The organism is Arsenophonus endosymbiont of Crataerina pallida, assembly GCF_964020125.1.
Taxonomy (GTDB): domain Bacteria; phylum Pseudomonadota; class Gammaproteobacteria; order Enterobacterales; family Enterobacteriaceae; genus Arsenophonus; species Arsenophonus nilaparvatae.
Window position 1 is genome coordinate 1,367,571 of sequence record NZ_OZ026540.1, and the last position, 110,090, is coordinate 1,477,660.

At 41.5% G+C, this 110,090-nt stretch carries 130 protein-coding genes, 5 tRNA genes, 10 other RNA genes and 10 pseudogenes (2 of these 155 cut by a window edge); 64 read left to right on the forward strand and 91 right to left on the reverse strand.

Annotated elements, in window-relative coordinates; all coding sequences use genetic code 11:
- Window positions 1–1,262, forward strand: the 3' portion of a protein-coding gene (gene mnmC / locus AACL31_RS07065) for a bifunctional tRNA (5-methylaminomethyl-2-thiouridine)(34)-methyltransferase MnmD/FAD-dependent 5-carboxymethylaminomethyl-2-thiouridine(34) oxidoreductase MnmC (RefSeq protein WP_310511431.1). The gene continues 769 nt to the left of window position 1, outside the view; the window shows 1,262 of its 2,031 coding nt (coding positions 770–2,031); the start codon falls outside the window, past its left edge; it ends in the stop codon at window positions 1,260–1,262.
- Between the two features lie 27 nt (window positions 1,263–1,289).
- Here the strand turns inward: mnmC and AACL31_RS07070 are convergent, their stop codons facing one another.
- From AACL31_RS07070 to prmB, 6 genes and pseudogenes are all read right to left on the reverse strand, one after another.
- Window positions 1,290–1,493, reverse strand: a complete 204-nt coding sequence (locus AACL31_RS07070) for a hypothetical protein (protein WP_339053882.1) — start codon at window positions 1,491–1,493, stop codon at window positions 1,290–1,292.
- Window positions 1,494–1,538: 45 nt separating this feature from the next.
- Window positions 1,539–1,796: a hypothetical protein gene (locus tag AACL31_RS07075; RefSeq protein ID WP_310511432.1), complete on the reverse strand. Its 258-nt coding sequence runs from the start codon at window positions 1,794–1,796 to the stop codon at window positions 1,539–1,541.
- A gap of 59 nt (window positions 1,797–1,855) precedes the next feature.
- A pseudogene (locus AACL31_RS07080) lies at window positions 1,856–2,131 on the reverse strand (YfcL family protein).
- Between the two features lie 30 nt (window positions 2,132–2,161).
- Window positions 2,162–2,704 carry an elongation factor P hydroxylase gene (locus AACL31_RS07085; protein WP_310511433.1) on the reverse strand — a complete coding sequence of 181 codons (543 nt, stop codon included), beginning with the start codon at window positions 2,702–2,704 and terminating at the stop codon, window positions 2,162–2,164.
- 6 nt (window positions 2,705–2,710) lie between these two features.
- The gene (gene aroC, locus AACL31_RS07090) at window positions 2,711–3,793 is read right to left on the reverse strand and encodes a chorismate synthase (RefSeq protein ID WP_339053883.1); all 1,083 of its coding nucleotides are present in this window, start codon (window positions 3,791–3,793) and stop codon (window positions 2,711–2,713) included.
- An 82-nt stretch (window positions 3,794–3,875) separates the two neighbouring features.
- Window positions 3,876–4,808, reverse strand: coding sequence for a 50S ribosomal protein L3 N(5)-glutamine methyltransferase (gene prmB / locus AACL31_RS07095; RefSeq protein WP_310511435.1), 933 nt, complete (start codon window positions 4,806–4,808; stop codon window positions 3,876–3,878).
- A 223-nt stretch (window positions 4,809–5,031) separates the two neighbouring features.
- Between prmB and smrB the strand changes: the two genes are divergently transcribed.
- A complete protein-coding gene (gene smrB / locus AACL31_RS07100; protein ID WP_310511436.1) occupies window positions 5,032–5,580 on the forward strand; it encodes an endonuclease SmrB in 549 nt (182 codons plus the stop codon).
- Between the two features lie 14 nt (window positions 5,581–5,594).
- Here the strand turns inward: smrB and sixA are convergent, their stop codons facing one another.
- The 6 genes and pseudogenes from sixA to AACL31_RS07130 all read right to left on the reverse strand — a co-directional run bounded on the left by sixA (window position 5,595) and on the right by AACL31_RS07130 (window position 12,199).
- A complete protein-coding gene (gene sixA, locus AACL31_RS07105) occupies window positions 5,595–6,098 on the reverse strand; it encodes a phosphohistidine phosphatase SixA (RefSeq protein ID WP_310511437.1) in 504 nt (167 codons plus the stop codon).
- A gap of 249 nt (window positions 6,099–6,347) precedes the next feature.
- Window positions 6,348–8,526, reverse strand: a pseudogene (gene fadJ, locus AACL31_RS07110) (fatty acid oxidation complex subunit alpha FadJ).
- Window positions 8,527–8,528: 2 nt separating this feature from the next.
- Window positions 8,529–9,827 carry an acetyl-CoA C-acyltransferase FadI gene (gene fadI / locus AACL31_RS07115; RefSeq protein ID WP_310511438.1) on the reverse strand — a complete coding sequence of 433 codons (1,299 nt, stop codon included), beginning with the start codon at window positions 9,825–9,827 and terminating at the stop codon, window positions 8,529–8,531.
- 262 nt (window positions 9,828–10,089) lie between these two features.
- Entirely contained in the window at window positions 10,090–10,386 is a 297-nt protein-coding gene (locus tag AACL31_RS07120; protein ID WP_310511439.1) for a YfcZ/YiiS family protein, read from the reverse strand.
- A 578-nt stretch (window positions 10,387–10,964) separates the two neighbouring features.
- Window positions 10,965–11,210, reverse strand: a pseudogene (locus tag AACL31_RS07125) (tyrosine-type recombinase/integrase); the annotation flags it as partial.
- 20 nt (window positions 11,211–11,230) lie between these two features.
- Entirely contained in the window at window positions 11,231–12,199 is a 969-nt protein-coding gene (locus AACL31_RS07130) for an IS110 family transposase (protein WP_339053074.1), read from the reverse strand.
- Window positions 12,200–12,322: 123 nt separating this feature from the next.
- On the opposite strand from AACL31_RS07130, the gene AACL31_RS07135 reads away from it, so the two are divergent.
- Window positions 12,323–12,460 carry a hypothetical protein gene (locus AACL31_RS07135; RefSeq protein ID WP_339053884.1) on the forward strand — a complete coding sequence of 46 codons (138 nt, stop codon included), beginning with the start codon at window positions 12,323–12,325 and terminating at the stop codon, window positions 12,458–12,460.
- On the opposite strand, the gene AACL31_RS20975 is transcribed toward AACL31_RS07135, so the two are convergent.
- The 3 genes from AACL31_RS20975 to AACL31_RS07145 form a co-directional block, all read right to left on the reverse strand.
- Window positions 12,423–12,737, reverse strand: a complete 315-nt coding sequence (locus AACL31_RS20975) for a tyrosine-type recombinase/integrase (RefSeq protein ID WP_310513047.1) — start codon at window positions 12,735–12,737, stop codon at window positions 12,423–12,425. The two genes, AACL31_RS07135 and AACL31_RS20975, sit on opposite strands and share 38 nt — an antisense overlap.
- Before the next feature lie 12 nt (window positions 12,738–12,749).
- On the reverse strand, window positions 12,750–13,181 hold the full coding sequence (locus tag AACL31_RS07140) for a phage integrase (RefSeq protein ID WP_310513046.1): 432 nt from the start codon (window positions 13,179–13,181) through the stop codon (window positions 12,750–12,752).
- 66 nt (window positions 13,182–13,247) lie between these two features.
- Complete coding sequence (locus tag AACL31_RS07145) at window positions 13,248–13,547, reverse strand: helix-turn-helix transcriptional regulator (protein ID WP_310513045.1); 300 nt, start codon at window positions 13,545–13,547, stop codon at window positions 13,248–13,250.
- 111 nt (window positions 13,548–13,658) lie between these two features.
- Between AACL31_RS07145 and AACL31_RS07150 the strand changes: the two genes are divergently transcribed.
- The 3 genes from AACL31_RS07150 to AACL31_RS07160 are packed head-to-tail and all read left to right on the forward strand — an operon-like array spanning window position 13,659 to window position 14,309.
- Entirely contained in the window at window positions 13,659–13,922 is a 264-nt protein-coding gene (locus tag AACL31_RS07150; RefSeq protein WP_310513044.1) for a Cox family DNA-binding protein, read from the forward strand.
- Window positions 13,919–14,119 (forward strand): hypothetical protein, encoded by a 201-nt coding sequence (locus AACL31_RS07155; RefSeq protein WP_310513043.1) that lies wholly within the window; start codon window positions 13,919–13,921, stop codon window positions 14,117–14,119. The genes AACL31_RS07150 and AACL31_RS07155 overlap by 4 nt, the downstream gene beginning before the upstream one ends.
- On the forward strand, window positions 14,106–14,309 hold the full coding sequence (locus AACL31_RS07160; protein WP_339053885.1) for a hypothetical protein: 204 nt from the start codon (window positions 14,106–14,108) through the stop codon (window positions 14,307–14,309). Before AACL31_RS07155 ends, AACL31_RS07160 begins: the two co-directional genes overlap by 14 nt.
- 124 nt (window positions 14,310–14,433) lie before the next feature.
- Here AACL31_RS07160 and AACL31_RS07165 read toward each other — a convergent pair whose 3' ends face one another.
- Both AACL31_RS07165 and AACL31_RS07170 read right to left on the reverse strand, forming a co-directional pair.
- Window positions 14,434–14,904 carry a hypothetical protein gene (locus AACL31_RS07165; protein WP_310513041.1) on the reverse strand — a complete coding sequence of 157 codons (471 nt, stop codon included), beginning with the start codon at window positions 14,902–14,904 and terminating at the stop codon, window positions 14,434–14,436.
- 11 nt (window positions 14,905–14,915) lie between these two features.
- A complete protein-coding gene (locus tag AACL31_RS07170; protein ID WP_339053886.1) occupies window positions 14,916–15,086 on the reverse strand; it encodes a hypothetical protein in 171 nt (56 codons plus the stop codon).
- 217 nt (window positions 15,087–15,303) lie between these two features.
- Here AACL31_RS07170 and AACL31_RS07175 point away from each other — a divergent pair, with 217 nt between their 5' ends.
- The 4 genes from AACL31_RS07175 (at window position 15,304) to AACL31_RS07190 (ending at window position 16,973) form a co-directional block, all read left to right on the forward strand.
- Window positions 15,304–15,717, forward strand: coding sequence for a DUF5347 family protein (locus AACL31_RS07175; RefSeq protein WP_310513040.1), 414 nt, complete (start codon window positions 15,304–15,306; stop codon window positions 15,715–15,717).
- Window positions 15,718–15,795: 78 nt separating this feature from the next.
- Entirely contained in the window at window positions 15,796–16,011 is a 216-nt protein-coding gene (locus AACL31_RS07180) for a hypothetical protein (RefSeq protein WP_310513039.1), read from the forward strand.
- On the forward strand, window positions 16,004–16,219 hold the full coding sequence (locus AACL31_RS07185) for a TraR/DksA family transcriptional regulator (RefSeq protein ID WP_310513038.1): 216 nt from the start codon (window positions 16,004–16,006) through the stop codon (window positions 16,217–16,219). The genes AACL31_RS07180 and AACL31_RS07185 overlap by 8 nt, the downstream gene beginning before the upstream one ends.
- 7 nt (window positions 16,220–16,226) lie before the next feature.
- Window positions 16,227–16,973 carry a Dam family site-specific DNA-(adenine-N6)-methyltransferase gene (locus tag AACL31_RS07190; RefSeq protein ID WP_310513037.1) on the forward strand — a complete coding sequence of 249 codons (747 nt, stop codon included), beginning with the start codon at window positions 16,227–16,229 and terminating at the stop codon, window positions 16,971–16,973.
- A 146-nt stretch (window positions 16,974–17,119) separates the two neighbouring features.
- On the opposite strand, the gene AACL31_RS07195 is transcribed toward AACL31_RS07190, so the two are convergent.
- Window positions 17,120–18,325: an IS91 family transposase gene (locus AACL31_RS07195; protein WP_310513469.1), complete on the reverse strand. Its 1,206-nt coding sequence runs from the start codon at window positions 18,323–18,325 to the stop codon at window positions 17,120–17,122.
- A gap of 164 nt (window positions 18,326–18,489) precedes the next feature.
- Here AACL31_RS07195 and AACL31_RS07200 point away from each other — a divergent pair, with 164 nt between their 5' ends.
- The 5 genes from AACL31_RS07200 to AACL31_RS07220 all read left to right on the forward strand — a co-directional run bounded on the left by AACL31_RS07200 (window position 18,490) and on the right by AACL31_RS07220 (window position 23,407).
- Entirely contained in the window at window positions 18,490–18,813 is a 324-nt protein-coding gene (locus tag AACL31_RS07200; RefSeq protein ID WP_310512762.1) for a DUF5405 family protein, read from the forward strand.
- Window positions 18,810–20,675 (forward strand): replication endonuclease, encoded by a 1,866-nt coding sequence (locus AACL31_RS07205; protein WP_339053887.1) that lies wholly within the window; start codon window positions 18,810–18,812, stop codon window positions 20,673–20,675. The genes AACL31_RS07200 and AACL31_RS07205 overlap by 4 nt, the downstream gene beginning before the upstream one ends.
- Before the next feature lie 571 nt (window positions 20,676–21,246).
- Window positions 21,247–21,450 (forward strand): hypothetical protein, encoded by a 204-nt coding sequence (locus tag AACL31_RS07210; RefSeq protein WP_310512760.1) that lies wholly within the window; start codon window positions 21,247–21,249, stop codon window positions 21,448–21,450.
- Between the two features lie 653 nt (window positions 21,451–22,103).
- Window positions 22,104–23,054: a hypothetical protein gene (locus AACL31_RS07215; RefSeq protein ID WP_310512759.1), complete on the forward strand. Its 951-nt coding sequence runs from the start codon at window positions 22,104–22,106 to the stop codon at window positions 23,052–23,054.
- A gap of 80 nt (window positions 23,055–23,134) precedes the next feature.
- The gene (locus AACL31_RS07220; protein WP_310512758.1) at window positions 23,135–23,407 is read left to right on the forward strand and encodes a hypothetical protein; all 273 of its coding nucleotides are present in this window, start codon (window positions 23,135–23,137) and stop codon (window positions 23,405–23,407) included.
- 7 nt (window positions 23,408–23,414) lie between these two features.
- On the opposite strand, the gene AACL31_RS07225 is transcribed toward AACL31_RS07220, so the two are convergent.
- Window positions 23,415–24,440 (reverse strand): phage portal protein, encoded by a 1,026-nt coding sequence (locus AACL31_RS07225; RefSeq protein ID WP_310512757.1) that lies wholly within the window; start codon window positions 24,438–24,440, stop codon window positions 23,415–23,417.
- Between the two features lies 1 nt (window position 24,441).
- A pseudogene (locus tag AACL31_RS07230) lies at window positions 24,442–26,179 on the reverse strand (terminase large subunit domain-containing protein).
- Between the two features lie 150 nt (window positions 26,180–26,329).
- Here AACL31_RS07230 and AACL31_RS07235 point away from each other — a divergent pair.
- The 27 genes and pseudogenes from AACL31_RS07235 to AACL31_RS07360 all read left to right on the forward strand — a co-directional run bounded on the left by AACL31_RS07235 (window position 26,330) and on the right by AACL31_RS07360 (window position 44,088).
- Window positions 26,330–27,151, forward strand: coding sequence for a GPO family capsid scaffolding protein (locus tag AACL31_RS07235; protein ID WP_339053888.1), 822 nt, complete (start codon window positions 26,330–26,332; stop codon window positions 27,149–27,151).
- 10 nt (window positions 27,152–27,161) lie between these two features.
- Complete coding sequence (locus AACL31_RS07240; RefSeq protein WP_310512755.1) at window positions 27,162–28,280, forward strand: phage major capsid protein, P2 family; 1,119 nt, start codon at window positions 27,162–27,164, stop codon at window positions 28,278–28,280.
- Window positions 28,280–28,933, forward strand: a complete 654-nt coding sequence (gene gpM / locus AACL31_RS07245) for a phage terminase small subunit (protein WP_310512754.1) — start codon at window positions 28,280–28,282, stop codon at window positions 28,931–28,933. The genes AACL31_RS07240 and gpM overlap by 1 nt, the downstream gene beginning before the upstream one ends.
- An 81-nt stretch (window positions 28,934–29,014) precedes the next feature.
- Entirely contained in the window at window positions 29,015–29,485 is a 471-nt protein-coding gene (locus AACL31_RS07250) for a head completion/stabilization protein (RefSeq protein ID WP_339053889.1), read from the forward strand.
- A complete protein-coding gene (locus AACL31_RS07255) occupies window positions 29,482–29,688 on the forward strand; it encodes a tail protein X (protein WP_310512752.1) in 207 nt (68 codons plus the stop codon). Before AACL31_RS07250 ends, AACL31_RS07255 begins: the two co-directional genes overlap by 4 nt.
- A gap of 33 nt (window positions 29,689–29,721) precedes the next feature.
- Complete coding sequence (locus tag AACL31_RS07260; protein ID WP_310512751.1) at window positions 29,722–29,919, forward strand: phage holin family protein; 198 nt, start codon at window positions 29,722–29,724, stop codon at window positions 29,917–29,919.
- 25 nt (window positions 29,920–29,944) lie between these two features.
- Window positions 29,945–30,421, forward strand: coding sequence for a lysozyme (locus tag AACL31_RS07265; RefSeq protein WP_339053993.1), 477 nt, complete (start codon window positions 29,945–29,947; stop codon window positions 30,419–30,421).
- Window positions 30,391–30,771, forward strand: a complete 381-nt coding sequence (locus tag AACL31_RS07270; protein ID WP_310512749.1) for a hypothetical protein — start codon at window positions 30,391–30,393, stop codon at window positions 30,769–30,771. The genes AACL31_RS07265 and AACL31_RS07270 overlap by 31 nt, the downstream gene beginning before the upstream one ends.
- The gene (gene lysC / locus AACL31_RS20980) at window positions 30,689–30,913 is read left to right on the forward strand and encodes an Rz1-like lysis system protein LysC (protein ID WP_422389276.1); all 225 of its coding nucleotides are present in this window, start codon (window positions 30,689–30,691) and stop codon (window positions 30,911–30,913) included. Before AACL31_RS07270 ends, lysC (AACL31_RS20980) begins: the two co-directional genes overlap by 83 nt.
- A gap of 62 nt (window positions 30,914–30,975) precedes the next feature.
- Window positions 30,976–31,920 carry a DNA-methyltransferase gene (locus AACL31_RS07275; RefSeq protein WP_310512748.1) on the forward strand — a complete coding sequence of 315 codons (945 nt, stop codon included), beginning with the start codon at window positions 30,976–30,978 and terminating at the stop codon, window positions 31,918–31,920.
- Window positions 31,895–32,323: a phage tail protein gene (locus tag AACL31_RS07280; RefSeq protein WP_310512747.1), complete on the forward strand. Its 429-nt coding sequence runs from the start codon at window positions 31,895–31,897 to the stop codon at window positions 32,321–32,323. The genes AACL31_RS07275 and AACL31_RS07280 overlap by 26 nt, the downstream gene beginning before the upstream one ends.
- Window positions 32,323–32,619 carry a phage virion morphogenesis protein gene (locus AACL31_RS07285; RefSeq protein ID WP_310513436.1) on the forward strand — a complete coding sequence of 99 codons (297 nt, stop codon included), beginning with the start codon at window positions 32,323–32,325 and terminating at the stop codon, window positions 32,617–32,619. Before AACL31_RS07280 ends, AACL31_RS07285 begins: the two co-directional genes overlap by 1 nt.
- A 98-nt stretch (window positions 32,620–32,717) precedes the next feature.
- Window positions 32,718–33,340, forward strand: a pseudogene (locus AACL31_RS07290) (phage baseplate assembly protein V).
- A gap of 5 nt (window positions 33,341–33,345) precedes the next feature.
- Window positions 33,346–33,681: a GPW/gp25 family protein gene (locus tag AACL31_RS07295; protein WP_409013949.1), complete on the forward strand. Its 336-nt coding sequence runs from the start codon at window positions 33,346–33,348 to the stop codon at window positions 33,679–33,681.
- The gene (locus tag AACL31_RS07300; protein ID WP_310512743.1) at window positions 33,678–34,589 is read left to right on the forward strand and encodes a baseplate assembly protein; all 912 of its coding nucleotides are present in this window, start codon (window positions 33,678–33,680) and stop codon (window positions 34,587–34,589) included. Before AACL31_RS07295 ends, AACL31_RS07300 begins: the two co-directional genes overlap by 4 nt.
- Window positions 34,582–35,193 (forward strand): phage tail protein I, encoded by a 612-nt coding sequence (locus tag AACL31_RS07305; RefSeq protein ID WP_310512742.1) that lies wholly within the window; start codon window positions 34,582–34,584, stop codon window positions 35,191–35,193. The genes AACL31_RS07300 and AACL31_RS07305 overlap by 8 nt, the downstream gene beginning before the upstream one ends.
- Window positions 35,190–36,566 carry a phage tail protein gene (locus tag AACL31_RS07310; RefSeq protein WP_339053890.1) on the forward strand — a complete coding sequence of 459 codons (1,377 nt, stop codon included), beginning with the start codon at window positions 35,190–35,192 and terminating at the stop codon, window positions 36,564–36,566. The genes AACL31_RS07305 and AACL31_RS07310 overlap by 4 nt, the downstream gene beginning before the upstream one ends.
- A complete protein-coding gene (locus tag AACL31_RS07315; RefSeq protein WP_339053891.1) occupies window positions 36,566–37,186 on the forward strand; it encodes a tail fiber assembly protein in 621 nt (206 codons plus the stop codon). Before AACL31_RS07310 ends, AACL31_RS07315 begins: the two co-directional genes overlap by 1 nt.
- A gap of 89 nt (window positions 37,187–37,275) precedes the next feature.
- Window positions 37,276–38,448, forward strand: coding sequence for a phage tail sheath protein (locus AACL31_RS07320; protein WP_310512843.1), 1,173 nt, complete (start codon window positions 37,276–37,278; stop codon window positions 38,446–38,448).
- A 2-nt stretch (window positions 38,449–38,450) separates the two neighbouring features.
- Window positions 38,451–38,966, forward strand: a complete 516-nt coding sequence (locus AACL31_RS07325; RefSeq protein ID WP_310512844.1) for a phage major tail tube protein — start codon at window positions 38,451–38,453, stop codon at window positions 38,964–38,966.
- 3 nt (window positions 38,967–38,969) lie between these two features.
- Entirely contained in the window at window positions 38,970–39,272 is a 303-nt protein-coding gene (locus AACL31_RS07330; protein WP_310512845.1) for a phage tail assembly protein, read from the forward strand.
- A gap of 23 nt (window positions 39,273–39,295) precedes the next feature.
- Window positions 39,296–39,403 (forward strand): GpE family phage tail protein, encoded by a 108-nt coding sequence (locus AACL31_RS07335; protein WP_310512853.1) that lies wholly within the window; start codon window positions 39,296–39,298, stop codon window positions 39,401–39,403.
- Window positions 39,396–41,981, forward strand: a complete 2,586-nt coding sequence (locus AACL31_RS07340) for a hypothetical protein (protein ID WP_310512846.1) — start codon at window positions 39,396–39,398, stop codon at window positions 41,979–41,981. Before AACL31_RS07335 ends, AACL31_RS07340 begins: the two co-directional genes overlap by 8 nt.
- A 1-nt stretch (window position 41,982) precedes the next feature.
- Complete coding sequence (locus tag AACL31_RS07345) at window positions 41,983–42,414, forward strand: phage tail protein (protein ID WP_339053893.1); 432 nt, start codon at window positions 41,983–41,985, stop codon at window positions 42,412–42,414.
- Complete coding sequence (locus AACL31_RS07350; RefSeq protein WP_310512847.1) at window positions 42,414–43,490, forward strand: phage late control D family protein; 1,077 nt, start codon at window positions 42,414–42,416, stop codon at window positions 43,488–43,490. The genes AACL31_RS07345 and AACL31_RS07350 overlap by 1 nt, the downstream gene beginning before the upstream one ends.
- Window positions 43,491–43,528: 38 nt before the next feature.
- Window positions 43,529–43,744 (forward strand): ogr/Delta-like zinc finger family protein, encoded by a 216-nt coding sequence (locus tag AACL31_RS07355; RefSeq protein WP_310512848.1) that lies wholly within the window; start codon window positions 43,529–43,531, stop codon window positions 43,742–43,744.
- Window positions 43,745–43,782: 38 nt separating this feature from the next.
- Window positions 43,783–44,088 (forward strand): hypothetical protein, encoded by a 306-nt coding sequence (locus tag AACL31_RS07360; protein ID WP_310512849.1) that lies wholly within the window; start codon window positions 43,783–43,785, stop codon window positions 44,086–44,088.
- Between the two features lie 372 nt (window positions 44,089–44,460).
- Here the strand turns inward: AACL31_RS07360 and AACL31_RS07365 are convergent, their stop codons facing one another.
- Complete coding sequence (locus tag AACL31_RS07365; RefSeq protein WP_310512850.1) at window positions 44,461–44,661, reverse strand: hypothetical protein; 201 nt, start codon at window positions 44,659–44,661, stop codon at window positions 44,461–44,463.
- A 332-nt stretch (window positions 44,662–44,993) separates the two neighbouring features.
- On the opposite strand from AACL31_RS07365, the gene AACL31_RS07370 reads away from it, so the two are divergent.
- Both AACL31_RS07370 and AACL31_RS07375 read left to right on the forward strand, forming a co-directional pair.
- A complete protein-coding gene (locus AACL31_RS07370; RefSeq protein WP_310512851.1) occupies window positions 44,994–45,740 on the forward strand; it encodes a hypothetical protein in 747 nt (248 codons plus the stop codon).
- Between the two features lie 141 nt (window positions 45,741–45,881).
- Window positions 45,882–47,111: pseudogene (locus tag AACL31_RS07375) on the forward strand (outer membrane protein transport protein).
- A gap of 280 nt (window positions 47,112–47,391) precedes the next feature.
- Here the strand turns inward: AACL31_RS07375 and mlaA are convergent.
- Window positions 47,392–48,162, reverse strand: a complete 771-nt coding sequence (mlaA, locus tag AACL31_RS07380) for a phospholipid-binding lipoprotein MlaA (RefSeq protein WP_310512852.1) — start codon at window positions 48,160–48,162, stop codon at window positions 47,392–47,394.
- A gap of 159 nt (window positions 48,163–48,321) precedes the next feature.
- Window positions 48,322–49,287 carry an IS110 family transposase gene (locus AACL31_RS07385; RefSeq protein ID WP_339053894.1) on the reverse strand — a complete coding sequence of 322 codons (966 nt, stop codon included), beginning with the start codon at window positions 49,285–49,287 and terminating at the stop codon, window positions 48,322–48,324.
- A gap of 521 nt (window positions 49,288–49,808) precedes the next feature.
- Between AACL31_RS07385 and AACL31_RS07390 the strand changes: the two genes are divergently transcribed.
- Window positions 49,809–49,883 (forward strand) — tRNA-Arg (locus AACL31_RS07390).
- A gap of 200 nt (window positions 49,884–50,083) precedes the next feature.
- Window positions 50,084–53,431, forward strand: coding sequence for a thioester reductase domain-containing protein (locus tag AACL31_RS07395; protein WP_310512580.1), 3,348 nt, complete (start codon window positions 50,084–50,086; stop codon window positions 53,429–53,431).
- Window positions 53,432–53,586: 155 nt separating this feature from the next.
- Here the strand turns inward: AACL31_RS07395 and potD are convergent, their stop codons facing one another.
- The 7 genes from potD to AACL31_RS07430 all read right to left on the reverse strand — a co-directional run bounded on the left by potD (window position 53,587) and on the right by AACL31_RS07430 (window position 62,249).
- Window positions 53,587–54,633, reverse strand: coding sequence for a spermidine/putrescine ABC transporter substrate-binding protein PotD (gene potD, locus AACL31_RS07400; protein ID WP_310512581.1), 1,047 nt, complete (start codon window positions 54,631–54,633; stop codon window positions 53,587–53,589).
- Window positions 54,634–54,890: 257 nt separating this feature from the next.
- Window positions 54,891–55,676: a spermidine/putrescine ABC transporter permease PotC gene (gene potC, locus AACL31_RS07405; protein ID WP_310512582.1), complete on the reverse strand. Its 786-nt coding sequence runs from the start codon at window positions 55,674–55,676 to the stop codon at window positions 54,891–54,893.
- Window positions 55,673–56,533 (reverse strand): spermidine/putrescine ABC transporter permease PotB, encoded by an 861-nt coding sequence (gene potB / locus AACL31_RS07410; RefSeq protein WP_310512584.1) that lies wholly within the window; start codon window positions 56,531–56,533, stop codon window positions 55,673–55,675. The genes potC and potB overlap by 4 nt, the downstream gene beginning before the upstream one ends.
- Window positions 56,523–57,632 carry a spermidine/putrescine ABC transporter ATP-binding protein PotA gene (potA, locus tag AACL31_RS07415; RefSeq protein WP_310512585.1) on the reverse strand — a complete coding sequence of 370 codons (1,110 nt, stop codon included), beginning with the start codon at window positions 57,630–57,632 and terminating at the stop codon, window positions 56,523–56,525. The genes potB and potA overlap by 11 nt, the downstream gene beginning before the upstream one ends.
- 436 nt (window positions 57,633–58,068) lie before the next feature.
- On the reverse strand, window positions 58,069–59,370 hold the full coding sequence (locus AACL31_RS07420) for an MFS transporter (RefSeq protein ID WP_339053895.1): 1,302 nt from the start codon (window positions 59,368–59,370) through the stop codon (window positions 58,069–58,071).
- 271 nt (window positions 59,371–59,641) lie between these two features.
- On the reverse strand, window positions 59,642–60,691 hold the full coding sequence (locus AACL31_RS07425) for an MASE1 domain-containing protein (RefSeq protein WP_310512587.1): 1,050 nt from the start codon (window positions 60,689–60,691) through the stop codon (window positions 59,642–59,644).
- Window positions 60,692–61,145: 454 nt separating this feature from the next.
- Window positions 61,146–62,249 (reverse strand): glycerate kinase, encoded by a 1,104-nt coding sequence (locus AACL31_RS07430; RefSeq protein ID WP_310513381.1) that lies wholly within the window; start codon window positions 62,247–62,249, stop codon window positions 61,146–61,148.
- Window positions 62,250–62,385: 136 nt separating this feature from the next.
- Here AACL31_RS07430 and AACL31_RS07435 point away from each other — a divergent pair, with 136 nt between their 5' ends.
- From AACL31_RS07435 to nifJ, 3 genes and pseudogenes are all read left to right on the forward strand, one after another.
- Entirely contained in the window at window positions 62,386–62,823 is a 438-nt protein-coding gene (locus AACL31_RS07435; protein WP_032114720.1) for a universal stress protein, read from the forward strand.
- A gap of 165 nt (window positions 62,824–62,988) precedes the next feature.
- Window positions 62,989–63,540, forward strand: a complete 552-nt coding sequence (locus AACL31_RS07440; protein WP_310512589.1) for an NADPH-dependent FMN reductase — start codon at window positions 62,989–62,991, stop codon at window positions 63,538–63,540.
- A gap of 280 nt (window positions 63,541–63,820) precedes the next feature.
- Window positions 63,821–67,337 (forward strand): annotated as a pseudogene (gene nifJ, locus AACL31_RS07445) (pyruvate:ferredoxin (flavodoxin) oxidoreductase).
- Window positions 67,338–67,446: 109 nt separating this feature from the next.
- On the opposite strand, the pseudogene lysM reads toward nifJ, so the two are convergent.
- The 14 genes and pseudogenes from lysM to AACL31_RS07515 form a co-directional block, all read right to left on the reverse strand.
- Window positions 67,447–67,886: pseudogene (gene lysM, locus AACL31_RS07450) on the reverse strand (peptidoglycan-binding protein LysM).
- 214 nt (window positions 67,887–68,100) lie between these two features.
- A non-coding RNA gene (locus AACL31_RS07455) (RtT sRNA) lies at window positions 68,101–68,229 on the reverse strand.
- A gap of 41 nt (window positions 68,230–68,270) precedes the next feature.
- Window positions 68,271–68,398: non-coding RNA, RtT sRNA (locus AACL31_RS07460), on the reverse strand.
- A 41-nt stretch (window positions 68,399–68,439) separates the two neighbouring features.
- A non-coding RNA gene (locus AACL31_RS07465) (RtT sRNA) lies at window positions 68,440–68,567 on the reverse strand.
- A 41-nt stretch (window positions 68,568–68,608) separates the two neighbouring features.
- Window positions 68,609–68,736: non-coding RNA, RtT sRNA (locus tag AACL31_RS07470), on the reverse strand.
- A gap of 41 nt (window positions 68,737–68,777) precedes the next feature.
- A non-coding RNA gene (locus AACL31_RS07475) (RtT sRNA) lies at window positions 68,778–68,905 on the reverse strand.
- 41 nt (window positions 68,906–68,946) lie between these two features.
- Window positions 68,947–69,074, reverse strand: a non-coding RNA gene (locus tag AACL31_RS07480) — RtT sRNA.
- A 41-nt stretch (window positions 69,075–69,115) separates the two neighbouring features.
- Window positions 69,116–69,243: non-coding RNA, RtT sRNA (locus AACL31_RS07485), on the reverse strand.
- A 41-nt stretch (window positions 69,244–69,284) separates the two neighbouring features.
- Window positions 69,285–69,412: non-coding RNA, RtT sRNA (locus AACL31_RS07490), on the reverse strand.
- Window positions 69,413–69,453: 41 nt separating this feature from the next.
- Window positions 69,454–69,581, reverse strand: a non-coding RNA gene (locus tag AACL31_RS07495) — RtT sRNA.
- Window positions 69,582–69,622: 41 nt separating this feature from the next.
- A non-coding RNA gene (locus AACL31_RS07500) (RtT sRNA) lies at window positions 69,623–69,750 on the reverse strand.
- A gap of 41 nt (window positions 69,751–69,791) precedes the next feature.
- Window positions 69,792–69,867: transfer RNA gene (locus AACL31_RS07505), tRNA-Lys, on the reverse strand.
- Window positions 69,868–69,928: 61 nt separating this feature from the next.
- Window positions 69,929–70,004 (reverse strand) — tRNA-Val (locus AACL31_RS07510).
- Window positions 70,005–70,030: 26 nt separating this feature from the next.
- Window positions 70,031–70,105, reverse strand: a tRNA-Val gene (locus AACL31_RS07515).
- 309 nt (window positions 70,106–70,414) lie between these two features.
- Between AACL31_RS07515 and gltX the strand changes: the two genes are divergently transcribed.
- Window positions 70,415–71,839: a glutamate--tRNA ligase gene (gltX, locus tag AACL31_RS07520; RefSeq protein WP_339053896.1), complete on the forward strand. Its 1,425-nt coding sequence runs from the start codon at window positions 70,415–70,417 to the stop codon at window positions 71,837–71,839.
- Window positions 71,840–71,995: 156 nt separating this feature from the next.
- Window positions 71,996–72,071: transfer RNA gene (locus AACL31_RS07525), tRNA-Ala, on the forward strand.
- A 433-nt stretch (window positions 72,072–72,504) separates the two neighbouring features.
- Here AACL31_RS07525 and AACL31_RS07530 read toward each other — a convergent pair.
- From AACL31_RS07530 to AACL31_RS07600, 16 genes and pseudogenes are all read right to left on the reverse strand, one after another.
- A complete protein-coding gene (locus AACL31_RS07530) occupies window positions 72,505–73,125 on the reverse strand; it encodes a tail fiber assembly protein (RefSeq protein ID WP_339053897.1) in 621 nt (206 codons plus the stop codon).
- A pseudogene (locus tag AACL31_RS20985) lies at window positions 73,125–73,208 on the reverse strand (phage tail protein); the annotation flags it as partial. The gene AACL31_RS07530 and the pseudogene AACL31_RS20985, both read right to left, overlap by 1 nt.
- Window positions 73,209–73,334: 126 nt before the next feature.
- A pseudogene (locus AACL31_RS20990) lies at window positions 73,335–73,574 on the reverse strand (phage tail protein); the annotation flags it as partial.
- A gap of 842 nt (window positions 73,575–74,416) precedes the next feature.
- Complete coding sequence (locus AACL31_RS07540) at window positions 74,417–75,148, reverse strand: DUF2612 domain-containing protein (protein ID WP_339053538.1); 732 nt, start codon at window positions 75,146–75,148, stop codon at window positions 74,417–74,419.
- A gap of 2 nt (window positions 75,149–75,150) precedes the next feature.
- The gene (locus tag AACL31_RS07545) at window positions 75,151–76,062 is read right to left on the reverse strand and encodes a hypothetical protein (RefSeq protein WP_310513384.1); all 912 of its coding nucleotides are present in this window, start codon (window positions 76,060–76,062) and stop codon (window positions 75,151–75,153) included.
- Window positions 76,059–76,397, reverse strand: coding sequence for a hypothetical protein (locus tag AACL31_RS07550; RefSeq protein ID WP_339053539.1), 339 nt, complete (start codon window positions 76,395–76,397; stop codon window positions 76,059–76,061). The genes AACL31_RS07545 and AACL31_RS07550 overlap by 4 nt, the downstream gene beginning before the upstream one ends.
- Before the next feature lie 31 nt (window positions 76,398–76,428).
- Complete coding sequence (locus tag AACL31_RS07555) at window positions 76,429–77,076, reverse strand: Gp138 family membrane-puncturing spike protein (protein ID WP_339053994.1); 648 nt, start codon at window positions 77,074–77,076, stop codon at window positions 76,429–76,431.
- Window positions 77,028–77,885 carry a baseplate hub protein gene (locus tag AACL31_RS07560; RefSeq protein WP_310513387.1) on the reverse strand — a complete coding sequence of 286 codons (858 nt, stop codon included), beginning with the start codon at window positions 77,883–77,885 and terminating at the stop codon, window positions 77,028–77,030. Before AACL31_RS07560 ends, AACL31_RS07555 begins: the two co-directional genes overlap by 49 nt.
- On the reverse strand, window positions 77,882–78,205 hold the full coding sequence (locus AACL31_RS07565; RefSeq protein ID WP_310513388.1) for a phage baseplate plug family protein: 324 nt from the start codon (window positions 78,203–78,205) through the stop codon (window positions 77,882–77,884). Before AACL31_RS07565 ends, AACL31_RS07560 begins: the two co-directional genes overlap by 4 nt.
- Window positions 78,206–78,209: 4 nt before the next feature.
- The gene (locus tag AACL31_RS07570; protein WP_339053898.1) at window positions 78,210–78,965 is read right to left on the reverse strand and encodes a phage baseplate protein; all 756 of its coding nucleotides are present in this window, start codon (window positions 78,963–78,965) and stop codon (window positions 78,210–78,212) included.
- Window positions 78,962–80,956 (reverse strand): hypothetical protein, encoded by a 1,995-nt coding sequence (locus AACL31_RS07575; RefSeq protein ID WP_310513390.1) that lies wholly within the window; start codon window positions 80,954–80,956, stop codon window positions 78,962–78,964. Before AACL31_RS07575 ends, AACL31_RS07570 begins: the two co-directional genes overlap by 4 nt.
- Window positions 80,957–80,959: 3 nt before the next feature.
- Window positions 80,960–81,082, reverse strand: a complete 123-nt coding sequence (locus tag AACL31_RS07580; protein WP_310513391.1) for a hypothetical protein — start codon at window positions 81,080–81,082, stop codon at window positions 80,960–80,962.
- A gap of 107 nt (window positions 81,083–81,189) precedes the next feature.
- On the reverse strand, window positions 81,190–81,555 hold the full coding sequence (locus AACL31_RS07585; protein ID WP_310513392.1) for a hypothetical protein: 366 nt from the start codon (window positions 81,553–81,555) through the stop codon (window positions 81,190–81,192).
- Between the two features lie 12 nt (window positions 81,556–81,567).
- On the reverse strand, window positions 81,568–81,999 hold the full coding sequence (locus AACL31_RS07590) for a hypothetical protein (protein ID WP_310513393.1): 432 nt from the start codon (window positions 81,997–81,999) through the stop codon (window positions 81,568–81,570).
- 9 nt (window positions 82,000–82,008) lie between these two features.
- Complete coding sequence (locus AACL31_RS07595) at window positions 82,009–83,538, reverse strand: DUF3383 family protein (protein WP_339053541.1); 1,530 nt, start codon at window positions 83,536–83,538, stop codon at window positions 82,009–82,011.
- Window positions 83,528–84,067 carry a phage neck terminator protein gene (locus AACL31_RS07600; RefSeq protein WP_310513395.1) on the reverse strand — a complete coding sequence of 180 codons (540 nt, stop codon included), beginning with the start codon at window positions 84,065–84,067 and terminating at the stop codon, window positions 83,528–83,530. The genes AACL31_RS07595 and AACL31_RS07600 overlap by 11 nt, the downstream gene beginning before the upstream one ends.
- 101 nt (window positions 84,068–84,168) lie before the next feature.
- On the opposite strand from AACL31_RS07600, the gene AACL31_RS07605 reads away from it, so the two are divergent.
- Both AACL31_RS07605 and AACL31_RS07610 read left to right on the forward strand, forming a co-directional pair.
- Window positions 84,169–84,348 carry a type II toxin-antitoxin system HicA family toxin gene (locus AACL31_RS07605; protein WP_310513396.1) on the forward strand — a complete coding sequence of 60 codons (180 nt, stop codon included), beginning with the start codon at window positions 84,169–84,171 and terminating at the stop codon, window positions 84,346–84,348.
- An 18-nt stretch (window positions 84,349–84,366) separates the two neighbouring features.
- Window positions 84,367–84,765: a type II toxin-antitoxin system HicB family antitoxin gene (locus AACL31_RS07610; protein ID WP_310513397.1), complete on the forward strand. Its 399-nt coding sequence runs from the start codon at window positions 84,367–84,369 to the stop codon at window positions 84,763–84,765.
- Here the strand turns inward: AACL31_RS07610 and AACL31_RS07615 are convergent.
- The 9 genes from AACL31_RS07615 to AACL31_RS07655 form a co-directional block, all read right to left on the reverse strand.
- Window positions 84,757–85,122, reverse strand: a complete 366-nt coding sequence (locus tag AACL31_RS07615; RefSeq protein ID WP_310513398.1) for a hypothetical protein — start codon at window positions 85,120–85,122, stop codon at window positions 84,757–84,759. The two genes, AACL31_RS07610 and AACL31_RS07615, sit on opposite strands and share 9 nt — an antisense overlap.
- Window positions 85,119–85,589, reverse strand: a complete 471-nt coding sequence (locus tag AACL31_RS07620) for a hypothetical protein (RefSeq protein WP_310513399.1) — start codon at window positions 85,587–85,589, stop codon at window positions 85,119–85,121. The genes AACL31_RS07615 and AACL31_RS07620 overlap by 4 nt, the downstream gene beginning before the upstream one ends.
- Window positions 85,589–85,975, reverse strand: a complete 387-nt coding sequence (locus AACL31_RS07625) for a DUF4054 domain-containing protein (protein ID WP_310513400.1) — start codon at window positions 85,973–85,975, stop codon at window positions 85,589–85,591. Before AACL31_RS07625 ends, AACL31_RS07620 begins: the two co-directional genes overlap by 1 nt.
- A 33-nt stretch (window positions 85,976–86,008) precedes the next feature.
- The gene (locus AACL31_RS07630) at window positions 86,009–86,296 is read right to left on the reverse strand and encodes a hypothetical protein (protein WP_310513401.1); all 288 of its coding nucleotides are present in this window, start codon (window positions 86,294–86,296) and stop codon (window positions 86,009–86,011) included.
- Between the two features lie 105 nt (window positions 86,297–86,401).
- Window positions 86,402–87,370, reverse strand: a complete 969-nt coding sequence (locus tag AACL31_RS07635; RefSeq protein WP_310513402.1) for a major capsid family protein — start codon at window positions 87,368–87,370, stop codon at window positions 86,402–86,404.
- A gap of 3 nt (window positions 87,371–87,373) precedes the next feature.
- Window positions 87,374–87,853 carry a structural cement protein Gp24 gene (locus tag AACL31_RS07640; RefSeq protein ID WP_310513403.1) on the reverse strand — a complete coding sequence of 160 codons (480 nt, stop codon included), beginning with the start codon at window positions 87,851–87,853 and terminating at the stop codon, window positions 87,374–87,376.
- Window positions 87,853–89,031, reverse strand: a complete 1,179-nt coding sequence (locus AACL31_RS07645; protein WP_310513404.1) for a DUF2213 domain-containing protein — start codon at window positions 89,029–89,031, stop codon at window positions 87,853–87,855. The genes AACL31_RS07640 and AACL31_RS07645 overlap by 1 nt, the downstream gene beginning before the upstream one ends.
- Complete coding sequence (locus AACL31_RS07650) at window positions 89,018–89,902, reverse strand: phage minor head protein (protein ID WP_339053899.1); 885 nt, start codon at window positions 89,900–89,902, stop codon at window positions 89,018–89,020. The genes AACL31_RS07645 and AACL31_RS07650 overlap by 14 nt, the downstream gene beginning before the upstream one ends.
- Window positions 89,853–91,040: an anti-CBASS protein Acb1 family protein gene (locus AACL31_RS07655; RefSeq protein WP_339053542.1), complete on the reverse strand. Its 1,188-nt coding sequence runs from the start codon at window positions 91,038–91,040 to the stop codon at window positions 89,853–89,855. The genes AACL31_RS07650 and AACL31_RS07655 overlap by 50 nt, the downstream gene beginning before the upstream one ends.
- Before the next feature lie 64 nt (window positions 91,041–91,104).
- Here AACL31_RS07655 and AACL31_RS07660 point away from each other — a divergent pair, with 64 nt between their 5' ends.
- Window positions 91,105–91,239 (forward strand): hypothetical protein, encoded by a 135-nt coding sequence (locus AACL31_RS07660; RefSeq protein WP_339053543.1) that lies wholly within the window; start codon window positions 91,105–91,107, stop codon window positions 91,237–91,239.
- A 181-nt stretch (window positions 91,240–91,420) separates the two neighbouring features.
- Here the strand turns inward: AACL31_RS07660 and AACL31_RS07665 are convergent, their stop codons facing one another.
- From AACL31_RS07665 to AACL31_RS07710, 11 genes are all read right to left on the reverse strand, one after another.
- The gene (locus AACL31_RS07665) at window positions 91,421–92,647 is read right to left on the reverse strand and encodes a PBSX family phage terminase large subunit (protein ID WP_339053900.1); all 1,227 of its coding nucleotides are present in this window, start codon (window positions 92,645–92,647) and stop codon (window positions 91,421–91,423) included.
- Window positions 92,625–93,167, reverse strand: a complete 543-nt coding sequence (locus AACL31_RS07670) for a terminase small subunit (RefSeq protein ID WP_310513408.1) — start codon at window positions 93,165–93,167, stop codon at window positions 92,625–92,627. Before AACL31_RS07670 ends, AACL31_RS07665 begins: the two co-directional genes overlap by 23 nt.
- 21 nt (window positions 93,168–93,188) lie before the next feature.
- On the reverse strand, window positions 93,189–93,545 hold the full coding sequence (locus AACL31_RS07675) for a KilA-N domain-containing protein (RefSeq protein WP_310513409.1): 357 nt from the start codon (window positions 93,543–93,545) through the stop codon (window positions 93,189–93,191).
- A gap of 229 nt (window positions 93,546–93,774) precedes the next feature.
- The gene (gene lysC / locus AACL31_RS20995) at window positions 93,775–94,002 is read right to left on the reverse strand and encodes an Rz1-like lysis system protein LysC (protein ID WP_422389266.1); all 228 of its coding nucleotides are present in this window, start codon (window positions 94,000–94,002) and stop codon (window positions 93,775–93,777) included.
- Complete coding sequence (locus AACL31_RS07680; RefSeq protein WP_339053544.1) at window positions 93,917–94,297, reverse strand: hypothetical protein; 381 nt, start codon at window positions 94,295–94,297, stop codon at window positions 93,917–93,919. The genes lysC (AACL31_RS20995) and AACL31_RS07680 overlap by 86 nt, the downstream gene beginning before the upstream one ends.
- Window positions 94,267–94,749: a lysozyme gene (locus tag AACL31_RS07685; protein ID WP_339053545.1), complete on the reverse strand. Its 483-nt coding sequence runs from the start codon at window positions 94,747–94,749 to the stop codon at window positions 94,267–94,269. The genes AACL31_RS07680 and AACL31_RS07685 overlap by 31 nt, the downstream gene beginning before the upstream one ends.
- Entirely contained in the window at window positions 94,709–94,930 is a 222-nt protein-coding gene (locus AACL31_RS07690; protein WP_339053546.1) for a phage holin family protein, read from the reverse strand. Before AACL31_RS07690 ends, AACL31_RS07685 begins: the two co-directional genes overlap by 41 nt.
- A 149-nt stretch (window positions 94,931–95,079) precedes the next feature.
- Complete coding sequence (locus tag AACL31_RS07695) at window positions 95,080–95,949, reverse strand: Kiwa anti-phage protein KwaB-like domain-containing protein (RefSeq protein ID WP_339053547.1); 870 nt, start codon at window positions 95,947–95,949, stop codon at window positions 95,080–95,082.
- A gap of 12 nt (window positions 95,950–95,961) precedes the next feature.
- Window positions 95,962–96,486, reverse strand: coding sequence for a hypothetical protein (locus AACL31_RS07700; protein WP_339053524.1), 525 nt, complete (start codon window positions 96,484–96,486; stop codon window positions 95,962–95,964).
- A 187-nt stretch (window positions 96,487–96,673) separates the two neighbouring features.
- A complete protein-coding gene (locus AACL31_RS07705) occupies window positions 96,674–97,165 on the reverse strand; it encodes an antiterminator Q family protein (protein WP_310513647.1) in 492 nt (163 codons plus the stop codon).
- 67 nt (window positions 97,166–97,232) lie between these two features.
- The gene (locus AACL31_RS07710) at window positions 97,233–97,706 is read right to left on the reverse strand and encodes a hypothetical protein (protein WP_310513241.1); all 474 of its coding nucleotides are present in this window, start codon (window positions 97,704–97,706) and stop codon (window positions 97,233–97,235) included.
- Between the two features lie 161 nt (window positions 97,707–97,867).
- On the opposite strand from AACL31_RS07710, the gene AACL31_RS07715 reads away from it, so the two are divergent.
- On the forward strand, window positions 97,868–98,197 hold the full coding sequence (locus tag AACL31_RS07715; protein WP_339053901.1) for a type II toxin-antitoxin system PemK/MazF family toxin: 330 nt from the start codon (window positions 97,868–97,870) through the stop codon (window positions 98,195–98,197).
- Between the two features lie 318 nt (window positions 98,198–98,515).
- On the opposite strand, the gene AACL31_RS07720 is transcribed toward AACL31_RS07715, so the two are convergent.
- The 8 genes from AACL31_RS07720 to AACL31_RS07755 form a co-directional block, all read right to left on the reverse strand.
- Window positions 98,516–98,959, reverse strand: coding sequence for a YbcN family protein (locus AACL31_RS07720; RefSeq protein ID WP_310513686.1), 444 nt, complete (start codon window positions 98,957–98,959; stop codon window positions 98,516–98,518).
- A complete protein-coding gene (locus AACL31_RS07725; protein ID WP_339053902.1) occupies window positions 98,959–99,915 on the reverse strand; it encodes a hypothetical protein in 957 nt (318 codons plus the stop codon). Before AACL31_RS07725 ends, AACL31_RS07720 begins: the two co-directional genes overlap by 1 nt.
- A gap of 19 nt (window positions 99,916–99,934) precedes the next feature.
- Window positions 99,935–100,186, reverse strand: a complete 252-nt coding sequence (locus AACL31_RS07730) for a DUF1187 family protein (protein WP_339053550.1) — start codon at window positions 100,184–100,186, stop codon at window positions 99,935–99,937.
- A gap of 39 nt (window positions 100,187–100,225) precedes the next feature.
- Window positions 100,226–102,112 carry a toprim domain-containing protein gene (locus AACL31_RS07735; RefSeq protein ID WP_339053995.1) on the reverse strand — a complete coding sequence of 629 codons (1,887 nt, stop codon included), beginning with the start codon at window positions 102,110–102,112 and terminating at the stop codon, window positions 100,226–100,228.
- A gap of 117 nt (window positions 102,113–102,229) precedes the next feature.
- Window positions 102,230–103,234 (reverse strand): replication protein, encoded by a 1,005-nt coding sequence (locus AACL31_RS07740; RefSeq protein ID WP_339053903.1) that lies wholly within the window; start codon window positions 103,232–103,234, stop codon window positions 102,230–102,232.
- On the reverse strand, window positions 103,231–103,398 hold the full coding sequence (locus AACL31_RS07745) for a DUF2740 family protein (RefSeq protein ID WP_310513698.1): 168 nt from the start codon (window positions 103,396–103,398) through the stop codon (window positions 103,231–103,233). Before AACL31_RS07745 ends, AACL31_RS07740 begins: the two co-directional genes overlap by 4 nt.
- Window positions 103,399–103,465: 67 nt before the next feature.
- On the reverse strand, window positions 103,466–103,810 hold the full coding sequence (locus tag AACL31_RS07750) for a CII family transcriptional regulator (RefSeq protein ID WP_339053904.1): 345 nt from the start codon (window positions 103,808–103,810) through the stop codon (window positions 103,466–103,468).
- A gap of 108 nt (window positions 103,811–103,918) precedes the next feature.
- Window positions 103,919–104,131 carry a Cro/CI family transcriptional regulator gene (locus AACL31_RS07755; RefSeq protein ID WP_310513127.1) on the reverse strand — a complete coding sequence of 71 codons (213 nt, stop codon included), beginning with the start codon at window positions 104,129–104,131 and terminating at the stop codon, window positions 103,919–103,921.
- Between the two features lie 99 nt (window positions 104,132–104,230).
- Here AACL31_RS07755 and AACL31_RS07760 point away from each other — a divergent pair, with 99 nt between their 5' ends.
- From AACL31_RS07760 to AACL31_RS07770, 3 genes are all read left to right on the forward strand, one after another.
- Window positions 104,231–104,701 carry a helix-turn-helix domain-containing protein gene (locus AACL31_RS07760; protein ID WP_310513126.1) on the forward strand — a complete coding sequence of 157 codons (471 nt, stop codon included), beginning with the start codon at window positions 104,231–104,233 and terminating at the stop codon, window positions 104,699–104,701.
- Between the two features lie 206 nt (window positions 104,702–104,907).
- The gene (locus tag AACL31_RS07765) at window positions 104,908–105,468 is read left to right on the forward strand and encodes a hypothetical protein (RefSeq protein WP_310513125.1); all 561 of its coding nucleotides are present in this window, start codon (window positions 104,908–104,910) and stop codon (window positions 105,466–105,468) included.
- Window positions 105,465–106,220, forward strand: a complete 756-nt coding sequence (locus tag AACL31_RS07770; protein WP_310513124.1) for a DUF1828 domain-containing protein — start codon at window positions 105,465–105,467, stop codon at window positions 106,218–106,220. Before AACL31_RS07765 ends, AACL31_RS07770 begins: the two co-directional genes overlap by 4 nt.
- Before the next feature lie 215 nt (window positions 106,221–106,435).
- Here AACL31_RS07770 and AACL31_RS07775 read toward each other — a convergent pair whose 3' ends face one another.
- Window positions 106,436–106,618, reverse strand: coding sequence for a hypothetical protein (locus AACL31_RS07775; protein ID WP_339053905.1), 183 nt, complete (start codon window positions 106,616–106,618; stop codon window positions 106,436–106,438).
- Window positions 106,619–106,768: 150 nt separating this feature from the next.
- On the opposite strand from AACL31_RS07775, the gene AACL31_RS07780 reads away from it, so the two are divergent.
- The 4 genes from AACL31_RS07780 to AACL31_RS07795 all read left to right on the forward strand — a co-directional run bounded on the left by AACL31_RS07780 (window position 106,769) and on the right by AACL31_RS07795 (window position 108,157).
- Window positions 106,769–107,110, forward strand: coding sequence for a hypothetical protein (locus AACL31_RS07780; RefSeq protein ID WP_339053906.1), 342 nt, complete (start codon window positions 106,769–106,771; stop codon window positions 107,108–107,110).
- A 10-nt stretch (window positions 107,111–107,120) separates the two neighbouring features.
- Window positions 107,121–107,648 carry a hypothetical protein gene (locus AACL31_RS07785; protein WP_339053555.1) on the forward strand — a complete coding sequence of 176 codons (528 nt, stop codon included), beginning with the start codon at window positions 107,121–107,123 and terminating at the stop codon, window positions 107,646–107,648.
- Between the two features lie 61 nt (window positions 107,649–107,709).
- Window positions 107,710–107,886: a hypothetical protein gene (locus tag AACL31_RS07790; RefSeq protein ID WP_339053556.1), complete on the forward strand. Its 177-nt coding sequence runs from the start codon at window positions 107,710–107,712 to the stop codon at window positions 107,884–107,886.
- A gap of 37 nt (window positions 107,887–107,923) precedes the next feature.
- Window positions 107,924–108,157, forward strand: coding sequence for a hypothetical protein (locus AACL31_RS07795; protein WP_310513607.1), 234 nt, complete (start codon window positions 107,924–107,926; stop codon window positions 108,155–108,157).
- Between the two features lie 123 nt (window positions 108,158–108,280).
- On the opposite strand, the gene AACL31_RS07800 is transcribed toward AACL31_RS07795, so the two are convergent.
- Window positions 108,281–108,793, reverse strand: coding sequence for a super-infection exclusion protein B (locus AACL31_RS07800; RefSeq protein ID WP_310513606.1), 513 nt, complete (start codon window positions 108,791–108,793; stop codon window positions 108,281–108,283).
- Between the two features lie 89 nt (window positions 108,794–108,882).
- On the opposite strand from AACL31_RS07800, the gene AACL31_RS07805 reads away from it, so the two are divergent.
- Window positions 108,883–109,188, forward strand: coding sequence for a hypothetical protein (locus AACL31_RS07805; RefSeq protein WP_339053907.1), 306 nt, complete (start codon window positions 108,883–108,885; stop codon window positions 109,186–109,188).
- A gap of 54 nt (window positions 109,189–109,242) precedes the next feature.
- Here AACL31_RS07805 and AACL31_RS07810 read toward each other — a convergent pair whose 3' ends face one another.
- Window positions 109,243–109,653 carry a hypothetical protein gene (locus tag AACL31_RS07810; RefSeq protein ID WP_310513604.1) on the reverse strand — a complete coding sequence of 137 codons (411 nt, stop codon included), beginning with the start codon at window positions 109,651–109,653 and terminating at the stop codon, window positions 109,243–109,245.
- 319 nt (window positions 109,654–109,972) lie between these two features.
- Here AACL31_RS07810 and AACL31_RS07815 point away from each other — a divergent pair, with 319 nt between their 5' ends.
- Window positions 109,973–110,090: the start of a pentapeptide repeat-containing protein gene (locus tag AACL31_RS07815; protein ID WP_339053908.1), read on the forward strand. The gene runs 329 nt beyond the window's last position; only the first 118 of its 447 coding nucleotides appear in the window; the start codon lies at window positions 109,973–109,975; the stop codon falls past the right edge of the window.

Below are 110,090 nucleotides of genomic sequence, written 5' to 3' on the forward strand. Positions count from 1 at the left end.
CTCGACAAGCCGCATCAACAACCGAGGATATTGCCATTATTGGCGGTGGTATTGCCAGTATGATGACTGCTCTTGCTTTATTACGTAGAGGCAGTCAGGTAACTTTATATTGCCAAGATCCCAGTGTGGCACAAAATGCTTCCGGCAATCGTCAAGGCGCACTTTATCCATTATTAACTGGTCACCACGATGGTTTAGAACGCTTTTTTATTACCGCCTTTACTTTTGCTAAACGCTATTACACCCAACTTCAACAGTTAGGCATCACATTTGCTCACGATTGGAGCGGTTTAATACAGTTAGCTTATGACGTAAAAAGCCGACAAAAAATCGAACAAATATTAACAAAAAATTGGCCAGCTGATTTTGCACGCCATGAAACTCGACAAACATTACAAACCATTTGTGGTGTTGATGTTAACCATGATGGCATCTACTATCCAGCTGCTGGCTGGTTATACCCAGCTGAGCTGACATCCAATAGTTGGCAATATGGGCAACAACAAGGTTTAATCAGTCATTTTAATCATCGTCTTATTCAGCTTGAAAATAGTGCCGCTGGCTGGAAGTTGCTATTTAAACAAGGAGATATACAACGACAAATAACCCATAAAACCGTCATTATCGCTAATGGTCATCAACTGCCTTTATTTTCTCAAACGGAAAAATTACCCGTTAGTGCCGTTCGCGGACAAGTGAGCCATATTCCGACCACACCGATACTCAACCAACTGCAAACAACACTCTGCTATGCCGGATATATAACACCCACTCATCATCAATATCATTGCTTAGGCGCTAGCTATAAACGTCATCAACTCACGCTAAAATATTCCAAATTGGAGCAACAAGAAAACCATGCTCGCTTATTAACCTGTTTGCCTGATGTTGAATGGACAAAAGAAATTGATATCAGCCAAAATGCATCACGCCAAAGCATCCGCTGTGTTACACGTGATCATCTACCGATGGTGGGTAATGTACCAGATGTTAATCAACTTATTCTTCAATATGCACAGCTAGATAAACAGCTCAGTGAGCAACAACATATTTTGCAAGCCCCAATTCATGACAATCTATTTGTTATTGGCGCATTAGGCGCAAGAGGATTATGTAGTGCGCCAATTTGCGCAGAGCTACTTTGCAGTCAAATTTTTGCTGAACCATTGCCTTTTGACGATGATATATTGGCAAATCTCAATCCTAACCGTTTTTGGATCAGAAAATTATTACAAGGCCGGGCGGTTAAACTGGATAATTAGCTTTCTAGCAAAAAAATTTAATCTCCATTAAAGGATGTACTGCATTGCACAACGTGAGGATGCAGTAAATCCATAAGCTACCTCTTTTTTTAAGATAGCTTGTAGTGACAGAGTTAACTTTTCAGCCGAAATAATTGTGAAGCCCAATTTCTGATAATAAACACCATTCCAAGCAACATCACGAAAAGTGGTTAAAGTAACATGATCACAGTTTAGTTGTTTTGCTTGCATAATAACTTTTTGCAGTAAAGCCTTACCAATTCCTTTTCTCTGCCATCAGCTATCAACAGATAATTCCCAAATATGCAAAGCTTGATCCATTACTTCAACCTCAATGAAACCAACAAGCTGCTGCTGCTCAACTGCAACCCAACAATCGCCATCAACAATAAATTCTAAATGTTGGTTAACGGATTTGCCTTGTGCATCAGCAACCCAAGCAAGCGCTGGAATTTGACGGAATATGGCTGCTGCTGAACGTTCAATATTGACTAACTTTTCTGCTTCATCGGGTACTGCCAACCTTACCAACATCGTTACCCCATTTTAAAAAAGTGCAACAATACGTTGTTTTAATTTATTTGCTTTTTTGCTTATCGAGCGGCATTTTCTAACAACATCCGCCAAGTATTTAATATCAATCGTTGATCAGGGGGACTTAATTCACCCACCTTAATTGCTTTGTCAATACTCGCTTCGACACGCTCTGAAAGCGCTTCAATATTATTTTTATTTTCAGTTTCTAATTCAGCAATGGATAATGTCAAATGTCCACGTAAATAACCGCCAGCAAAAAGTTCATCTTAACTAGCATCATCAACATTATTATCAATTTGCGTTAAAATACGTGTTTCTAATTCCGCAAGCATGGTTTCGTTCCTTTATACTAACTAAATTTTTTACAGCTCTTCAGGGCAAATGAAATTTTGCTTCACCAAGGGAGGCATATTATAAAACAACTGTAGAGCTTGAATAAATCTCTCAGCTCTGGCTGGAATGCCATTTGTAAGGTAGTTCAGCACCTGCCGATAGACTTTGCGCTGAAAAGCATGCCGGTCTTGCTTAAAATTAGCGGCCAAATTATCGCAACTAACATTAAAGGGAAAGTCTGACGCCACACAAAACATCCATTCAAGTGCTTGCGGTTTGACTTCAACATTCTCAAAAGCGCTTTGTGTTTGCTCATTTCGCCCATCTGGATCATACCAATAACCAAAATCAATTTGTTGACGTCTAGTTTCTCCGGCAATACACCAGTGGGAAATTTCGTGTAAAGCACTAGCATAAAAGCCGCGAGCAAAAATAATCCGATGATACGGTATCTTATCATCTGCAGGTAGATAGATAGGTTCATCATCTCCTTTAATTAAACGTGTGCGATACTCTTTTTCAAAACAAATACTAAAAATGTTAATTAGATGATTATAATTATGTTCTTTCATTAATATTTATATCGTACGATTAAAAGCTAATTCACCACATTGAGCCCGATGACGTAAAAAATGATCAATAAGCACGATTGCCATCATCGCTTCTGCTATCGGTACCGCCCGGATACCAACACAGGGATCATGACGTCCTTTTGTAACCACTTCGACCTCATCACCTTGCCGATTAATCGTTCTACCCGGTATGCTAATACTCGAAGTTGGCTTTAAGGCTAAATGGGCAATAATCGGTTGACTACTACTTATGCCACCTAAGATGCCACCGGCATGATTACTGACAAATCCATCACAGGTTATTTCATCCCGATTTTCACTCCCTTTTAATGTAACCACCTTAAAACCAGCACCAATTTCAACCCCTTTAACTGCATTAATACTCATCATTGCATGGGCAATATCCGCATCCAATCGATCAAAAACAGGTTCACCTAATCCAGCCGAGACATGTTCAGCAATGACGGTTACTTTAGCACCAATAGAATTACCTTCTTTTTTCAATGAACGTAATAAAGCGTCCATTGCCTCCAATTTTGTTGCATCAGGACAAAAGAAAGGATTCTGTTCAACCAAATCCCAATCCTTCAGTTCACAACAAATATCTCCAATTTGACTTAAGTAAGCCCGAACGGTTATACCTAGTTTTTGTTGTAAATATTTTTTTGCGATCGCGCCGGCAGCAACACGCATCGCCGTTTCACGTGCTGAAGATCGCCCACCACCACGATAGTCACGTAAACCATATTTTTGTTGATAGGTATAATCTGCATGCCCAGGACGAAAAATATCTTTGATCTCACTATAATCCTGCGACCGTTGATCCTGATTTTCAATCAACAAACCAATGGGTGTTCCTGTCGTTATGCCATTAAAAACACCGGATAAAATTTTAACCTGATCAAGTTCACGCCGTTGAGTTGTATAACGAGAAGTACCAGGCCGACGACGATCTAAGTCGGTTTGCAGATCTTTTTCTGATAATGCCATACCAGGCGGAACGCCATCAACAATGCAGCCTAACGCCAAACCATGCGATTCACCAAGAGTGGTAACACGAAAAAGCTGTCCAATCGAATTTCCTGCCATCCCCTTTGTTTCCTCTTTTTATCATTCATTACAATAATTAATTAATAAATTATTTTATTGTATGAAAAAATGTAATTACCCGTTAATCGATAAATAATTTAAATTTCTCTTGATGTTCAATAAGTTGTTTCTGCGTTAGCATGAATACACCATCGCCCCCCTGTTCGAACTTCAACCAAGTAAAAGGAATATCCGGATATTGCTCAATAAGGTGTAATATACTATTACCAACTTCACAAATAAGCACCCCATTGTCCGTTAGGAAACGTGAAGCATTAGCTAGAATTCTTCTGACAAGTTTTAAACCATCAGAGCCCGCTGCAAGGGCTAATTTAGGCTCTACCAGATATTCAGCTGGTAAATCAGACATATCTTCAGCATCCACATAAGGTGGATTAGTAACCATTAAATCATATTTAATCATAGGCATATTCAAAAACAAGTCTGAACGAATAGGTACTATCCGTTCAGAGAACCCATGAGCGGCAATATTTTGTTCAGCTACCGCCAATGCATCAGCAGAAATATCAACCGCATCAATTTGCGCTTGCGGAAATTGATAGGCACAGGCAATAGCAATACATCCACTACCCGTGCACATATCTAAAATAGTTACAGGTTCATAATCAATGATGCCGGCAAAATGCTTATTAATCAGTTCTCCTATAGGAGAACGTGGGATCAAAACGCGTTCATCAACATAAAATTCATGTCCGCAAAACCAGGCTTTATTGGTTAAATAAGCAACTGGGATATGTTCATTAACACGGCGTAACACCCGTTCAACGATACGATGACGTTCACTTAAAGTCAGACGAGAAACCCATAATTGTTGAGGGATATCTAAGGGCAAAAAAAGTGATGGCAAAACAAGTTGTAAAGCTTCATCCCAACAATTATCTGTTCCATGACCGTAATAAATATTTGCTGCATTAAACCGACTAATTACCCAACGCAACATATCTTGGATGGTATGTAGTTCCGCAACCGCTTCATCAACAAAAATCTTGTCCAAAACGCCTCCTAGCCAATACAAAGTTCATATATTTAATCCCGATAGTCTGCCACGAACTACTTAACAAATCAGCTTATTGTTAAGGAATTTTATAGCAATCTCATTAATTGACATTAGAATACTAACAATAGCTTATAAAGCTTGCTGCTTATAAGGAAGGTAATAGCAGGAAAATTAAGATAAACTTAACAGAATAATTGACTAACTGATTGATAGAATCACAATGAAAAATAAGTTCAAATTGAGTGCTGAGGAAATTAAACTATTTAAAGAGGCGACTGCAGGGACTAAACCTTTATTACATGACATTGTTAGTCATCCACCACTACGACATCATCGAATAAAATCACAACTTGTGACAAAACGTTTGCTCCAAGAACAAGTCAATGCCAGTTATTACTTTTCAGATGAGTATCAACCGGTGCTAGAAGCGGATGGACCGATTCGATATTTACGACCCGATATTAATCCCTATGAATTAAAAAAGTTACGTCGGAATGATTATATTCCCGAACTATTTCTCGATTTACATGGCTTATCCCAACGACAAGCTAAACAAGAAATTGGAGCTCTAATCGCTGCTTGCTATAGAGATAATATCCATTGTGCCTGTATTATGCATGGCCACGGAAAACACATTTTAAAACAACAGATTCCCCTTTGGCTTGCTCAACACCCTAATATCACTGCTTTTCATCAAGCCCCCAAAGCTTGGGGTGGTAGCGCCTCGTTGCTTATCTTGGTCGAAACTGATGAAACTCAGCGCAGATAATACGTAAAATAAAACTAGAAATGTGCCGCTAGTTTATTAACACTATGCAATATTTGAGAAGGTCCCCGTTGCCATCTATATTCACCGTGCCGCATTTCCGTATTTATCTCTACATAAGCAATCGCAGAAGTTGCAAACATAGGAGGGATTTCTTGTGGGCATAAGGCTGATACCAAATAACCGACTAATGGCAAATGAGAAATAATCAATGCTGTTCTTACACCTCCTTCGGCAAGTAATTGCAAATAATTAGCAATAGATTGCGGATCACCATCAGGAATAAGTTCAGCTAAGACTTCTTGTTCGCCTGAATAGGGCAATAATGGCTGCATTGCCTGATAAGTTTGTACTGCTCTTACATATGGACTGGTAAACACTCGGTCGAACACTGGATTCTGTTGTGCTAGCCAATTGGCCATTAATTTAGATTCTTCAATTCCTTTAAGAGTAAGTTCTCTTGCTTCATCATTCATTGTATTCATCGTTGCGTCACCATGACGCATAATAAAAACTTGCATAATCCACCATTTGAGTAAAACATTTTCACCTAACCCCCTACATAGGAGCCCTCTCATTACTCGCTAATGTTGTTGTCGGAAAATATGCAGGGCAAGGCAACCCGAGATTCTGCACTAAAATTACAAAAAAAGGAACCGCTTTATTTTCATAAAAAACGAAAAAAAAGTTTATTTTATATCAAGTTAAATAGAAATTACGCCTAAGACCATGATATTAGTAAGGTTTAAGGTACTACTAATAATAATCAACTACTGATGGAATTTTTTATTTGATTTAGCCATTTGCATTAGCCTTTCACAAGGAACAAAATTGTTACCATATTTCTATGCTAGTCGATGCATTATGTCAACAATATTTGATATACCTTGTTGATCCATATATCTAAATGGTCCACCAGTAAAAGGAGGAAAACCAATTCCAAACACAGCACCAATCTCACCATCATTTACATGCCGAATAACACCTTCGTCAAGACAACGCGTAGCTTCGTTCAGCATCAGCATAATACAACGCTGAACAATTTCTTGCTCAGATAAAATTGCTTTGGGTTGAATATTAAGTAACTCATAAATGGTTGTGTCGACTTGACGCTGTTTTTTACTCCACGGCCAACTAATCTTATTTTTCTTATAAAGATAAAAACCTCGGCCACTTTTACGCCCCTTTCTATCATCTTCCAATATAATATTAAGTTCTGAAGGGACAGAAAATCGTTCGCCAAATTGTTCAACAAGCACCGGCATAATTTTAGTGCCTACATCAATTCCGACTTCGTCTAACAAGTTCAATGGACCAATGGGAAAACCAAATTTAACTAAGGCATTATCTATATGCTCAATTGATTCACCAGCTAACAGACAACGTGTCGCTTCAGCAATATAAGGTGCTAGTATCCGATTAACATAAAAACCTGCACTGTCACCAACAATAATTGCAGTTTTACCCTGTTTTTTTGCCAATGTCACAGCGTCACAGCAGTAGCAATTGTCTGATCACTCGTTTTACTATGAGGGATCACTTCAACCAATGGCATTTTATCGACTGGACTAAAGTAATGAAGTCCAATTATAAGTTCTGGGTATTTTGCAAACTCTGCAATTTTATGGATAGGTAACGAAGATGTATTAGAAGCAAAAACAACTTCATTTAATGTCATTGCCTCCACTTCCTGTACCATTTTACGCTTTAATGCTAAATCTTCAAAAACTGCTTCTACGATAATTTGCGTTTTTTCAAGCCCTTTATAGTCTAATGTGCCTGAAATTAACATCATCTGTTGAGCGCGCTCTTGTACAGATATGCGTTTACGTTTAACTTGCTCCGTTAAGCGCTGCCAACTGAATTTTAATGCCTGATCAAGTCCTCCATTATTAATGTCCTTCACTCGAACAGGTAATTTACCTCGAGCCGCTGCCACATAGGCAATCCCGCCTCCCATGAGGCCTCCACCTAACACACCTACCTGATGAATTGTAGCAGATTTTCCAAAACTACCCATTTCACTTTTTAGCGAAGTCGAGCCAAAAAAAAAACCTCGTAAAGCGGTAGATTCTGGTGTCATTGCCAGCTCTCCAAAGGCTTTTGCCTCTGCCTCAAGTCCGGCTTGCACACCTTTTTCATAGCCAATAGCAACCACTGAAATCGCTTTTTCTAGCGCAGGGTAATGACCTTTACTTTTTGAATTTGTTTTATTTTTAATTATCGCGAATAAGATATTTCTGATAATGGGTAATTCTGATAAACTCAGCATGAGAGGCAAGCATGTTTTGTTTTTTCTCCCTTTATCAATCCAGTTAATTGCCGTTTGCAATAAAATTTCTGCTGGAACAATATCGTCGACTAAACCCAATTTTAGTGATTGCTTTGGCCTTAATTGACGACCAGTCAGAATCAAATCTAATCCATTAACTAAACCGATTAAACGAGGTAAACGTTGTGTTCCTCCAGAACCTGGTATTAAGCCTAATTGTACCTCTGGTAAACCAAGACGCGTTTTATCTGACAGAGTACAAATTCTTACATGACAGGCAAGCGCTAACTCTAATCCGCCGCCTAAACATACCCCATCAATTGCAGCGACAATAGGTAATGGATAATTTTCAAGCAAGTTAAATAATTTTTGGCCTATCAGGCAAGCCTTGTTGCTTCTTCTTTTGTTTTACAATTGGAAATCATACTAATATCAGCACCAGCAAGAAAACAGCCTGGTTTATTTGAAATAATAATAATCCCTTTCAAACCCACGATTGCTTGTGCTTGCTGTAATATCATATAAAATTGATCAACAAATTCAGCTTTTAATGTATTAACTTTTTCGCCGGCAACATCAATGGAAATAACACCGATATTGTTTTGTTTGACGGAAAAATGAAACACAGGATAGCTAGTAATTGCAGGTAAGTTTTTTTCTTCATTTTTATTGGTCATAACTACTCAACCTCCAAAATCATTGCTGCACCTAAACCGCCTGCTGCACAAGCGGTCGTAAGCGCCAAACCACCGCCACGACGATGTAACTCATTAAGCGTCTGTGTCACCATACGAGCACCTGTGGCAGCAAATGGATGGCCATAAGCAATAGACCCGCCTAATACATTAAATTTTTCCATATTAATTTCACCAATCGCTTCAGATTGCCCTAATTTCTGTTGAGCAAATTTTTTGCTCGCAAACATTTTCATATTGGCTAATACTTGAGCAGAAAAAGCTTCATGCATATCAATTAAGGTAAGATCTTTTAAACTTAATCCCGAGTACTTAAGAGCTAATGGTGTAGCATAAGAAGGGCCTAATAGCATGTCCTGCCAAACATCAATAGCCGAAAAAGCATAACTACGAATATAACCTAATGGAGTTATACCTAATGCTTTCGCATTTGATTCAAACATCAACATTACTGCCGCTGCACCATCAGTCATTGGCGTGCTGTTCGCGGCGGTAACAGTACCATGTTGGCGATCAAAAGCCGGTTTTAACTTTGCATAAGAAGCAAGTGTTGAGTCTTTTCGAACATTATTGTCTTCCGATAATGACTCCAGGAACGGCGGTATATGAGCTGTCATTACTTCTTTCTGTAATACGCCGCTATCCCAAGCCTGGGCGGCTAGGATATGAGAACGATGAGCAAAAGCGTCTTGTTCTTCACGACTAATATGATAAGTTTTTGCCATCTGTTCGGCAGTATCTCCCATTCTTAAACCCGTAGAATATTCGGTTACTGCTGGTGAAACTGGCAAAAAGTCACGAAAACTTAATGTGCTTAAGAGCCGCAATCGTTGGCCAATTGATTTTGCTCTATTGAGGTCAACTAGAGTGCTTGCCATTTTTTTAGTTACACCAATAGGTAAAACTGATGATGAATCCGCTCCACCAGCAATACCGACCTTAATAGTGCCCGCCTTCATACTTTCTACGATATTGGTAATAGCCTGAAAACTAGTAGCACATGCTCTAGAAATACTATAAGCATCTATTGAAACAGGTAGTCCAGTGCCTAAAACAATTTCTCTAGCAATATTCGGCGCTTCAGGCATCTGAACTACTTGACCAAAAACCACTTGATCAATAAGTTGAGAATCAATACCACTGCGAATAACTAATTCACGTACTACCATTTTGCCTAGATCGACAGCAGGTATATTATGATAAGCCGTTGCCTGTTTAGCAAAAGGAAGGCGTAACCCAGTAACAATTGCGATACGATTAGTATTCTTAACGTTGTAGTTCATAGCAGATCTCGCTTCCCTTTTTATAAAAAATGAAAAATGAAAAATGAAAAATGAAACTATAGTTAATCATTCCCAATACTTCACAGAGGTCTGATCTGATAATCAATTGTTATTCAAATGTAGTGAAAGAAAAATAATAAAAATTAAAAACTGAGAGGCGGCACACAAGATATGAATATTTATTTGTCACACAAGTCAAAATATTGAGAACAACTCAACGACCCAATGCCTACAAAACCTCTGTAGGCATTGTTAAATTCAATTAACGCAAATTTAATTGAAAAATTAGCGTTTCAGCTTCACAACAAAAGGTAAAACTCGCTAGTAATTTAACACCCTCAGTAATAGGCTGAATCTGATGTTCAATCACACAAGGCTCCGATTCAACTGACCGTGCTTTTTCTATTAGCTGTGTTAACATTTTTTCAGCTTCTTGTTGATTTAAAAAATTTTTTTCAAAAGAAGCGGTACAATTTTGATTATCTATCACTGTACCCACATCAACACAACAGCAAGCAGCAGTTTCTTCTGCATGACAACGATTCTTAGCATCCGACATAATTTTTTCCAACAATAAACATTAACAAAATATAATCATAACGCTAATTAACAAAAAAATACCAGCTACTATATGATAATCTATAAAATATCAAGTAGTTATTTGATCTAATATCCCTATTGTTACTCTATGCCTATCACTTCGCATAATTAATGCACCAATTTTATGTTAAATAAATCACATTTTTACAAACAAATAACATTTTTACAAACAAATAACATATACACAGTAAACATGCTTGTAATAAAACCGGTATTCAATTCTATACTCAGTCAACTGGTCTGATTTGCCATATTAGCATGGAGCAATACAATTCGGGCCTTTCTATTACGACTATCAATGTCGTTCTTATCATAAATATAATTAAGGGGTTTTGGTTATGAACCAGAAAAACCTGTTCAAACATACAATCTTGGCAATGGCTGTAAGTTTTATTTCGACAAATGCCAGTGCTGCTGGGTTTTTAGTACTTTTAAAACAACAAGTTAAATCTAACTCATTGTTTTTATTGACCTACAGATTACTGCTAATTACTGTAAATAACTGTAGTGTGGTCAAATGTGGTCACTCTTAGATACCTATTTAAACCTTAAATGTAAAGGATTTAACCTTATTGCATCATCCAAATAATCAGGTGCAAAATGAGCATAAGTCATGGTCTGCTCAATTTTAGAATGCCCTAATATCCTTTGCAGGGTTATAATATTTCCTCCGTTAATCATAAAATGAGTCGCAAAAGTATGTCGCATAACATGAGTAGCTTGCCCTGCGGGTAAGGTTGGCTTGATGCGTTTTAAAGTATGTCGAAACTCCATATAATTAGCAACTGTCTTGAACGTTAAAATTATGGAGAAACGTGATGGTACGACTCATTCCATTCTTCGTTCTTTCTGAGCATCGCGTTCAGGATAGTCAGCAGCTTGCGCATACAGGCGACCAGCGCCACTTTTTTGGCTTTTCCCGCTGCAAGCAGGCGCATGTAAAAGGCTTTTATCACCGGATTAAAGCGAGTTGCTACAAGCGCGGCCATATAAAGTGCTGTTCGGACTCCGTCCCTTCCGCCAAATATGGTTCGCCGACCACGCATGGTACCCGAGTCCCGGTTTATGGGGGCAACGCCTACAAGCGCGCTAATAGCTCGCCTCGAGAGGCTGCCCAGTTCGGGAAGCTCCGCCAACAACGCAGCAACTGTCATGGTACCAACCCCTTTAATGCTGCTCAGCCTAGCGGCCAGATCCTTAAAGTGGTTCCTTATGTGGTTGTTCATATCCTCATCGATTCTGGCAAGTTCATCTTCCAGCGCCTTGATGATGATGTTGATGCTTTTTCTATTCTGTGGATGTGCGGTATACAGCCTATTACGTTCTGCCACCAACATTGTAATCAACTGGCGTCTGCGTACGACCATCGCAGCAAGAACCTGACGTTCTGCATTTGGCAGAGTCCGGATAAAGCGCTCTCGCTCCGGATGTCGATTAATAACCTCTGCCATTTGTGCAAGCACTTTGGCATCAATACGGTCAGTTTTTGCCAGATAGCCCATAGCGCGGGCAAAGTCTCGGGATTGTCTGGGATTGATCACAGTGACGTCAAAGCCTTCAGCCTGGAGCGAGCAGGCCACAGTAGCTTCAAGCCCGCCAGTTGCCTCCATCAGAACCAACACCACCGAATGCTTTCTCAATTCGGCGATAATGGCATCAAAACCGTCAGAGTCATTACTGACCGTAAACTGTGCAATATCACAGCTGGCTGCTATGTCCAGCGTTGCTTTAGAAACATCAATACCCACACAAAGTGGATTTGGCTGACTCATGATTACCCATCCTTGCAAATGCGTTATGGAGTACGGACAACTGTTCGGGTTTCAGATGAGTGGCTCAGTGTATGCGCCGGTCGCTAATTAACGGGCTTAAAACCCTAGGAGGAATCGGGCTGCATGCACCTTGCCAAATCTAATCGTAACTATTTTAAACCGTTTTCAAGATACAAGGAGGAATCGGGCTGCATGCACCTTGCCAAATCTAATCGTAACTATTTTAAACCGTTTTCAAGATACAAGCGGAGGGAAAAATAAAATCTGTTTTGCCTTCACTAATTATTTTATTCACTACTTCAGATATTGGGACAGATCGCTTCTTACCAGTTTTTGTCTCGAAAAATGTCACGCGATTATGGACAATATGTTCTTTCCTCAATTTCATTGCCTCACTCCATCTTGCTCCCGTACTCATACAAAAAATAGCTATAAGATAGTTATCCCCTCTGAGCACAGATAGTAGATTTTCTATTTCTCTATCTGATAAATACGACATTTCTACAACATCTTCTTTTAATCCGCTAAATTCATCCATAGGGTTTTCAGATTAGAAAAGTCCTGCTGAAATAAGATAGGTAAACATACCGCTGAGTTGCCATAATTCACGATTTATTGTTGATGGCTTAACTCCCGTTGCAAGTCTATTATGACAATATAAAGTCAAAGATGATCGGTTGATCTCAAACGAAATAGGATCGTTCATTAATTTGATTACTCTTTTTAATTCATGATATCGTTTAGTTGCATGTCTAATACTATTACCATGATATTTCCACCATACCTCTGATAGCTCTGACAAGTGACGCTTATCTTTTAGCTTAGGTAGCCATTCCTGTGATTTATGGTTCGTTAAAATATAACGTTCAAATGCAATTGCTTCATGTTTCTTTTGAAATTTCCGTCTGATCCGTTTTCCATTACGACCAGTTGGCCTGATATCCACTTCATAACGACCATCTTCAAGTTTCTTAATTGACATAAGAAATCTCTCCAATGGTAGATAAACTTTTCGAATTAATACATTCACAAAAAGCGAGATGTATTGCTAACCAGTTTTCTTTTCTGATTGGACTAACTTTGTTTCTTCTTGCCCAGAGTGTGCGAGAGCCGGTGCAATTTGACCGGATTCTGGAGCTATCTCATTTGTCATAAACCACATCGTATATTTTAAAAATTTTGGATGACTTAATATTTTCATAGTTACATAGGTATCTGGAGTTGTCCTTCCTGTTTCATAATAAGTTAATGATGAATAGGGTATGTTAACCATTTCAGCAAGTTGTCTTCGATTTAACCTTTCAGATTCACGAATAATTTTAATTTTTTCTGCTATTGACATTGACATATTATCAATTCCTCGGCAAATTTATGTTGTTATCGATAAATAAGAGCAAGAACTACAAATAAACATAAGTTATTGTAAGTAATTGACGCATACTCAATAGAAGATTAGCAGATGTCAAAACAGGTGATAAGTCTTTCTGACGCTTTGCCTTACCAAGAATTCGCAAAACAAATTGGAAAAAGCCCAGAAGCTGTGAAAGGAATGATCAACAAAGGCAAGTTACCTGTAGTGCAAATGAAAGAATTTCCTGACTCACACCGTTCAGAATATTGGGTTTATTTACCTGCCTGGAATGAAGGAATGAAATTAGCTTACGAGTCATTGCCTAAAGAAATTAGAGATGGCTGGTTAACATGGTTAGGACTGAAATCATGATCATTAAACAAAAAAGTCCTCACAGTTTTAGTTATTGTGAATTTGACATTATCAAATTACCCAGAAAAATAATGAATCCCATCACACGTTATCACGTCTGGTATGGCAAAGACTCTTTGGGTAAATTTGATGCAATGGCTCAAGCAATCCATTATATCGATAAATTATACCAGGGGATAAATGATGAGAAATCCTAACTTAAGCGTCAAAGCGACAAGACTGGCTTATGTGATGGGCATTGATGAACTTTCCGTTGTGCCCTCTTGTGACGGTAAGTTATTACGATTATATCTTCATGACCATTTACTGATTCAGATTGATTTATCACCAGAAGCTAAAGATAGCCAATTCAATCAAAATAAAACCTTTAGAACAATTAATCATTAAAAATATAACTAATTATTTTTTATTTAACACCAAGGAAATTTTTAACTTTGCTATGGCGAGTGACGACATGAAAGTATCGTCAACATATAGTTCATAAACGCATTTAAGAGGTAACCCGATGTCGCTACTTAGGAATACCACCGCCGATAAAAGCAATCATTTTTTCCCATCGCGTAAGGGGGTGTCCAGCTTCTCTATCAACCCCGTACAACGCAATACTTGACCTTTTTCTGGCGGGATGATAAAGCGCAGTCAGGGGTTGGGTGTCGGTTTCTTCAATTTCTCGCATTCTCGCTTTAATCTGGTTTTCATCCAGTTGCGGAAGTTCATCCGCCAGCCTTCGGTATCGTCTTACCTGAGATTTTGCGCTACCAGCTTTTTCACCAAATTTAACAACAAACTGAATAGCGGAAATCAAGGCAATCAGAAAACCCAACAGCCATCCATATTGGAAATGTGCAAAAACAGAAGCACCCAGAAATACCTGCCAAAAAGAACAAAATTGTTCAACTCGGCGATTAAAAATTTCTGTCATTTCGGCAAGGTAAATCGAGTAGTAGACTTCAAATTTAATGTGTTCGGATGGCTGTTCCATTTTGGGACTCCTTATTTTTTATCGTTATCCCCAGTCTTTTGTTCCTCTTGCTGTGACGGGGCAGGTTTATGTAATCGGGTATAGTCTTCTCTTTCTTGGGACATGGATTTCACGCCTTGTTGTTGGATTTTATGCCCAACTCTCATTGGAAAGAAAACGTGGGCATAAACATGATACCACAACACCCTGTTTTCGGTCAGGGCAACAAAACCGATAACTTAATGAGGATATTTATGAATAAATCTAATCAGCACTACCCCTATCGATTAACTGGCGAGTCCGTTAAAAATTATCATATTAATAATAAGAAGAATAAAAAACTGACGTTAATAGATAAATTAATATTGTTATTTGGCGGATTATTTATTTTTTATTTTCTCACCCTAATTATTAAATAAAATGATGACGAATAAACACGCATTAACAAATACATTAATTCACTCGATTAATACATTACAAAATAATCCCGGTGATATTAATAAACGAAAATCGGGTATTTATCGCAATGAAGGACTACCCATTAATGCGCGCGTCGATGGGTTAATTAAGGCAGCGAAATGTCGAACGGTTCATTTTAATAAGGATAAAGAAAATCCCGATAATCAATGCCTGTTGGGATTTATTGAATATTTACGAAAACATAATAAACGCTTTGTTAATTTAATTTTTTATTTAGCAAATATTGATAATAAAAAACATCATTTGAAATTTGATGAATTTAATAAAAAAGAAAAACAGGCCATTATTAACGCGCTATTTCAATTACAGGTGCTCGTTGCATTAATACCTAAAAATATCGCACTGCCACTTTAATTTATAAATAAAAATTAACGGTGTTGCCACACCAGGGGATTGTTTTATCCAAAATAAGGAAAGGAGAAGTAAAAAAATATGACTGCACAATTCGGCGTATTAAAACTCACCGATTTGCTAAAGCAAAATCGGGAAGATGAAAGGAAACACTTATTGAGACAATTTTCTGCTCATTTAACGTCGCTGGCCTATCAAATACTTCATCAAAAAATGACGTATCACACCGCTTATCAGCATGTGATGGAAGTCAGTGACCACTTTGAACTTCGAGCAGAGAATTTAAACCATGTCTGACCCGATTGATAAAGCGAATGAACTCGCCCAACAACAATTAATTTACCAGATTAAGCAGGTGACCGAGCGCAAAAAAGGTATCGCCCGTTTTCATTGTGAGGATTGTGAAAAAGCGATACCGGAAGCGCGCCGTATCGCTTCCCCAGGCTGCATTCGCTGCGTCGACTGTCAGTCTTTTTTTGAGTCAAAACAACGACATTATCGATAAGGTTAACATGGCTAACAAAACCATCCTTAAATGGGCGGGTTCTAAAGTGCAAATTATGCCGCAACTGCTGCCCCATCTACCCAAAACACGGCGTTTAGTGGAGCCTTTTGCCGGATCCTGTGCGGTGATGATGAATACCGATTATGAATCCTATCTCCTTGCCGATGCCAACCCCGACCTGATTAATTTTTATGAAATGATTATTCATCACAATACGGTATTTATTGAGGCGGCAAAATCGCTCTTTTCACCTTTCGCCCAAACAGGAAGTGATGAAAAACAACGCTATTATCGCATTCGTCATCAATTTAATTATCAAGCGATGACGTTATTGTGGCGGGCAGTGTGTTTTCTGTATTTAAATAAACACGGTTTTAATGGCCTGTGTCGTTATAATCAAAAAGGCCAATTTAATGTTCCGGCCGGGAAATATAAAACGGTCTATTTTCCCGAAAAAGAAATCAATCAATTTATCAGCCGTCAAGCGCAATCAATCACCTTGCGCTGTCGTGACTGGTCAGAAACCCTGTCATTAGTAATAAAAGACGATGGGATTTATTGTGATCCGCCTTATTTGGCTCATAAAAACGGGTTTACTCAATACTGCCCTGAGAAATTTACCGAAGCGGAACATGAGAAGTTAGCCAAAAGGCTAAAAAAAATGCATACCCGTCAGGGAAACCCGATCACCGTTTCTAATTCCATTGCCGCAAAATCACTTTATGCCGATCTGGGGTTTACGGTTCATGGTTAGGAAATTGAATGTTAATTATTTCTTTTTTTCTGACCTTAATTGCTGATACGGATGACCGATCTCTAGTTTCACCATCAAGTAGTCGCCTGGCTTTTCGTCAACCAGAGGTTTTTTTATACAATAAATTGAATTTAGTTAGATCTTCCCTACGCGGTTTTCCGTAACCCTCGCGCCTTTTTGACTATCTTACGGCGCATTTCCAGTAATACTTCTGCTCTGATACCCACCTGTACGCTGTTAAAAATCATCCGGCTCCCACATAATATGCATTGATACGGATCCACATTCGTAAAGTGTTTCATCAGCGACGCAAAGCCCGGTTTATGCGGTTTTTTCTTCACCTGCATACCCAGTGCCGCATAGACTTTCGGCAGCAAAATACCCCGTTTCCGGTTGGCCAGAAAGCCGTAATACCGCACCATCTTAAAATGCTGTGACGGGATATGGCTGATGTAGCGCAACAACATTGCTTCCTGGCTCAGATATTGGGTGCGGTGCTTTCCCGTCCGGTGATCATAGTAATGATGGACAACAGTGCCGCCGTTATAATGACGCAGTTTTGAGGCTGCAACCGGCGGGCGTTTCAGGTAACGGCCAAGATAATTGACATTTTGTCGGGCATGTTTGGTTTTTTTCGCAAAGTGAATTTTCCAGCGCCGCTGGTACTGTGATTCCAGAAACTGACACCATTCCCGGTAGTCGCGGATATGCACATAGCCGGCAGCAGGTAAATTCAGCCCGCCGTAATTCTCTCGAAGTAACGCGATGACAGCCCGGCGCCAGTACCGCTCTACTACTTTCTTTTTGAAGAAAACCGGTCGCCAGACGTCGTGTTTGCGGCATAATCCGCCGCGGGTCACCGATAAATGGATATGCGGGTGTTGGTTAAGCTGACGCCCGTAAGTATGCAGGGCGACAAACAACCCGATTTCGATATTGAGTTTTTCTGCCCATTTCAGCAGGGTTCGAGCGGCACAGGCAAACAACTGATTCAGTAATGGCCAGTTGTGATTAAATGCCGGCCAGAGTTTATCGGGCATAGTGAAAGTGATGTGCTGCCATTCGCAGTCTGGCAAAATGTGTTGCTGCTCGGCTATCCACTGTTCGGTGGCTTTCATCCCGCAGGCGCTGCAGCCTTTGCTTTTGCAGCTCTGACAGAAATATTTGGTGTGCGGGCAGTCAGGGGAGTCGCAGCAATAACGACGGATACCCATAGCACCGGTGCCACAGGCGAGCATCCGTTCGACGACCAGTTTAGTCCATTCGGGAACGGAAGAGCCGTATTTCATGAGTAACCGGTTCCAGCCGTCATCTATCTGGAAGAGAAGTTTTGCGGGTCGGGGAATATACATACACCGGATTATAACGGGAGGCGGTTACTAAGGACAGCCATTTACTTACAGCGTCTTAGCTCCCGACGCAGGCGGGCTACTGTCCATGAAATTTACGCGCCACGGGCTATCTCAGGTAAGCGGCAGATGGCAAAAGAAATTATTGCCGTACTTGGAGGCAAATCATGATCCCGTTAGACCCCAAAACGGGCGTTTATATCTTTGGCACCCGTTTTGCCATTTCGTGCCAACAAAATTCAGATACCCATAAAATCGAATGGCGCTTACTGGAAGAGAATGCGTCCTCACGGTGTTACGAAATGGTCTGTCTTCATACTGATCCGGTGCGACTTGTGATGGATTTGATTTCACATCATACGCTAAGAACGCATGCCAATGCGATCCGGACCCTTGATCACTATCGGGAAACCGTAGAGATCTTATCGCGCCGTTGTGAAACCGCGATTAATCTGCTTGATCCGGATAAATTGGGGGGTGCGCGTCGATGAGGCATGCCACGATTGATTTTACGGTCTCACCGATGACCTATTCACCCCAGATGAAATTTGCGTATTGGTGGAATCATCCCCGGCATGAAGCGGTTTCTTATCCGAAACCGCTTAGCCGTGAGCAGAGCGTTCAGAGGCAAGTGATTTTAAAGGATATCGCCTCGTTACCCCAGCATTTACGTTACCGTTATCAAAAACGTTATCAATCGTTAATCAGTGAAAAGGGATTGCATGAGGCGTATCACTTTCTTTACTTTACGTTTCATCAAAAAATCTGGCCAAGGCTGTCAGCCGTTAATCAACGTTATGAAATGCGGGTTGAAAACTGGCCCGTGACCCTTATCGATACCCCCGATATTCTTGATTTCAATTTGCTACCGGACATGAATAATCAACGGGTTAAACAGTTAGCTAGCCACCTGTCAGCCTTTTTTTTTAGTTTCTATGAACGCTGTTGTGATCAAATCATCACGTCGCATCAGGGCGATAGAAACCGTATTTTCGATGAGACTGTCCAAACCGATATTTATGGCCGTTTAGCGGAATTGGCGCGAGGGTTACATGTCACCCCAGAATACTATTCATCCTATCAAAAAACGTTACGTCAACGTACACAGGGAAAAGATCATCAAACGATGCCCCTTCGCCAGGTGTATGCCGCCGTTGCCCGTTTAATCAGTCGGGATTACTGGTTAACCAAATTGCGCTCACACCGTACCCGATGGGTCGAATCGTTGATGATCGCCGCGATGGATGTGTGCAAGCAGCACCAACCTTATGCCAGTCAACAGGCTATCCGAGCGGTAAAATCGCAGCGCCTGGCCAATTTACGCTATTTGCAGGCAATGGAAATTGAAGACACTGACAGTGGCGAACGATTTGATTTAATCGATAAAGTGATGGCGAGTATTGCCAATCCGGAGATCCGCCGAATGGAATTGATGGCACAAATGGCCGGCATTGAAAAAGTCGCGCTTACGCGCAATGATATTGGCCTGTTTGTCACGCTCACCTGCCCATCAAAATATCACCCGACTAAATTGCGTCAACGCGGAAAAGATAATATCGCGGTATTAAATCATCGCTGGAAAGAAGCAGCGTTAACGCCTAAAGACGGACAGCGTTATTTAGTCAAAGTCTGGTCACGTATTCGCGCCGCCTTTGCTGACAATGACATTGCCGTTTATGGTGTCCGCGTGGTGGAACCGCATCATGACGCTACCCCACACTGGCATTTACTCCTTTTTACCGATAAAGCCCATCGCGCCAAGGCGGTAGAGATCATGCGTAAAAAAGCCTTGGCGGAAGATCCTGACGAAAAAGGGGCGCAGCAACATCGTTTTGAATGTAAACACATGAATAAAGGCGGTGCCGTCGGGTATATCGCTAAATATATTGCGAAAAATATCGACGGCTATGCACTGGAAGGTGAAACTGACTTTGAAACCGGTAAACCCTTAACGGAAACGGCAGCAGCAGTCAGTGCCTGGGCGGCTACGTGGCGTATTCCGCAATTTCATTTTTATCAACTGCCTGCAAAAGGCGTCTATCGCGAATGTCGACGTTTGAGAAGTTTATCGATCGCGGACACCTTGGGTGAAATGGCGGAAAAAGTGAGGAAGGCGGCCGATGAAGGCGACTTTGCCGCCTATATTGACGCCCAAGGCGGCCCTTGCACTCCCCGAAAAGAACAAACTTTGCGCGTTGCCTATAAAACAGCAGACGAACCGAATGCGTATGACGAAGCGGTGCAAAAAAATAGCGGGGATCTATGCACAACTTCACCCAGATACTCCCATCATGAAAACGCGGTTAAAAAAATACCGGCTAGTGAAAAAAGAACCCGAGCGTCAGGCAGTTGATTTTTTAAAAAGCGCCATCGGCGCGCCTCGGAGTTCTGGCAATAACTGTAGAAAAGGGGTTTTAACCCCCTCTTTGGATGTACACTATTTTAAGCCTCATTGCGCCTCCCGTGAGTTTTTTTTACTGCGGGAGTACGGTTTTTCAAGTTACACGCCCGAGTCTGAGAACCCGTTACCCGGCTAAATTATCAAAAAAACTCCCCTTATTGAAAAATAAAGAATAACTGCATGGATTTGCACAATTTTTTGCTCAACTAAAATCACGGAAAAGGTTATATGTGGCTTGCTTTAAGGGCTCCGTTTGGTAAACGGAGCCCAACTACAGCTAATCATAAACTGTTTTTAATTTAGATAATTGTTTGTAGTAAAATTGAAGTTAAAAACGAAGTTTAATAAAAAATTTTATCTCAATATGTGTGTTTTACTTTTTCAAATACAACATATTGTGGTTGTTTGTAAAAATGTCTCAAAAATGAGTTATAAAGTTGAAATGTTGAATCTTTTCTTATAAAAATTTATTAAATTATTGAAATAATGCAATTAATCACATAGTAGTTAATTGGAGGAGAGTATGACTGATTTATATAGGTCCAAAATGATTATGTCTGACTCTAAAGATAGACTAAGAAAAGCATTACTTGAGAATGTAGATAAGTACACAATATCAAGTGATGGTCGCGTTTTATCGGATAAATCAACGTTAATCTCTGCCTTTAAAAATGAATTGGAAAAAGGTAATAAAATTAAGGGTAAAACAGCTAAAAAGGTAGGCTGAATTCGATGAATACACTTTTATTAGCATTGACGTTAATGAGTGGCTACGTATATGTAACTAATGCAGTATCTGCGAGATATAAATTTAAGCGTTCCGAAGGTTGGGACGCTTATTTTTATATAGCGGTCTGGGGAGTGTGTTTTACAGTTATAGCATGGATATTATGTTCATTATTGAGTGTATTTGATGTGTTCAGAATTACCTATAATTTTTTATTGTCTAAGGGAGTAATTGATATTGGAACTATCGACAGAGTATTCCCCCTACCGATCTAAACTATCAAAAAAAACTTCTTATTTAAAAAATAAGTGCATGGATTTGCACAAAAACGCACAAATTTGCACAAGTTTTTGCTCACCTGAAATCACGGGAAAGGCCAGTACTGGCCTAAGCTGAGAGGCGTTGTGCAGCTGCACAAAAAACGACATGTTTAGCGGGCAGGCGCGGCGGGGCTACCACTGCGATTTTTCATGTTTTTTAGAAATTAAGGTAATCACCTGATATAAATAAAACAATAATAATGACAAATATAGATAAATTGATTAGAGAAAAATTTTTGATTTTTCAATCAATTTTTGTACAAAAAACTTAAATAACAGAAAATAAACTTATGTAACGATTTTTTACATAACTCCATTTTTACAAGGATTTTTATGTCTATAACTTTTTCAACACCAAATATAAACCTAGCATTGAATGAGTCAAAGCTTAATCAAGTTTTGACTGCTAATACCTTAGAAGAAGCGACCAGGTTAAATAACTTATATGATCTTATTGATAAAATTATTGACTGGTTTAACGGGGGAGTAAAACATGAAACAATAAAAGACTTATTCTTTGCTATTCAAGATATTAAAAATGAAGATACAATTAGTCCTGAATTCAATCGTTTAGAAAAATTCATAGAACTTAGAAAATTAGCCAATCCAGAACATCAAAGTAAATTTACATTAGAAATAAGTGAAAAAGATGTTAATGATGATTGGGGGTATAAATTAAAGATAGATGATTTTACATTGTATTCGTGTGATAAGGTTTTCGAGAAAACAAAATCTTACGAAGAACGAGCTAAACTACCGTTTTTTTGCGCTAAAAAAACCATGATCGAAGTTGAAGGAGTTTATAATAAATTTAAAGATACATTAGAAGATCAGGAGTCTGATTCATTTAAACGAATTATTACTGAGAATATAGAGCATTATCAGATTACACAGAATAAATACCATCTTAACGAAGAAGAAAAAAAAGTTTTTCATGAGGAATTATCCTATATAAAAGTTGGAAAAACCACATTTCCAATGTTGTGGAATACTAAAGAAATAATCGAATTAAAAAATGAAGTAGATAATTTACATCTTGAGTTAAATAAATTAAAAAAATTAGCTACTCTTTCTGAAAAAATATTAAGCATGTATAGTAGAATAGATAAAGATAAAATATTTAAAGCAACGGAAATAAAATTGAATGAAAAAATTTTAGAGGCTTATGATATAAGGGAAATAAAAGATTATATAGAAAAATTAAAAGATGATAGTGTTATCTTACAAAAAATAATAAATAATAACTTTTTATTATTACCAACAACCCACGACGACCTACGTTAGTTCTCTTAAATAATAAGAATGCTATTGAAATTCTTAAGAACTCAATTATAGAAATAACATCTTTTCCAAAGAACAACTTAATGAAACTCGCCACTAAAAATTTGCATATAAAACAAAGAGAAAAACTTTCATATTTTGAAACGAAATTAACTAATTTATACTATTTACTACTAGAGCTTGAAAAAGTACCAGGATACGAGAATATAAAAGAAGCACCCTGGGTACATGATATGATTCGTCAGTTATTAATACAGGTAAAACCAGAGCATTTGCCATTAACAAAACTATCATCGCCTGAATATTTAGCATGGAAAAAGAAGTTAACTATGTGGGGAGTCTTAATTAAGAAGTAACTGTTGGCTAGTTACCTTTGAATTTATTCAGTGCATAAGGAGAAAATTGAATTACCTCTTCCCCGAGCCACTCGTTAAGCTGCTGCATTTTGTGTTGCAACGGATGTAGTTCGTTGCAGATAAACACATTAGCCGCTTTTTGTACATCGCCAAATCCCCCCACATTTTGCGGCATAATGCCCATTAATTGCGGGGGAACGCGGTGAGCAGCTAACATATCGTCCCGACTGACGTTTTTAATATTTAAAAATTCATCTTTTGCGGCGGCTTCCGATAAAGGAATGGTTTGAATGCCATCCTTTTTGCCGTTGGGGGCATATAAAAACAGATTTTGAAAATTCCCCAGCCCTTTACTGCTTTTTAACTGTTCGCGGATGTTATCGATATCCTGTAAATTTTGCGCGGTATCACTGATATAGAGAATATAGCCGGCATGGGAGCCGTTGAGATAATACTTGCGGCGAAAGAGGGTCGCCGATTCGTTAAGCAAAATGGCGGTCATAGCGGCCAGATATTCCGGCAAGCCGTAGATTTCCTGATTGATATCCGGCTCAAGCAAATGAAAAACCTGCCCCTTCTGAAAAGTAAACGGTACACGGTCAAAACCCGCGTGTAACAGGCAGTAAGTTGTTAAGTCCTCACCGCGCCGGGTGAGTTTAGCGGGGATGGATTTAAGTTGAATCGTTTTATTTAACCCATTTTTCCGCCGCTCTAGATAGGCATTGCCAAAAATTAGAAAATCCAGCGCAAAACGGTCAAAATCCTGACGACTTAACCATTGATGTGGCACAAAGGTACTGCTTAAAATATTGCGTTTGACATAAATAGCGCTGCTATGATGGGCCGCCGCCCGAAAAATGCGTGACAAGCCTTCAAAACTCATCGGTGGCTCGTAGTAATTATCGATAAGTGAACATTCCAGATAATCAAAAATTTCGCGGCGGTCAAGGACGGGCATTGGGTCACCAAAGGTAAAGGCCTCTACCGACGGTTTTTGGGGGGCAGTGAGCGTACGTTTTTTCGTTTTTCGCATATTAAAATAGCTCGATAATGGATTTGTATTGCTGGCCATCACCGGTTAACGGTTCATGGTACAGCGCATGCATGGTTGCCCAGGCCAAATCGGCGTGACTGGCATCTTCACTGCGATCCGCTTCATAGGTGGGGCGGTGACCACTGGCGGTCGTGGCGCGCCGGATAGCCATAAAGGCACGGGTAATATCCTGCGCCCCCGCATCATATTCCAGCCTATGATGACTGATAACATCATAGGCTTTTAACACCAACGCATTTTTCAGTGCCGGGTTATAGATATATTCGTTGACCTGCGGGAAAAAATCGCGCACATATTGCAGGACGCCGTGGCCGATACCCGTTGCATCCAGCCCGATGTAGTCGACCTGATAACGCGTGGTGAGTTGTTGAATAGCGGCGGCCTGCGCGCGAAAGTCCAGCCCACGCCATTGAAAGTACTCCAGAATGCGAAATTTTCCACCGGGTGTGGTGGGTGGCGCGATGACGACACAGCCTGCGCTGTCACCGTGCTGGGAGCCTTTCGCGGGGTCGTAGCCTATCCAGACGCTTTGTGACCCATAAGGCCGTGACATCAACGGACTGACATCCGCCCACACCTCCCAGCTATCCACCTGACAGGCCTGCATCAGTGAAAACGAAAACAGTGAGTCTATATCGTCAACAAATTCACACATTAACAGGTTTTGATATTCATCGGGACTGTAGCGCTTTTTTAACCCTTCACGGTCAAACAGGTTGCAGCCGCCATTAATGGCATCGTCTAATGTCACGATTTGTCGCCAATGGCCATCTTCACAATAGCGACCGTTCGCCAGCGCCTGGTGGCTGAGGGCGATATCAATCTGGTCTTTTTTCGACCTTCCCCGGTTAAACAGTTTGCCAGACCAAAACGGGTAAGCGCTATGCGTCAGGCTTGACGGGGTTGAAAAGTAGGTCTGCCGCCATTTTTTCTGCATCGCCATGCCAGACGCCACTTTACGTAATTCCTGAAATTTCGGGATCCAGAAGTATTCATCCAGATAAAGATTGCCGTGATAACTTTGGGCAGTCCGCGCATTGGTGCCAAGAAAATAAAGCGTGGCGCCATTGGCTAACACGATAGAGTCACCTTTTAGGGCAACATCAACTTCCTGCGCCATCTTGATAATGTAATCCTTAAAAACATGCGCCTGGGATTTACTGGCGGATAAAAAGACCTGATTGCGGCCGGTGGTTAACGCATCCATCAACGCCTCGCGGGCAAAAAACCAGGTTGCGCCTATCTGGCGCGATTTTAAAATATTGCGTATCGGATAGGTTAATCCCGCCTGATACCAGTGTTTCTGGTAATCAAAAAGCGCTTGGTGAAAACGTTGCCCAAGTGCGGCAATCTGGCTTTCACTAAAGGCATTCTTTTCGGAGGGGGGCCGGTTATTTTTTTTATCACGCCCGCTTTCCGTACCGCCTTGTTGGTATTGTTCAATCCGACACTGGCGCTCCAGTTGCCGATAAAGCAGGTCAATTTCCTTAAAATCCTTGCCGTCTTTGTGTTCTTTACCAATTAACTGACAAAGCCGCGCCTCCAGGCTCAGTTTGACGGCCTGCGTGGCATTTTGGGCTATTCCACTGGTCTCGACGTTTCCAGCTATGCACGGTAGCGACATTTTGCCCCAACATGTGGGCAATCTGACTCGGGCTGTAGCCTTCTAAAGCCAGTTGTCGGGCGCGTTGTCGTAAAAAGGGATTTTCATTTTTCATGCGGCTAGCATAACGAAGATTTCCCAAGGCTTGCCTGGGTGAAAATTTGTTTGACGGCTCAAACAATCACGCTGCCTTGTTTCCTTCTCTCATCTTTTTAATGCTATGCCCATGATGTCAACAAACCCTACCCTGGCCGGAGCCTGTGTAATGAAAAAAACCAAACCGATTCGTATCTGTGTGGAAGGTGCCACCACCGATGGCCGTAAAGTCCAGCGAGAGTGGCTGACCGATATTGAAAAAAACTACGACCCGGACACTTTTGGGGCACGAATTAACCTTGAACATTTGAAATCCCCCTGGATGCCCTGCTTCGGCGATGTGCTTTCGGTCTATACGGAAGAAATCAAAACAGGGGCATTAGCCGGCAAACTTGGACTTTACGGGGTGCTATCGCCCACCGATGAATTGATTGCCATGAATAAACAACGGCAAAAAGTTTACACCTCGGTCGAAATTGATACAGCTTTCGCCGATACGGGTAAAGCCTATCTCGTGGGTCTCGCGGTGACGGATAATCCCGCCAGTCTGGGCACCAGTATGCTGGCATTCAGTCACGGTAAGCCGCAATGTTTCGCTGAACGCAAATCATCCCCACATAGCGTTTTTACCGAGGCCGAAGAAACCCTGCTCGAATTTATCGACGAAACCACCGCTGTCCCTAACCCATCGATGAATCTACTTGAAAAAGTCAAAGGCTTGTTTAGCCGTGAACGCAATGAACAATCCCAGACCTTTAGTGATATCCAACAGGCAATTGAGTATTGTGCAAGCCAGCAGGTAAAGAGTGAACAACACATCGCCGAATTAGGTGCCGCGTTAACCGCGCTAAAAAATGCCAGTGCGGAAAAGCACCAACAACTGAAGACTGACCTGACCACGCTGACAGCCAGCCTTGCGCGCGAAGAAACACCGACTCGACCTGTTTCACTCGGTCGAACACGGGATACCGATACCCTGACCAACTGCTAACGAGAAGACGATGAGAAAAGAAACTAAATTCAAATTCAATCAGTATTTAAGCCGCCTGGGGGAAATCTATCACGTCTCGCCGCAGGATTTTGCCGGGAAAGTGAATATTGAACCGTCCAAAGCGCAGGTACTGGAGAGTCAAATCCAGCAAAGTGCCGGCTTTTTGCAAAAAATTAACCTGGTGCCGGTAGTTGAACAGCAAGATCAGGTGATAGGGCTCGGCATTGGCTCAACGGTGGCCGGCACAACCGACACCAGTAGCAAAAGTCGGGAACCGATTGACCCAACGGCACTGGACGCCATTGATTATTATTGCTATCAAACCAATTTCGATACTGCCATCAGCTATGCCAAGCTCGATATGTGGGCCAAATTTAACGATTTCCAGCGTCGTATCCGCGATGCGATTGTACGCCGCCAGGCGCTTGACCGCATTATGATTGGTTTTAATGGCATCAAGCGGGAAAAAACCTCAGACCGTACTCAAAATGCCAAATTACAGGATGTGAATATCGGTTGGTTACAAAAAATTCGCAATGATGCCCCGACCCATGTGATGGCCAAAATCACCGACAGTCAAGGTAAAGTTACCTCAAGCACCATTCGTATTGGCGAAAAAGGTGATTACAAAAATCTGGATGCGCTAGTGATGGACACGGTTGAACGGGTGATTGATGAAGTGTATCAGGATGATACCGATTTAGTGATTATTTGTGGTCGTTCTTTGCTTGCCGATAAATACTTTCCGATTGTTAACAAAGAACAGGCGAATAGCGAAATGCTGGCCGCCGATGTGATTATCAGTCAAAAACGCCTGGGTGGATTACCGGCTATTCGCGCCCCGTTCTTCCCGGATAAATCCCTGCTCATTACTCGTTTGGATAATCTCTCGATTTACTATCAGCAAGACACCCGTCGTCGCCAAATCAAGGATACGCCAGAGCGTGACCGGGTTGAAAATTATGAGTCGGTCAATGAAGCCTATGTGGTGGAAGATTATCGCGGGGTAGCACTGGTCGAAAATATTGACATCTTACCCGAACCTGAAGAGAAACCTCAATCGGGACCGCAAGGGGGTAATACACCCCATTCAGGTGGCAGCAGTCAGGTTAATCAGGGCGGTAGCTAATGCTCACCCCCTGGCAATGTCATCAGCTGCGCTTAGCGGGTGAAAAACCGGATGACGCCCATCCGTTATGGGATACGGCCAGACAGCAAGTTCAATGGATGTTTCAGCAGGACAAACGTCAGTTAAAGCGGATCCAGTCAACCGAACGGAAAGCCGAATATAAAAAAGCGGTGTTACCCCGTTATGCCCCCTGGGTGAACGGGGTATTGGAAAACGGCGACGGCCATCAGGATGACACGCTGATGATGGTGATGCTCTGGCGCATTGATGCCGGTGACATTGGAGGCGCGCTGGCTATCGCCGAATATGCGTTAGCGCATCGGCTTTTAATGCCTGCTGGACATACCCGCACGACGGGTTGCGCGATTGCAGAAGAAATAGCGGCGGCGGCCAAAACCGCTTACCAGCAGAAGGTGCCGCTGAGTTTGTCGCTTTTAGCGCAAACCGTCACCTTAACGGATGAGGAAGACATGCCGGATGTGGTCAGAGCCGAATTGTACAAATGGGTTGGGTTTTGTCAGCGCGATAATGGTTTGATCGCCGCCGCGCTCGACACCTTAAAACGCGCCCTAATGCTTTTCCAGGGGGTTGGCGTCAAAGGCGAGATCAAAAAGCTGGAAAAAGCGCTCAACACCGCGTTACCAAAAACATGAGTTGTGCCCACGCACCCGGGCGGCACAGTGAAAGACCGCGTTATGTTCACTGTCCACCGCCCGACCTATTGAGATGAGGATATGGATTTTATTTCGCCGGAAAAACCGCCCAAAGAAGAAAATGACCTGGTGACCGATGCTCCTTTCTGGCCTGCCGTGTCACCCCAAAATTACCGCGCGGTGATGCGTGAGAACGATGGCACCATCATCGCTTCGCGTCTTAAGGATGCACTCACCCACGCGATGATTGAAGTAGCGTGCGAACTGCGGGACTGGCAAACCCAGAAAAAACGCGAGGGATTTAACCAGTTAGTCGATATTCCGGTCATGCATATTAATGACGACAGTGCGCTTTGCCTGCTGTATGAACGCGCGGTGTTTGGTCTCGCCAAGGCTAACTTATCGGAACGGTTTCGAGACATCGACACGCAAGCATTAGGCCACAAAAAAACCGACAGCTTATCACCCACAATTGATGATTACCGGCGCGATGCCCTCTGGGCGATAGCACGGATCAAAGGGCAGAGTCATAACGTGGTGGCGCTGATATGAAGGTCCTGAGTCAACAAAACGAGAGTCTGGATGAAATTTGTTTTCGCTACTATGGCACCTGCGTTGGCACGGTTGAGCGGGTGCTTGAGGTTAATCCCGGACTTTGCAACCACGCCGCCAGATTGCCGATGGGCGTTGAAATTCAATTACCGGAAATCAGCGCGGCCACGTCAAATCGTTCGCAGATTGTCCTGTGGGACTAAACAGGAAATGGATACCCTGAAAAAGGGGGAGTAATGCGTATGTTTGAAAAGTATTCCAGTCCCTTGTCATATTTGGGCGGAATTGTCACAACAGCCATTGGTATTTTCACGCTCGAACAGTGGGTTGGCCTGATAGGTATCGTCTGCACGGTCATCACCTGTCTGGTCAACTGGTATTACAAACGCAAGGAGTACCGGTTAAAAGCGCGCAACATCAAAGGGATGCCATGATGAAGATACCGAAAAAAAAATAGTGATGGCAACAGGCGGTAGTGCGTTGTTTCTGGCCTCAAGCATGATAACCCATTTCGAAGGGCTGAGACTTAAGCCTTATTTTGACGGAGGCGGTATTCTTTCAGTTTGCTATGGCCATACGGGTAATGATATTGCGCGTAATCGAACTTACACCAAAGAGGAATGTGACAATTTGCTTGATGAAGATTTGAAAGCGGTAAAACGCTATGTTGACCCGTTGATTAAAGTCAGTATCAATAAGTTGACCCAAGCTGCCCTTTACTCATTTGCCTACAACGTTGGCGTGGGGAGTTTCGCTAAATCGACGTTACTCAAAAAGCTCAACGCAGGAGACCCACAAGGGGCATGTGATGAGATGAAGAGATGGGTTTATGTGAAGGATGAAAAACGACACATCAAAGTGAAATCACGAGGCTTAATGACCCGTCGAGAAATAGAGAGCGTAATATGTTATGGCGACCTTACCCATTTGTCGTAGTGATTATTGCAGGATTAATCTTATGGGCATCTTGGTTGTTGACTTCCTTAAACGAAGTCAAAGCATTAAATAAAAAATTCACCGTTGACCTCAATAAACAGATAGACATCACCACTAATGCTTTTCAGTCAATGAGGGTAATCAATGATATTGCACGAATTAATAGTGAAACCCGTCGGCGTAAAGGGGTTGACTCTGAAGCAACACAAGCAGCAATTAAAAAGCATGTCGTCAATCAGGATTGCGCCAATCGCGTTATCCCTAGTGGTGCTGTTGTCAAGTTGCAGCAGCACACGAGCCGAATACGTTCAGACCCCTCACATTCCGATACCCCCTCACCTACTCGCTGACTGCTTACCGCCAGCAATCACGGGTATGATGACATGGCGTGATAGCCTGATATTGAATGAGCAATTACTGACAGTGATTGAGCAGTGTAATCTTGACAAACAGGCAATTAAGCGAATTGAAGCGCAGAGAAATGAAAGTTAAGAACGAAAAACAGACGGAATATCTGCAAAAATATATCAAAACACAGCGTTTAGGAAAATAACATGACCCCCCAACTCTTGCACGGTGATTGCCATCAATTATTAACCACGCTGCCGCCCGATAGTGTGGATTTGGTGTTAACAGACCCGCCCTACGGGATTATGAAGTGCAACGGCGAAACCGGATGGTACACCGAAAAACTGCGCTGGGATGAACGACTCGATCAGACAACAATCTGGGCAGAACTCAATCGGGTCGTCAGACCCAAGGGCATGATTTTACTCTTTTCAAAAGAACCGTTGACGAGCCAGTTGATTCAGTCCCCCCATCCCAATCTGCCCTTTTCCTATCGGCTGATTTGGGTTAAAAATCATTTTGGCCATCCCCTTTCCTGCCGCCGAATGCCGGTGAATTTTTTTGAAGACATCAGCGTCTTTTACAAACAGTTTGATAGCAATAAACGTGACCCGAGGCGGGATTACGTCGCCAAATTGCTTGAATTTATTGGCAAACCACCGAAAGCGATTATTGCCGAACACGGTCGGCAATTTGCGCATTTTTTAAAACACCAAAATTTGCAATTTTCGCTTTGCACCGAAGCGGCCTGGCAGCAACTGACGGAATGCTTTTCACTTCGCGATTTCCGCGATTGGAAATCCTATGAACAATTGCAGGCATGGCAGCCGTTTAAACGGACTTTCAAGCTTTCGACAGGTAAAAAATTCAAATCTAATGTCTTTTACTACCCGAAAGACGTGCCGAGTATGAATCCAACCCAAAAGCCGGTGGCATTACTCACCGATTTAATGGATACCTTCAGCCATCCCGGTGATACGGTAATCGATTTTACCATGGGCAGCGGCTCGACGGGCGCGGCATGCGTGAAGACCGGACGCCACTTTGTCGGTATCGAAGCCCATGAAGCCTATTTTGCCATTGCCGAAAAACGCATCCGGCAGGCACAATCGATAAGGAAGAAGGATGAAGAAATTAAGCCAGCTGCGTGAGCATTTATCCCAGCATGTGCCGTTTTTGAACCACAATCCTGAACTGATGACGGTATTGGTCGAAAATGGGCGCATTATCGCCACGCTCGCCCCCTCCATCTCCTTGGAGTCTCGTTATACGGTCAATATCATCATTGAGCGCTTTGGGGGAAATCAGGATATTCTGATGGCCGTTTTGGTGGATTGGATACGGCAATATCAACCCGAACTCTTCGCTGATCCCGACCGACGGCAACACGATTTTCGCTTTGAGATGGACTTCATTGATAACCAGACCGCGCATATCAGTATTGAAATAGCACTCACAGAGCGGGTGCTGGTAAAAACCGACGGCGGTAAACAGGTGGTGGAAGCTATCCCTGAACCCGATGATCCGTTCGATAAGTGGCCTGGCGTCAATTAATGGACGACACCTTACGCCGTTTCGACACAGAGCTGACTGCGCTGTTATCGCATCTTACGACCGCGGAGCGTAAAAAACTGGCCACCGCCCGATTCTTACGACTAAAAACCGATAGCCAGGGCGTCACCTTAGCCTTTTTGCCTTCCGCCGAGCGAATAGCACGGGTTCATCATTTTGGGCTGACGGAGAGCTACCATGGCAAAACGGTACATTATCCTGCCCGCCAGTTATTGGGACTGACGGCGCAAGAGATGATTGATATTGAAAATCAGCTACTCGATTTTCTGACCCGTTAATTGTCTGAGCCTTCAAACAAGGCCAATCGTGGGCACCCCACCTTGATATGCGTAACAATACCGGTATGACGTTGATTTAACAGTGACGGGAAAGGATAATGACCGCAAATCTGTTGCGCCGCTTACAAAATCTTATTCGGGTCGGGGTGGTTGTTGAGGTAGATACCCAAAAAGGTTGTCGGGTGAAAACCGGCGATCTTGTCACCGACTGGCTTAAATGGATCACCTTGCGGGCGGGACAAACCCGGACACTGAGTGCTCCAAGCAAGGGTGAGCAGGTGTTAATTTTGGCTTAGGTGGTGAACTCACCACCGCCTTTGTACTAACGGGCATTTTTTCCGATGCCCATCCTGTGCCCATTTCCTCATTGACCGCTGACCATCGTACCTATGCCGATGGGGCCGTGATTGAATATGAACCCGCCACCGGCCTATTGAAAGCAACGGGCATTGAACAAGGTTGCATTGAAGCAAAAAATAGCCTGTCGGTGAGCGCAAAACGGGTCACCGTCAAAGCGGCGGATAATATTGAACTCGACACCCCTAAGGTTATTTGTACCCATAATCTGACTACCAGGTCACTGACGGTCACTCAAGGGGCACAAATGGCAGGGGATGTCACGCATGCTGGCGGTGCCTTGATATCTAACGGCATTCGTGTTGACAACCATCGTCACGGCGGTGTTGAACGCGGCAGCGCCATGACGGAGGGACCGCAATGAATGCCATGGGGATGAACCGGCAAACCGGCCGATTTATCAGCGAAAATGCGCATATTGCCCAGTCGGTGCAAGATATTTTACTGACCCCGGTGGGCAGTCGGGTCATGCGCCGTGATTATGGCTCACTGCTGTTTAGTCTGCTGGATAAACCCCAAACCCCGGCATTAAGACTACAACTGATGGCAGCCTGCTTTAGCGCACTTTTACGCTTTGAACCGCGGATCAGGCTGGAAAAAATTAACATCGAACAACACGCGGAGATTTCGCAGATTGCCATTGTGGCACAAATTATCGAAAGTGGCGCCGCGTTTTCCTTTCATTTTCCAGTGAGCCCGAGATGACAACGATCGATTTAAGCCAGTTACCGAAACCGGATGTGGTTGAGATACTGGATTTTGACACCCTGCTTGCTAGTCGTAAAAATGCGCTGATTGCGGCGTGTCCTGCTGAAATACAGGATGCTGTCGCGCAAACCCTGGCGCTTCCCTCTGAACCGTTGACCAAGTTACTGGAAGAGAACGCCTATTATGATTTACTGTTGCGCCGGCGCATTAATGAAGCGGCCTTAGCCAATATGGTGGCCTTTGCCCAAGGAGCCGACCTTGACCATCTGGCGGCAAATAACAATGTCAAACGCCTGCGCTTATCTGAAGGCGACGCGACGGCTATCCCGCCGGTGCTGCCCGTTTTTGAATCCGATAACGATTTACGTCTGCGTATCCCTGCTGCATTTGAGGGGTTGAGTGTAGCCGGCCCCACCGGCAGCTACGAATTTTACGCCCGCAGCGCCGATGGGCGGGTCGCCGATGCATCGGTCATTAGCCCGAAACCGGCGGAAGTGACCGTTACTATCTTGTCACGCGAAGGCAATGGCACGACCAGTCAAACCCTAATTAACACAGTAGAAAAAGCACTCAATGACGAAAATGTGCGCCCTGTTGCCGACCGGGTTATGGTGCAATCGGCCGACATTCTATCCTATCAGGTCGATGCCTCGCTTTATCTGTTGCCTGCACCGGAATATGAACCGATTTTACAAACTGCACGCGAAAAGTTGACCGCCTATACGCGCGAACAACATCGATTAGGCCGCGATGTGGCCTTAAGTGCGCTGTATGCCGCCTTACACGTCACTGGCGTAACCCGGGTTGTTATTCACACACCGAAACAGGATATCAAGATAACCAAAACGCAAGCCAGCTTCTGCACAGATATCAATCTTAAAATGGAGAGCAGAACCGATGCGTAAGACGTTATTACCGACCGGCTCCACGGCGCTTGAAAAAGCGGCCTCAGTGGCGTTGTCACGCATTTTGACTTTACCCATCCCGCTTCGCACGCTGATAGATCCCGACACGTGCCCCGTCCATTTGCTGCCTTATCTGGCCTGGAGTTTCAGCGTTGACAGGTGGGATAAAGACTGGCCGGAGAAAACCAAACGCGAGGCCATTAAAGCCGCTCTCTTTATTCATCAGCATAAAGGCACCATCGGCGCACTGCGCCGCGTTGTTGAACCGCTCGGCTACCTGATACGGGTTATTGAATGGTGGAAAACAGGCGACGCGCCCGGCACCTTTCGATTGGATATCGGCGTACTGGAAAGTGGCATTACCGAATCGATGTATCATGAGATTGAAGCGTTGATTGAAGATGCAAAGCCAGCCAGTCGGCACTTATTGGGGCTGTCGATCCAACTGGAAACGCGCGGCACCTTTTATACCGCTGCCGGTGTTTATCTGGGCGATGAATTAACCGTTTATGCTTACACGCCCGCGTTGATTAGCACCAGCGGCACCGTACAACACGCGGTGGCATTACACCTGATTGATACCGTAAGGATAACCCCATCATGAAATACTTTTGCCTATTAACCCGCCAGGGCGAGCAACGGATTGCCGAAGCGACCGCACTGGGTACAAAAATCGCCATTACACAAATGGCGGTCGGCGATGGGGGCGGCACGTTGCCGACCCCAGACACCCACCAGACCCAACTGGTTAATGAGCGTCGTCGAGCCGCGATTAATCAGCTGTGGGTCGATACAAATAATCCCAACCAACTGATTGCCGAGCAGATTATTCCCGAAAATGAAGGCGGTTGGTGGATACGGAAGGTGGGACTTTTTGATAAAGAGGATGTACTCATTGCGATCGGTAACTGCCCTGAAACCTACAAACCGCAATTAGCCGAAGGTTCAGGACGAACCCAGACGATAAGGGCGGTGTTTATTGTCAGTCATACGGCGGCGGTGACGCTTAAAATTGACCCCTCGGTGGTACTGGCAACTCGACAATATGTCGATAGTGAAACAAATAAAAAAATCGACAAGCAAGCGATTAAACAGACAACGGGGGATTCACCAAGCGATGTTATCAGCCAGCAAGGTGTCACGAAGGCATTAGATACCAAGCAACCGATTGGCGATTATGTCACCCAGCTGGCTTTAAACAAGGGATTAAACAACAAAATCGATAAGACACAAATTGTCGGTACAACGGGGAATTCGACCGATAAAGTGCTGAGCCAAAAAGCCTGTGACGATAATTATGCTAAGAAAAGTTCAGAAGAAGCTCTCAAAGTTGGAAGACTGAACATTGAATCACCAACGGGTGATACGATTTTCAATTTAGGTGGCACTAACGGTTCTAGTGGTGCTGAGTTTGCTTACGTCAGAAATTCAAAAAGAACCCAGGTTCACGATACAAACACAAAAACAACGGTTTTGTTTCCGCAAAAATCCGGTGAACTTGCTTTAACGTCTGATGTGGACGCGATTAACAATTATCCGGTCGGCGCGCCCATTCCTTGGCCTCAAGCAAACCCACCAGAAGGTTATTTAATTTGTGACGGTCAAACGTTTACTAAAGCCGACTATCCCCAATTAGCCCTCGCTTACCCTTCTGGAAAATTACCAAATTTGTACGGTGAATTTATTCGTGGGCTGGATTTAGGGGGCAAAGTCGATCCAGGTAGAAAAATTTTAACTAACCAGGGAGACGCTTTACAAAATTTCACCGGAAAAATAACCGGCATTCAGTTTGTAGGCTCATCCTCAAGCGGTGGGATTTTCAAAATAGGGAAAAAGGTTGACGGTAGTGGCATTACTGGAGGATCCAGTGGCGTATTCGCTGTTGATTGCTCAGCCAGTTTTCAGTCTGGTTTGAGAACCGCTTCAGAAACAAGGCCGCGAAATATCGCATTTTTATACATCGTAAGGGCAGCATGATGAAATACAGTACAGAAATACCCAAAGCGGAAATCGATGAAAACGGTTTTGCGAAAAACAGAGGCTGGATAAAAACCTATATGTCGAGGAATGAACCGCCGTATGAATATTTTGGCGCGACAATGGAATTGCTCTATAAAGGGGTGAGTGTCGGTCAATATTCCTATATCGATGCACCAGAGATACCCGATAATGACGACATTGCCGTTGTCCGCAGTGATGACGGCAAACAGTGGCGATACGTACCAGACCACCGAGGCAAGACGGTATTTAATATCGACAATCAGGCTTCCTGTACCGTTGATTATCTCGGCGAGATAAAAACCGGCTTCACCTTGTTAGCACCGGTAGCGAAATTCGATAAATGGGATGGCAAAAAATGGGTAACGGATAATCAGGCGATGAAAGCAGACCAAATCAACACAGCAAATCAAACAAAACACCAGTTAATCGACGAAGCGGAATCAAAAATCACCTTGCTTGACCGTAAAGTACGTTTAGGGATGGCGACCAATAGTGAAAAAACCGCGCTACGGGCCTGGGAAATGTACAGCGTGAAACTCAATGATATTGATACCGCCACCGCACCCGAGATTGACTGGCCGATAAAACCGGCGTGATTGTCTGAGCCCTCATACAGTGCCAATAACAGGATTTTATCCCTTTGATGAAGGACACTGAATAATATAACGAAATCAGGAATCCGATTATGCCGCAAGACTATCATCATGGCGTGCGTGTGATTGAAATCAATGAAGGCACGCGCCCTATCCGCACCATCAGCACCGCCGTTGTCGGGGTCGTGTGTACCGCAGACGATGCCGACAGTACCACCTTTCCACTTAATACCGCGGTGCGTTTAACTGACCTCGCCGCTGCGATAGGCAAAGCCGGAAAAAAGGGCACGCTCGGGCCCGTGTTAACCGCGATTTTAGCCCAAACCAATCCCCTCACGGTGGTCGTCCGGGTCGCCGAAGGGAAAACCCCCGAGGAAACCACCACTAATATCATTGGCACCACCACGGCAGAGGGCAAAAAAACCGGCTTACAGGCGCTGTTATCCGCTAACAACACGCTCGGCATAAAGCCGCGTATTTTAGGCGTGCCGGGGCTGGATAACCAGGCGGTCGCAACGGCACTGGCGACCGTCGCCCAAAAGTTACGCGCGATGGCCTATATCAGCGCCGCAGGATGTCATTCCGTGACCGACGCGATAGCGTATCGCAAAAACTTTAGCCAGCGTGAACTTATGCTGATTTGGCCGGATTTTTTAGCCTGGAACAGTGTCACCAATCGTGAGCAAACCGCTTATGCCACGGCGTTTGCATTAGGGTTGCGGGCAAAAATCGATAATGACACGGGGTGGCATAAAACACTTTCTAATGTGGGCATTAATGGCGTGACGGGGATTTCCGCTGATCTGTCGTGGGATTTGCAAGACCCGGATACCGATGCCGGATTATTAAACCAACATGCCATTACCACCCTTATTCGTCAGGATGGCTTCCGGTTTTGGGGTTCGCGCACCTGCTCGGATGACCCGCTTTTTCAATTTGAAAGTGCCACCCGCACCGCCCATATTTTAGCCGATACCTTTGCCGAGGCGCATTTCTGGGCGATAGATAAAACACTTAGTCCGTCGCTGACGCGCGATATCATTGAAGGCATTAACGCCAAGCTTAGAAGCTTGATTGCCGAGGGGTATTTACAGGGTGGACAGCGCTGGTATGACGAAAAGGTAAATACCAAAGAAACGCTTAAAGACGGCAAGCTGACGCTGGATTATGATTATACGCCGGTTCCGCCGTTGGAAAACCTGTTATTACGCCAGCGTATTACTGACCAGTATTTACTGGATTTTAGCAACAAGATTAAGGGTTAATCATGGCATTACCACGCAAATTAAAAAACATGAACCTGTTTGATGATGGGCAAAGCTGGTTAGGAGTGGTTGAAGAGGTGACGCTGCCCAAACTGACCCGCAAAATGGAAGGCTACCGCGGCGGTGGCATGAATGGCGAAGCGCAGATTGACTTAGGGCTTGACGGCAGTGCGCTGGATATGGAGTTCACGTTAGGTGGCCTTGATGCGCAGCTTTATAAGCAATGGGGGATAACGACCCTTGATGGTGTACCCCTGCGTTTTTGTGGTGCGTATCAGCGCGACGATACGGGGGAAGTGACCGCCGTTGAAATCGTCACCCGCGGTCGATTTTCTGAAATTGACCCCGGGAGCGCCAAGTCCGGCGATAACACGCAAACCAAACTGAGCTTTAAAGCCAACTATTTTAAGCTGCTGTGGGACGGTCAGGAACTGATTGAAATTGATGTGATTAATTTAATTGAAAAAGTGGCCGGCGTTGATCGCCTTGAAAAACAACGCGCCGCATTAGGACTTTAACCCATGAAAAAAATACCGAATACCCGAATCATAAACCTGGAAGAACCCCTCGCACGCGGTGAAACACCGATTAATCAGGTGACACTGCGAAAACCGCAAGTCGGCGACCTACGGGGAGTCCAGTTAAGTCCGCTGATGCAGATGGATGTCGATGCGGTGATGAAAGTCTTACCCCGCATTATGACCCCAAGCTTGAACGAGCAGGAAATGCGACAAATGAGCCCGGGCGATTTTTTCAATCTGGCCAATGAGCTTGGGCTTTTTTTGTTGCCGAAATCGGTGACGGCCGACTTCTCGACACCTTAACCGTCGAAGCCCTGGAAGCCGATATTGCGGTCATTTTTCACTGGCCGCCCTCTGAAACTGGCCAATTATCATTGTCTGATTTGCTGATGTGGCGGCATCAAGCTTACCTACGAAGTCAAACGCATGAGTAAAGAATTACGTTTACAAGTAGTCTTAAGCGCCATCGACAGGCTCAGTGGCCCTTTTGAGAAAGCCAAAACCGCCAATACCCGACTGGCGAAACAGCTTAAAAGCACGCGCGAGCGCTTGACGCAACTCAATCAGGCGAGCCAAAAACTGACCCAATTACAGACGCTCAGTGGCAAAATCAATACGCTCGGTCATGCGCTGGAAAAAGCGCGCCTGAAAGGCAAAATGATGGGCCTTGAGATGGCGGGTCTCCAGAATCCTACCCAAAAACAAACCGCCGCACTGGAAAAACAGTGGGCCAGCGTGGCAAAACTTGAGCGTCAGTATCAGGGCTTTCTCACCCAACATCAAAAAATCCGGTCGTCGGTTGATAAAATGGGGATATCCGTCAATCACGCGGACCAGGCCACCACCCATATCCGGCAAGAAACCCAGAAATACACCCAGGCGTTAAAAAGTCAGGAAGGCCAGCTTGCTAAAATTTCAGCTCGCGAAAAACACCTCACCACCGCCCGAAACCGTTATCAACAGCGCATGAACCGCCGGAATACCCTGCTGTCTCACGGGGCGGGCATGGTCGCCACCGGTACTGCCACGGCCATGGCGGTCAAGCCGACCCTCAATGAAGCAGCGATTTATCAAAAAGAAGCCCTTTCGTTGAAAAGCACTGGTATCGGGGATACAAAGCTCAATGAGGCGAAAAAACACGCCGAAAACTTACATGTTTTTGGCAATAGCCAGACAGAAAATCTCACCACACTGAAAGAAGCGTATGTGGTTACACAAGACTACCCTGAATCGATAAGGGTTACCCCCGACCTGCTCAAATTTCAAACCGTGATGAAATACATGGCAACGCACGGTGTCGGGAGCACAAACGCTTCAGATATGTCAGCAATGAACTATTCAGCGCTGAAAATTGCCGAAATGCGTAATGCTATTAATTCTGAAGCGGAATTCAGGCACTCCCTTAACATGAGCTGGAAAGCGATAGCAGCCAGTGGGGCATTACTTTCACCTCAAGATTATTTAGCGATGTTAAAAATCGGAGGAACACCTGCCAAACAGTTAAGCGATGAAGCGTTCTATTTTTCAGTTTCTCACTCCATCCAGGAACTCGGCGGTGAGCGCGTCGGGAATTCATTAAATTCGGCTTTTCAGGGACTTATTCAGGGTAGAACAACCCAGCGAGCAATGGAATACATGAACGAACTGGGTTTATTAAAAAAAGACGCGCTGGTTTATGGTAAAACAGGGCATATTACCAAAATGAAGGAGGGCGCTCTGGTCAATCAGGCGCTGTATTTATCAGACCCTTATCGTTATCTGATGACAGAAATGGTGCCGCGTATTCAAAAAAAATATCCAAAAGCCACAGAGCAGGAAATGCAAATGCATATTGCGCAAATCTTTTCCAACCGAACCGCAGCCGATATTTTTGTTACGTTTTATCGTGACCGCGTCAACATTGAGAAACAAATTAAAGCGGCAAGAAAGGCGCTTGATATTAATAAAATATTTTCAGAAATACAGCCTACCGCCCAAGGGCAACAGATTGAACTGGAAGCCAAAAAAGCGGATTTATACCGTGAGATGGGTGATAACCTGTTGCCGCTCTATACCCAAGGGCTTGAGATGCTTAACCAGCAATTGACCAAATTAACGGATTTTTTCAAATCTCACCCCACAATGACCCGTTATTTTGGCGTAGCACTGGGCGGGTTTGCGGCACTGATTACCATCGGCGGCGTCATGGCATTAACCATGGCGGCACTCACCGGGCCATTGGCGACGGTTAAACTGGGGTTAAGCCTGTTAAGTACTGGTTTAATCCGTTTAACCACCGTGGCATTAGCCAACCCGATTGTGTTAGGTATCACCGCAATTGCAGTCGCCGCGCTGCTGATTTATCGCTATTGGGATAACATCGCCCCCTTTTTCAAAAATCTGTGGGAGAAAACGTATCAGTTTTTTGCCGACGGCTATCAAAAAATCAAAACCAGTATTAAAAACTTTGGCAGTGAACTGATTGATAACCTGAAAAATGGCGTGATGGAAAAATGGCAACAGTTAAAAACGCTGTTTGCCGACATTAAAAACACCGTGACCGATTTATTGCCGGACTGGATGGTCTCTGAGGAAACGAAAACCTTACGCGCAAACCAATCCTTGACGGTATTAAATGCGAGTATAAAAGGGGCCGGACTGTTTGATAAGGGTGGCGTTATTCGCCGCGGAAGTGCAGGAATTGTCGGCGAGCAAGGCCCTGAAATTGTCACCGGCCCTGCCCATGTATTCAGTCGTCGCCATACGGCTGCCTTTGCCGCTGCCGCGCTGACATTGAGCAATGCGTATGCCAACCAACCCATCCACCCTTTTGTGGTCGATAAAACCGACGCGGCGGTTATCCGGACACCACACACGAGCGCACCGTCAACGATTCACATTACCATTAATGCCGCCCCCGCCCAGTCGGCGCACGATATCGCGCAGAAAGTGCGCCGACAACTCCTTAAGCTTCAACGCCAGCAACAGGCGCAACTACGGGGACGGTTTAGCGACAACCCGGAGGAATATTAATATGCCGATGGCCACATTAGGACTGTTTGTGTTTCAGCTTAAAACTGCGCCCTATCAGACACTACAAATCAATCGGCGCTGGCGCTATGGATTCAACAGCCGATTAGGTATCCGACCTGCCTTTCAGTTTATTGGACTGGATAACGACGATATTACCCTGTCCGGGTCACTTTATCCGGAATTGACGGGGGGCAGATTATCCCTGATTGCGCTCGAAGCGATGGCGGAAAGCGGTAAAGCCTGGCCCTTTCTGGATGGTGAAGGCAATATTTACGGCATGTTCGTGATAGAAGAAATCAGCCAAAGCAAAAGTCTTTTTTTTGCCGATGGCGCCCCCCGTAAGATTGAATTTACCCTTAAATTAAAACGGGTCGATGATTCCCTCTTCGCGATGTTTGGTGATTTAAGTGAACAGGTTAAGGAACTTTTCTAATGCCCTTTTTCAACACGGAAAATATCCCCGCGTTTGCGCTAACAGCAGGCAGCAAAAATATTAATCCGCTGATTGAAGGCCGATTGATGTCACTGACGCTAACCGATAATCGGGGATTTGAAGCCGACCAGCTAGACATTGAACTGGATGATAGTGACGGCAAACTGGCCTTACCCCGCCGCGGAGAAACCCTGACCCTGGCGCTGGGCTGGAAAAACGAAAGCCTCATCCAGAAGGGGAAATTTATTGTTGATGAAATCGAATACAGTGGCGCGCCTGACCGTCTGACATTACGTGCGCGAAGTGCCGATTTTCGCGCGACCCTCAATACGCGACGAGAAGCCTCTTATCACAACAAAACCCTGGAAGAAATTGTGACCACGCTTGCCGGGCGCAATCAGTTAACCCCCTGTATTGATGCGGCGCTTAAGCCTATCAGAATTGCTCATATCGACCAGACAAACGAATCGGACGGCGCGTTTTTAACCCGGCTAGGTCAGCAGGAAGGCGCGCTGGCGACGGTGAAAAATGACCAGCTGTTATTTCTCCAGCAGGGGAAAAGCCAAACCGCCTCGGGTAAAGGGATACCGACGATAACCCTAACCCGAAAAGACGGGGATAATTATTCGTTTTCACTGGCAGACCGCAGTGCTTACACGGGGGTGATTGCCAGTTGGCTAGATACCCAGCAGCCTGAAAAAAAACAAACCGTTAAAATCGCGCGCAAAAAACCTTCTGCGTCAACAAAAAATAAACAGGGGGATTATTTTATCGGTGAGGACGGCAATGTCTTGGTGCTCTCACACACCTACGCCAATCGTGCCAATGCGGCACGGGCGGCAAAAGCGACCTGGGCAAAAATTCAGCGTGGTATCGCCCGCTTTTCGATTCAGTTAGCCAAAGGACGCGCCGATATTTACCCGGAAACACCGATTAACGTCAGGGGCTTTAAACCCCAAATCGATAATGCCAACTGGATTGTGGTGAAAGTGACGCATAATCTCAGTGATAAAGGCTTTACCACCGCGCTTGAAATGGAAGTAAAAATCGCCGATTTGGAGATGAAAAGTGACTAAATTGCTGGTAAAATACCTGAAAAAAGGAGAATATCATCATGATGAATTGCCCCCTTTGTGGTCATGCCGCCCATACGCGAAGTTCCCACCAGATTTCAGAAAACACCCGAGAGCGTTACAACCAGTGTCACAACATTAATTGTGGCGCCACCTTTGTCAGCCATGAGAGCTTAACCCGCTTTATTTCAAGGCCGGGCAAGATTGACCCCGTCACCCCACATTGCACCGGGCAACAAATGTCACTCGCGGTTTAAAAGGCTACTATGATTTTTTCAAATGAGGATGAAAAAAAGTGGATTTTAATCGAGAAATTAAAACGATCACCGTGGATGATTTTAATGCCTTTCTTCGTCATAAAAACATCGCAACAATGTGTAGTATGTGTCATCAAGTAGGTGAACAGATTATTGATGAGACGGATTTTGAAAATTTTCAGGAAAAGCCGTCGGCGAATCGATTTGTGACGTTTTTTCATCATCAACCCGTTATTCATGGCGATAATGATATTAATTATTATTATAAACTGACGTGTCATCACTGTAGATATATTACTACGTATAGCGTTAGCGCAGTATTGCGGTGGTTAGCGGAGAATTAACGCTTGGTGGTTTTGGGTATGGGGAGTGACAATTTTGCTCTCTTTTCCTGTTGAGAAATGCTAGACAGTATAGATAAATATCCATCATTTTTATTTTGGTTCTAATTGAACAACCAAAATGACCCCCCAAAATATAATTAAAACTAAAATTCCAAAATTGAGATCAAACTGGTTACTTTAAATAAACTAAAAAGAGAAAAATTTATTTTTAAATCTTACTTTGGTTTATTTTTGGTGATAAAATTTTTACCAAAACCTTTTACTCTAAAAATTCACATCATAGTATCAACGGCGATCACAAGCGCGATGTTCAACAAAATTTAAAGCACTATTAAGTATGATTTTTGGGTCCTTTGTTTTTGCTGACTAACTTCATTTGTTAATACCCCTTTTTTGATTCTTTGTCATCACTTCTGCAGTCTGATTTAACGTATTGAGATCTCCTTCTGCCTGGTATTCCCTGACAGCGTAGATACCTCGTCTAAAAAGGATTTTTCCTGCTTCGGTAAGCAGCATGAAAGCTAATTTTATTCGTTCAAAAGGCGTTTTAGCATAGATTATGAGTAATAACATGGTGTTCACCTAGATAAAGTTTCAGGCTTTTATTATACAAAAAACTAAGATAAATTTATGCGTGTGATATTCAGTAGAAAATTTTCTTTAAAATAAAATTAATCGTATTTTTAAAATAGTAAACAATAAAGGGAGCAAAACCTCCCTTTGATTTAATTGTGTCGATAGTGGTCGATGTGGTCATTTGGTGGACACTAATAAAATTATATTCATATAAATATTATAGCTAAAATACAAACACCATCCCTGTTTTCATCGAAAGTTATCTGTTAGCTTAGGCGAGCAGATCTATGAACCAACTGTTAACCCTATAAACAATCAATGGAGTCAAAATGAAAGAAATTTTAATTTTAACTTCAACAATTATCATTCTGGTAATTATTGCTAAATTAATATCAAGACATTTTATTGAAAAGGGTCATAAAGCTTGGTTGAGCAGGATTATTGGTGTCAGTGTTGGCTCAGTAGTCGCATTGATTTTTTTTATTTCAATTATTCCAACTCCAGATAAAGATATCTCAAAAACAGCAGAAGTTAACAGCGGCAAAAACAAGAGTTCTCTTGAATCAAACGAAAAACTTACAAAAGACTCAGTAGAATTTACCACCGATGAAACTAAAAAAACATTAGAAATAACCCCTGAAGTTTTTGCTAAACGAATGAATGCTAATCTTGAAGCTGCCGGAAGCTCATTCAAGCTAAAAGTACAAGTTTCAAGTGGTGAGGTCAGTGATACCTTCAGTCATAGGTTTAATGATAATTTAGCCATATTAGGCGCTGTAGATAAGGTTAGTAAAAACATATTACGTATCATCATAATGACTAGTTGTGACGAAACCAATATAGACATATCGGCTGTAGATTCTTTGGCAATTGTATTATCCGCTTATTCAGCAGTTTTGGGTGAAAATATAATTGAAACAGATGAAACACTCAAAATAGTGACTAAATTGTTAGAAAAAAGGAATAAAAGTTCTAAAAAAGAAACAAGAGTTTCGACAGTTTTCAATGGAATAGAATTCAGCTTAAAAAAATATAGTGATAATATTTTTTATGTATTCACTGCTGAACCAGCTTGATTTAAAAAAAAGAAACATTAACCTAGTTGCTAAGCGCAAGTGAGTAGAATGATTATTGATATAAAATACCGCTTTAATTAAAGCGGTATTTTTAGGTGTGGTCGATATGTGGACATCGATAGAAATAAATCCTTTTATTTCATGCATATAGTTAGATTAAATGACCCAGCGCAAGCTGGCTTTCAACTAAACGAATATTCCACTTCTGCATTGGGTCGTGCTTTTTCAGGGGAAGGTGCGATTGGCGATAATGCTAGTGTTGGTAGTCGCAATCCAGCAGCGATGATGTTATTCAATAACCCAGTGCTCTCTCTTGGTGCAATTTATATTAATCCTGACGTTGATATAAAAGGAAAATCACCTATCACCGGTAATAGTACCAGTTCAAACAATATCGCACCTCATGCCTGGATACCCAATGCCCATTTTATTTTTCCAGTAAATGAAAAATGGGCTGTTGGCACTTCAATTACTACTAATTACGGTTTAGCCACTGAATTCAACCATAACTATAATGCTGGGCCTATTGGCGGGAAAACCGATCTCACTACCCTGAACTTAAATTTAAGCGGTGCTTATCGCCTTAATGAGCATTTCAGTGCAGGTTTAGGCTTTAATGCAGTCTATGCCGATGCAGAAATTACCCGTCATATTGGAGAATTTGGCCCAATATTGGGGGGCTACCTAAATCAACCACAATTGCCAAACTTAAGGGTAGTGATTGGGGATATGGCTGGAATGCCGGTATCCTGTATGAATTAGATGAGAATAATCGTTACAGCTTTACCTATCATAAAGTTTAATGGCGACTATAGTAATGAGCTTCCTCCATCAATGCCTGGTGGTTTAGGCGGCAATAGCGTTAAGGGCAAACTGGATCTGAATCTGCCCGAAATTTGGGAAATCTCCGGCTATAATAAAGTTGCCCCTAAATGGGCAGTTCATTATAGTTTAGCCTATACCAGTTGGAGCCAGTTTAAAGAACTGAAAGCCACCGCAAAAGATGATGGACGCGTTTTATTTAATAAACATGAAGGTTTTAGAGATGTCTTCCGTATTGCTTTAGGCACCACTTACTATCATGATGATCATTGGACATTTCGTACCGGCATTGCCTTTGATGATAGCCCAGTACCCGCTAAAAATCGCTCGATCTCAATTCCTGATCAAGATCGCTTTTGGATCAGTGCCGGTACAACTTATGCCTTTAACGAAAATGCCTCAGTTGACGTAGGCATTTCCTACATGCACGGACAACATGTAAAAATCAAAGAAGAAATGCCGTCAATAGGTATGCCCCTACCGGCGTATGAATTTAAATCAAGTGGTAGCGCTTGGTTAGCAGGTGTTAACTTTAACTACAAATTCTAATTTTTTCTTAAAAATACAAAAGGATAGCAATAGCTATCCTTGCTAAAATCGATCAGTAAGAAATATTTAGTGATGATAATTTTAAATCCAAATATCACCACTGATGCCACCATTCACTAATTAAATAATTTATCGTAAATGATAATTAGCAAACAATTATATTATTAATTGATTTTTTAATTTATAAAGATTTAAGTTAACGTGACCTTAAAAATCAATAAATTATCTCACCGTTATTTTTTACTCATTAACATTTAAACTAAAATGTACCAGTCTATTACTAATCAATATAATCCAAATCTTCTTCAATCACAGCAGCGTTAGGATTAATAGTCGGCTTCAACACCCCTCCCTGCGCCTTAAAATCTTTATTCTGAAAATATGCCTCTCTGACCATTAAATATGGATCAGAAGAGTTTTGTAGTATTCCATCAGAGTCTAAAAAAAGTGCCCGTTTTTCGATTCCCTCTAATACCCATTTTCCGGCTGACATCCAAAAAGTAAGGTAACTTAACATCGGGTAAGCCTTGTCAGCCCAGTCACCTCCATCTTCTCGTAGGGTAAAACTACCATAACCTGGCAATACCACATATGGACCGTAACCAACCTGATAATATCCCAAAGTACTACCAAAACGATTAGATTCTTGTTTAGCAAGTTTAGGATTAGCCATTGAAGCAATATCGATCAATCCCGCCATACCAAAAACACTATTTAGGAAAAAACGATTGAAATGTTTCATTCCTTGATAAATATCACCGCGTAGAAAATTATTCACCATACTTGCAGGCTCTTCCAGGTTAGCAAAAAAATTGACTAAACCATTACGTGCAGGCATAGGAACATAATCACGCCAAGCAACGGCAACTGGACGCACCACATAACGATCCAGAACATGATAATTAAAATCAAACATTGTTCGATTAAAACTCTCTAGCGGATCAGAGCGCTGTTGATTATCGGTCGGTGTACTAGAACAGCTTGTAATCAATCCTACTGCAAAAAATACGCCACATAATCGATATGTTTTAAATCTTGTTTTTCTATTCAACAAAACACCCTCACATAGATTGTCCATTCATAATTATATATCCTCATTAATTTAATCTTACTTACTTTTTGATTTAATGATAAGAATTTAATCACTATTTATCTAAGCATATAATGTGCAAGCGGTTATTTTAAATAGCAACTGTCTTGAACGTTAAAATTATGGAGAAACGTGATGGTACGACTCATTCCATTCTTCGTTCTTTCTGAGCATCGCGTTCAGGATAGTCAGCAGCTTGCGCATACAGGCGACCAGCGCCACTTTTTTGGCTTTTCCCGCTGCAAGCAGACGCATGTAAAAGGCTTTTATCACCGGATTAAAGCGAGTTGCTACAAGCGCGGCCATATAAAGTGCTGTTCGGACTCCGTCCCTTCCGCCAAATATGGTTCGCCGACCACGCATGGTACCCGAGTCCCGGTTTATGGGGGCAACGCCTACAAGCGCGCTAATAGCGCGCCTCGAGAGGCTGCCCAGTTCGGGAAGCTCCGCCAACAACGCAGCAACTGTCATGGTACCAACCCCTTTAATGCTGCTCAGCCTAGCGACCAGATCCTTAAAGTGGTTCCTTATGTGGTTGTTCATATCCTCATCGATTCTGGCAAGTTCATCTTCCAGCGCCTTGATGATGATGATGCTTTTTCTATTCTGTGGATGTGCGGTATACAGCCTATTACGTTCTGCCACCAACATTGTAATCAACTGGCGTCTGCGTACGACCATCGCAGCAAGAACCTGACGTTCTGCATTTGGCAGAGTCCGGATAAAGCGCTCTCGCTCCGGATGTCGATTAATAACCTCTGCCATTTGTGCAAGCACTTTGGCATCAATACGGTCAGTTTTTGCCAGATAGCCCATAGCGCGGGCAAAGTCTCGGGATTGTCTGGGATTGATCACAGTGACGTCAAAGCCTTCAGCCTGGAGCGAGCAGGCCACAGTAGCTTCAAGCCCGCCAGTTGCCTCCATCAGAACCAACACCACCGAATGCTTTCTCAATTCGGCGATAATGGCATCAAAACCGTCAGAGTCATTACTGACCGTAAACTGTGCAATATCACAGCTGGCTGCTATGTCCAGCGTTGCTTTAGAAACATCAATACCCACACAAAGTGGATTTGGCTGACTCATGATTACCCATCCTTGCAAATGCGTTATGGAGTACGGACAACTGTTCGGGTTTCAGATGAGTGGCTCAGTGTATGCGCCGGTCGCTAATTAACGGGCTTAAAACCCTAGGAGGAATCGGGCTGCATGCACCTTGCCAAATCTAATCGTAACTATTTTAAACCGTTTTCAAGATACAAGGGGGATAGGTTAAAAAACAAATAAATAACAACAAGTTATAGCCCCAAAATATAAAAAAAACAAACAATAATAATTATTCTCAAATGATAAACACATCATAATGTAAAATAGATAAACAAATTTAATAACAATATTTATTAAATAATTCACTAAATGATAATTTATAAAATAATAATTTAACGATTTCCTCTAATATAGCGCAACAGAGAATCAAACCTATTTAAACACAAATCCAGCCATCAGCAATAAAATTAAACTAATTGTATTCAACAAGTTGATTTTAATAGGGATTTAATAGTAAAATAAATAGTATATCAAGGCAATTTAGACTGAAACAATTCTATGTCCTCTTAGTTAAATGGATATAACAAGCCCCTCCTAAGGGCTAATTGTAGGTTCGATTCCTGCAGGGGACGCCATTAACAAATTGATAGCAATTTATTTTAATTAGCAGAAAGTTATTTACCTTCTCTTATACTTCTTACCGTTTATTGCAATCTCTACTTTGCGTATATTTATAGCCTAATTTACCGCTAACTTAATATCACTGAACTTGCGTTAAGCCTTCTTGTATAATTAATATACTTTTATTTCGTGCTAAAAATAACAAGGAGGGGTTATGCGTTTAGTATATATAGTTGAAAATATTATAAAAAAATATCATGATCGACCAGCTATTGGCGAGCGTGTTAAACACTATATAACAGATGCTAAATCCAAGCGGGTTGTTAGCCAATTAGAAGCAAAATATCAAACAATTACTTATCAACAATTATGGAATAGAGCTGAAAGTATTGCCAATGAATGGTATCACCATTGCCAATACCCGCTAAAAGCCAGTGATAAAGTTGTTATTTTATCTTTTATTAATAGTGATTATATTGCTATTAATCTTGCCTGTGTGCAAATTAATGCAATTATAATTCCTCTACAAGCTAATTTATCAACCAAAGAATTAACACTTATTTTACAAGAAATAGAACCACAAATAATCGCAGCCAGCATAGAATACTTACACATAGCAGTAGAGTTAGTAAAAAATAATCAGTCAATAAAACGAATAATTGTTTTCGATTATGACTTTTCCGATGACAATTCAGAAAAACTTGAACTATTACAAAAACAATCAAATATCACAATCGAAGAGCTATCCAATATTATCCATTTAGGTAGCCAGTTACCGAAAGTACCTTATCCTGAGAATAATAATGATCTATCCTCGATATCGATGATAATTTATACATCCGGTAGCACTGGTTCGCCCAAAGGCGCTATTTATAATGAAAAATTTGTATCAAATATATGGAACCCTATTCTTCTTAATAATAATTCTAATAAGGATATGACGACTGTTCTGTACCTACCGATAAGTCATAGTATGGCAAACGTACAATTTTATAATCTTTTAGCAAGAGGTGGTACTTGTTATCTGGTGGCTAAAAGTAACTTATCTTCTTTATTTGAAGATATTGCCTTAGCAAAGCCATCTGAACTTATATTAATACCCAGAATAGCTGAAATGATACTACAGCTATATCAAACTGAGTTAGAACGTAGAAAGAAAACAGGGGATGAGCCACAACTTAATACGACACTCAAAGAAGAGATACGTATCAATATTTTTGGCGGCAATGTCAAACAAATAGATTATACTTCAGCGCCACTTGCCAAAGAACTAGCTGATTTTATTGAGTCAATATTTCAAATACCACTGCACAATAATTATGGTAGCACAGAAACATTAGTTATTTGTCATGATAATAAGGTATCGAAACCATACGTTGAGGATTATCAACTTATTGATGTTCCTGAGCTAGGTTATTATACAACAGATAAACCTTATCCACGAGGTGAGCTATTAGTTAAAACTTCCACTATTATTTCCGGTTATTATAAACATCCTGAATTAAATAACCAATTTTTTGATGAACAGGGTTATTATAAAACAGGAGATATCGTCGAAGAGATAGGGAAAAATCAGTTAGCATTTATTGAAAGAAGAAAAAATATTCTCAAACTTTCTCAAGGGGAATTTATTGCCACTACAATGCTTGAAATTTCATTCAAAAATAGTCCCTTGGTACAAGATATTTTTATTTACGCTGATAGTCAGTGGTCTTATTTATTAGCTGTTATCATTCCTACACCAGAATTATTATATCGCTATAATAAACAACACAACGAAATAAAACGATTAATTCACCAATCACTTAAAAAAATTGCTAAAGACGCCAATTTAAAACCCTACGAAGTTCCACGAGATTTCTTAATCGATACAGAACCTTTCAGTCAAAAGAATGGCTTATTATCAGAACTAGGAAAACCATTAAAACAAAAAATTAAAGCTCGTTATATTGATAAGTTACATCAATTATACAAAGAAATTTCCAATAACAATTTGTCAGATTTGTCACAACATATTAATAAAGAAAACATATTAAATACTGTTATAGAATTAACACAGTATCTAGTAGGCTCCTCTGATATTGTTATTAATTCAACAGCAAATTTTTCCCAACTGGGTGGCGACTCTTTATCTGTATTACAATTTTCATTAGAATTAGAAAGAATTTTTGGTGTCATTGTATCTGTCGAAATGATTGCCAATCCAACGTGTACCCTGCATGATATTGCTGATTATATAAAATCAAAACAATGTGTAATAAATTCACGTCCGACTTTCGCTACCATACATGGTATAGATAAGAAGAAAATTTATGCGAGTCAATTAGCTTTAGATAAATTTATAGATCCCGAGATTTTCCAACAAATAAAAAATTCCTCCCACTTCCTATCGACCTTTCATAACGTATTATTGACTGGAGCAAATGGCTATCTAGGAAAATTTCTTTGTTTAGCTTTACTCGAGGAATTAAATAAAACTGATGGTAAATTAATTTGTGTGATACGCGAAAAAGATAATAATAGCGCAAGACAACGTTTAATTAATACGTTTTCGCCACATAATAATCAGCTAACAGTTAAATTTAAGCAACTTGCCGATAAACATCTAACTGTATTGGCGGGCGACTTAACTAAGGCAAACTTAGGGCTTGATGAAAAAACATGGGATTATTTATCGCAAACTGTTGATCATATTTTTCATGCTGGTGCTTTAGTTAATCATATATTGCCATATCAACATTTGTTTGAAACAAATGTGTTAAGTACAGCAGAATTAATTAAATTAGCGCTCATCAATCGATTGAAGCCTTTCGTTTTTATTTCTAGTGTAATTGTCGCATTACCTTACAATAATAAACCACTAAGCGAAGAAGCTAATATATGCGAAGCTATACCTTATCAAGAAATTAATAATCAATATGCTAATGGCTATGCTATTAGTAAATGGGCGGCTGAAATTTTGCTCCATGATGCATATAATCGATTTAATTTACCTGTGATCGTTTTTCGCCCTAGTATGATATTGGCTCATCGCCAATATGATACTCAGCTTAATATTACTGATGTATTTAGTCGATTACTATTAAATATCATTAATACTAAGATTGCGCCAAAATCGTTCTACCATTCAGAGAGTGATCTATCTCCCCATTATAATGGATTAGCAGTTGATTTTGTTGCTTCATTAATAATCAAACTATCAAAAAATTATAACCAACAGCGACTCACTTTCAACATGGTTAATCCTCAAAATGATAAAGTGTCTCTTGATACAATTATTGATTGGTTAATTAATTCAGATTTTAATATTAAAAAAATTGATAACTATCAAGAATGGTATCAACAATTTAAATTAAAAATGAGAAAATTACCTAAAAATTTAAAACAGTATTCTATGTTACCTGTTATTACACAATTAAAACAGCCAGAGAAAATAACCAGCAATTTCTGGCTTCTAGCTAATAATTTTTCTTCTGCTGTTGAGGATACAATACCTGCTATTACACCATCTTTAATTAGTAAATATATCTCTGACTTTAAAGCGCTAAATTTATTAATTTAAAATAACCAAATTAATTTTTTAATAAAAAATATAAAATATAATTCTCAATGTTTATTTCTTATTTAATCATTAAATGTAAATAATAAAGCACCTCGATATTATGATGGTGCTTTATTATAATAACCCTGTTCAAAATACTAATAGCCTGATGAAATTTAACGACCCGCTTTTAATCGTTGAAAATAACTTTCATACAAAATATTAGCATTGCCCACATCGTTCTGCCATTCCCCTTTTTTTAAGGTTTCTTCATCAGGATATAGGGTTTTATCGGCAACTAACGTGGATGGTAGTAATTGCTTAGCTGCTAGATTGGGTGTCGGATAACCAATTTGTTGCGCTACTTTAGCGGCAATATCAGGACGAAGTAGAAAATTAATCAACTTAAGCGCACCTGCGACATTTTTTGCATTGGCTGGAATCGCTAAGCTATCCATCCAAAAAATACCACCTTCTTTAGGCCAAATAAATTGTATCGGGGCACCTGATTGACTCACTACATAGGCAGAACCATTCCATAGCATGCCTAAATCAACTTCACCTTGCATAAAAGGGTTCGCGGGATTATCAGAATTAAATGCCATTACATTGGGCATTAATTTTTTTAATTCTTCATATGCAGCTTTAATCAATGCCGGATCTGTTGTATTACCTGAATAACCTAGCTTGAGTAGCGCCATTTGAAACACTTCCCGGGCATCATCAGTTAATAACAGCCCATTTTTATATTCAGGTTTCCATAAATCTGCCCAAGAGGTAATAGTTTTGGGATCAATAACTTCACTATTGATACCAATTCCTGTCGCTCCCCAAATATAAGGAATCGAATAATCATTCTTAGGATCAAATGATTTATGTAATAAATTTGGATCAAGATTTTTAAATTGACTCAATTGACTTTTATCAATCTTTTGTAGCATACCCTCCTTACTCATTTTCGACACAAAATAAGTTGAAGGCACTACTAAATCATAAGCTCCTTCCGCATAAGTTTTGAGCTTGGTATACATACTTTCATTAGATTCATAAGTAGAATAAATCACCTTGATACCAGTTTCTTTAGTAAACTGATTAAGTAGCCCGGGAGGAACATATTCCGACCAATTATAAAAATAGACTACCTTATCATCATTAGCTGCTACTGCTGAGCCAATACTCGCGGCTATGATCCCTGCTGCAAGCCATGAGGAGCACTTTTTCATATAGTGTTTCCTTCATAAAATAATGTTAAATGAAAACCTAATAGACTTTTTTCTAGCCCAAAAAAAGTCATTATATGAGGCACCTGTAATTGGGTAAAGCTTATAAAAGTCGTTTAGTGACTTTTTTATTAGAAAAAGACTATTTCGGACATTTTGCTCAAATAAAAAACAAATGATAATGACTAACTGAAATACAATAATTTAAATACCATTAATATACTAATTAACGATTAATAGTCTTTAATTTTGACACTAATTTAATTTATAGTTTTTATCGATTTTCTTTTTAACATCCATTGACTCAACAACACCATTATCAATGAAAATAGTAATAAAACTGTCGCCAGCGCATCAACTTCTGGTGAAATTCCTATTTTTACCATTGAATAAATTTTTAAAGGCAATATTTCATAAGCCGGTCCAGTAACAAAAGAAGATACAACCACATCATCCATTGAAAGGGTGAAACTTAATAACCAACCCGAAATTACCGCTGGCAATGCTAATGGTAAAATAATTTGCCGTAAAATGGTTAATTCACTAACACCTAAGTCTCGCGCAGCTTCTAACATTTTCACATCAAAATCCTTCAGTCGTGCATAAACGGTAATAACAACGAAAGGTAAACAAAATGTAATATGAGAGAAGAGTAAAGACCAAAAACCTAAAGAAACGCCTAATAACATAAAGACTAATAGTAATGAAATTGCCATTACAATATCAGGGGACATCATAACAACAAATAGCATACCACTAACAAATGACTTTCCTCTGAATTGGTAGCGAAATAAAGCCACTGCTGCTAATGAACCAATCAAAGTAGCACAACTAGCTGAAATCATTCCTATCGTCAATGAATGGCCTGCTGCCTGTAATAAACTATCATTATTCCACAACATATCATACCAATCGATAGTCAATCCTTTCCACTGATTCCCAAAGCGTGATGCATTAAATGAATTGACAATCAAAATAATAATTGGAATATATAAATAGGCATAAACTATGGTGAGAAAACCACTCCGCAAAAAACGTCCAATCATGCTAAATCCACCTTTTTATTCAGCAAATTCGCAGCACGATAATAAATATAAAGCAGCAAGCCCATTGCAATAGTCAATACAATACTGGTCGCAGCGCCAAAAGGCCAATCGCGCAAATTAAGAAATTGGCTCTTGATAACATTACCGATTAATAAATTTTTTGCCCCACCCATCAAATCCGCGACATAAAACAATCCCATTGCTGGTAGTAACACTAATAAACATCCAGCTATAATGCCAGGCATAGTTAGAGGCACTATAATGCGTAAAAAGGTCTGAAATTTGTTAGCACCAAGATCTCGAGCTGCCTCAAGACAAGATGTATCCAGTTTTTCTATACTAGAATAAAGCGGCATCACCATAAATGGCAACAAAATATAGACTAATCCCATAATGACGGCTTCTTGTGTATACATGATACGAATAGGTTTATCTATCAATCCAATCCATAGTAAAAAGTCGTTAAAATAACCTCGGGTACTCAAAAAAATCTTCAACCCATAAATACGAATAAGCGAATTAGTCCAAAATGGCACAATCAATAAAAATAACATCAATGGCTGCAATTTTGGCGGTAATCGTGTTAGAAGAAATGCAAATGGATAACCAATGACTAAACAACAGAAAGTAGCAATGATTGCCATATTTAGTGAGTGAATCATTACCTCTGCATATAAAGGATCAAATAGCCGAGTATAATTGTCGAGGGTAAAAACCATGTCGACTAAATTGGCATCATCACGGGTCAAAAAACTGGTAATAATGATCATTAAATTTGGTAGAAAGGCAAACAATAGCAACCAGGAAACCAACCCGATAACGATAATATTCTGAAAAATTTTACGGTTATTGTTCATCGAGAAGTACGACCTCCCAACTTTCTACCCATGTCACAGCAATTTTTTGTGCCAACGAGTGGTCAACATCTGGATCATCTTCATTGAAAAATTCACTGACCATTACCCGGTTACCATTGTTCATTTCTACTTCTATATCAAGCATCATGCCCTTATAGTTGCGTTCACGCACATGACCAATTAGTCCAGAAGGTTGCTGTTCATCATCGATCTCTTTAACGCGTAAATCCTCTGGCCGTAATAAAACTTTTAATCGCTGACCTGCCGATACAGAAAGCTTAGTGTAAATATCACACTCATAGCCTTCAATATTGGCACGAATACGTTGCTCATCAATTCGATGTAAAGCAATCGCATCAAAAATATTAATTTCGCCGATAAACCGCGCAACGAATAAATTCTTCGGCTCTTCATATATTTCACGGGGCGACGCATCTTGTTCAATATGACCGTCTCGCATAACTAAAATACGATCAGACATGGCTAACGCTTCTTCTTGATCATGAGTCACATAAATAAAAGTAATCCCTAACTGACGTTGCAAGGCTTTTAATTCACTTTGCATCTTTTTACGTAAGTTATAATCCAGCGCCGATAATGACTCATCTAATAAAAGAACCTTAGGTTTATTGATAACTGCACGCGCAATTGCCACTCTTTGCTGTTGTCCACCCGATAACTGATGGGGATATCGCTGGGCGAAATCTTCTAATTGCACCATGCGTAGCGCTTCTTCCACTCTCGGTTTTATCTCTTGAAAAGATTTTTTTTGCATACGTAAACCAAAGGCAACGTTATCAAATACCGACATGTGGGGGAATAAGGCATAACTTTGAAAGACAGTGTTGACATGACGCTGTTCAGCCGGAATATCCGTAATATCCTGCCCCTCAAGAAAAATACGCCCATTATCAGCGTGCTCTAATCCAGCAATTAATCGCAAAATAGTCGTTTTACCACACCCTGACGGACCTAATATGGTAAGAAATTGACCATTATTAATCGTAAGATTAAATTGTGAAATAATATTTTTGCCATCGAAACCTTTAGTTAAGGATTTTAATTCGATCAGTGGTGTAAAAGAGGTTGTCTCAGTCATTTAAGGTATCATCTATCCCTTATAGTAATGCAGATAGAACCGCAACTGGAAAAAGACTGTATTAGCTAATCAGGAAAAACGCCCAGCAATAGCCAAAACCAGTTGCGCCAATAGATTTAACAAAGACAGAATAATAAACGTAGCAACACAAAATTAAAAGCGATATCATCAGAAAAATGACAACAATAATCCTAATATATTAAATTAAACTTATCCCAAAATAATTAGCAATCAAAATAAATCTAATATTTCCATCTATTTTATATAATTTATTAATATAAGATATAATAAAGCGAGCTTACTATTTTCTTTAAAAATTTGCATAAATTATAGATAATAATTCATAAAAAATTCAATTTATGCTATTGATTAGTTAAAATAACAAATTAAATTTAACAAAATTACTTATGATAATTATTTTGGCTTGTTATTTTCGTCACTCAGCTAGAATGAAAAATACGTAAAAACCGTTGGTACCAACTATGTGGTGTAGGGTGTAGGGTGTAGGGTGTACTAGCGCATTCAAGGCACGAGAATAGTCCATGACTAAACCCGGCGTCCACGCCATTGATATCGCTCGCTGGCGAATTTGCGATGCAACCCATAATTCTGGCGCCAGCAATAATTTCCCAAGCGTTAAAAAATTGTTACTTTTATCAGCCAGCACTCCCTCTAACGCATAAGCCACACTACTGGAGCAATTGCGGTATGTTAGATTATAAAGCTCTATTTGCCGATATTTTTGCCAAAAAATAGCCAAGTTAACCGCGTTATAATGATAAAAATGGATCTGAAAATCTGATCGACACCACTGTGAAACTTCTGAGACATAGTCAGACTGAAATTCACCAGCAACATTATTTTCTTCGGTAGCTTTTAATTTATTTAAAAATTCAGAAGGAGAACGATCGATATCCTCGATAGGATACAAACTAATATAAATCTGATTTCTGATCTCCAATGCCGTGTGACCGGTAGAAATAACACCATTACTGTCAACAGCTGCAATATAACGATTAATTACTGGGCGAGGTCTGGCCGTTACATTAGCCGAACCTTCTGGCGTCCAAATATGAACTGTAAGCGGTAAAATGTGAGACAAATTGATACTCATTTGCTGTTCGTCAGTCATTGGCATAATAGCATCTATTTTAATTTCTTGTTGCTCAAATTCCTTTTGCGATAATGCGCTATCAACCATTAAAGTAAATATCGTTTGTCCATGTCGAATGACCCGTAATTTATTGGAAAAACGGATGGCAGATATTCCACTAAGCATTAGTAACACAACCAAAACGATTGGAAATGTCGATTGGTAACTAATGGGGTAAGGAAATAAGATCACCATAGCAAACAATAAATAAAATCCACCTAGCCAAATAGTACGTTTCCATAGGCGATGACGAACAACTAAAGCGGGCACGATACTAAATATAGCAAGTAATAAATAATTAAAGCCTAACACTATTGATAAGATTAAATGACTATAATTGTCATCAATTAAAAGAGAAACAGATACCAGAAAAAATAATCCACCTTTAAGAAAAAGGATAAATTTTTGGCTACCAATTCCACTATTGGCGACGCTCAGGGTAATTAAACTCTCAATTAATGTGAATATACTTATCCAGACAACTGGAATATAACGTGTTTGTACTAATTCATCACATAATATAACTAAACCCAATAAAGCCCATAATACACCACCAATTAATAACCAAATTGACTGCTGGTGCATAAATTTTTTACCTAAAAGTAAACAAGCAATTTGCAACATAAAAAATCCGTTATAAATTAGCCTTTGATTTTGCAAGAATTTCCCATTCACCTAATAACATCGGATTAGTTTTATCAGCAATAGTAATTAATATTCGATCACGCACATTAAGCCATTCACCATCTAACCCCTTTAATTGAAAATTAACAGGAATACCATGATGAGAACTTACTAATGACCAGTGCTCTTTTAAAATTTGATGGGCCGAAATTTCAATCGATTGTAATATATGCTAAACATCACATTTCACAGGTAATGATGTTATTAATTTAATTTGTGGATCAAATTTTATTTTGTCATCTTGAATAAATAATTGGTAACGAATAAGGGATTTTGATGCATGTTTAACCGTTTTTTCTACTTGAGATGCTGCAAGCAATGAAAGTAGCAACATAAAAATGGCAATAACAGATAGGTAAGTTTGAGCAAGTAATAAAGGTTCTTCTCTTAATAAGCCTGGTAAAAAGAAAGGCCCATAGCCCTGTTCGCTATAGAAAATAACAATGGTTCCGAGCACTAATAATCCAATTCCTCGGCCAAAATCTTGCAGAAATAGGATCAGAAGAATAATAAAAATGATCGGTATACAGGCTAATATAATATTTAATGCTGAACCATGATAATGATTAATATAACCTTTTAGTCCAGTGATTGCATCAGAAAAAATTAACCAACTACTTATCGCCAGCAATATTAACCAACATAATGTCAATAATACTTTTTTAATACTATTAAGCTGCTTCAATGACTGTGGTTGTACTAAACCTAATAACATAGCAACAGCAAAATAGATACCTGACATATCGGCAAGCCAACTTGTAAGAAAATCATCTAAAATAATCTTCTCATCAAGGAATCCCAACCACATGACACTCAGCCAATTATCAATAGCACATATTATTGCTGAAATCACAATCCAAGTCATAATGGTATTTAATGGCGATTGATATTGTGCTAAATATCTTACAATAGCGGCAATTAATAACGGGGAAATAAGTAAACTAACTGCACTAATCATACTCAAGTAAAAAGATACAAAATCGAATGGTTCCAAGTACCAATTTACCAAACTAAATAAAAGCAAAAAAATAGGCCAGGCACGTACTGGTGATAATAAAAATGCCACAATACTTACACCGGCAGGAAACCAGACTACAACTAGCACGTCATCATACGGTACTTGTACTTCTTTAGAAATAACCGCCGAAATAAAATAAATTAATGTCCAACTGAGGAATGTAAACCAGCGAATATGACTGGAAATTTTTACCAGTCCTATCATCAACGATTCTCCTTTATTTTTGCTAATGAAATCTTGAATAATTAATAAATAATGTTTACAGGCAAAATAAAACTGTAGCACCAAAATAATGAAATATATTAAACTAATACCAAAAGCAAAAAATTATTAATATTAAATTAGATTATTACTTTTTTGTTACAAGAAATGCTGTTGCCAGGCTTTTAAAATATATTTTCCACTATTAAAGTAAATTTAATTAATTATTATTTTACAAATATTAAGAAGAGGCTTTGTTAAGAATAGAACAACAACATGCAAATCATTTACTCAATAGCCAACAAACCAAATTCTTGCTACTTAACGCCGATTTAATAACTTTGCAAAAAAACGAATAATCAATAAGTTTTAACTTTTAACCGAAACTATTAACTTTTGGCCAGCATTATCCCGGTTTGTGGAACTTTTGCAACATTATATGCACAGTGCTGTAGATTTAACATCTCAACGCCAGATGTGGGGGCAAGCCTTTCTCTAAGGCTGCTTGCTGTGATAAAACTCGAGGTAAAATGCTAAATACCGCATTGATCCCTTGCTGATAGAGAGCATCAATATTTTTTCCTTGGCTACCCACTATTGCGATAACAGGGATACCATATTGAGCCGCAAGCTTTGCAATACCAACGGGTGCTTTTCCAGCCATTGTCTGTCCATCCATACTCCCTTCTCCAACAATAACTAGGGAGGCATCGGCTAATTTATCTTTGAAATGAATAGCCTGACAAACTAATCCAATGCCTGAACGCAATGTGCCATTTAGAAAAGCCAATGCGACTACAGCAATTCCGCCACCAGCGCCAGATCCTGGTAGATATGGATAATCAGTACCTGTCATGCGTTGAATAACATCAGCGTAATGAATTAAACCCTGTTCTAAATGGATAATTATGTCGGCTGTAGCGCCTTTTTGAGGCGAAAATATTTTTGCCGCACCTTGTTCACCAACTAATGGATTATTCACATCACAGGCTATTTCAATCTGACACTGTTGCAATCTGCTATCTAAACCAGCCAAATCTATCCGTTCCAGTTCAACCATCTCTTTGGCTACAAACTCTAATAAATGACCATCTGCACGATAAAAATGGGCGCCGAGTGCCTGCATCATGCCAATTCCTCCATCTACCGTAGCACTTCCACCAACAGCTAAAATGATCCTTTTAACTCCGCGATCAAGCGCTGCAAGCATTAATTGGCCGGTGCCATAACTGGTTGTTAATAATGGATCACGTTGCGCTAAAGGAACTTGCATTAATCCACTTGCCGCTGCCATTTCTATCACTGCTGTGTCACCATTATTCAGTAAGCCATAATAAGCTTTCACTGGTGTTCTCAACGGCCCTGTTACGGTCAGCTCAATACGTTCACCGCCTTCAGCGTCAATCAATGCATCAACTGTGCCTTCCCCACCATCGGCCATAGCAAAGCATAAATATTCAGCGGCTGGAAAAACGGCCATGAAACCTGCTTCGATGGCATGTGTCGCCTGCTTAGCCGTTAGACTTTCTTTAAACGAATTTGGGGCAATAATTATTTTCATTGTCGCTACCATTAAAAAATTAAATAACATAATCTTGCTATTAGAGGATCGCCATAACCGAGAGCCATTCCATTTATTTGATAATAAAATAATAACAGCTAAAATTTTGTTAAATTATGCCAAGACAGGAGACAATATGTATCAAACTATTTTAGTCCCGATCGATCTGTCTGAAGACACATTAACGCAAAAAGTTATCCCCCATATTAATGCACTTAGCCAAACTGATAATCCTGATTTCTATTTTATTTCTGCGATTTATGCGCCTTCTTTTTTCATTGCTAGTAAAATTGTCTATTCTAAACAGCCAATTAGCGATGATGATGAAATTGTCCAACAGGCTCTGCAAAGCCTACAAAGTATGGCAAAAAAATTTGCTATTCCAGCGGAAAAAATACACTGCTTAATTAAAACCGATCCGCCAAGAGATGCTATTTTAGAAATCGCCGATGAAATTAATGCTGACTTAATTGTTATCGCCTCTCGCCGACCTAATTTTAGAACCCATTTACTCGGTTCAACCGCTACCGCAGTGGTGAATTATGCGAAAATCCCAGTTTTAGTGATTAGATAAACACGATTGTGTGGGAATAATCATCCCGCCTGGCTGGCAATATAACTAATTAATTATTATTCTTGATTTAAGACAAACTATCCATTGATATACACCATTAAATAACATGATTAATTTTTGCCAAATCTATTGTTTGCTTGACGTTCAATAAGGTAAAGGTGATATATGAAAGAATATAAAGTTGTCATCATCGTTGGTAGCTTACGTAAAGGTTCATATAATAAAAAACTGGCTAACGAATTAATCAAACTAGCTCATCCACAACTACAATTTTCTTTCGCCGAAATAGGAAAACTGCCACTCTATAACCAAGATGATGATGAGCAGCCAAGTAAAATAGTACAAGATTTTAAACAACAAATAGCTGATGCTGATGGCGTTATTTTTGTTACCGCAGAATATAATCGATCTATTCCTGGTGTATTAAAAAATGCCCTTGATCAAGGCTCTCGGCCTTATAGAAAAAATGTCTGGGCGCAGAAACCTGCGGGGGTTATCGGAACTTCCCCTGGTGCTATGGGAAGTGCTCTATCACAACAGCATTTAAGAAATGTGCTAACTTTTCTTGATATGCCAACACTAAATCAACCAGAAACGTTTATCCAATGGAATGAAAATATTATTGATCAGCATGGTAATTTACTGGAAAGGACGAAGATTTTTTTACAAAAATGGCTGGATGCTTATAGCAATTTTCTAACAAAACAACTTAATTAATTAAATTAATATTGTAAATTTAAAGGCCACATAAATTTAATAAATAACTTTTATCGTTCTATTAAAAATGACAAATTATTAACCCGCAATTGATATTAATTACTTAATATAAAATAATCTATAAATTTAATAACTTAAACATCTTATTTGTGTTTTAAATAACTTCGATTCCCCACAATATCGATAAATTTTACTGGCTTATTTTGCTAATTTCTTTGACTAATAAAATATTATCAAAAATCGAAAGGCCATTTTTGTGAGTAATTTAACTTCCTCTCATATAACGACAGATGCAAATTCTGCCGTTGCTTCCGTAGCATATCGACTCAATGAAATTATCGCAATTTATCCTATCACCCCTAGTTCCAGTATGGCCGAGCAAGCAGATATATGGGCAGCTAATCAGCGAAAAAATATTTGGCAAGACACACCCCAAATAATTGAGATGCAATCAGAAGCAGGTGCTATTGCAACAGTGCATGGAGCCCTGCAAACCGGCGCACTGGCGACCTCATTTACCTCATCGCAGGGATTATTATTGATGATCCCAACGCTTTATAAACTGGCTGGCCAATTACTGCCTTTTGTCTTACATGTCGCCGCCCGCACTGTCGCCACCCATGCCTTATCAATTTTTGGCGATCACTCCGATGTGATGGCGGTGCGGCAAACGGGTTGTGCTATGCTGTGTGCTAATAATGTGCAGCAAGCACAGGATTTTGCCGTCGTTGCACAAATAGCTGCGCTAAATAGTCGATTGCCATTTATCCATTTTTTCGATGGTTTTCGTACCTCACATGAAATCAACAAAATTCAGCCAATCTCCGATGAAATACTGCAAAAACTGATACCTGAGCAAGCAATAACAGAACATCGTCAACGTGCTTTGTCGCCAGAGGCCCCCACTATCCGAGGAACGGCAGCCAACCCAGACACCTATTTTCAAGCTCGTGAAGCTATTAATCCTTGGTATCTTGACGCTTACCAACATGTTTTAAATGCCATGTTGGCCTTTGGTAATACTACTGGCCGTTACTATCAACCATTTGAATATTATGGCCATCCTGATGCTGAGCGGATTATCATTTTAATGGGATCAGCGGCCGGACCTTGTGAAAAGGTTATCGATCAACTACTGACACAAAATGAAAAAGTCGGCATGGTAAAAGTTCATCTTTTTCGCCCTTTTTCTGCCCAGCACTTGCTTAACGAAGTGCCACTATCAGTAAAATCGATTGCCGTTCTTGATCGAACCAAGGAACCAGGATCACAAGCAGAACCGCTTTTCCTAGATATTATGACGGCATTTGCTGAATCATTTAGCCTGGGCCAACGTGATAAGTTACCTAATGTTATTTCTGGTCGCTATGGCTTGTCCTCAAAAGAGTTTGATCCTGACTGTGTGTTCACCATTTTTCATCACCTTAAACTACCAAAGCCCAAACCACGTTTTACAATTGGCATTCATGATGATGTTACCGGACTGTCTTTACCGATGATTAAAGCATCACTACCCAATACACACAAATTAGCCGCTTTATTTTATGGCCTAGGTAGTGATGGTTCGGTATCGGCCACCAAAAATACGATCAAACTTATTGGCAACCATACCCCTTTATTTCCACAGGGATACTTCGTTTACGACTCTAAAAAGCAGGTGGGCTAACGGTTTCACATTTACGTATTAACCACCATCCGCTTTATTCCTCATACCTCATTAAGCAGGCTGATTTTATCGCTTGTCATCAATGGCAGTTTATCCATAAATACCAGTTGATTGAAAAATTAAAACCCGGCGGTATTTTTTTAATCAATGCTCCTTATAAATCTAATCAAATCTGGCATCATCTGCCGCAAGAAATACAATATCTGCTGCGGCAGAAACAAGCCCAATGTTATACCATTAATGCTTATTAAATCGCCCGACAATGCCAATTGGGTGGCCGTATCAATACTATTATGCAAACCGTTTTTTCTATTTGACACAATTATTGCCAATGCCTGAAGCTTCGCTGCGATTAAAAGAGGCAATTAGCCAAAGTTATGGCAAAAAAGGCGCCAATATCATTGAAAATAATATTAACGCTATTGATCTTACCATTAAGGCAATAGAAAAATTTGATTTACAGGAGATTGATATCACCAGCCTTTGCCGACCCGCTACCGTAGCCCATGATGCCCCTGATTTTGTAAAAAACGTTACCGCAGCAATGATCGCAGATTTAGGTGATATTCTACCCGTGTCAGTATTTCCACCCGATGGCAGCTGGCCAACAGGCACGACAAAATGGGAAAAACGCAATATCGCCGAAACAATCCCTATCTGGCAACCTGATCTCTGTACCCAATGTAATTATTGTGTTGCCGCCTGCCCTCATGCTGCTATTCGGGCAAAAATCACTTCTGCCGAAATACTGGAAGCTGCACCGGCTAGTTTACCCTCTTTAGCAGTTAAATCTCGAGATATGCGAGGACTCAATTATATATTACAAGTAGCACCGGAGGATTGTACCGGTTGTAATCTCTGTTATGAAGTTTGTCCCGCAAAAGAGCGGCAAAATCCACAAATCCGCGCTATCAATATGCAGCCACGAGTTGAACATCTAGCGACAGAAAAAATAAATTTCAATTTTTTCCTGCAAATTCCTGATATCGCCCCACATCAACTAGAGCGTATTGATATTCGTACTTCACAATTAATTACACCGTTATTTGAATATTCAGGTGCCTGTGCCGGCTGTGGGGAAACTCCTTATATAAAATTACTGACTCAATTATATGGTGACAGACTACTGATTGCTAACGCTACCGGCTGTTCATCTATTTACGGTGGTAATTTGCCAACAACTCCCTATACCAAAAATAGCGAGGGGCGAGGTCCCGCTTGGGCAAATTCCCTATTTGAAGATAACGCCGAGTTTGGCCTGGGATTTCGTTTAACATTAGAACAGCATAAAAAAAGGGTTTCTCGTCTGCTAGATAGCTTCGCTGAACAATTACCAATAGCGCTAATTAATCAACTAAAAGATGATTCTTTATCTGTTGAGATAAAGCGTGAATTAATTAATCAGTTACAATCATTGCTGGATAATATCAATACTATTGAAGCTCAACAATTAAGCACCGATGCTCACTATTTGATTGATAAATCAGTATGGATTATTGGTGGTGATGGTTGGGCCTACGATATTGGTTATGGTGGCTTAGATCATGTACTCAATAGTGGCGAAAATATCAATGTTCTGGTGCTAGATACACAATGCTATTCCAACACCGGGGGACAGCAATCAAAAGCGACGCCCATCGGTGCGGTAACTAAGTTTGGTCAAAATGGCAAACAAAAAACCCGTAAAGATCTGGGAATAACCATGATGATGTATGGACATGTATTTGTGGCACAAATCGCTATTGGCGCCCAAATGAATCAGACAGTTAAGGCGATTCAGGAAGCTACCGCCTATTCAGGACCATCACTCATTATCGCTTATAGCCCTTGTGAAGAGCATGGTTATGATCTTGCCTATAGTCATCAACAAACCAAACAACTAACAGCAGCTGGATTTTGGCCATTATATCGTTTTGATCCTCAACGTAGTCAGGCAGGAAAAGCAGCGTTAATACTTGATTCAAGAGCACCGAACGCATCGCTTGCGGATATCTTACAAAAAGAGCAGCGCTTTTCTCAATTAACCAGACAACTACCTGAACAAGCGGAAATATTGGCAAAACAAGCAGAGATAGCGGCACAAAAGCGCTACGCTTTACTTGAATTACTTGCCAAACAGGATACTAACTAAGGTAGCATAGGTCGCGATCCTGCTGATTAAAAAACAGCGTTGATCAATAAAGCCGCTTATCAATTTAGCGGCTTTATTAACGTTAACTTATTACCAGTAATTATCGCATTTATCGTTTAGGAATAATTAATACCTGTCCAGGATAAATTTTATTTGGATCTTTCAACATCGGCTTATTTGCTTCAAAAATTTGCTGATAAAGATTAGCATCACCATAAACTTTTTTCTAAATAGCACTCAACGTATCACCCGCTACCACCGTGTAATGCTGAACATCAATACTACTACCTCCGGTATGGTCTTCAACCTTCTCAACACCAGCAACATTGCCAAGGGCAACCAAAATCTTATTTTTCATGTCAGCAACAATGCCTTCACCGGAAACGGTGACTTTACCATTATCATCAACATTGAGATTGACCTGATCCGCCCCTTTGATCCCTAATGAATCAAGATGTTCTTTCAGTTTTTTTCTTTATCATCTTTAGTTGCCGAAGCAGGATCCCATAGTTTGTCGCCGGCACTTTTTAAGAAATCAAATAATCCCATATAACCTCCATCATTTAGTTTTGAGGAAAAAATTTAAACCTCAATCTATTAGATAATAAATAAAGTGCTTTAACCTACAAGCCATCTCTCTGACTCTATTTTTATCTAATAGTTTTTATAGTAAATCAATATGTCTATATGTTAATGATTGTAGAATGGTTTGCGCAATTTCGCCAAAGTTAGGCATAAATCATCATTGATAAAGCAATATTGATGGTGGGGTCGTACAGGATAACTCGGCCTACGGCCTCGCCCTTCGGGTCGTTGTACTTCGCACAACGCTGTCTCGCTTCGCTCGGCTCGAACCTACACAGATTCTCATCCTGTACTCACAGTGCTATGTGTTATTTCTGTTTCTTTGGAAAGTAACAAGATATTGTTAGATGGTGGGTCGTACAGGATAACTCGGCCTACGGCCTCGCCCTTCGGGTCGTTGTGCTTCGCACAACGCTGTCTCGCTTCGCTCGGCTCGAACCTACACAGATTCTCATCCTGTACTCACAGTGCTATGTGTTATTCCTGTTTCTTTGGAAAGTAACAAGATATTGTTAGATGGTGGGTCGTACAGGATAACTCGGCCTACGGCCTCGCCCTTCGGGTCGTTGTGCTTCGCACAACGCTGTCTCGCTTCGCTCGGCTCGAACCTACACAGATTCTCATCCTGTACTCACAGTGCTATGTGTTATTCCTGTTTCTTTGGAAAGTAACAAGATATTGTTAGATGGTGGGTCGTACAGGATAACTCGGCCTACGGCCTCGCCCTTCGGGTCGTTGTGCTTCGCACAACGCTGTCTCGCTTCGCTCGGCTCGAACCTACACAGATTCTCATCCTGTACTCACAGTGCTATGTGTTATTCCTGTTTCTTTGGAAAGTAACAAGATATTGTTAGATGGTGGGTCGTACAGGATAACTCGGCCTACGGCCTCGCCCTTCGGGTCGTTGTGCTTCGCACAACGCTGTCTCGCTTCGCTCGGCTCGAACCTACACAGATTCTCATCCTGTACTCACAGTGCTATGTGTTATTCCTGTTTCTTTGGAAAGTAACAAGATATTGTTAGATGGTGGGTCGTACAGGATAACTCGGCCTACGGCCTCGCCCTTCGGGTCGTTGTGCTTCGCACAACGCTGTCTCGCTTCGCTCGGCTCGAACCTACACAGATTCTCATCCTGTACTCACAGTGCTATGTGTTATTCCTGTTTCTTTGGAAAGTAACAAGATATTGTTAGATGGTGGGTCGTACAGGATAACTCGGCCTACGGCCTCGCCCTTCGGGTCGTTGTGCTTCGCACAACGCTGTCTCGCTTCGCTCGGCTCGAACCTACACAGATTCTCATCCTGTACTCACAGTGCTATGTGTTATTCCTGTTTCTTTGGAAAGTAACAAGATATTGTTAGATGGTGGGTCGTACAGGATAACTCGGCCTACGGCCTCGCCCTTCGGGTCGTTGTGCTTCGCACAACGCTGTCTCGCTTCGCTCGGCTCGAACCTACACAGATTCTCATCCTGTACTCACAGTGCTATGTGTTATTCCTGTTTCTTTGGAAAGTAACAAGATATTGTTAGATGGTGGGTCGTACAGGATAACTCGGCCTACGGCCTCGCCCTTCGGGTCGTTGTGCTTCGCACAACGCTGTCTCGCTTCGCTCGGCTCGAACCTACACAGATTCTCATCCTGTACTCACAGTGCTATGTGTTATTCCTGTTTCTTTGGAAAGTAACAAGATATTGTTAGATGGTGGGTCGTACAGGATAACTCGGCCTACGGCCTCGCCCTTCGGGTCGTTGTGCTTCGCACAACGCTGTCTCGCTTCGCTCGGCTCGAACCTACACAGATTCTCATCCTGTACTCACAGTGCTATGTGTTATTCCTGTTTCTTTGGAAAGTAACAAGATATTGTTAGATGGTGGGTCGTACAGGATTCGAACCTGTGACCAATTGATTAAAAGTCAACTGCTCTACCGACTGAGCTAACGACCCTATTAATAGCAAAACACAGCATAAATAATTTAAACAAATAATGCTTTATTTTTTGGATGAATGGTGGGCGATACCAGATTCGAACTGATGACCCCCTCCTTGTAAGGGAGATGCTCTACCAACTGAGCTAATCGCCCAATCATAACTAAATCATCACAACAATTGGTGGGCGATACCAGATTCGAACTGATGACCCCTCCTTGTAAGGGAGATGCTCTACCAACTGAGCTAATCGTCCGTCGTGATGGAGGTGCATTATAGGGATAGTTCTGCATGAGTCAACGGTTTTTCTAAGGAAAATATCCGTTCGTTGCAAAATTAAGCAAGATGCACCAAATATTATCGACGCTAAATAATATTTATTTAAACTTATTTAGTCTAGTTCCTATCAGCATAAATTAAGCAGTTTTACCATTAAATTAGCAAAATAAAGTATCATTATCGCGCTAACAGCATTGAGGAATTAAGTTGCAGTGATAAAATAACCAACTGTAAATTTATCACTAGACTAGATTCGATATAAAAAAAGATCATTAAGGCAATCCTAATGAATAAAATAAAAACCCGTTTTGCACCAAGTCCAACCGGTTATCTTCACGTCGGCGTTGCTCGTACCGCACTCTATTCATGGCTTTATAGTCGACATAATAACGGAGAGTTTGTCTTACGTATTGAAGACACCGATCTTGAGCGTTCAACACAAGAAGCCATTGACGCCATAATGGATGGAATGAACTGGTTAAGTTTAAATTGGGATGAAGGTCCTTACTATCAAACTAAACGCTTCGATCGTTATCGTGCAGTTATCGATCAAATGCTTAGTGCAGGGACAGCTTATCGCTGTTACTGTTCTAAAACACGGTTAGACAATTTACGTGAAGAACAGATGGCTAGAGGCGAAAAACCACGTTACGATGGCTGTTGCCGCTCGCATGCTCATAACCATACACCGAATGAACCTCACGTAGTGCGCTTTCGCAACCCCCAACAAGGCTCTGTTATTTTTGAAGACCAAATCCGTGGCCCAATTGAATTTAGCAATCTTGAGCTAGATGATCTCATTATACGCCGCACCGATGGCTCTCCTACCTATAATTTCTGTGTTGTTATTGATGACTGGGATATGAAAATCACCCATGTGATCCGTGGTGAAGATCATATTAATAATACCCCACGGCAAATTAACATATTAACTGCTCTCGGTGCGCCAATACCTGTATATGCGCATGTTTCAATGATCTTGGGTGATGATGGTAAAAAATTATCTAAGCGTCATGGCGCAGTTAGTGTCATGCAATACCGAGATGACGGTTATCTACCAGAAGCCTTATTAAACTATTTGGTTCGTCTCGGGTGGTCCCATGGTGATCAAGAAATTTTTAACCGCGAGGAAATGATCAGTTATTTTTCCTTAGATGCAATTAATAAATCCGCCAGTGCCTTTAATACTGACAAATTATTATGGCTGAATCATCATTATATCAATTCATTACCGGCAGAATATGTTGCTACTCACTTAGCATGGCACATTGAACAGCAAGGTATTGATACCCAAATTGGACCAAGCTTAGCAGATTTAGTTAAGCTTCTCGGTGAACGTTGTAAGACCTTAAAAGAAATAGCCAGTTCATGTCGCTATTTCTATCAGGATTTTGCTACATTCGACGGCGACGCCGCTAAAAAACATTTACGCCCGATAGCGCGCTTACCATTAGAAACCGTACGGACAAAATTGGCGGCTATTAGCAACTGGACATGTGAAAATGTTCATCATGCAATCGAAGCAACGGCTACAGAACTGGAAATTGGGATGGGTAAAGTGGGTATGCCTCTGCGGGTCGCTGTGACAGGAGCAGGTCAATCACCGAGTGTTGATGCCACTGTACATGCCATTGGCCAAAATCGTTCATTAAAACGCATTGATAACGCTTTGGTTTATATTAATGAGCGTGAAAATAGGGTTAGCGAATAAAATTAACTTAGCATAACGGCACATTTCACTGTGCCTTTTTTCTTCACACTAAGCTGTATGAGCATTTTTTCAACGGTTAAACACTATTTTCCTATTAATCGATTGACAGTCTTATTCAGCTTGCATATTATGCGCCCGTCCAATCGACTTTGTGTAGGGGCTATAGCTCAGCTGGGAGAGCGCTTGCATGGCATGCAAGAGGTCAGCGGTTCGATCCCGCTTAGCTCCACCAAATTTAAATTCCAGCCAATTTAGATTTAATCAATATTAAACCCCATTACTTACTATAAGTGCTATGTTGATTTAAAAACAAAAAAACTTTTAATATCAATTACTTATAAAAATATAGCTCATTTAATATACACATTTACACGCAAAAACAAGCGATTTCACTCACTATAAATCAATGGGTTACAGCTTATAGTGAACTCTAATTTTAACTGAAATTTTAGTCTAAATTCACACTCATTTTCAATTCTAAAAACACCCTAACCATTATTTTATCAATAAAGAAATTTTTTTATGTCTGAAATTACTCACAATTGAAAATAGTCAATCACCTATTTGGGCTGACTTTCACCAAGTCACTTGTACCCACAACAACTAATAGTTAACAACTTCCTCCAACGCTGCTAATATCATGCCCCTTAAATGGGGCTAATTTGTTATTCGGGCTTCTTAGGCCAGTCAATCTCGGGTGCGGTGGCGGTATCAATATCATTGAGTTTTACGCTGTACATTTCCCAAGCCCGTAGCGCGGTTTTCTCTCTATTGGTGGCCATCCCTAATCGCACTTTACGCTCAAGCAAGGTAATTTTTGTTTCCGCTTCGTCGATTAAATGTAATTTTGTCTGATTTGCGGTGTTGATTTGGTCTGCTTTCATCGCCTGATTATCCGTTACCCATTTTTTGCCATCCCATTTATCGAATTTCGTTACCGGTGCTAACAAGGTGAAGCCGGTTTTTATCTCGCCGAGATAATCAACGGGATAGGAAGCACGATTATTGGTATCGTATACCGTCTTGCCGCGGTGGTCAGGAACATATAGCCACTGTTTACCATCAAGACTCCGGATAATGGCGATTTCGTCATTGTTCGGTATTTCTGGCGCATCCGTATAAGAACATTCTCCCACGCTGAGACCATCATGCAAAAATTCCATTGTTGCACCGATATATTCATGGGGTGCGTCCTTCATGCAAATAAACGTTTTTATCCAGCCTCGGTTTTTCGCGAAACCGTTTTCACCGATTTCGGTGGTTTTTATGTCTACACTGTATTTCATTATGCAGCCCTCACGATGTATAAAAATGCGACATTTCGCGGTCGGTTTTCGTTTGCGGTAGGAACGACCCGCGAAGCATTAAAAGACATGACGCTGCCCCAATCGTCATTTCGTCCATTACCGATATTACTGTTGTGATTGCTGTCTTTTCGGAATGCGCCATCACCCCCTGCAATCGGTGGTTCGGTTCCGCCATGTCTGGCATACCCAATGCGTCCGGTGATATTTCGAATAGCATCACCTTGATTACTTAATACTGTTCTGCCTGGGTCAACTCCTATGCCTAAATCCAGCCCGCGAATAAATTCACCGTACAAAATGGGCAATTTCCCAGAAGGGTAAGCTAATGCTAATTGGGGATACTTGGCTTTATCGAAGTTATTGCCATCGCAGACAAAATAACCGTTAGGGGGTGTCGCCTGGGGCCAAGGAATGGGCGCGCCGACCGGATAATTGTTAATCGCGTCCACATCAGACGTTAACGCAAGTTCACCGGATTTTTGCGGAAACAAAACCGTTGTTTTTGTGTTTGTATCATGCACCTGGGTTCTTTTTGAATTTTTGACATAAGCAAACTCAGCACCGTTAGAACCGTTTGTGCCACCCAAATTGAGAATCGCATCACCCATGGGCGATTCAACGTTCAATCTTCCTACCTTGAGGGGTTCTTTTGAGTCTTTCTTGGCAAAAGTGTCAGTAACTGCTTTTTGACTCATCGCCTCGGTTGTCGAATTGCCAGTTGTTTGTTTGACGGCGGAACTGTTGAGTTTGGTATTCAGTCCTTGGGTTAATTCTGTTTTGGTGGCGTAATCGCCTTTTGGCTGCTTGCCGTTTAATGCATCTGTCACCGATTTCTGGCTCATCACCTTATCAGTGGCACTACCTGTTTGCTGCACGATATTTGCGGACAAAATAGCGTCTTTTAGCGACTGCCATTGTGTTTTATCAGTTAAGGGATTTCCGGCGTTGTTTTCTGTCTTTGAGAGATAGATATTACCGTCAGACAGACATACCGCGCCTTTGTTGTAAATCTGCTTTTCGGCATATTCAGCAATGCCGTTTTGGTAAAGGTGGGTCACAAGGGAGCTAATCGTAAACCCCACGGCGTTAAAATCCTGCATCGTTGGCAATTCTGACACGGACACAATGCCCCAGCCACGCGCAAAATCGGCATTGAGGTTTTTCTCAAGATTGTCCGTGATTTCTTTTGAACCAAACGCGGTTCTTTCTTCCGTTTTGCTGCTGCCTGCAAACGGTTGAATATCAATGTTGGGTCTGTCAATTTTCAAAGTTATCTCCTGTTGTTCAAAAAGGTTTTCTTGGCAAAATAGCCAATTCTTGCTTCGGGATTAACGTCAAAACGGCTGTACCACGAAATGGCATTTTGATGCCCCTCAAATCCAAACGTGCCTTTGGGCTCTTGTGTGACGTAGTGAATCTGCACGCCTTGCGGACGAGGCAGTAAATCAAGCCTTAAGATGAATTCCAGCCACTCCCTGTCCGCTCTGGGCGTAATAACGATGGTGAGGCTCATGTTCTGGCGGTCAATCAAATAGCCTTCACCCTCCATCGCTGCATTGACGGCCTGTTGCAGTGACGATAGGCTCACATCCCCCGTTTGGGTGGCGGTGGCAAGGGCGGTATTTTTGATGATTTTGAGCTTAATCAGGCTGCGATATTGCTTATCGGGTAATTTGAGCGGTAAAAAATCCTGCGCAAAACGGGAGCGAAAACCCCCTTGTTTTTTCCCGCTTTTTTGACCAAACGGCAACGCTTTTGTGTGTTTTTCAAAACCAAAAAAGCCTTTGCGCTCACCGCTTGGCTGGAAGCGGCTGATACCGACCCAACTGCCGATGATATCCAGCTGGTCACCTTGCGCATTTTCAAGATTTAACGCTTCCCGAAAGTCATCAACGGTATCAAAACAATCTGCAAACCCATTAAAAAGGGCGGAAATCTCCGCCCTTGCCTTGGGTTTGGTGTAATACTGCTTAATCAACAGTTTTTGATATTCTTCTTCCAAATTCACGTGACCACCTCATTAACCGCGATGTTGTCACTGACGATGTTGAATTTTTCATCCACATTGGCTTTTAAAATCCCACTCGTCCACGTGTTGCCGTCTTTTGCTATTTGCAGGTCTGAAACATAGTAAGAGCGTGCAATCCCGTTCAAAATGCAGTAAAGCGCAGTCACCTTGACATTTTCGCCAATCCGATAAAGGGATTTAACCAGTTCGTCTTTAATCTCCTGTATCGGCACAGGCTCGTTGGCTTTTTCACGGGTGGCGGTCAGTTTGATTGAAATTTCGGTGATTTTTGGGCGGTCAAATCGGTACTCGTGCACCACCTCAAAAAACGTGCCGTCGGCTCTGGCTATCTTGTCAGTGTATTTGCCTGTGATAGTCCCTTTAAGTCCCGTGCCACCTGTTTTGTTGCGAGCGATGCAATCAACGATCGCCTGATTTTCGCCGCCTTCAACAATCACCCAGATTGCATGGGGCGGAATATTCAGCGCGTCAGTCTCATTGGTGGTGTTTTCGTACACCACTGCATCGGTCACGTCTTTGACCAGATTTAACCGAGCAGCAATGCCACCTATCGTGCTTTGACTGGCATTTTCAAAGGTTTTTAACCGTCTGCGTCGTAACTCACTATCGCTTTCATTTTCCTTGCGTAGCAGCCCGTTAATTCTGGCTAAATAATCAAGGTGGAGCCCTTCGGCTTGCTCAGGCTTTAAGTTTTGATAGAGCTTTTTTACCAGTACCAGACATTCGTGGGCAATCCGGCTATAAATAGCAATGCGTTGCCCGTCAGGAGTATCTTGTGAGAGATTGATGTCACTGCCGTAAATTGCTTTAAACTCACCAATCAACGTTTCAATCAGTTCCGGCAACGTTGCAATCGTGATGCCGTTCTCATCAAGTTTGATATTCACTGCCTGACCTCCTGATTTAGAGTGCGTGTTCGGTTAAACACATCGGTATAATCTATCTCAATATGCGCTGTGAAGTCGTTAACGGTAATGTTGAGTTTATCAACACGCACGACGCCCTCCGTACCCAATGCTACCTTGTAGATTTCACGGCGCAGCGTTTCGCCTGTGCCCCGACTGCCTAGCAGTTGCAGCCAATCCAAGCCAAACTCAACATCCAGCCACCAATCAGACTTGAAGCATTGCAAACGGGTTTTGATATTCTGATGAATCGCCTCGCTGTCAATCAGGTAATCATCAAACGAGTGACCAAATCGCCAATCGTTGTGTTCGGTCAACTGGCTGGTTTTCATAAAAATCACCTTGGGGTTATTTTGGTTTTCCGGTGCTGTCATTGCCTGTTTCTACGCCTCCGTGCGTATGATTGCCGACATCAATATTGCCGACTGTTAACGATTGCTGTGCGGTGATTTGTGGGGCAGCGATAGTGCCTTTGACATCAAGGTTGCCGTCAATCGTGACGTTGAGTTTGACGTGAATATTATGAGTAAAAACGTGGTCACCCACAGTTGTCGCCACCTTCGGTATCACAAATGCCCCGTCACGATTGCAAAGTCCAAAAAGGGCGACACAATCGCTATAATCATGCAACCTGTTTTCTGCTCCTCGCACGTTGTCGTTGCCTATCCACCAATTATCAATGCAGCTATCAAAGGTCAGCAAAATGCAGTAATCGCCCACGGCTACGGGATAGGCGGTGTAGCTTCCGCCACCTTGTGACCAAGAGACAGGCACATTGGGGAAAACCGGAAATTCGATAGCGTGAATTTCATCATTAATCACGACGTTTTTTAAGGTGACAGGCTGGCAATCAATTGTGGTTTGGTTCACTTTGACCACTTTGGCAATCAAGGCACAGCCAATCTCAGATTTGATATGATTGGCAATGGTTTTCATCAGTTCGATATTCACGCCTTGCTCTCCTTCACTACCGCATAGTTTTTTTCCTGCTGGCATTTGCACGTCATCGACCACTCGCCTGTATCGCTTTCGCCTGCGTAGTCAATCGCACAAATGCGATAAACGCCGTTAAGATGTGGGGCAACCTTGCTGTCAATTGTCACCTGATAGCCAATTGACACATTGGGATTGAGGACGCTTTTAAATATCAGCACGTTTTTGTCATCGAGCGTGGGTGTTTCCATCAATCCGGTACTCACACTGATTAACTCCGCTTTCCCATTTTGCACCTCATTTCTTTTGAGAAGATGCAACTGTCCGTTGTCGATATAGAGTTGTTCTTTTTCGTCTTTGAGCTTGCGTAATTCATCAAACGAAAAGCCAGCCATGATTTTTGGGCGACTTAACGGGGATTGCGCGGTGACTTTGCCTTTTTTCACGCCTGTCATCGTGTTCACCGCTTCATTAACCGCCTCAGATTTTGAAGTTACCGCTTTGCTAATTGTTGCCGTACGAAAAGCAAAACCGCCATCGGAAATTTCCAACGTTGTGACTATCTCAGTGCCTTGTTTTGACAAGGTTATGTTGGTCACCGAACCGGAAAACAGGAGCTTCAAACCTGTTGTCACGTAACCTACGGAAAGTTGGGCTGCAATATGCTGTTTTCGGTATTGAAAATCAGCCAGCGAATGACGACGGGACGGCGACAGATTAAACAACGAAATTAGCCCAATATTGGGGCGGTCACGGGTTAAATCCTTTGAAAAGGAAAAAGCGATTTTAAACGGCGGTACCATCTTTATCGCTTTTTTGCCCTCACCAATCAACAACTCGAAATCACGGAAAAACGGCGTTTGACGGTTCAATAGACGGCCTCCTTTTCATCTTCACCAACCAGTAGATAGAGATTGACCCTGCTACTTGAAAAATCATCAAACAAAGAAGGCTCAATATCGGGATTGTCACGTGCGATAGCCACTATCGTAAACGGTAATCGGCTATCGTGTAGCAGCGGTACGCCGAGTGAAACAGCGACCCCGTTAATCGTGATATTCTGATAGCCAATATCCATGCTCCACGCTGAAATACTCGGGTAAAACGTTAACGTCAGTTCAATATCATCAATGTCGGTTAACAGCGTGTGCGTCTGGATGGGATCGCTTGATAGGTTTTCAATCTGGTACATTCCGTCAACCTCCAAATAATGTTTTTAACGCGCTTTTTTGTGGCGTTTGGCTGCCTTTGTTTTTTGCCCCACTCATTTGTGCGGCACCCGTTTTGCTCATCCCCGCTGCGGATTTGTTGGCAACAGGGGTGATGTTCACCTGCTCAAAGGTGACAAAGCGCACTTGCTTGAGCGTTAATGTGAAAAGCAAAAAGCTATCTTCATTGCTTTGCGACGTGGCGAAACTCTCTAGTGCCATGTTATCCAGCACCTGATAGCCCATATCGACGCTAATTAATTCCCGATTTTCAAAAATGCCCGTGAACGTATCGACAAACTGTTGAGCAATGCCGTTGCCGGATTTGCTGCCCGTCACCGTATGGTAAATTCCCTGCGCCGTGTTTTCGACTTGCGCTTTTAAATCCAGAATTTGCTGCGCTTTGCTGTTCATTTCGTTGATTTTTTGCCTGACTGCCTGTGTCCGATTGCCCACATAGCTATCAATAAAACCAATTTGCCGATTAAAAGACTCAAATAGGGTATTCTCGGCACCTAAACGTAAAAACGAATCGGAAATCACGCCGCCTATCGAAATTTGCACCGGACTAGGATTAATGTGATCGGCAATCACAACCCCCGTTTCCAGCGGAATATCGGTGACGGTAGCACTTCGTTGCGTGGTTTTGTCCGTCCAGACATAGGCGGTAAATCCTGCGATACCAATTTTTTGCGTGGGCGTATTTGATATGTGATTGGAGATCACTTGCGACAGAAAACTCAAAATTGCCCTCCTCGTACCAACTGGTCTTGGCTTAGCATGGGGATATTGTTATGAACTTCTCTACCAATCTGTTGACCGATTGCCTTGTTACCCCCTGCCACATTCACATTGATGTTGTTGGTCTGTGAGGCCGCATTACTGATAACTTTCTGGCTGTTTGTTGAGATGTGATTAATCGTCTGGCTGGCTTGTTGCAGCCTGTCATTGGCGAATTCCACGTTTTTGGTGGCGTTGTCGAGTTCCTTATCGGAATCAGAGAAAATACTTTTGATCGCATTCCACGTCCCTGTGAAGATTTTCTTCACGCCGTCCGCCACTTTTTTGAATTTGTCGCTGATGATGTTGCCGATATCACCAAAATTACCCGAAAAAAGCGCTTTAACAATCTTAAGCGGCGCCGTGAATATCGTTTCAAGGATCTCACACACGGCGTGCAAACTGGCGGTCATCTCCTCGGTAGTTTCCGCGATACCGCCCGTGAAAAGGCCTTTGATCCATTCCCACGCAGTGACAAACGGCGCTTTGATATCTTCCCACATCTGAATGAAAAACTGCGTGACCGCGTCACAGGCTTCGTTAAAGGTTTTCTCACACCAATTGCCAATCGCGGAAAATTTTTCACTGAACCAATTGACCAACGGTGAAAATATCGCTTTCAAATCCGCCCAAAATTGCACAAACGCCTGTTTTACCATGGCAATCACCGTATCCCAGTCAGCAGTGAACAACGCCGTCAGGAAATTGGATAAATCGGTGAAATCTTTAATGATGCGATCCCACATGGCAGAAAAATAACCAATGACCGTATCAATCATTTTTCGCATATCATCGGGGAATATTCCCCAATCTTCCATCCACTTGCCAAACACACTTTTTCCGCCGCTCATCCAGACGTACAGGTCTTCAATGACGGCAATAATGCCGATAATGAGCACGGTAACGCCAAAGAGAATAGGATTAGCGAGAATAGCTGCGCCAATCGCTTTTATGCCTGCCGTGATAAGCGGAAACACTTTCACCAGTGCCAAGGCTGCCGGAACCAGCAGCCAAAAGCCGTTGGTGGTTTTGTTGAGAAAATTAATCAGCTTGGCAAATGCACCGATAACGCGCGCGATAAAACCAATCACGGGCTGCAAACCTTTCAACACAAAATTGAAAATCGGCGCAAGGGTGGCAAAGACTTTTTCTGCAATTTGTTGCAGTTGCAGCAATACACTGGCAAACGTGCGCCGGAAAATTCCCGCTTGCTCCAAATCGTCTTGCGTCAATGCACGACCTTCTGCTACTTTTTTCTCAAGCGCTGTCCACTCTTCACGGGTTTTGCCGATAGCATCAACTATCTCATAGGAAAGTCCAACCTGTTCAGCAAGCGCGTTTCTTGCGCCCTTGTCCTGTATGTTGTTTAGAGCGCGGCCCGTTTCACGCAACAGGACGCTGGTATCCCTGATTTTGCCGTTATTGTCTTTAAAGGCAATGCCGAGCTTCTTAAACACTTGGCTTGCGGTGTCACCGTCACTATTGAGCGACCGTTGAAATTCTTTTACCCCATCCGATAATTCATCAAAGCTCACACCTACCGTTTGCGCGCCTTCTCTTAACACCTGAAAACTTTTTGCGTCAATACCTGTTTGTCGAACCGCTTTATTAAAGCTATTAATGTGCTCACCTGCGCTCATAATCGCACTAATCGTGAAGGCTCCAGTGATAATGCCTTTAAACTCGCTGAGTTTTTCGCCCAATTTGCCCAATTTGCTTTCGGTTTTTTTCGCCTCTTTGCCGAGTTCATCCACAGAATCTGAGGCTTTGTGAACGTCTTTTGCGGTGCTGGTGCTTTTCGTCCCCAACTGGTCAACTTTTGCCGTGACGGTGGTGAATTTCCCTGTTACACCGCCTAGTTGTTGCGATAATTTGTCAAGTGCAGCAATTAACTCATCAATCACGCCAGCATTAGCATTAACGCCAATATCCAGACTTAACTTTTCTTCACTCATCCATCACCCCTTTTGCTTCGCTTCGTCATGCTGTTTCCACTCTATCGCCCCTGTGATAAAGGCATGTTCGGCGGTTTTCAAGTAAAAGAACACGTCGTCATCGCGCAACGCCAGAAGCTCACCCACCGAACCGTAACCTGCTTTCACAAGCGAAAAAAGCAGTTTGTCATGCTCGGTGAGTGAGGATTTTCTGACGTACTGTCGCCAGCTGTTGGGATAACGCGGCGTAAAGGTCAGCTCGCCGTTAATGCCGATAAAAAAGGGGCGGCATAGAGGTGAAGCACCGTTAACGTTAAGGGAATGAAAAGCTCAGGTTTTTCATCAAAAAAGTTCGGCAATTTGGTAATACTCATGCCGTCGTGGGTGATTTGGTTAAAAAGCTGTCTCAGATTGCCGTCACTGTGACTTGAGAGTGTCGCGGCAATCCGTTTTGACTGCCCTAAATCTTCGACAATTTCCAGCGCCTTTAACCGCAAATGATGATTGAAATTGCCAATCTGAAATTCGTTACCTTGCACCTTGAACGTTTTGTTTTTGGTGATATCGACAATATCATCCTGCGATAGCCCTGTCAGGCTACCTAATCCTTGTTCTGTCATGATTTGTTCTCGTTAAATTGAGCGGGTGAAATCCCGAAATTGCAGTTTGTAGGTCATTTCAGCATTGTGATCTGTATTGGCAAAGGTAAATTGCGGCTGGTCAGTGATACTCCCACCTGTAAACGTAAATGTTTCAGTTTTGGCTTTGCCGTCGAGCTTGTACAGCGTGCTCACCGAGGCATTGAGCAACGTCACTTCACCACTGCCTTGTAGCGTCGATAACCAGACATCATCCGCACTGCCTCTTAAAATATGAAACTCAAGCTCGGAAACTTTGGCATCCGTGCGCTTTGCCACACTGACCGAACCACCGGAACCGTTAAAACGGCTGGTATCGGGATTGGGGAAGGTGATTTGCACAGTGGTGCCAGCAATGAAATCACTCAGGATGCGTCCGCCTAGAATGACGGTTGTTGCATCCACATCATAGGAAATTTGCGCCATTTTTCGCCTCTAGTAGTTGAAATTAATGATGATGTCCGCCCGATGAAATGCCCCTGCATTTTTCACTGCTTGCTGGATAGTGGGCGATTTTCGGTTTGTGCGGTCAACCTGTGATTGTTCTGCCAACAGATTGGCATAGGTGAAATACCCTTTGCTCTCAATTGACCGCTTAAACTGTTCAACATCGCCGAAGGTATCGGGTGATGTCCATTTTCCGGCAGCAAACACGCTAGCTCTCACAAAGCGCGCGGCCACCTGATTGATGCAATCAACGAGCAAATCGACACCTTTTTCCGTTTGCGGTATTTTGGTAGCAGTAGATTTCATCAAATTAAAGGTATCAACCTGTACCTGATTGACATACGCTTTCAGGTTATAGACATTATCGACAAATTCATTGGCATTTGAGCACATCACCACCGGACGGTCTTTAATTAACGTGTAAATATCGATACCCACGGATGAAGCGCTGTCTACCTCGGTTTGGGTATAACTTTCTGGCTCACAGGCCAATTCTTTCAAATGAATGGTCATCGCACTGTTTTCAGCGCTGAAATCGACCACATGCACCCTTGCCATGTAGGAAACCGCCAAGGCTTTCTGATTGCGCTTTGAAAAAAGCAGCCGGAAATATTCCTGACCTTTTTTACTCACTTGCCACGCCAAGCCTTTTGTCGTGAGATTATCAGGATGTGAAACGACTTGATAACCCAATATCTTGTTGGCTTGACTGTAGTTAGCCAGTTTTAAAATCTGGTCATTGGTCAATTCATCGATGAAACAATACCCACAACCCGAAGACGCTGCCACCACATCAGCAATCGCCTCTTCCGGTGATTGTGCGGGCAAGGTTTGAGATGGTGTCGCTTTGGTTAACACAGCGCTATCACCCAGCCCTAGCAGATTACCAATAAATGTCCCTGTTCCCACCTCGCTGGCTTTGGCTAATCCCTTTCCTGACACCACGAAACGCTTGTCTTGGTGAGTAAATGTGGATTTTCCGGTTGTAGGTACATTGCTGTCGTTGGGCTGATTTTCAGCAGACGGGTAGCCGTCTGGCAACGACCGATTGAGGGTATCAATCACATCACCAAACGTGACTGCATCACCAAAATTGAGATTTTCGAGCGTCAATTCTCCTAGCGTCATACTGCCGTCTTCGATTTGACGCAGCGCTTTAAGTGATTCGTTACTGTCAATCACTGAGCCTGTCAGCGTGTCAAATGCCACCGCTGGCAACGTTAAATCGGTTTTTCGCCAATGCCCAATGATAAGACTGCCACCGGAGCCTATCGGATTGGGGGACGTACCAAAAAAGGCGGTGGCCATCTGGTAGGTTTTCGAGGTAATACTAAAATCGGCTTTCACACCTGCGATATTTTTGTAGGTAGCGTAAATTGTTTTACCGTCAAAAATCGTGCCCGTTTCACTGGTCATCATGATGACGTGGTTGATGTTGTCGTAATTTGCCCCTCGTTGCTCTTTGAGTAGCTGAACATTGACAACATTTTCAATATCTATGCCAAGATTATTGCTCATGTTGTAAACCTTTTTCGTTGGAAAGTTGGAAAGTAAGATGGTTAATTGATGGGGTTAAGACGTTGAGGTAATCCGCCACATAGGCGTTAATCGAAAACATCACCCGCTCTCGATACTGGCTACCTGTCGCAAAGTGCAAATCACGCACGCCCGTTGGCGCAGATAAGCTAATCGTGTGTTTCCACTGTTGCTCAAAGCCTTTTTGCGTTCGTAGTAACCGCAGTAGAATTTGCGCCCGTTGCAAGGCCTGCTTTCCCCAGACATTCACGTCAAAGAGGATTTTCTCAAACTGGCTGTATTCCATCACCTCAACGTTTCGTCGATATGTTTCGCTAAAGCCTTTCACTTCACTGTTGCCAGATTGCTCAATACTGATAACAGGTGCGTTGAAATCCTGATTAGCCAGATTTTCACGTCCGATAAATATCGTGTTTTCGGCAATCTCTAGCGTATCTCGAATTACCATTGCCAACCGTTGGATCGGTGGCTGGTAGTTTTTGTGTTGTAAATCAACTTGATTAACTGACATATCTCCTCGCAAAAATAACCACAATAACCCTAAAAGTTGACATTAAATAACATCAGGAGTTATAATAACCCCAATAGATGAAGTCTGGGAAGGTGGAGGTTGTGGATAGCAGAAATGCAATAATATTAATTGAAAAAGATGGGTGGTACTTGGTTAGAGTGAAAGGCAGTCATCACCAGTTTAGACACCCAACAAAAAAGGGGCTGGTAACAATAAAACACCCTCAAAAAGATATTCCGTTACCAACATTTAAAAGTATTAAAAAACAAGCTGGGCTATAAGCTCAGCAAGGAGATTACATGTTGTATCCCATCGCTATTGATAAATCCAGTTCATCATTTGGTGTAAGAATTCCTGATATTCAAGGTTGTTTCTCTGGTGGAGAAACATTGAATGAAGCAGTAGAAAGTGCAAAAGAAGCAATTGAGGCACATCTTGAATTATTACTTCAAGAAAACGAATCATTACCTATAGCTAACAGCATTGATAAATATTTATCTGATTCTGAATATAAAAATGTGATTTGGGCAGTCGTTGATGTCGACGTTACTCGATTGATGGGTAAAACAGAAAAAATCAACGTGACTTTGCCATCTTTGTTAATTCACCGCATTGATCAATATGTTGCTTCTCATCCTGAATACGGTAGTCGTTCTGGTTTTTTGGCTAAAGTTGCTGCTGAGAACATTCTAGTTTGATTCTCTCAATCTTGTTGTTACCTCACTATCCTTCACTTCCTCAAAGACATAGCGCACAAAGCCATAGTCGCTATAGTCTTTGCGGTTAATTGATTTAAAAATTTTTCCTTTGTACTCCAAGTAAACACCGAGCAAATCGGCATATTGCGGTTGCACATGCACCGTGAAATACTCCAATGACCAATCCAGACTATCTTTGTTAATTGCTTCATCCGGCAAACTGCTGATCACCCCTTCAATCGATTTTCGTGTTATCACAAAATCCGGCTTAAAATCTTTCGTGGTGATCACTTCCGTGATGAAAGTTAATGGTTGTGAAAATCGGCGGATGGTTCTTGCCATATTAGGCAGTCTCATTTTTTCACCATCTGATAGGTTATCGATTTTTTTAATGCTCCCGTGTCTTGCAATAGCCTTGCTTCGATGACACCTTTTCTTTTCAATTGCGCCTTGGTGCTTTCAGCATGCAAAGGCCACGACCCAAAACCTTGCGTATCAAATGCCTCAATTGACCAACCAACCGCCAGTTCGCCGATATAAGCCAGAAATGCTTTTGCGCTGATATCACCTGAAATGAATAAGCAGTATTTTTCTTTTACCGCTTTTTCAATGATGGCTTTTTGGTGATCACGAATCGGCACTCGCAAAAATGAGCGAGGCGGGATTTTCTCCGTGCCAAATTCGTGGATCGTAGCGACTTCCACCACACTGATATCCGAATCTTTGTACGGTCTGGTATTTTCCAATACGCCCACTTCAACTTTCAGTTTGTTGAGTTCTTCAAACTGTTTTTTGGCTTTTTCAAGCAATGTTGATTTAAGCATCACCAGTTCATCCCAACCGCCAAGGCGTAATTGTTAATGCGACTTTCCAGCGCCAAATATTGCTCACCAAAAGCGGAAGTTTTAAACCAATCATTCTCGATTCCTGAAAAATTCGCGCTGACACTGACATCGCCCACACTTTGACTACCAAACAGCACATTGGGATCGGCTGAATGAGAACCGTTGGTTGGACTGTTTTCATGGAATCCCGCCAAAAAAAGCAGATGAGCGGTGAGATACATCAAGCCTTGCTCATACATCGCACCCCACACTTTTTTGTCCATCCGGTTTTCAGCATCGGTTAAATAGAGCAACAATTTGTTGTCATCGGCGGTAAAGGTTTTTTCACCAAAACGGTCACGAAATTTCTTTAACATTTCTTGCATGATGCCCCCAAAAAGCGGATAAAATCCACTTAATTATACTTCAAACGAAGGCGTCTGTTTTGTGCCGTCAGTTAACTCAATCGTCAACGTCACCACATTACCTTCTTTGGCAGAGGTGATTTTTTTAATACCAACACCTGCATCGCCTTTCGTGCCTTTTTCACCCTTTTCACCTTGATCGCCTTTGTCTCCCTTGAGCGTTCCGGCATCCAGCGCTTCGTGAAGAGCAGATACCCCCGTTTCAATATTGTTCAGATTCTCCGCATTTAAGGGGGTTTTGGTTGACGGCGAATTTTCCCAGTTTGTTTTTGTATAGCTCATTATTTACTCCAAGATTGAACTAAGCATGAGGGGCTTGCCCTCATGCTGGTAATTGCGGAAAGTGATTATCAGACGGTAGGGTTGTTCCGCTTGGAAAACCGCCGTCTATGACTTTGGGGCAGTTTTGTAATCGGCGTAAACGGCAGATAGTGGTTGTTTCCACATTGCACCTCCGAAAGCCGACCGATAGCCACACTCATAGGTCAGCAAATCCCTCTGGCGAACCGCCAATAATTCCGGCATATGCACTTTCATCTCAACATACTCTTCGTCATAGGTATAAATCGCCAGACGGGTTTTGCCTTTGGTTATCTCTTTGGCATATCCTGCTGGAACTTTCACAAAGGTGATAGTAAAGCTGTCATTGCCTGAAGCTTTCCTTAAAGCGGCCATAATCCTGTCCATGGCAGAAACAGGAAGAAGGTCAGTACCCACAATCGGACTTTGGCTATCAAACTTTTGCATCGCCAGCATGAAATCAGCGGCATCCATCGCTATGTGCGTTGGTTGCACCCGATAATCTGAGTTTGCCCACGCCTTGTTGTAAGCATCCAATACCAGTTTGATAAACTCATTAGCGCTCATATCTTTCAGCGACTTACCCGATGCTTCCTGCATCACCTGAATTTTACTACCTGTCAACAAACCTTCTTGCCCTTTAACTTTGGCATGACCAAGGTAGCCTGCATATTGCAGCGTAGACAGGGCATTGGCGTACAAATCATCTTGCTTTTTGCTTTGCAGATTAATATTGATTTTGTTGATTTTCTCAAGTTCCTGCTGTGTCCAGACAACGGCTTTTGCCCACTGGCAAACAGGCGCTTTGTACATCTCAATGGTGCTGTCGATAGTGACTAACGAGTTGGTTTTGTTGCCAATAATGCCGTCTTTGACAGAGCCCAATACTTCGGTGATGCCGTATTCAATGTATTCATCGGCAAAATCCAGTCCTTCATTAATCGGGATTGCCTCACCAATATTAATTTCAGGCAGCTGTTTTTCCTGCAGTTGCGTGTCACGTTCGGTTAATGCTTCTTGCAATACCGTTTCAAAATAGGCTTCTTCAATCGCCATCTGTTATTCTCCTACCTTTTGAATGAAGCCAAGCGTAATCGCCACGCACTGACTGCCTGAACTGACATTTTCGACCCAATAACCCAAGTCGATATTGCCTGTTGCGGTTTTGGAGACTTTGCCTACATCGTCACCTGTTGCGACCACATAGACTTTGTCACCTCGTTTGAAGGTTTCATCTTTCGCGGTTGCCGCACCCACGCAATCCCCGTGTGAAAAATGCCCCACATTGACTTGCTTGTTGTGTGGTGCTTTGTCGCTATAGATATCTCTCACCACAATACCGTGGATGACATCGGTGGCAGCGGAAATCGGCTTAACACCGCCGTCAGGGTTCACCGCCACAAATACGCCGTAGGCAAGGTCAGCAGTGGTGTTGTTTTCTTCGCCCCACACTTTGTCATTGGAGCTTGATGCGCGATAGATTGTGCCTGCGCGTAAGGTTCCTTTATCGGAATCCCAATTTGTGAATCCAAATTCCATTATCGGCCTCCTAAGCGTTGTGATGCGGATTTGGTAGGTTTTCTATCGCCTAAGTTCAATCTAGGCTTGTTCTGTTCACGCTGGCGATTAATCAAATAATCGTATTTGCCGTTAATCGCAGAATCGCCGAGTTTTCTGGCTTCTAGCTGCGTCACCAAACCTTTCGCAATAATCACATTTTCCTTGATTTGTCGTGCGGTTCGACCGTGACCAATTGCCACGTCCCCAAACGTTGACTTGGCTTCGGCTTCCGTTTCCGCTAGCTCTTTTTCTGCTTTCAGTCGGGCGTTTTCTTCTTCCAACGCGTTGAGTTTTTCGGTCAACTCTTCGAGTTGTTTTTTCAGCGTCTCAATCAGCGATTTTTCATCGGTAACCTCTGTATTTTCAGGCACGGAGGGGATTTCACTGGCTGCATCGCCTTGCTTGATCTCACTGGTGGGTGACGGACTCACATTCATACTTTGCGCTTTACCAATCAATCCTGTTAATATTTCACCAATTTCTTTGGTGGCTTCATCGGCGGATCCGGTGAGCAACTGGATGTAATCACTCATCTGAATCAATAGGGTATCGGGTGTTTCGCCCTCATCCCCCAACGTATGCTGCTCTTTTACGGCAGCGAGTTTTGCTTTCATAGACACAGCGCTATCTCCTAGTTTTACATCATGTCCAGAGCGACCTACGTCAACAATCGCCACGTGGTCACCTCTGATGTGGGTTTTCTTGAAATCAATCCCCGTTGTGGTAGTCGGTTCGATAAACGACTTGTAACCACAACTGAGTTCTTTGATTTGGTAATTTTTAATGGCAGCAATCGCCTCAGCGTCATAAAGAAAAACATCGGCTGAAAGATAATCACCGTCTTGTTTCACATTTTGCACATGCCCAATGGCGGTTTCTTTCCAATTATCATTGGTCACCTCGTTATTGGGCGCATGAAAAAAGGTGAGCGGTTTTCCCTCAAAAGAGGCGATGGTTTCAGCGTCAAAAAGGTCTTCGGGTAACACCTCAACCTTGTAGCGTTTGGTGGGTAGCAAATTAGGTACATGACTGGAGAGTTCCTTCCCCTCAAATTCCTGTATCCCCACTTTGGCAATTTTGCTCGGGATGCGATAACCCGTTTCTAACTGCTGGGCGCCCTTAATATCAATAGGCAATCGGTTGTCATTGCCGTTCATCGTTCAGTCCTTCTATGCTTTGTAAAATCACTTTGCTGACGCAGCGACAATTGAAATCTTGCGAAGGGTGAAGCTCCACGCCCCCAATGCGTTTTCGTTTTTCCCACTGCTTGGTTTTCTCGTTGAAATACACGCTTGGGTCATCAAATCGGCAAATGCGATTATTCATCGCTGCATGCGAGGGACGGGTTCCGCCGTTTTTTCGTTTATCCATCACCGCTGACCAGCGATATAATTTAATCCCCAGTTTTTGCATTCTGAGATTGGTTAAATCGCCCATCGCTTTACGGCTTTGATCAATCGCAATTCGCATCCCTCGGTTTTGCTGAATATTTAACGCTGCCGTTATTTCCTTTCCCGCCTCTCGCAACGTTTTGTTGCCGCCTATCATCGATTGCCCAATTTTTTGTACATTGCTTAATGATTCGGTGTGTAATCCTTTAATCAACTGGACGTTTTCGCCAATCATGCCTTTAAAGAAATCCTGCGTTTGCTTAGTGTCCAACACCGCTTCGGGATTAATCGCCATCACAGACTCAAATTCACGGCTTAACCGTTTTTTGTTATCTGCGTTAGTTATCTTTGCAAAATTGCGGGCTACCCGTGTTGCAAATGCGCTGATGTCAATCGTTAAAAAGCGGTCAACAATGCGGTTAAAGGTTTGAAAACGTTTTTGGATAGAATCGGGGCTGGCATCGCCTAGATTTTTTTGCTGATTTTCACGGGTAATTTCTTGCTTAACAACGAACTTTAAAAGTGAAATAAGATGTTTAACTGAGGAGGCATAATAGACTTCTGCGCGCTTACTCGGATTAATCGGCTTACACTCCCTCCCCGTTAATTTGCCTTTGGGTAGTAAATTCACTGCCATGCTCCTCACTGAGTAGGTTTGCCATCATCGTCACTTCCGGTACATTTTTAACGTCAACCAGTTCACGACGATTAAGCTCATTGAGTGCATCTTGTGGCTCAATCACGCCGTGTTCCAGCAACAGCATTAATGCCGTAGTCACGGTATTAAGATTCGTGGCAGACTCGGCTTTATTTTCAGTTTTGATTTGGACAAATTCAAAGGCGATTTCCGTTTCGCTAATGCCATGCTTGGCACAAATGAATTTGTCGAAGAAGTTAACAATCGGGCGCAACCGGGATTCTTGAATTTCAAAAATCGTGTCGTAGTAAGATTGTAAATCTTCCTGTCCGGTGGAAAATCCGGCGGCGCTATCACCAAACAAAATGGTTTTCGGTCTGTCCATCGCAACCGCCAATCGGTCTTGCGCTTTTGTCCAGATGTCTGAAACATTTGCTAGCGACAACTCTTTTTGCTCATACTGACTGTCGGCGTCTAACATCAAAACGTTGTGTCTGCTCTTTGCCTGTAAAACCAGTTTCAGCCAGTTAATAATCTCTTCTCCCCTTCCACCTGAAATATTCATATTCAGGTCTTTCAGCAAAAAGATATCGGACTTCATCTCACGCAACATGCCGAGCACTTCATCATTGACGTAAAGGTAACCGAGCAAATCGGAGATAAACGCCAGAATATCGCTTTTACCGTCATTGGCTTTTTCGCTCGCCTTGACAGTGCTATTGGTGATTTGATTAATGACAGTTAAACAACAACGGGAATGATGCACGGCTATCTTTTCGTCACTTTCCAATTCAAATAACAATGGCTTGTTAAAGTACGGACTAAAAATGTTGGTAGCGATTTTACGGATGCGATATTCCCCTTGCCGGACGACCAAAAACCCTTTTAGCTGTTCGTTATTCACATTGAGCGGTTTTTCCAGATTTTCTTCATCGGTCACCGCAATTAACAGACTACCACCGTAGAGTGCAGCCAGTTTTAACGCCATTTCTGCGTGCTTTTTGATGTTAAGGCGCTTTTCTTCGCCTGTGAACACATCATTCAGTTGTTCGGTTCGTTCTTCATCATCGCCCGTAAAACGCACGGTGCGCCAATGCTTAATACAGTCGCCTGACGTTTTGTTGATATATTTCCGCACAATCGACACACGCTCATATAGCCACGTCAAGCCTTTATCCGTTTCAAAATAGCCAGCACCTGCTATGCCAAGTGCGGCAAAACTGGACGGCAATGTGGTGGTGGACGCCCCTATCGCATTCACATCACGCATTAGATTACCCAACCCGCCATCAGCGAGTTTTTGGGGTGATTTTTTTCGAAAAGATGAAAGCATATGACCTCTCATGAGGTTAATTATTTGTATTTAACGAATAAGTGAAGGAGGTATCTTAGTTGAGATTATTTTAAGTGTACGAAATGGGTGTACACATTATACTGCATATCCGAAATTTATTTCACTGACTTTCGTACATATTAGGCGGCGTACGAAACTGCTCGATTTTGTACACCTATTAATGCCTACAATGTATCCAAAAAAGATACTGAACCTTTGATATATCCATCAAGCGAATAACGGATTGCATCCCAACAGTGATTGTTAGCATCAACAATGACAGGAAGTACGTCACCCGTATTGCGGTCAACTTTGTACGAATACAAACGAGCTTCTTCAATCGTATGTTTGCAGCGTGGGTGAATGATGATTTTTTTGAAGCCTCTTAGGTGCGCTATGCCGTCTTCTACGCTACCATTCCATTTAGATGCCGGCGCAATATTAAAACCCTGTCGTTTTAAGTAGCTGATAGTCTCTGGTCTGCTGTTGTCTGCTTTAATTGGCCAACGTGTTGCTTCCGGTATCACTTGATAGAAATTCGGTAGTGCGTCCAACTCAACGCCGACCTTGTAGGCTTCATATTCGACGTACAAACAGTCACCAAGGATGAAACTCCGGATCAAGGTACTTGGGTCATTTGAAAAGCCAAAATCGGCACCAAACAACAATCGGTCTGCTTTTTTCCAGAGGTCATCATCAAATTCACTGATCTCATATTTGCCGTTCAATACTTGCTTATTGGAATTTTCCAAATAAGCACCTTCCCAAATCCACGCATAGGTATTAGCATCAAGCCGGATCCGGTCGTTTCTCCTTTCTTCATCCAAAACCTCGGGAAACCACGGATTGTCATTATAGTTAAGTTCAACTGACAAACAGTTACTTGGTTTTTTCTGCCTAAAGCGAACATCGGTTGCGCTCCCTTTTCGCTCTGGATTCCACGTCACCCAGATTTCAGAAGCCTCTTCTCGCACCGTCGGGATTAATTTTTGCCATGCGTACTCAGGGACATTTTCAGCCTCATCTATCCAACAAAAGAGAATTGATGATTTTGATTTTAGACTATCCAAATTGTGCCTTAATCCACAGAAGACAAAAGAAATTCGTTTGTCTTTGGTACGAATGTATCTTTCACCAATATCAAAAAAGGCATCAAGCCAACTGACGCTTTGTATTGCCTGTTTTACTTCCTGCATACTGGAATCTTCAAGGGAGTTCATGAACTCACGGGCGCAAAGGATAACGCCTTTTTTGCCTGACCTGGCTGCACTAAAAGCCTTAATCGCCAACATTAACGCAAAGGTATGTGTTTTGCCACTTCCTCGCCCACCGTAAGCGCAACGATAACGAGCACTCCCGTAAAACACTTCGGTTAATTTGGGTGGTATTTCAATCGTTGCCACTTTTATCATATGGAAACTTTCCTGCTTCTATCTTTATGACCTCTGGCAAAATAACAACATTTTCATCACGCTCATTTTTTATTTGATCTCGGAAAGCCTGAACAGAAACATGTTTACCTAACAGCTCAAGGTTTTTGATTTTGTCAGGCCATTTTATTTTTTTGAGCAATGCATCTGCACCCTCAACTCGTATGGCTGCAATGTCAAAACCACTTAATGTTGTTCGCCACACTTTAGGCCACGCCTTAATCGGCTTTAAATCACCTGATTCATCAAGAATATCGATAACGTCCATCTGGTCGATATCAACCAATCGCTTAAGTACGTAATCAGCGTTAACTTCAATGCGATTTTTGCGCTCCTCCATGAGGTCTTGTATGCGTTTTTGAATGTTGAGTTTTGCTAAGTTTTGACATGCGATATCTTTTGCAGTTTTTTCACTGTACCCTGCTCTTATTGCCGCCTGCGTCGCATTTAAATCAATCAGGTACTCTCGACAAAATGCTTCCTGCTTGTCTGTGAGAGTCATAACATCTACCTCAATTAATAATTATCGTTTTTTTGTTAATTTTGCCCATCGTTTAGCCTGATTGAGACAATCCGATATCATCTTGCCTCGTTTACTCGCTGGCTGTTTGCGGTAATAGCGAATAGCAACAAGTTCTAGCCCCCATACACCATGGGAACATCCACCATTATTTACAACCACCGCAGGACAATTTTGTCCCGCGCTTAATACTTGAACAAATTTTTTAATCTGAGAACTTCTCATAAATTTGCTTGGCTTTTGAGATTCTGTGGCTTCACCTTTTATTACTGCTGCCGCATGCAAATCATTAAGGCTATAGCGCCCTTCTTCATCGACTCTAACAGGAATGCCATAAATATTTACTTTTGGATATTTCATGATGCTAACCTTTCAAAAAAGAGACCTCAGCTCACACAGAACGAACAGGCCCCGAACGCATCATGATTGACTGACGTTCTCTGAGGTCTATTTTGTGAATTGTCTCGGGTTTATTTAAATGCGCGGTGAGGGCGCGGGGACTATCCGGAATTTCCGGATAGTTAAGTACTTAATTCATTGACGCTGTGTTTTGATGTACTGCTGTAAATATTCCGTTTGTTTTTCGTTCTCAACTATCATCTCTCTGCTCCTCAATTCGCCTTATCGCCTGTTTGTCAAGATTACACTGCTCAATCACTGTCAGTAACTGCTCATTGAGTATCAGGCTATCACGCCATGTCATCATACCCGTGATTACTGGCGGTAAGCAATCAGCGAGTAGGTGAGAGGGTATCGGAATGTGAGGAGTCTGAACGTATTCGATTTGTGTGCTGCTGCAACTCGACAACAGCACCATTAGGGATAATGCGATTGGCGCAATCCCGATTGGCGACATGCGTTTTAATTGCTGCTTGTGTTGCTTCAGAGTCAACCGCTTTACGCTGACGGGTTTCACTATTAATTCGTGCAATATCATTGATTGCCCTTATTGACTGAAAAGCATTAGTCGTGATGGCTACCTGTTTATTGAGGTCAACAGTGAGTTTTTTATTTAATGCCCTGACTTCGTTTAAGGATGTCAACAACCAAGATGCCCATAAGATTAATCCTGCAATAATCACTACGACAAATGCGTAAGGTCGCCATAACATATTACGCTCTCTATTTCTCGACGGGTCATTAGTCCTTTCCAGACTTCGCCTTTCACATAAACCCATCGTTTCATCTCATCACATGCTCCCTTTCGGTCATCAGCGTTGAGCTTTTTGAGTAACGTCGATTTAGCGAAATTTCCTACGCCCACGTTGTAGGCAAATGAGTAAAGGGCTGCCTGAGTGAGCGTATTGATACTGACCTTAATCAACGGGTCAACGTAACGCTTAACCGCGTTTAAATCGTCATTAAGCCACTTATCACACTCTTCTTGCGTGTACGTCCGGTTAGGCTCAATCTCGTTACCCGTATGGCCATAACAAACAGAAAGAATACCGCCACCATCGAAATAGGGCTTAAGTCTCAACCCTTCAAAATGCGTTATTATGCTTGAGGCCAAAAACAACGCACTACCGCCCGTTGCCATCACTATTTTTTTCGGTATTTTCATACTGACGCTCTTTGAGTTCGTACTCCTTTTTGCGGTAGTACACGTTGATTGAAAATGTCCCTATCGTGCAGATAATACCGACAATAGCCACCCACTGCTCAAGGGTAAAAAAACCTAAAATGGTTGTCGTTATGCCCCACAGATAGGCCGTTGGGGTTGAGTATTTTTCAGACATGCGCATATACCCTCCCGTTGAGGGTTCCATTGCTTGGATTAAACAGGGGAGCCAACCGCCTTACTCGTTTCGATTATTAGATTTGTCAGTATTGCGGTGGCGTAAACGAAAAACCCCACGTTTTCACATGAGGCCAATAAATTTGCAGAAAAGTATCAACAATCAGCAGTTTGTCTTGTTTTAGAAACATAGATAGTTTGAGATAGCGCTGATTCGTAATAATCTTCATCCAAAAAACGTAAAATTCGCATCAATTCAGCTCTTTTTTCAGGAAGAATAATTCTTCCATCTTGAGATAGTTGTATAATTAGATTGAAATTCTTAGCAGCAGCGACTATTTGATGCGTCGTAAAATTATCAAGTACTTTTGATTGGAGAATCAACGCAATCTTATTTCTAATCAATCTCCCAGCTTGACCTAAAAATTTTGATATATCATTAACCTGTAAACTTTTATGACCAGCAAAGGCTGCAACCTCATCATTAGTCGCTTCCTTAAAATATTCAGTCATGTCAAAAACACGCCGAAGAAGGTAAAAGCTCTGAAAACTTAATGAACTCCCATTCATGACTGCTAATAATTTAGTATCTAACGTAATTCCTGAGTCATTTATTTGTTGAAACGTGTCTTTTGAAAAAAACATTGATACTCGATTTTTAGAAGAAATTAGTCGGCGTCGTTCAAATAACTGAATAAGAATATACTTTTGCCCCTTGTGTAGATGCGATGTGAATATCGCCTTAACTTTATCAAGATAATGGAGTTGAGCATTGAAAGTCCCTACTGACAAAGGATTGTCTACTATCTCATTTATACCATCTATATCGGTAAAATCAGCAATGTTTAATAATTCTCCCTCATCAGGGCTACAACGCCCATCAAACGGTATAAGCTCAGGCTCGTTACCCCAAAAAGATTCGAATTGCTTACTAAACAATGCCTTTATTTCAGCCTGCAAAGATTGAGTAAGCGGAAATCTAATAATTCGTGCACCTGGAACGTCCGTCAATGCAAAAAGATTCATTAAACCTATTCCTTAATTTGCCACACTAATGTCTAAAACCCCATGCTCCCCAAGTTGCACAACATAATTCACAGTAGTGATGTCATTTATTTTTCTTTTGGTTATCATCAGATAGGTTATCCCATCTGCGGTTTCAACTTCATAAAAATGATAGCCAAACAACCCGAGAACAGGGTTTACCTGAAACGCATGCGTGCTCCACAATACAAACAAAAGCATAACGGCAGCCATAGCCCAAGCACCCAAGTCTGGTGCAGATACACCTTTAAATACCAACGGTAATACATACGCGGTAAAAAAACCGATAACTTCTTTATCTGCGCTTTTTGCTTTTTTTATACTTATCGGTAAGCATTCAAGATGCGCGCGTGCTCTATTGACTACAACAATTGCAGTCAATCCGAGAATAAGACATGCCACAAGAGCGATTACTGCAAATTGAAACTTATTACTTGTTACAAACACGTATGTTAATGATATAGAAAGTGGAGCAATAGCAGTAAGCGCAAACAAAATACGTATGAGTCGGCTTAACATATTCCCCCCCTTTCCCTCATTTTTTGAGAGGCTTCAAATCATAATAATATTAGAACTGCTGACCTAAAAATACAACGAACTTTTAAACGAAAAGCCCCGCAAAAAGCGAGGCTCTATGATTTTTTATATAACTGTATCAGCTTACCCTAAAATTATTGGCCATTTGTCCATTAAAGTCAAGTCATAATTAGGTAAAATTAACCACTTTAGCAACCGAATTTTTATTTTTCATGACAGTTAATAGCCGATTGTGTATTAAATACAGGCTGGCATTGAAAATATCATCAATCTCCCTTCTGCATGTTCTTGGTGATGGCCTTTTCCACCTTCCCCCCGCTCTGGTCATCATCCTTCTGGGTTTCGCTGTCTTGTGATAATACGTGGCTATGCTGAGCTTTGATTTACCGTGAACATAATAACTTAACAAAATGTTGTAGGCTCTCTCGTCAACTCGCATAACAGAATTAACAACTTCAGAAATAATCAACCCTTCATCATCACGACACATGGGTCTTGAGGATATACTTTCCCCTTTCGCTTTTTTCATGAATCGCCAGATAATGTTGAATTGCCATTTATCCAACTCACCCGAATACACCCATGCGCCCCAAAGCTCAAGCCAATGATTTACCCAGTCATACTGTGCTTTTGTTAATTCCAATGACTTAACCGCCTTCATCTCTCCTCCGGCAAAAATAGGAATAGGGGCATGGTTTCAATGCCCTGCGTTGAATATTAATGGTGGTTTAGTGTGTGGGCGCTATCTCTTCGCCCATTCGAAAGGTAATACCTGCCTGATACCAATCCGGTAAGAAAAACTCAATGCGCCCTGAAAATCCATCAAGCCGCATCGTTTTCATTCTTTTTAGCTCACTTTTCATTTGACGGTAGATTTCATCCATTTCACCCACCTTGAGATTTACAGGGGTATTCGCCAGCATCGCTATTTTGGCAATAGTCATCTCGCCATACGTTATTTCTGCATGCGCGGTAAACTCGTAAGGGTCTTCGCCTAGCTTACGATGACAGCCTACGCAGTGCGAAAAACTATTACAGGGGTGATAACGGGTGGCTTTATGTCGTCTTGATTTGAAGTGTGAGCAGTGCAGTTTAGCGCGTTCATACTGAAAATGTCGTCCGCAATAATCGCATATCCAGTTTGTTCTTTCGCGGACTAATTCAGAGAACACGGCATCGTATTTATCCCTTTTTAGTGCCATTAATATTATTTCTCCCAATAAAAAACCCCTCATTGGAGGGGTAGCAATTAATGATTAAATTTAAGGTGATTGATTATTCTTGCCGTCTCTCAATAAAATTCTCTCCGTTTGACCGATTTTTTTATATAATCCGACAACTCTTAACTTATATAATAAATTTTATGCCAATTACTATTCATCCCAAGGCGGGGCAATTACTACTTTGTGATTTTTCTAAAGGATTTAGAGAGCCTGAAATGGTAAAGGCCTCTCATCCTGTCATAATACTGTCAGGTTTTATTCCTGGGCGAAAAAACTTAGCAACTATCGTATCGTGTAGTACAGTTAAACCCGATATTGTCAGGAATTATCATTATAAGCTCCCTGACCAATCAACTCCTAAAAGTAAACACTTTATGGGTAGAGACACATGGGTAAAAGGTGACATGGTTTATACTGTTGCCTATCACCGATTGGATCTAATCTACTTGAGTAAAAACCGCGAAGGTTAAAGAGACTATTTTACCCAGCGACTTGGAAAAGAACAAATGAATGAAATATATCGTTGTGTTCTTCATGGGATGGGTATGAGTTTTATGTGTCAATACTTGTAATGGAATAATTTGTTATCTTAATTCTGTGTTGCATAAAAATTTTTCCCTGCTAACATTGCTAATGTCTCCTGCGTTAATCACATTCACGATTAGCTGACAGGCTTTAAGACTACTCTAAGGTGCGTCCATTGTAGCCAGCGTGACAAAAAGCGATTGCAAGCTAAGTCAACGCTGAGAACAAGCCCCCTTCCATGGGGGTTTTGCTTTATTAATCGCTCATTCATCCTGTGCCTGTTTTAATTTCATATATTCCGAGCTTTCCGGTATCGTCACAAAACAACCGATGCCAATCGCCCAGCATTCCACTTTTTGCATAAAGACATGCATTTCCCCCGTATCAAGTTTTGATGTCCTCTTAAGCGTTCTGACGCGCTCTGGCTCCTGTGTGGTCACATCAATACGCTCTACTACCTCATAACCAAGAAAAGTGTGCTTGAGCATTTCCTTCACCTGCTCAGCGGTAAAATTAGCGTTGTTAGCACACAGATATTTGCTTATCTCTGCGCACCACAAATGAAAAAGTGAATTTTGAGAGAGTGAACGGGTTTTACGGTAAGGCTTGATAATGAGTTGATGCGGTTGGTTTGTTGCGAGGACAGCTTTTAAGGTTTGCCAGACGGATTGTTTCGTTGATTCGTGGAAGAGTAAGTTATCTTCCATCACTTAACTTCTCTCATCTCCACCCCTTTAGCGGCATAACCGGTTACCTGTTTCCCCGCTATCCGCTGACGCTTTTTCGTCAAAAAATGGATATGGTCTTCATAAACATAACGGTATTCACCATCGACAAGGATGTGTTTAAAAGCTTTCATTGGTTGTTTTGCATACTGCACAAATTTATTATTATCTTTATATATCAATACATTAGATGGACGTAACGTTTTTCTTGCTTTCGATTCTTTAATTTCCTTCTCTGCACCCCTGTATATCCAGAATGTTTCTTTATGGCCCGTAATTTTACGTGTACGAACTTTAATATAACCAAGCCGTGCCATTAATCGACTAAACTCATTATTACTTTTTACCAACAAAGAAAGTTCATAGGTTGATTCACATAACCAGCCATGACGAACATACTCTTTGACCAATGCCTTATTGTGTTCAATGTTAATCACTGTATATTTATCATGTTGTCTAGGATGTCGATAGATAACCCAATTATCAAAAGCGTCTTGCCTTTCATTTGTTAATATCTGCACTGCAAAAGTTCTTAACGCTTTTCCATTTTTACGATTCCAATATTCAACCCATGAATCAGAGCGGTTAAGTATCAAAAGACAGTAATCATCAACTTTATGTGAATGCACGCCACGTGAAAAAACCTTATTTTCCAATGGCCTATCTGGACATAACGATGCTTGATATTCATAAGATTTTTTATATCCTCCGGTGAATCCGGTATCACTATCTGCCTCATGAACGGAAATTCCAGAGTTTAGCCAGACTAACCCATTTCCATTGTGTCTCAGTCCTAAATCCGTTAATGTACAGATACCGTTGTTAATGGCTGACCAGTTACCCGTAATCACCGCTTTTCGGCGGTTAAATATATTGAAGTCCTCACTTTGGGCACAAAAATGTCCCTCACAGCGATTTGCCATGTTTTGAATTTTCATATTTTTGCCTATTTGATTTTTATTGGGGTAGGTTTAGCGAAGTACAGGTGAAATTTTCTATTGATACTTTTGGCAATTTGTCACGCTTTCCAGCTTTGCCATTGCCAACAGTCCAGTAGTAATCCGTCTTCATAAATTGCATTTTGAACATGGACGGCTGGGATAACATTTCCAGGCAATCCTGTTCTGAGAGTGCTTTGTCGCTAAAGCGATACCAATAGACAGATTCGCCACCATCCTTAACAAGGGTTGCTTCGATTTGGTGTTTCATTGGGGGTGTCCTGATTATTTGAAGATGTTGAAACTGGGTTTAATCTCTAGATACATTGTTGTTCATCCAAACTTGGTCATAGTCACTGTTTGGCATGTTGGCGATGTAATTGTATGGACTTGTATTTTCTTCTGCTAAAAATTGATGCGCCTGTTTATCCAAATACAATGAGATTTTTCCTTCCCACCCTTCCCCATTTCGCTGTTTTTCCAGACACAATATGGAAGCGGGCTCTTTTAAATATTCCTGCTCTTTTTCAGTTAGTATTTGACTAGCCTCTAGTTTCTGTAACGCTCGTTCTCTGCGTTTATTTCGCCAGATGATGAAAAGGTTATCGGCAAGGTCAGTGATTGAACCTGAGCCTTTTACGTCCATTTTTCCTGTGGGTTTTTCTTCACTTTCCGATTTACGGCTGTGTGTCACTAAAATAACATGACTTGAAGTTTTGTTTTTAAAATCACACAATGCATCCATGAAGGCTTTTTGCCCATTGTAATCATCATCGGCAAGCCCACACTTCATCAGGCTATCAATGATAAACAGATTGATACCATATCGGCGGTTAGCATATCTAAATATTTCCAGTAATCGTGATGATTTCGCTGTCCCTGTTAAGCCAAATAACCAGAGACTATCATCATAAAACTTAAAAGCGGACTCAATTTCTAATTGTGAGGGTAATTTAGTGCATGTTGCTTGACGGGTTAGACGCTTTAGAAATGTTGCGGGTTTTAACTCAAACGAAGCAACACAGGCTCTGATTTCTTGGCGCATCGCTTCACACAGAATATGCCCCAATATTTCACTCTTACCGTGTCCATTGACCCCATTGAGTAGCGTTAACTCAGATTCACGATAACTAAAATGGCGATTTAATGACTCCCAAGGTGTCTTGAACAAATATTCCTCTCTACCGTAGAATGCATCCAGCGTACTCTGATAAAAATCTCTCGCTGTGCAGAGTTCTTCAGGGTCAAAATAAGCGGCTGTTTCAAGGTAGTGTACAATTTCCTGTTGTGTCAGGCCAGCCTGTAAACATTCGTTAATGTCCTTGTGGGGCAATTTGACTAAACGACACCGATATTCCCCTAATCGACGAGCAATTTCCAAGGCGGCCTGTTGCCCCACTTCGTCATTGTCCATTGACAACCAGATTTCAGTAAAGCGGTCAAGATTATGAAATTCATACTCAATCCACTGTTGTTTTGCCCCACTGCCGCCACCAAAGGGAACCGACAATGCGCTTAACCCGTACTGATGATAACTCATGCAATCAATTTCACCCTCGCACAATATGACTGCACGAATCGCTTTAGGTAACGCTTGCCAGCCAAACAAACAAGGTTCACAATCCGCTTCAACTGAAATGACCTTCTTCCCACTGGGTCTTACTGTGCTAATCCGTTTTACCTGTATCAGCTCGCCTTCTCGCTTGTAAGGGAAGGCTATCGCGGGTATTTCTTTGTTTGCTTCAGCTGACCAAACAACGGCATCACTGACTTGGAATTCTTCTGCCGTTTTGCGGTCTATGCCTCGTGATTGAAGATATTCGTAACAGTCTTTTGGTTTACGGACGGTTTTCTTCAGTGATGCGGGTTGTGGGCGTTTAAACTGTTTTTTCCGTTTTGCTTCAAATGCACCGGATTCATCCACTATCCCTAGAAACTGTTTTGCCTCTGCCATCGCCTGATGCAAACTACAGTCCCTGACCTGAATCCATAAATCAAGTAAATCCCCCCCTGTTCCCTCAGCAAAATCTGACCAAACCTTTTTGCCAGACAGATTAACTTTTAAACTTTTCCCCTGCTCACCATGCACAGAGCCAGCCACCCACTCATGACCCTCTTTTTTGCCTTCAGGTAAGAGATATTTAGCCACTCTGACAACATCAAGCCATAAGCGCTCAGATAATTCCGTAATCGTTATCATGCTTCCCTCAGATTAAATTTATCAAAACCGTATTGCACAATGCCAGCACTTAGCCAGCCGTAGTTATACCCACGGATGAGTATTGATTTGATAATTGATTTCATGATAATTTTGTTAGAAAAATACCAAGCCGTTACTAACGGTAAACGTTGATGTGGTTGTTGCTTGAGGTTTGGTTGAATGGGATTGTATTACCGGTTTGTCATCCAGCCAGCGTTTGCCATTGAGGTAAGTGGCAGGATGTAACTTTTCAAAGCCAAACTGATTAGCCTGTAACCTAGATTGAATATCAAACACAAGAAATTCTGCAAACTGCTCAGGTGTTTCCCCAGTCTCCTTCCGCCACAACTTGAATTGAGTTTTGAATGCGGATTTGGCGGATTGCTTACCCACTTTGCGCTGAACCTGTGACCAGAATATGCCTTCAAACGCTAAATCAATTGGATTTTGATTTGCTTTTGCAATTTCAGAGTCTGTTTTTTTAACCTCAGATCGAACGGGTTCGATCAATATGTTTTTATTCTTTGTAGTAATCTCTGTAGTAGTCTCTGTATACGTCTTACGTTTCAACGTAGGGGGTGTTACGTTTTTTCGTAGGGGGTATTCCGTTTCAACGTAACCCCTATTGCATTTTTTCGTAGGAGCTATTACAGAAACTGATTCTAGTTCAGGGTGATTATTAACCCATTGTGTGGCGTTAGTTATCTCATCAATGCGTGCAGGAACAGGTTCAATAAACAAAACATTACAACAAGCCCCGGTTGAAGTATTAATTGTACGGAGTTCTAGGGTAATAATACCTTGCGATTTCAATCGCTTTAAGGCATCAGTCACTTCTCGTTTTGTAAATCCGAACTGATCAGCAAAAGATTGATAACTACGCTGTAATTTGTCACCCTGAAAACGCTTGCGCCAGCCTTTCAGTTCGCCCGTACATTCGTCTCTGATTTCAGTTGGACGATACCAGTAAATAATTTCAGACAGTAGAACAATAGCGGTGCTATCAGGCTTTCCACTTGGCATTTTGATATGATGCCACCAGTTAGCAGGGATAACATTACCAGACAGATTTAGACGCCCAATTTGGTTAACGGTCTCGGTTGGAGTAAGATGTTTCATTGATTACCTCTAATTGATTCTTGACGATGTTTAAGCCTTAATTTTGCATCTTCTAATGCAGCTTTGAGCTTCTTGGCGGCTAATTCTGTGAAAGAGTGATTGACCCTCTCTCGAATAATGTTTTTATGGATATTTGACTGGTAAAATCGGCGCTTTTTTGGCATAATAACCTCGCTGAAATTGAAAGAAAAAAAGGGAAATTTGCCGTTTCCCTTCTCCTTGAAATACTAATTAAATACAACCCTCGACTTGACATTTAGAGGCTTCATCGTTTTTTAACCTTGAAGCTTCTTTTTTTGGCAATCTCAAATGCTCCAGCATGTCTATCAGCTTGCGGATTTCCTTCCCCGATATATTCGTTATGACTAAATCCTGCTTCGGTGAATCGTAGCCAATGCAATCAAGCAATTTTGCCATCTTCGGAATTATCCCATCCTCTGACTGCCATCTCGTGATTTGAGATGAATTTACACCAATAGCCTGAGCAATTCTTATTGCTGAATGTGCCTGAATGCCATTGCGTATTATGGCTTCAATGTTTTTTGCATTTGATTTGCGTGTAATCGTGGTTTCCATGTCTATAATTAATTCCATAAGTTTCAGATAATAGTTATCCCTCCCGATGGGCTGGGAATTTGAAATCTCCCAATTTCAGGGAGGCCAGATTGTTAAAGAGCGGTGGTGCTAATTTTTATTACTTGGAAATGGTTTATGTTCTTCTGCTGTAAATCTTCCATCTTTATTGGGTATCAAAAAAATTTTTCTACCCGTTCTAATTGCTTTGCTGATCGCAGTTTGATGTACACCAATTATCGCAGTTTGATGTACACCAATTAAATTTGCTGCTTTTTCTTGACTATTTTCTTTTAGATAGTCTGATAAAGGTATTTTTAACATAAGTTTCCTCCATAACCCAGAATAATACTTTAGATACTAAAAAATATCAATACCTTAAGTACTGGCATTTTTAATACTAACGTTATTAAAATATGAAATATGAAATATGAAAAAAAATTAACTCCTGAACAACTTGAAGATTGCAAACGACTAAAAGCTTTGTTTGATTCAAAGAAGAAAGAATTGAAGTTAACTCAACAATTCTTGGCTGATGAACTTGATATTAGTCAAGGGGCGGTTGGGCATTACTTGAATGGAAGAAATTCTCTTAATGTTAAGGTTGTTTGTGTGTTTTCTAAACTTTTAAGAGTTGACCCTAAGGACATTAGCCCATCAATAGCAAAAGAAATAAAAGAAATATCAGAATTAATAAAAGATCAGAGTTGTAATGAAAAAAATAATAAATTTCATAAACTTGATCAAATTCAAGAAGAAATTTTAGAAATAATTGAAAATCTACCGAAAAATGAAGTAGATAGAATATTATTAGAACTTAGGGCTAAGAAAACGCATTATGATGCAATTTTTGAAGAGCTTTTAATAATAAAAAATAAAAAGAATGCATCTTAATGTATTTTTCTAAAAATTTTATTAGAAGCGTTACTATAGAAAAATCAAAAAAATAAATTGCTATGGCTAATCTTGAATGAATCTATAAAGAGATGAAAGAAAAAGAGAAAAAATCCAAAAGAGCATCGTGATGCGGGTGGTAATCAGTAGCCTGACGACACGTTTTAGGGTGTGGATATTAATAAAAAATTAACGGATGACTAATAGTGGCAAAGTGTACTGATTATCAACCTAGCCAAGTAGAAGTTGACAATGTTCTATACTGTGAAAAATACGTTGATTTCTCTGGTATTAGTTGGACGGAAAAACCGCCCCCAAATAGGCCATTTTTATGGCTTCAAATGAATATTTTGCCATTAGACAGCGATGGAATACCAGTGCAAGGATTAACTATTTTGATCCAATGGAAACCTGATCATGAATCTAAGCAAGATGGCGATGAAGTATTCCCAAAGATAAATATTGTAGCACTTTATAACAAAAAAAGAATATTTGCAGTTGATAGCTATCCATTTGATGGACATACAAATAGATATAAAGTAGATCACCCTGACTTTGTAAATTATATTTTAGGTGCCCACTACCATGTTTACTATGAAGAGGCTGGGCGCTATAGTGAAGTAGGATTCCCAATTAAAAAGGCTATAAAATCAGATGACATTAGAGGGTTTTGGCAGTTTTTTTGTGAGCATTTAAATATAAAATGCACAGGTGAACTCCCTATACCTTTAGAAGATATATCTGGACAAATAGGATTACCGTTATGATGTGCTCAACAGTCATATCTAATCTTGGTTTTGAATGCCACCCGATAGGTGCTGAATTACTAAGAATTATTAGCCCGTTCACTTTCTGTGATGATGGGGAGCATGTTGGTGCTTTCGTAAAAGAAATTAATGGTAAATATCTTGTAAGTGACCGCTGCGATGCACTAATGAATATGGAAGCTAGGGGAATTTCGCTTACAAAGAAAAGGATTGATGAAATACGTAGCTTTATAAGTCATCAAGGAGCGGAGCTTAACGATAGAGGTGAAATCGTTAGTTGGGCAACAGAAGATACAGTTGGATCAGCCACCTCTAATGTAATTAGAGCTGGTATATTAGCTTCCACTTTATCTATTGGCTGGCACCAATCGGGCAGAGTTGAAAAATTTGAAAGTGAAGTTATAGATTATTTATATCACTCCAACTTAAAAGATAGGATATCATTGAGATCTAATGTGTTAGGAATGAGTGGTCACAACATCATCATTCCAGTAACAGTTAATACAGAAGTTCCAAAATATCTTTTTACATCTAGTGTAAAGCAAGGTGGAAGTTGGAATAGTGCATACTCTCTTCTTGGGAAATTAATCGACCTAAAAAATGCAAATACTGCGTTCAATAATCGATATGTTGTTGTTGATAGCGAATCAATCGGCACTCAAATGCAGCAATTATCTCTTTTGTTTAATGAAATAAGTCATGTCTTACCTTTTACAAAAAGAGATAAATGGATATCTAAACTAGCCGCATAGCTCCGCAGCCCAGCCCTCTCCCGAGGGTTTTTTATTGCCCTCTCCCCTAATAAACACTCCCATCTCAACATATCTAACCCATACCCTAAGAATCACTGTAGCTTTACCCTTCATCTTTGTTTTAACAATCTCTTTTTATTGTTGGCAAAAATATATTTTTATTACCATAAAACGAAATACAAATTAGTACTTAAAGTATTGACAATAATTAATACTTAAGGTATTTTTGCATTCATCAACTCACTGCAACAGGCAAACGCCAGACAATACCACGAGTTATCTGAAACCTTGCCAAACGTTGCTAAGTAGCTAGCCTGAGGCGTATGAACATGAAGGCAAGTGACGACCGTTAAGCCGTACCGCTCTTTAACACTCTTTCGCTGAAAAAGCGTAACCATAAAACACCCAAACAGTCGGTTTTGGGGTGTGTGAAATAGCCAAAATACAGTCATTAAGTTAAAACCAACACCAGGGCACTATTAATATGACTGTAAATTTGACTTGTTAGCTTTATCACACACCACCAAAACCCATTGTCAGGAGGTCATATGTGTAACTTTCATGGTTATGATAATGCTCGCCGTCGTCGACATGAGCGTAGAAGCGCCAAGCAAGCAGCCTATCACTATAACAAAGCGCTTAATATGGCATTAAAAGCAGCGTTAAATCCATCTAAACCCTCTCAGCAACAAACAACGCCAAACACTAAACGCCCTATTCTTTCACTAAAAAGAAAAGTGATAAATCGTGTAGAAAAAGCTATATCAATTCGTCCTACTAAAGTTTATGACGCATTCGATAATTGCTGTTTGCCTATGGCAGCTTTATACACTTCTAAAAGGTTTCACAATAAACCTAAATCCAACTTTGGAGTCACTGCTAACTGTTAAAGGTATTAAAATGATTTTGACGGTCGACAAAAAAGCGCTTCTCAGTGCAATGATTTTTCAGGCTAAATGTGATGTCAGATATTATCTTAACGGCATTTGTTTTGCCCCTGATAAAAAGCTGTATGCTGCTGACGGTTATCGAGTTTTTATTGGCGAGCATGAGACTGAATCGCTACATGAAAGCGTGATTATTTCAATTAAAGGCGCAAAATTTACTCGCTTTGACAAGGCACAAATTGATACCCACTCTGGAATTGTGACTTATTTTGATGAAGATGAATTACGTGTTGGTGCAGCAATTTGTGAGGTTATTGACGGGAAATATCCGAACATAGAGCAAGTGATACCTAAGGAAAATAAACCTGTTTCAATCATTGGCTTCAATGCGAGTTATCTTGCAGACATACAGAAGGTAGCCAAGATTTATAACCCCAAATACCAATCAATAAAAATTAAACCTAACGGTAATGACAATGCATCAATTGTCGAATTAAGCGAGAACGCGTCCGTTATCGTTATGCCAACACGGATTGATTAGTCTAGTGCGAGTTTTTACTGCGTATATGATAAACCTAAATCACATTTTGGAGTTAGTGCAAATGCTTGATAATGACGAAAAAGAGCGTAAAGAATGTGAATGGTCTTGGATTGATTCAGATTATTATTGGGACGCATCTTGCGGATTTACATTTCAATTCATGGATGGTGGCCCGAAAGAAAACGACATGAACTATTGCCCAGAATGCGGAGGTAGGTTAATTGTAGAAAATACATAAGTTTCGCACTGACATATTACATTCTAATTTAGGAGAAATGATGAAATTTGAAGAATTGAGTGAAAAATCTCAAGAGAAAGCCAGCGAAGCGTTACTGTATGCATTACAGGCAGAAATGGATTCAAATCGTGCTATCGATAATGTCAGGGCGAAAGCACTTGCATCGGCTATCAGAGACGGTTTTATTGCACTTGAAACAGAAGAGCTAGAAAAAAGAGCTAGTAAAGATCCTGGTAAAAACAATAAGAATTTTGGGTTTGCCAATTCATGATGTATACGGTAACCAGGCTTCCCAATCGTCAACCAGGCTAGTCACTCATTATTGATATACCTGTTTTGTGTGTTGTCGTAAACCACAAAGGGGGCGAGCCTGACGAGCCAGAAATATCAGGAGTTAATAAAGGAAATCGCTTTTATAAGCATCAGCTATCTTAAAAAGTTCTTTTTCATTGTCACCCACAAAAAATATAAGCAAGGATTCCGTAGGGGGATAATAGCGTTCAATTATGCCTTTTTGCCTCAATTTGTTGACTATTCTGTTTTCTGTTGGTAATTCAACGATTTCGCCTGAGTCAATCATGTATTTAATTAAACTGATCTCATCATTAGTTAACGTATTTAATATTGCTTGCCTTGTTGAGCGTTTAATACGAGACCTGAATCTTCGTTTAACACCAGCTATTAAGAGCATGATTAATTGCGAAGTCACATAACTAACAAGAAACAAACAGAAATAAAGCCAGTAAGATAAAAAAATATCCGGACTACTGGAATTAATCCAGTCTTTTATTGATGAGGGTGTAATTAATATCAATAGTACAAAAATAATAAGCATATACATCAATCGGTTTAGTGTTATTCCTTGCAGGAAGAAACGAACAAATTCCTGCCACCAAGTGTTGTTCATAGGCTTAATTTTCTCACTCTGTAAGGGTGAGATTATTTTAGCCTATTTCTCTCTGTAGGGGTACAAGAGAAACCACCGAGCCTGATGTGGTGAAAAGACAGGCGTTTCAACCTAAAATTCACGCCTCCGGTCAAGCTACCGCCGGAAAATTCAATAACAAACACGAGGTTTCTATGGAAAACAAAGTTAATTCAACTGAGAAATTGGTCACTATCGGCGACAGGAAAATTGATAGGGAAATTGCCAAGTACTGTTTGGAAAAAGCGGAGCCCGCTATTTATGAGGTGGTGACACATTTAGTCAAAGAACGGTGTGAAAAAGCGGATGTCATCGAAGCAGCAAAAACGACCACCGAGGCGATCGTAGAAGGCATGACCTCTATTTTTCGTCGTTAAAGAAATTAAGTAATCTAGAAGAATTCTCTCTTAATTTTTAGTTAAAATTTACCTTTAAGGTAAGGAACTCATTATATGCTTAAGCTCTCTACCTTTAAACGAAGAAAGCCAACCACAAGTTCGACACTGAAAGGGGAAATGGGGGAATCCAGCGCCGACCTGTTTAAGACAATTGGGGCAATACACCGATGTGATGTAGCCGCCAGAGGGATTTTTTCGAAAAGACGCTCCCATATGCTCGACAAACTCATCTTTTTCCCTATAACTCGCTATTTGCTTCTCAAATTCTATTATTTTTGCTTTTGCTTCGGACAGTTCTTTTATGGTAGCTTCATTGGATTTTCGAACTACCTCCAGCTGCTCATGGATGAAAACGATTCTCTCTCGAAGGACTTCATTGCTTTGAACGCTAGAAAGCGCCCCAATAGCATTTTTAATCGTGCCGATAAATAAATTAATATCCATGTTAAATATATTTTCTTTGACTGTGGAAAAGTCAATATATCAAATTTCCTTGACTGTGGAAAGCAAGGAACCACTGCCGCCTGAGGTGGTTAAACATTCAGGCAATCTAATCAATTTAAGGATGTGTGAATACGGCTCTGCGCTCGTGGGACAGTCAACACTATAAATTATCTTTCAAATAGCTAATAGCGTTTGATTGCGTTTACCCGTCCGTCATGACTGTAAGCGGACACCGAGAGGCACTCGGCATACATCCTATCTCACACAAATGTATAAGACCTAATCAGGTCTTTTTTATTGCCTAAATTAAGGGTAAAAAATGAACAGCGATGAATTAAGAAAAATACTTGATGAACATAAAGTTTGGGTAGAGTCGCTTGGCGAGGATGGATCTAAGGCCGACCTGTGTAGAGCCAACCTACGTGAAGCCGACCTAC

What these genes read in the sequence shown, in the direction of transcription:
- AACL31_RS07155 (WP_310513043.1), top strand. Translation starts at nt 13,919, where the DNA reads ATGATCATTAAACAAAAAAGTCCTCACAGTTTTAGTTATTGTGAATTT.
- AACL31_RS07385 (WP_339053894.1), bottom strand. Translation starts at nt 49,287, where the DNA reads ATGAGTCAGCCAAATCCACTTTGTGTGGGTATTGATGTTTCTAAAGCA.
- AACL31_RS07630 (WP_310513401.1), bottom strand. Translation starts at nt 86,296, where the DNA reads ATGAGCTATACAAAAACAAACTGGGAAAATTCGCCGTCAACCAAAACC.
- AACL31_RS07675 (WP_310513409.1), bottom strand. Translation starts at nt 93,545, where the DNA reads ATGAAATATCCAAAAGTAAATATTTATGGCATTCCTGTTAGAGTCGAT.
- potB (WP_310512584.1), bottom strand. Translation starts at nt 56,533, where the DNA reads ATGAACAATAACCGTAAAATTTTTCAGAATATTATCGTTATCGGGTTG.
- AACL31_RS07345 (WP_339053893.1), top strand. Translation starts at nt 41,983, where the DNA reads ATGCCGATGGCCACATTAGGACTGTTTGTGTTTCAGCTTAAAACTGCG.
- AACL31_RS07665 (WP_339053900.1), bottom strand. Translation starts at nt 92,647, where the DNA reads ATGATAAAAGTGGCAACGATTGAAATACCACCCAAATTAACCGAAGTG.
- AACL31_RS07690 (WP_339053546.1), bottom strand. Translation starts at nt 94,930, where the DNA reads ATGCGCATGTCTGAAAAATACTCAACCCCAACGGCCTATCTGTGGGGC.
- AACL31_RS07370 (WP_310512851.1), top strand. Translation starts at nt 44,994, where the DNA reads ATGAAAGAAATTTTAATTTTAACTTCAACAATTATCATTCTGGTAATT.
- AACL31_RS07395 (WP_310512580.1), top strand. Translation starts at nt 50,084, where the DNA reads ATGCGTTTAGTATATATAGTTGAAAATATTATAAAAAAATATCATGAT.
- AACL31_RS07200 (WP_310512762.1), top strand. Translation starts at nt 18,490, where the DNA reads ATGATCCCGTTAGACCCCAAAACGGGCGTTTATATCTTTGGCACCCGT.
- AACL31_RS07325 (WP_310512844.1), top strand. Translation starts at nt 38,451, where the DNA reads ATGGCATTACCACGCAAATTAAAAAACATGAACCTGTTTGATGATGGG.
- AACL31_RS07315 (WP_339053891.1), top strand. Translation starts at nt 36,566, where the DNA reads ATGAAATACAGTACAGAAATACCCAAAGCGGAAATCGATGAAAACGGT.
- AACL31_RS20975 (WP_310513047.1), bottom strand. Translation starts at nt 12,737, where the DNA reads ATGGATGAATTTAGCGGATTAAAAGAAGATGTTGTAGAAATGTCGTAT.
- AACL31_RS07255 (WP_310512752.1), top strand. Translation starts at nt 29,482, where the DNA reads ATGAAGGTCCTGAGTCAACAAAACGAGAGTCTGGATGAAATTTGTTTT.
- AACL31_RS07435 (WP_032114720.1), top strand. Translation starts at nt 62,386, where the DNA reads ATGTATCAAACTATTTTAGTCCCGATCGATCTGTCTGAAGACACATTA.
- AACL31_RS07275 (WP_310512748.1), top strand. Translation starts at nt 30,976, where the DNA reads ATGACCCCCCAACTCTTGCACGGTGATTGCCATCAATTATTAACCACG.
- AACL31_RS07185 (WP_310513038.1), top strand. Translation starts at nt 16,004, where the DNA reads ATGTCTGACCCGATTGATAAAGCGAATGAACTCGCCCAACAACAATTA.
- AACL31_RS07165 (WP_310513041.1), bottom strand. Translation starts at nt 14,904, where the DNA reads ATGGAACAGCCATCCGAACACATTAAATTTGAAGTCTACTACTCGATT.
- AACL31_RS07745 (WP_310513698.1), bottom strand. Translation starts at nt 103,398, where the DNA reads ATGCCAAAAAAGCGCCGATTTTACCAGTCAAATATCCATAAAAACATT.
- AACL31_RS07205 (WP_339053887.1), top strand. Translation starts at nt 18,810, where the DNA reads ATGAGGCATGCCACGATTGATTTTACGGTCTCACCGATGACCTATTCA.
- AACL31_RS07645 (WP_310513404.1), bottom strand. Translation starts at nt 89,031, where the DNA reads ATGAACGGCAATGACAACCGATTGCCTATTGATATTAAGGGCGCCCAG.
- AACL31_RS07310 (WP_339053890.1), top strand. Translation starts at nt 35,190, where the DNA reads ATGAAATACTTTTGCCTATTAACCCGCCAGGGCGAGCAACGGATTGCC.
- AACL31_RS07705 (WP_310513647.1), bottom strand. Translation starts at nt 97,165, where the DNA reads ATGAAGGCGGTTAAGTCATTGGAATTAACAAAAGCACAGTATGACTGG.
- AACL31_RS07135 (WP_339053884.1), top strand. Translation starts at nt 12,323, where the DNA reads ATGCACCTTGCCAAATCTAATCGTAACTATTTTAAACCGTTTTCAAGA.
- AACL31_RS07240 (WP_310512755.1), top strand. Translation starts at nt 27,162, where the DNA reads ATGAGAAAAGAAACTAAATTCAAATTCAATCAGTATTTAAGCCGCCTG.
- AACL31_RS07085 (WP_310511433.1), bottom strand. Translation starts at nt 2,704, where the DNA reads ATGAAAGAACATAATTATAATCATCTAATTAACATTTTTAGTATTTGT.
- AACL31_RS07790 (WP_339053556.1), top strand. Translation starts at nt 107,710, where the DNA reads ATGCTTGATAATGACGAAAAAGAGCGTAAAGAATGTGAATGGTCTTGG.
- smrB (WP_310511436.1), top strand. Translation starts at nt 5,032, where the DNA reads ATGAAAAATAAGTTCAAATTGAGTGCTGAGGAAATTAAACTATTTAAA.
- AACL31_RS07720 (WP_310513686.1), bottom strand. Translation starts at nt 98,959, where the DNA reads ATGGAAGATAACTTACTCTTCCACGAATCAACGAAACAATCCGTCTGG.
- AACL31_RS07625 (WP_310513400.1), bottom strand. Translation starts at nt 85,975, where the DNA reads ATGCAAGAAATGTTAAAGAAATTTCGTGACCGTTTTGGTGAAAAAACC.
- AACL31_RS07615 (WP_310513398.1), bottom strand. Translation starts at nt 85,122, where the DNA reads ATGAGACTGCCTAATATGGCAAGAACCATCCGCCGATTTTCACAACCA.
- AACL31_RS07810 (WP_310513604.1), bottom strand. Translation starts at nt 109,653, where the DNA reads ATGGATATTAATTTATTTATCGGCACGATTAAAAATGCTATTGGGGCG.
- AACL31_RS07575 (WP_310513390.1), bottom strand. Translation starts at nt 80,956, where the DNA reads ATGAGTGAAGAAAAGTTAAGTCTGGATATTGGCGTTAATGCTAATGCT.
- AACL31_RS07140 (WP_310513046.1), bottom strand. Translation starts at nt 13,181, where the DNA reads ATGTCAATTAAGAAACTTGAAGATGGTCGTTATGAAGTGGATATCAGG.
- AACL31_RS07775 (WP_339053905.1), bottom strand. Translation starts at nt 106,618, where the DNA reads ATGGTTACGCTTTTTCAGCGAAAGAGTGTTAAAGAGCGGTACGGCTTA.
- AACL31_RS07660 (WP_339053543.1), top strand. Translation starts at nt 91,105, where the DNA reads ATGCCAAGTGCGGCAAAACTGGACGGCAATGTGGTGGTGGACGCCCCT.
- AACL31_RS07725 (WP_339053902.1), bottom strand. Translation starts at nt 99,915, where the DNA reads ATGAAAATTCAAAACATGGCAAATCGCTGTGAGGGACATTTTTGTGCC.
- AACL31_RS07730 (WP_339053550.1), bottom strand. Translation starts at nt 100,186, where the DNA reads ATGAAACACCAAATCGAAGCAACCCTTGTTAAGGATGGTGGCGAATCT.
- AACL31_RS07770 (WP_310513124.1), top strand. Translation starts at nt 105,465, where the DNA reads ATGATGTGCTCAACAGTCATATCTAATCTTGGTTTTGAATGCCACCCG.
- AACL31_RS07120 (WP_310511439.1), bottom strand. Translation starts at nt 10,386, where the DNA reads ATGTCGGATGCTAAGAATCGTTGTCATGCAGAAGAAACTGCTGCTTGC.
- AACL31_RS07640 (WP_310513403.1), bottom strand. Translation starts at nt 87,853, where the DNA reads ATGGAATTTGGATTCACAAATTGGGATTCCGATAAAGGAACCTTACGC.
- AACL31_RS07755 (WP_310513127.1), bottom strand. Translation starts at nt 104,131, where the DNA reads ATGTTAAAAATACCTTTATCAGACTATCTAAAAGAAAATAGTCAAGAA.
- AACL31_RS07270 (WP_310512749.1), top strand. Translation starts at nt 30,391, where the DNA reads ATGTTATGGCGACCTTACCCATTTGTCGTAGTGATTATTGCAGGATTA.
- AACL31_RS07280 (WP_310512747.1), top strand. Translation starts at nt 31,895, where the DNA reads ATGAAGAAATTAAGCCAGCTGCGTGAGCATTTATCCCAGCATGTGCCG.
- aroC (WP_339053883.1), bottom strand. Translation starts at nt 3,793, where the DNA reads ATGGCAGGAAATTCGATTGGACAGCTTTTTCGTGTTACCACTCTTGGT.
- AACL31_RS07365 (WP_310512850.1), bottom strand. Translation starts at nt 44,661, where the DNA reads ATGTTATTACTCATAATCTATGCTAAAACGCCTTTTGAACGAATAAAA.
- fadI (WP_310511438.1), bottom strand. Translation starts at nt 9,827, where the DNA reads ATGAACTACAACGTTAAGAATACTAATCGTATCGCAATTGTTACTGGG.
- AACL31_RS07225 (WP_310512757.1), bottom strand. Translation starts at nt 24,440, where the DNA reads ATGCGAAAAACGAAAAAACGTACGCTCACTGCCCCCCAAAAACCGTCG.
- AACL31_RS07780 (WP_339053906.1), top strand. Translation starts at nt 106,769, where the DNA reads ATGTGTAACTTTCATGGTTATGATAATGCTCGCCGTCGTCGACATGAG.
- AACL31_RS07210 (WP_310512760.1), top strand. Translation starts at nt 21,247, where the DNA reads ATGACTGATTTATATAGGTCCAAAATGATTATGTCTGACTCTAAAGAT.
- AACL31_RS07620 (WP_310513399.1), bottom strand. Translation starts at nt 85,589, where the DNA reads ATGCTTAAATCAACATTGCTTGAAAAAGCCAAAAAACAGTTTGAAGAA.
- AACL31_RS07635 (WP_310513402.1), bottom strand. Translation starts at nt 87,370, where the DNA reads ATGGCGATTGAAGAAGCCTATTTTGAAACGGTATTGCAAGAAGCATTA.
- AACL31_RS07265 (WP_339053993.1), top strand. Translation starts at nt 29,945, where the DNA reads ATGGCAACAGGCGGTAGTGCGTTGTTTCTGGCCTCAAGCATGATAACC.
- AACL31_RS07075 (WP_310511432.1), bottom strand. Translation starts at nt 1,796, where the DNA reads ATGTTGGTAAGGTTGGCAGTACCCGATGAAGCAGAAAAGTTAGTCAAT.
- AACL31_RS07320 (WP_310512843.1), top strand. Translation starts at nt 37,276, where the DNA reads ATGCCGCAAGACTATCATCATGGCGTGCGTGTGATTGAAATCAATGAA.
- AACL31_RS07585 (WP_310513392.1), bottom strand. Translation starts at nt 81,555, where the DNA reads ATGACAGAACAAGGATTAGGTAGCCTGACAGGGCTATCGCAGGATGAT.
- AACL31_RS07070 (WP_339053882.1), bottom strand. Translation starts at nt 1,493, where the DNA reads ATGCAAGCAAAACAACTAAACTGTGATCATGTTACTTTAACCACTTTT.
- AACL31_RS07565 (WP_310513388.1), bottom strand. Translation starts at nt 78,205, where the DNA reads ATGTACCAGATTGAAAACCTATCAAGCGATCCCATCCAGACGCACACG.
- AACL31_RS07175 (WP_310513040.1), top strand. Translation starts at nt 15,304, where the DNA reads ATGATGACGAATAAACACGCATTAACAAATACATTAATTCACTCGATT.
- AACL31_RS07785 (WP_339053555.1), top strand. Translation starts at nt 107,121, where the DNA reads ATGATTTTGACGGTCGACAAAAAAGCGCTTCTCAGTGCAATGATTTTT.
- AACL31_RS07235 (WP_339053888.1), top strand. Translation starts at nt 26,330, where the DNA reads ATGAAAAAAACCAAACCGATTCGTATCTGTGTGGAAGGTGCCACCACC.
- AACL31_RS07220 (WP_310512758.1), top strand. Translation starts at nt 23,135, where the DNA reads ATGAAACTCGCCACTAAAAATTTGCATATAAAACAAAGAGAAAAACTT.
- AACL31_RS07195 (WP_310513469.1), bottom strand. Translation starts at nt 18,325, where the DNA reads ATGTATATTCCCCGACCCGCAAAACTTCTCTTCCAGATAGATGACGGC.
- potC (WP_310512582.1), bottom strand. Translation starts at nt 55,676, where the DNA reads ATGATTGGACGTTTTTTGCGGAGTGGTTTTCTCACCATAGTTTATGCC.
- AACL31_RS07715 (WP_339053901.1), top strand. Translation starts at nt 97,868, where the DNA reads ATGCCAATTACTATTCATCCCAAGGCGGGGCAATTACTACTTTGTGAT.
- AACL31_RS07350 (WP_310512847.1), top strand. Translation starts at nt 42,414, where the DNA reads ATGCCCTTTTTCAACACGGAAAATATCCCCGCGTTTGCGCTAACAGCA.
- AACL31_RS07215 (WP_310512759.1), top strand. Translation starts at nt 22,104, where the DNA reads ATGTCTATAACTTTTTCAACACCAAATATAAACCTAGCATTGAATGAG.
- gltX (WP_339053896.1), top strand. Translation starts at nt 70,415, where the DNA reads ATGAATAAAATAAAAACCCGTTTTGCACCAAGTCCAACCGGTTATCTT.
- AACL31_RS07430 (WP_310513381.1), bottom strand. Translation starts at nt 62,249, where the DNA reads ATGAAAATAATTATTGCCCCAAATTCGTTTAAAGAAAGTCTAACGGCT.
- AACL31_RS07425 (WP_310512587.1), bottom strand. Translation starts at nt 60,691, where the DNA reads ATGATAGGACTGGTAAAAATTTCCAGTCATATTCGCTGGTTTACATTC.
- AACL31_RS07180 (WP_310513039.1), top strand. Translation starts at nt 15,796, where the DNA reads ATGACTGCACAATTCGGCGTATTAAAACTCACCGATTTGCTAAAGCAA.
- AACL31_RS07160 (WP_339053885.1), top strand. Translation starts at nt 14,106, where the DNA reads ATGAGAAATCCTAACTTAAGCGTCAAAGCGACAAGACTGGCTTATGTG.
- AACL31_RS07740 (WP_339053903.1), bottom strand. Translation starts at nt 103,234, where the DNA reads ATGAAACATCTTACTCCAACCGAGACCGTTAACCAAATTGGGCGTCTA.
- potD (WP_310512581.1), bottom strand. Translation starts at nt 54,633, where the DNA reads ATGAAAAAGTGCTCCTCATGGCTTGCAGCAGGGATCATAGCCGCGAGT.
- AACL31_RS07795 (WP_310513607.1), top strand. Translation starts at nt 107,924, where the DNA reads ATGATGAAATTTGAAGAATTGAGTGAAAAATCTCAAGAGAAAGCCAGC.
- AACL31_RS07355 (WP_310512848.1), top strand. Translation starts at nt 43,529, where the DNA reads ATGATGAATTGCCCCCTTTGTGGTCATGCCGCCCATACGCGAAGTTCC.
- AACL31_RS07760 (WP_310513126.1), top strand. Translation starts at nt 104,231, where the DNA reads ATGAAATATGAAAAAAAATTAACTCCTGAACAACTTGAAGATTGCAAA.
- AACL31_RS07590 (WP_310513393.1), bottom strand. Translation starts at nt 81,999, where the DNA reads ATGGCGCAAATTTCCTATGATGTGGATGCAACAACCGTCATTCTAGGC.
- AACL31_RS07650 (WP_339053899.1), bottom strand. Translation starts at nt 89,902, where the DNA reads ATGGCAGTGAATTTACTACCCAAAGGCAAATTAACGGGGAGGGAGTGT.
- AACL31_RS07250 (WP_339053889.1), top strand. Translation starts at nt 29,015, where the DNA reads ATGGATTTTATTTCGCCGGAAAAACCGCCCAAAGAAGAAAATGACCTG.
- AACL31_RS07420 (WP_339053895.1), bottom strand. Translation starts at nt 59,370, where the DNA reads ATGCACCAGCAGTCAATTTGGTTATTAATTGGTGGTGTATTATGGGCT.
- AACL31_RS07285 (WP_310513436.1), top strand. Translation starts at nt 32,323, where the DNA reads ATGGACGACACCTTACGCCGTTTCGACACAGAGCTGACTGCGCTGTTA.
- AACL31_RS07330 (WP_310512845.1), top strand. Translation starts at nt 38,970, where the DNA reads ATGAAAAAAATACCGAATACCCGAATCATAAACCTGGAAGAACCCCTC.
- AACL31_RS07440 (WP_310512589.1), top strand. Translation starts at nt 62,989, where the DNA reads ATGAAAGAATATAAAGTTGTCATCATCGTTGGTAGCTTACGTAAAGGT.
- AACL31_RS07680 (WP_339053544.1), bottom strand. Translation starts at nt 94,297, where the DNA reads ATGTTATGGCGACCTTACGCATTTGTCGTAGTGATTATTGCAGGATTA.
- lysC (WP_422389266.1), bottom strand. Translation starts at nt 94,002, where the DNA reads ATGGTGCTGTTGTCGAGTTGCAGCAGCACACAAATCGAATACGTTCAG.
- AACL31_RS07685 (WP_339053545.1), bottom strand. Translation starts at nt 94,749, where the DNA reads ATGAAAATACCGAAAAAAATAGTGATGGCAACGGGCGGTAGTGCGTTG.
- AACL31_RS07130 (WP_339053074.1), bottom strand. Translation starts at nt 12,199, where the DNA reads ATGAGTCAGCCAAATCCACTTTGTGTGGGTATTGATGTTTCTAAAGCA.
- AACL31_RS07530 (WP_339053897.1), bottom strand. Translation starts at nt 73,125, where the DNA reads ATGAAATACAGTGTAGACATAAAAACCACCGAAATCGGTGAAAACGGT.
- AACL31_RS07145 (WP_310513045.1), bottom strand. Translation starts at nt 13,547, where the DNA reads ATGTCAATGTCAATAGCAGAAAAAATTAAAATTATTCGTGAATCTGAA.
- AACL31_RS07600 (WP_310513395.1), bottom strand. Translation starts at nt 84,067, where the DNA reads ATGTCAGTTAATCAAGTTGATTTACAACACAAAAACTACCAGCCACCG.
- AACL31_RS07700 (WP_339053524.1), bottom strand. Translation starts at nt 96,486, where the DNA reads ATGTTAAGCCGACTCATACGTATTTTGTTTGCGCTTACTGCTATTGCT.
- AACL31_RS07300 (WP_310512743.1), top strand. Translation starts at nt 33,678, where the DNA reads ATGACAACGATCGATTTAAGCCAGTTACCGAAACCGGATGTGGTTGAG.
- AACL31_RS07295 (WP_409013949.1), top strand. Translation starts at nt 33,346, where the DNA reads ATGGGGATGAACCGGCAAACCGGCCGATTTATCAGCGAAAATGCGCAT.
- sixA (WP_310511437.1), bottom strand. Translation starts at nt 6,098, where the DNA reads ATGCAAGTTTTTATTATGCGTCATGGTGACGCAACGATGAATACAATG.
- AACL31_RS07670 (WP_310513408.1), bottom strand. Translation starts at nt 93,167, where the DNA reads ATGACTCTCACAGACAAGCAGGAAGCATTTTGTCGAGAGTACCTGATT.
- AACL31_RS07595 (WP_339053541.1), bottom strand. Translation starts at nt 83,538, where the DNA reads ATGAGCAATAATCTTGGCATAGATATTGAAAATGTTGTCAATGTTCAG.
- AACL31_RS07800 (WP_310513606.1), bottom strand. Translation starts at nt 108,793, where the DNA reads ATGAACAACACTTGGTGGCAGGAATTTGTTCGTTTCTTCCTGCAAGGA.
- AACL31_RS07340 (WP_310512846.1), top strand. Translation starts at nt 39,396, where the DNA reads ATGAGTAAAGAATTACGTTTACAAGTAGTCTTAAGCGCCATCGACAGG.
- AACL31_RS07190 (WP_310513037.1), top strand. Translation starts at nt 16,227, where the DNA reads ATGGCTAACAAAACCATCCTTAAATGGGCGGGTTCTAAAGTGCAAATT.
- potA (WP_310512585.1), bottom strand. Translation starts at nt 57,632, where the DNA reads ATGACTGAGACAACCTCTTTTACACCACTGATCGAATTAAAATCCTTA.
- AACL31_RS07610 (WP_310513397.1), top strand. Translation starts at nt 84,367, where the DNA reads ATGTTGTATCCCATCGCTATTGATAAATCCAGTTCATCATTTGGTGTA.
- AACL31_RS07555 (WP_339053994.1), bottom strand. Translation starts at nt 77,076, where the DNA reads ATGCCAGCAGGAAAAAAACTATGCGGTAGTGAAGGAGAGCAAGGCGTG.
- AACL31_RS07305 (WP_310512742.1), top strand. Translation starts at nt 34,582, where the DNA reads ATGCGTAAGACGTTATTACCGACCGGCTCCACGGCGCTTGAAAAAGCG.
- AACL31_RS07260 (WP_310512751.1), top strand. Translation starts at nt 29,722, where the DNA reads ATGCGTATGTTTGAAAAGTATTCCAGTCCCTTGTCATATTTGGGCGGA.
- AACL31_RS07710 (WP_310513241.1), bottom strand. Translation starts at nt 97,706, where the DNA reads ATGGCACTAAAAAGGGATAAATACGATGCCGTGTTCTCTGAATTAGTC.
- AACL31_RS07695 (WP_339053547.1), bottom strand. Translation starts at nt 95,949, where the DNA reads ATGAATCTTTTTGCATTGACGGACGTTCCAGGTGCACGAATTATTAGA.
- AACL31_RS07750 (WP_339053904.1), bottom strand. Translation starts at nt 103,810, where the DNA reads ATGGAAACCACGATTACACGCAAATCAAATGCAAAAAACATTGAAGCC.
- AACL31_RS07150 (WP_310513044.1), top strand. Translation starts at nt 13,659, where the DNA reads ATGTCAAAACAGGTGATAAGTCTTTCTGACGCTTTGCCTTACCAAGAA.
- gpM (WP_310512754.1), top strand. Translation starts at nt 28,280, where the DNA reads ATGCTCACCCCCTGGCAATGTCATCAGCTGCGCTTAGCGGGTGAAAAA.